Source organism: Pseudomonas sp. GW821-FHT07B01, assembly GCF_059419065.1.
Map to the genome: position 1 here is coordinate 113,038 of NZ_JBWKRA010000005.1, position 115,343 is coordinate 228,380.

83 protein-coding genes and 1 pseudogene (2 of these 84 only partly in view) are annotated in these 115,343 nt (G+C 60.0%); 30 read left to right on the top strand and 54 right to left on the bottom strand.

Features of this window, described 5'->3' with window-relative positions; genetic code table 11:
* The 3 genes from AC07S6_RS07835 to AC07S6_RS07845 all read right to left on the bottom strand — a co-directional run.
* Positions 1-2,181 carry the 5' portion of a TonB-dependent siderophore receptor gene (locus AC07S6_RS07835; RefSeq protein WP_495112020.1) on the bottom strand. Its footprint begins 57 nt before the window's first position, so only the first 2,181 of its 2,238 coding nucleotides appear in the window; its start codon is at positions 2,179-2,181; its stop codon lies beyond the left edge, outside the window.
* Positions 2,182-2,309: 128 nt separating this feature from the next.
* A complete protein-coding gene (locus tag AC07S6_RS07840) occupies positions 2,310-4,052 on the bottom strand; it encodes a phosphoethanolamine transferase CptA (RefSeq protein ID WP_032892095.1) in 1,743 nt (580 codons plus the stop codon).
* Between the two features lie 157 nt (positions 4,053-4,209).
* Complete coding sequence (locus AC07S6_RS07845) at positions 4,210-4,386, bottom strand: DUF6026 family protein (RefSeq protein ID WP_198834001.1); 177 nt, start codon at positions 4,384-4,386, stop codon at positions 4,210-4,212.
* Positions 4,387-4,645: 259 nt separating this feature from the next.
* Between AC07S6_RS07845 and gnd the strand changes: the two genes are divergently transcribed.
* From gnd to AC07S6_RS07860, 3 genes are read left to right on the top strand one after another with little or no spacing between them, the layout of a single operon-like run.
* Entirely contained in the window at positions 4,646-5,629 is a 984-nt protein-coding gene (gnd, locus tag AC07S6_RS07850) for a phosphogluconate dehydrogenase (NAD(+)-dependent, decarboxylating) (RefSeq protein ID WP_019817573.1), read from the top strand.
* Entirely contained in the window at positions 5,626-7,149 is a 1,524-nt protein-coding gene (zwf, locus tag AC07S6_RS07855; RefSeq protein WP_495112021.1) for a glucose-6-phosphate dehydrogenase, read from the top strand. The genes gnd and zwf overlap by 4 nt, the downstream gene beginning before the upstream one ends.
* A complete protein-coding gene (locus AC07S6_RS07860; RefSeq protein WP_495112022.1) occupies positions 7,146-7,970 on the top strand; it encodes an HAD family hydrolase in 825 nt (274 codons plus the stop codon). Before zwf ends, AC07S6_RS07860 begins: the two co-directional genes overlap by 4 nt.
* Before the next feature lie 67 nt (positions 7,971-8,037).
* Here AC07S6_RS07860 and AC07S6_RS07865 read toward each other — a convergent pair whose 3' ends face one another.
* Complete coding sequence (locus AC07S6_RS07865) at positions 8,038-8,298, bottom strand: hypothetical protein (RefSeq protein ID WP_197883448.1); 261 nt, start codon at positions 8,296-8,298, stop codon at positions 8,038-8,040.
* A 344-nt stretch (positions 8,299-8,642) separates the two neighbouring features.
* On the opposite strand from AC07S6_RS07865, the gene AC07S6_RS07870 reads away from it, so the two are divergent.
* Positions 8,643-9,965: a sigma-54 dependent transcriptional regulator gene (locus tag AC07S6_RS07870; RefSeq protein WP_495112023.1), complete on the top strand. Its 1,323-nt coding sequence runs from the start codon at positions 8,643-8,645 to the stop codon at positions 9,963-9,965.
* A gap of 94 nt (positions 9,966-10,059) precedes the next feature.
* Here AC07S6_RS07870 and fapF read toward each other — a convergent pair whose 3' ends face one another.
* The 7 genes from fapF to AC07S6_RS07905 all read right to left on the bottom strand — a co-directional run bounded on the left by fapF (position 10,060) and on the right by AC07S6_RS07905 (position 16,065).
* On the bottom strand, positions 10,060-11,367 hold the full coding sequence (fapF, locus tag AC07S6_RS07875) for a fibril amyloid transporter FapF (protein ID WP_495112024.1): 1,308 nt from the start codon (positions 11,365-11,367) through the stop codon (positions 10,060-10,062).
* 49 nt (positions 11,368-11,416) lie between these two features.
* Positions 11,417-12,160, bottom strand: coding sequence for a fibril amyloid subunit FapE (gene fapE, locus AC07S6_RS07880; RefSeq protein ID WP_495112025.1), 744 nt, complete (start codon positions 12,158-12,160; stop codon positions 11,417-11,419).
* A gap of 37 nt (positions 12,161-12,197) precedes the next feature.
* Entirely contained in the window at positions 12,198-12,878 is a 681-nt protein-coding gene (fapD, locus tag AC07S6_RS07885) for a fibril amyloid maturation endopeptidase FapD (RefSeq protein WP_019817800.1), read from the bottom strand.
* Positions 12,879-12,939: 61 nt separating this feature from the next.
* Positions 12,940-13,674: an amyloid-like fimbrin subunit FapC gene (fapC, locus tag AC07S6_RS07890; RefSeq protein ID WP_003190893.1), complete on the bottom strand. Its 735-nt coding sequence runs from the start codon at positions 13,672-13,674 to the stop codon at positions 12,940-12,942.
* A 68-nt stretch (positions 13,675-13,742) separates the two neighbouring features.
* Positions 13,743-14,294, bottom strand: coding sequence for a fibril amyloid subunit FapB (fapB, locus tag AC07S6_RS07895; protein WP_020301092.1), 552 nt, complete (start codon positions 14,292-14,294; stop codon positions 13,743-13,745).
* Entirely contained in the window at positions 14,294-14,752 is a 459-nt protein-coding gene (gene fapA, locus AC07S6_RS07900; protein WP_495112026.1) for a fibril amyloid chaperone protein FapA, read from the bottom strand. The genes fapB and fapA overlap by 1 nt, the downstream gene beginning before the upstream one ends.
* 314 nt (positions 14,753-15,066) lie before the next feature.
* A complete protein-coding gene (locus AC07S6_RS07905; protein ID WP_197883452.1) occupies positions 15,067-16,065 on the bottom strand; it encodes a FecR family protein in 999 nt (332 codons plus the stop codon).
* A gap of 148 nt (positions 16,066-16,213) precedes the next feature.
* Between AC07S6_RS07905 and AC07S6_RS07910 the strand changes: the two genes are divergently transcribed.
* Complete coding sequence (locus tag AC07S6_RS07910; RefSeq protein ID WP_014718736.1) at positions 16,214-16,483, top strand: PepSY domain-containing protein; 270 nt, start codon at positions 16,214-16,216, stop codon at positions 16,481-16,483.
* A gap of 19 nt (positions 16,484-16,502) precedes the next feature.
* Here AC07S6_RS07910 and AC07S6_RS07915 read toward each other — a convergent pair whose 3' ends face one another.
* The gene (locus AC07S6_RS07915) at positions 16,503-21,644 is read right to left on the bottom strand and encodes a dermonecrotic toxin domain-containing protein (protein ID WP_495112027.1); all 5,142 of its coding nucleotides are present in this window, start codon (positions 21,642-21,644) and stop codon (positions 16,503-16,505) included.
* Between the two features lie 170 nt (positions 21,645-21,814).
* On the opposite strand from AC07S6_RS07915, the gene AC07S6_RS07920 reads away from it, so the two are divergent.
* Positions 21,815-22,852, top strand: a complete 1,038-nt coding sequence (locus AC07S6_RS07920) for an Ldh family oxidoreductase (protein ID WP_495112028.1) — start codon at positions 21,815-21,817, stop codon at positions 22,850-22,852.
* A gap of 33 nt (positions 22,853-22,885) precedes the next feature.
* Here AC07S6_RS07920 and AC07S6_RS07925 read toward each other — a convergent pair whose 3' ends face one another.
* Positions 22,886-23,206, bottom strand: coding sequence for an ElaB/YgaM/YqjD family protein (locus AC07S6_RS07925; protein ID WP_019817806.1), 321 nt, complete (start codon positions 23,204-23,206; stop codon positions 22,886-22,888).
* Positions 23,207-23,370: 164 nt separating this feature from the next.
* Here AC07S6_RS07925 and AC07S6_RS07930 point away from each other — a divergent pair, with 164 nt between their 5' ends.
* Positions 23,371-23,625, top strand: coding sequence for a hypothetical protein (locus tag AC07S6_RS07930; protein ID WP_003190904.1), 255 nt, complete (start codon positions 23,371-23,373; stop codon positions 23,623-23,625).
* Here the strand turns inward: AC07S6_RS07930 and AC07S6_RS07935 are convergent.
* Positions 23,597-24,517 (bottom strand): LysR family transcriptional regulator, encoded by a 921-nt coding sequence (locus AC07S6_RS07935; protein ID WP_197883458.1) that lies wholly within the window; start codon positions 24,515-24,517, stop codon positions 23,597-23,599. The genes AC07S6_RS07930 and AC07S6_RS07935 overlap by 29 nt on opposite strands.
* 91 nt (positions 24,518-24,608) lie before the next feature.
* Here AC07S6_RS07935 and AC07S6_RS07940 point away from each other — a divergent pair, with 91 nt between their 5' ends.
* Positions 24,609-25,535 carry a carbon-nitrogen hydrolase family protein gene (locus AC07S6_RS07940; protein ID WP_197883460.1) on the top strand — a complete coding sequence of 309 codons (927 nt, stop codon included), beginning with the start codon at positions 24,609-24,611 and terminating at the stop codon, positions 25,533-25,535.
* Between the two features lie 117 nt (positions 25,536-25,652).
* Here AC07S6_RS07940 and AC07S6_RS07945 read toward each other — a convergent pair whose 3' ends face one another.
* Positions 25,653-26,114, bottom strand: coding sequence for an LEA/WHy family protein (locus tag AC07S6_RS07945; RefSeq protein WP_014718730.1), 462 nt, complete (start codon positions 26,112-26,114; stop codon positions 25,653-25,655).
* 12 nt (positions 26,115-26,126) lie between these two features.
* Positions 26,127-27,557 carry a nucleobase:cation symporter-2 family protein gene (locus tag AC07S6_RS07950; RefSeq protein WP_032901653.1) on the bottom strand — a complete coding sequence of 477 codons (1,431 nt, stop codon included), beginning with the start codon at positions 27,555-27,557 and terminating at the stop codon, positions 26,127-26,129.
* Between the two features lie 233 nt (positions 27,558-27,790).
* Here AC07S6_RS07950 and AC07S6_RS07955 point away from each other — a divergent pair, with 233 nt between their 5' ends.
* Positions 27,791-29,416, top strand: a complete 1,626-nt coding sequence (locus tag AC07S6_RS07955) for a methyl-accepting chemotaxis protein (protein ID WP_020301098.1) — start codon at positions 27,791-27,793, stop codon at positions 29,414-29,416.
* 844 nt (positions 29,417-30,260) lie between these two features.
* Here the strand turns inward: AC07S6_RS07955 and AC07S6_RS07960 are convergent.
* The 5 genes from AC07S6_RS07960 to AC07S6_RS07980 form a co-directional block, all read right to left on the bottom strand.
* On the bottom strand, positions 30,261-31,238 hold the full coding sequence (locus AC07S6_RS07960) for a 2-hydroxyacid dehydrogenase (RefSeq protein WP_495112029.1): 978 nt from the start codon (positions 31,236-31,238) through the stop codon (positions 30,261-30,263).
* Entirely contained in the window at positions 31,235-32,527 is a 1,293-nt protein-coding gene (locus tag AC07S6_RS07965) for an MFS transporter (protein ID WP_054897474.1), read from the bottom strand. Before AC07S6_RS07965 ends, AC07S6_RS07960 begins: the two co-directional genes overlap by 4 nt.
* 45 nt (positions 32,528-32,572) lie before the next feature.
* Positions 32,573-33,514: a sugar kinase gene (locus AC07S6_RS07970; RefSeq protein WP_198791057.1), complete on the bottom strand. Its 942-nt coding sequence runs from the start codon at positions 33,512-33,514 to the stop codon at positions 32,573-32,575.
* Positions 33,507-34,289 carry a sugar phosphate isomerase/epimerase family protein gene (locus tag AC07S6_RS07975; RefSeq protein WP_495112030.1) on the bottom strand — a complete coding sequence of 261 codons (783 nt, stop codon included), beginning with the start codon at positions 34,287-34,289 and terminating at the stop codon, positions 33,507-33,509. The genes AC07S6_RS07970 and AC07S6_RS07975 overlap by 8 nt, the downstream gene beginning before the upstream one ends.
* Before the next feature lie 95 nt (positions 34,290-34,384).
* A complete protein-coding gene (locus AC07S6_RS07980) occupies positions 34,385-35,464 on the bottom strand; it encodes a LacI family DNA-binding transcriptional regulator (protein WP_495112031.1) in 1,080 nt (359 codons plus the stop codon).
* A gap of 248 nt (positions 35,465-35,712) precedes the next feature.
* Here AC07S6_RS07980 and AC07S6_RS07985 point away from each other — a divergent pair, with 248 nt between their 5' ends.
* From AC07S6_RS07985 to AC07S6_RS07995, 3 genes are all read left to right on the top strand, one after another.
* Positions 35,713-37,662: a hypothetical protein gene (locus tag AC07S6_RS07985; RefSeq protein WP_495112032.1), complete on the top strand. Its 1,950-nt coding sequence runs from the start codon at positions 35,713-35,715 to the stop codon at positions 37,660-37,662.
* A 140-nt stretch (positions 37,663-37,802) separates the two neighbouring features.
* Positions 37,803-39,797, top strand: coding sequence for a hypothetical protein (locus AC07S6_RS07990; RefSeq protein ID WP_495112033.1), 1,995 nt, complete (start codon positions 37,803-37,805; stop codon positions 39,795-39,797).
* A gap of 222 nt (positions 39,798-40,019) precedes the next feature.
* Positions 40,020-42,275: an autotransporter outer membrane beta-barrel domain-containing protein gene (locus AC07S6_RS07995; RefSeq protein WP_495112034.1), complete on the top strand. Its 2,256-nt coding sequence runs from the start codon at positions 40,020-40,022 to the stop codon at positions 42,273-42,275.
* Positions 42,276-42,351: 76 nt separating this feature from the next.
* Here AC07S6_RS07995 and AC07S6_RS08000 read toward each other — a convergent pair whose 3' ends face one another.
* The 4 genes from AC07S6_RS08000 to AC07S6_RS08015 form a co-directional block, all read right to left on the bottom strand.
* Positions 42,352-43,695: a carbohydrate binding domain-containing protein gene (locus tag AC07S6_RS08000; protein WP_495112035.1), complete on the bottom strand. Its 1,344-nt coding sequence runs from the start codon at positions 43,693-43,695 to the stop codon at positions 42,352-42,354.
* Positions 43,696-43,833: 138 nt separating this feature from the next.
* Positions 43,834-44,475 (bottom strand): DUF1345 domain-containing protein, encoded by a 642-nt coding sequence (locus AC07S6_RS08005; RefSeq protein ID WP_495112036.1) that lies wholly within the window; start codon positions 44,473-44,475, stop codon positions 43,834-43,836.
* 183 nt (positions 44,476-44,658) lie between these two features.
* Entirely contained in the window at positions 44,659-47,757 is a 3,099-nt protein-coding gene (locus tag AC07S6_RS08010; protein WP_495112037.1) for a multidrug efflux RND transporter permease subunit, read from the bottom strand.
* Positions 47,758-47,763: 6 nt separating this feature from the next.
* Positions 47,764-48,906: an efflux RND transporter periplasmic adaptor subunit gene (locus AC07S6_RS08015; RefSeq protein WP_014718714.1), complete on the bottom strand. Its 1,143-nt coding sequence runs from the start codon at positions 48,904-48,906 to the stop codon at positions 47,764-47,766.
* A 171-nt stretch (positions 48,907-49,077) separates the two neighbouring features.
* Here AC07S6_RS08015 and AC07S6_RS08020 point away from each other — a divergent pair, with 171 nt between their 5' ends.
* Both AC07S6_RS08020 and AC07S6_RS08025 read left to right on the top strand, forming a co-directional pair.
* Positions 49,078-49,779: a response regulator gene (locus AC07S6_RS08020; RefSeq protein WP_003190934.1), complete on the top strand. Its 702-nt coding sequence runs from the start codon at positions 49,078-49,080 to the stop codon at positions 49,777-49,779.
* A 3-nt stretch (positions 49,780-49,782) separates the two neighbouring features.
* Positions 49,783-51,084, top strand: a complete 1,302-nt coding sequence (locus AC07S6_RS08025) for an ATP-binding protein (RefSeq protein WP_072447837.1) — start codon at positions 49,783-49,785, stop codon at positions 51,082-51,084.
* Here the strand turns inward: AC07S6_RS08025 and AC07S6_RS08030 are convergent, their stop codons facing one another.
* The 3 genes from AC07S6_RS08030 to AC07S6_RS08040 all read right to left on the bottom strand — a co-directional run bounded on the left by AC07S6_RS08030 (position 51,085) and on the right by AC07S6_RS08040 (position 52,894).
* Positions 51,085-51,759 carry an anti-sigma factor gene (locus AC07S6_RS08030; RefSeq protein WP_197883479.1) on the bottom strand — a complete coding sequence of 225 codons (675 nt, stop codon included), beginning with the start codon at positions 51,757-51,759 and terminating at the stop codon, positions 51,085-51,087.
* Positions 51,756-52,286 carry a sigma-70 family RNA polymerase sigma factor gene (locus AC07S6_RS08035; RefSeq protein ID WP_034127671.1) on the bottom strand — a complete coding sequence of 177 codons (531 nt, stop codon included), beginning with the start codon at positions 52,284-52,286 and terminating at the stop codon, positions 51,756-51,758. Before AC07S6_RS08035 ends, AC07S6_RS08030 begins: the two co-directional genes overlap by 4 nt.
* 86 nt (positions 52,287-52,372) lie before the next feature.
* Complete coding sequence (locus AC07S6_RS08040; RefSeq protein WP_034127670.1) at positions 52,373-52,894, bottom strand: DUF3455 domain-containing protein; 522 nt, start codon at positions 52,892-52,894, stop codon at positions 52,373-52,375.
* Positions 52,895-53,087: 193 nt separating this feature from the next.
* On the opposite strand from AC07S6_RS08040, the gene AC07S6_RS08045 reads away from it, so the two are divergent.
* Complete coding sequence (locus AC07S6_RS08045) at positions 53,088-53,873, top strand: sulfite exporter TauE/SafE family protein (protein WP_014718709.1); 786 nt, start codon at positions 53,088-53,090, stop codon at positions 53,871-53,873.
* A gap of 586 nt (positions 53,874-54,459) precedes the next feature.
* A complete protein-coding gene (gene sfnG, locus AC07S6_RS08050) occupies positions 54,460-55,584 on the top strand; it encodes a dimethylsulfone monooxygenase SfnG (protein WP_495112038.1) in 1,125 nt (374 codons plus the stop codon).
* 53 nt (positions 55,585-55,637) lie between these two features.
* On the opposite strand, the pseudogene AC07S6_RS08055 reads toward sfnG, so the two are convergent.
* A pseudogene (locus AC07S6_RS08055) lies at positions 55,638-56,075 on the bottom strand (GNAT family N-acetyltransferase); the annotation flags it as partial.
* A 190-nt stretch (positions 56,076-56,265) separates the two neighbouring features.
* Here AC07S6_RS08055 and AC07S6_RS08060 point away from each other — a divergent pair.
* The gene (locus AC07S6_RS08060; RefSeq protein ID WP_495112039.1) at positions 56,266-57,756 is read left to right on the top strand and encodes a RimK family ATP-grasp domain-containing protein; all 1,491 of its coding nucleotides are present in this window, start codon (positions 56,266-56,268) and stop codon (positions 57,754-57,756) included.
* A gap of 12 nt (positions 57,757-57,768) precedes the next feature.
* Here AC07S6_RS08060 and map read toward each other — a convergent pair whose 3' ends face one another.
* Positions 57,769-58,524 carry a type I methionyl aminopeptidase gene (map, locus tag AC07S6_RS08065; protein ID WP_495112040.1) on the bottom strand — a complete coding sequence of 252 codons (756 nt, stop codon included), beginning with the start codon at positions 58,522-58,524 and terminating at the stop codon, positions 57,769-57,771.
* Positions 58,524-58,724 (bottom strand): ParD-like family protein, encoded by a 201-nt coding sequence (locus AC07S6_RS08070; RefSeq protein WP_003190946.1) that lies wholly within the window; start codon positions 58,722-58,724, stop codon positions 58,524-58,526. The genes map and AC07S6_RS08070 overlap by 1 nt, the downstream gene beginning before the upstream one ends.
* A 368-nt stretch (positions 58,725-59,092) precedes the next feature.
* Here AC07S6_RS08070 and AC07S6_RS08075 point away from each other — a divergent pair, with 368 nt between their 5' ends.
* Positions 59,093-59,362 carry a DUF1652 domain-containing protein gene (locus AC07S6_RS08075; RefSeq protein ID WP_495112041.1) on the top strand — a complete coding sequence of 90 codons (270 nt, stop codon included), beginning with the start codon at positions 59,093-59,095 and terminating at the stop codon, positions 59,360-59,362.
* A gap of 70 nt (positions 59,363-59,432) precedes the next feature.
* On the opposite strand, the gene AC07S6_RS08080 is transcribed toward AC07S6_RS08075, so the two are convergent.
* The 12 genes from AC07S6_RS08080 to AC07S6_RS08135 form a co-directional block, all read right to left on the bottom strand.
* On the bottom strand, positions 59,433-62,033 hold the full coding sequence (locus tag AC07S6_RS08080; protein WP_495112042.1) for an autotransporter family protein: 2,601 nt from the start codon (positions 62,031-62,033) through the stop codon (positions 59,433-59,435).
* 144 nt (positions 62,034-62,177) lie between these two features.
* Positions 62,178-63,116: a carbohydrate kinase family protein gene (locus AC07S6_RS08085; RefSeq protein WP_495112043.1), complete on the bottom strand. Its 939-nt coding sequence runs from the start codon at positions 63,114-63,116 to the stop codon at positions 62,178-62,180.
* Positions 63,117-63,128: 12 nt separating this feature from the next.
* A complete protein-coding gene (xylB, locus tag AC07S6_RS08090) occupies positions 63,129-64,610 on the bottom strand; it encodes a xylulokinase (protein WP_495112044.1) in 1,482 nt (493 codons plus the stop codon).
* A 135-nt stretch (positions 64,611-64,745) separates the two neighbouring features.
* Entirely contained in the window at positions 64,746-66,227 is a 1,482-nt protein-coding gene (locus AC07S6_RS08095) for a mannitol dehydrogenase family protein (RefSeq protein WP_495112045.1), read from the bottom strand.
* Between the two features lie 18 nt (positions 66,228-66,245).
* Entirely contained in the window at positions 66,246-67,349 is a 1,104-nt protein-coding gene (locus AC07S6_RS08100; protein ID WP_060764645.1) for an ABC transporter ATP-binding protein, read from the bottom strand.
* A 23-nt stretch (positions 67,350-67,372) separates the two neighbouring features.
* A complete protein-coding gene (locus tag AC07S6_RS08105) occupies positions 67,373-68,203 on the bottom strand; it encodes a carbohydrate ABC transporter permease (RefSeq protein WP_005788583.1) in 831 nt (276 codons plus the stop codon).
* A gap of 10 nt (positions 68,204-68,213) precedes the next feature.
* Entirely contained in the window at positions 68,214-69,104 is an 891-nt protein-coding gene (locus AC07S6_RS08110; protein WP_034127650.1) for a carbohydrate ABC transporter permease, read from the bottom strand.
* A gap of 176 nt (positions 69,105-69,280) precedes the next feature.
* On the bottom strand, positions 69,281-70,591 hold the full coding sequence (locus AC07S6_RS08115; RefSeq protein WP_495112046.1) for an ABC transporter substrate-binding protein: 1,311 nt from the start codon (positions 70,589-70,591) through the stop codon (positions 69,281-69,283).
* A gap of 340 nt (positions 70,592-70,931) precedes the next feature.
* Positions 70,932-77,447, bottom strand: a complete 6,516-nt coding sequence (locus tag AC07S6_RS08120; protein WP_495112047.1) for a hypothetical protein — start codon at positions 77,445-77,447, stop codon at positions 70,932-70,934.
* Positions 77,448-77,609: 162 nt separating this feature from the next.
* Positions 77,610-78,044 carry a hypothetical protein gene (locus AC07S6_RS08125; protein WP_495112048.1) on the bottom strand — a complete coding sequence of 145 codons (435 nt, stop codon included), beginning with the start codon at positions 78,042-78,044 and terminating at the stop codon, positions 77,610-77,612.
* Between the two features lie 97 nt (positions 78,045-78,141).
* A complete protein-coding gene (locus AC07S6_RS08130) occupies positions 78,142-79,047 on the bottom strand; it encodes an AraC family transcriptional regulator (protein ID WP_003190965.1) in 906 nt (301 codons plus the stop codon).
* 72 nt (positions 79,048-79,119) lie between these two features.
* Positions 79,120-80,409: a glycosyltransferase gene (locus tag AC07S6_RS08135; RefSeq protein WP_495112049.1), complete on the bottom strand. Its 1,290-nt coding sequence runs from the start codon at positions 80,407-80,409 to the stop codon at positions 79,120-79,122.
* 158 nt (positions 80,410-80,567) lie between these two features.
* Here AC07S6_RS08135 and tpx point away from each other — a divergent pair, with 158 nt between their 5' ends.
* The 7 genes from tpx to AC07S6_RS08170 all read left to right on the top strand — a co-directional run bounded on the left by tpx (position 80,568) and on the right by AC07S6_RS08170 (position 93,642).
* Complete coding sequence (gene tpx, locus AC07S6_RS08140) at positions 80,568-81,068, top strand: thiol peroxidase (RefSeq protein ID WP_495112050.1); 501 nt, start codon at positions 80,568-80,570, stop codon at positions 81,066-81,068.
* A gap of 232 nt (positions 81,069-81,300) precedes the next feature.
* A complete protein-coding gene (locus tag AC07S6_RS08145) occupies positions 81,301-82,599 on the top strand; it encodes an MdtA/MuxA family multidrug efflux RND transporter periplasmic adaptor subunit (RefSeq protein WP_490613847.1) in 1,299 nt (432 codons plus the stop codon).
* Positions 82,596-85,697 (top strand): MdtB/MuxB family multidrug efflux RND transporter permease subunit, encoded by a 3,102-nt coding sequence (locus tag AC07S6_RS08150; RefSeq protein WP_495112051.1) that lies wholly within the window; start codon positions 82,596-82,598, stop codon positions 85,695-85,697. Before AC07S6_RS08145 ends, AC07S6_RS08150 begins: the two co-directional genes overlap by 4 nt.
* Positions 85,694-88,801: an efflux RND transporter permease subunit gene (locus AC07S6_RS08155; RefSeq protein ID WP_495112052.1), complete on the top strand. Its 3,108-nt coding sequence runs from the start codon at positions 85,694-85,696 to the stop codon at positions 88,799-88,801. The genes AC07S6_RS08150 and AC07S6_RS08155 overlap by 4 nt, the downstream gene beginning before the upstream one ends.
* Before the next feature lie 152 nt (positions 88,802-88,953).
* Entirely contained in the window at positions 88,954-90,381 is a 1,428-nt protein-coding gene (locus AC07S6_RS08160; protein WP_495112053.1) for an efflux transporter outer membrane subunit, read from the top strand.
* Between the two features lie 363 nt (positions 90,382-90,744).
* Complete coding sequence (locus tag AC07S6_RS08165; RefSeq protein ID WP_495112054.1) at positions 90,745-92,841, top strand: putative bifunctional diguanylate cyclase/phosphodiesterase; 2,097 nt, start codon at positions 90,745-90,747, stop codon at positions 92,839-92,841.
* Positions 92,842-92,895: 54 nt separating this feature from the next.
* The gene (locus AC07S6_RS08170) at positions 92,896-93,642 is read left to right on the top strand and encodes an SDR family oxidoreductase (protein WP_495112055.1); all 747 of its coding nucleotides are present in this window, start codon (positions 92,896-92,898) and stop codon (positions 93,640-93,642) included.
* Here the strand turns inward: AC07S6_RS08170 and mapR are convergent.
* The 3 genes from mapR to AC07S6_RS08185 form a co-directional block, all read right to left on the bottom strand.
* Positions 93,639-95,048 carry a GntR family transcriptional regulator MpaR gene (gene mapR / locus AC07S6_RS08175; RefSeq protein WP_495112056.1) on the bottom strand — a complete coding sequence of 470 codons (1,410 nt, stop codon included), beginning with the start codon at positions 95,046-95,048 and terminating at the stop codon, positions 93,639-93,641. The two genes, AC07S6_RS08170 and mapR, sit on opposite strands and share 4 nt — an antisense overlap.
* Before the next feature lie 155 nt (positions 95,049-95,203).
* On the bottom strand, positions 95,204-96,613 hold the full coding sequence (ccoG, locus tag AC07S6_RS08180; protein ID WP_495112057.1) for a cytochrome c oxidase accessory protein CcoG: 1,410 nt from the start codon (positions 96,611-96,613) through the stop codon (positions 95,204-95,206).
* Between the two features lie 184 nt (positions 96,614-96,797).
* Complete coding sequence (locus tag AC07S6_RS08185; RefSeq protein ID WP_034127638.1) at positions 96,798-97,037, bottom strand: DUF3203 family protein; 240 nt, start codon at positions 97,035-97,037, stop codon at positions 96,798-96,800.
* Between the two features lie 123 nt (positions 97,038-97,160).
* On the opposite strand from AC07S6_RS08185, the gene AC07S6_RS08190 reads away from it, so the two are divergent.
* A complete protein-coding gene (locus tag AC07S6_RS08190; RefSeq protein WP_197882236.1) occupies positions 97,161-97,658 on the top strand; it encodes an MgtC/SapB family protein in 498 nt (165 codons plus the stop codon).
* 6 nt (positions 97,659-97,664) lie between these two features.
* Here AC07S6_RS08190 and AC07S6_RS08195 read toward each other — a convergent pair whose 3' ends face one another.
* Together AC07S6_RS08195 and AC07S6_RS08200 are read right to left on the bottom strand one after the other, a co-directional pair.
* A complete protein-coding gene (locus AC07S6_RS08195; protein ID WP_495112058.1) occupies positions 97,665-98,702 on the bottom strand; it encodes a M10 family metallopeptidase C-terminal domain-containing protein in 1,038 nt (345 codons plus the stop codon).
* Positions 98,703-98,889: 187 nt separating this feature from the next.
* Positions 98,890-99,048: a hypothetical protein gene (locus AC07S6_RS08200; RefSeq protein WP_167514236.1), complete on the bottom strand. Its 159-nt coding sequence runs from the start codon at positions 99,046-99,048 to the stop codon at positions 98,890-98,892.
* Positions 99,049-99,251: 203 nt separating this feature from the next.
* Here AC07S6_RS08200 and AC07S6_RS08205 point away from each other — a divergent pair, with 203 nt between their 5' ends.
* From AC07S6_RS08205 to AC07S6_RS08220, 4 genes are all read left to right on the top strand, one after another.
* A complete protein-coding gene (locus tag AC07S6_RS08205) occupies positions 99,252-101,240 on the top strand; it encodes an alpha-1,4-glucan--maltose-1-phosphate maltosyltransferase (RefSeq protein ID WP_495112059.1) in 1,989 nt (662 codons plus the stop codon).
* A gap of 166 nt (positions 101,241-101,406) precedes the next feature.
* Entirely contained in the window at positions 101,407-104,754 is a 3,348-nt protein-coding gene (gene treS / locus AC07S6_RS08210; RefSeq protein WP_495112060.1) for a maltose alpha-D-glucosyltransferase, read from the top strand.
* A complete protein-coding gene (gene glgB, locus AC07S6_RS08215; protein WP_495112061.1) occupies positions 104,751-106,997 on the top strand; it encodes a 1,4-alpha-glucan branching protein GlgB in 2,247 nt (748 codons plus the stop codon). The genes treS and glgB overlap by 4 nt, the downstream gene beginning before the upstream one ends.
* A gap of 42 nt (positions 106,998-107,039) precedes the next feature.
* The gene (locus AC07S6_RS08220; RefSeq protein ID WP_495112062.1) at positions 107,040-108,200 is read left to right on the top strand and encodes a GGDEF domain-containing protein; all 1,161 of its coding nucleotides are present in this window, start codon (positions 107,040-107,042) and stop codon (positions 108,198-108,200) included.
* Here the strand turns inward: AC07S6_RS08220 and AC07S6_RS08225 are convergent.
* From AC07S6_RS08225 to AC07S6_RS08250, 6 genes are all read right to left on the bottom strand, one after another.
* Positions 108,179-110,383 carry a GAF domain-containing protein gene (locus tag AC07S6_RS08225; RefSeq protein WP_495112063.1) on the bottom strand — a complete coding sequence of 735 codons (2,205 nt, stop codon included), beginning with the start codon at positions 110,381-110,383 and terminating at the stop codon, positions 108,179-108,181. The two genes, AC07S6_RS08220 and AC07S6_RS08225, sit on opposite strands and share 22 nt — an antisense overlap.
* Before the next feature lie 172 nt (positions 110,384-110,555).
* The gene (locus AC07S6_RS08230) at positions 110,556-111,407 is read right to left on the bottom strand and encodes a CAP domain-containing protein (RefSeq protein WP_014718680.1); all 852 of its coding nucleotides are present in this window, start codon (positions 111,405-111,407) and stop codon (positions 110,556-110,558) included.
* 81 nt (positions 111,408-111,488) lie between these two features.
* Entirely contained in the window at positions 111,489-112,814 is a 1,326-nt protein-coding gene (locus AC07S6_RS08235) for an MFS transporter (RefSeq protein ID WP_495112064.1), read from the bottom strand.
* A 56-nt stretch (positions 112,815-112,870) separates the two neighbouring features.
* Positions 112,871-114,064: an L-2-hydroxyglutarate oxidase gene (gene lhgO / locus AC07S6_RS08240; protein WP_014718678.1), complete on the bottom strand. Its 1,194-nt coding sequence runs from the start codon at positions 114,062-114,064 to the stop codon at positions 112,871-112,873.
* A 106-nt stretch (positions 114,065-114,170) separates the two neighbouring features.
* On the bottom strand, positions 114,171-114,881 hold the full coding sequence (locus AC07S6_RS08245; protein WP_495112065.1) for a FadR/GntR family transcriptional regulator: 711 nt from the start codon (positions 114,879-114,881) through the stop codon (positions 114,171-114,173).
* A 38-nt stretch (positions 114,882-114,919) separates the two neighbouring features.
* A protein-coding gene (locus tag AC07S6_RS08250; protein WP_495112066.1) for an MFS transporter crosses the window boundary here: on the bottom strand, positions 114,920-115,343 show its end. The gene runs 809 nt beyond the window's last position; the window shows 424 of its 1,233 coding nt (coding positions 810-1,233); its start codon lies off the right edge, out of view; it ends in the stop codon at positions 114,920-114,922.

The following is a 115,343-nucleotide window of genomic DNA, read 5'->3' on the forward strand; positions in this document are numbered from 1 at the left end:
GTTATAAAAACCAACGCGCTCGTAATATTTCTTATCAAAGAGATTAATCACGTTGACCGACGCAGAAACCTGTTCGTCGAACTGGTAGCGCGACATCAGATTGACCACGGTGTAGCCCTGTTGCGTGATTTTCGCCCGGGTGGTTATTGGCCGGCCTTCGCTGTTGCGCTGCCCGGTCGGGCGGTTGCTGAAGTCGTAGGTTTCGCTCTGCCAGTTCACGGCGCCGCCGACCGTCAGTTTGCGCCAGGCGCCGGGCAGGCGGTAGGCGCTGGAGATCTTCACCAGGTTCAAGGGTTGGCTGGTGTTGTTGCGTTTGTCAGAGCCATTGACCGAATGGGTGTAGGTGTAGCCGGCGGACAGGTTCCAGTCCGGCATGATTTCACCGGCGGCTTCCAGTTCGAAGCCGTTGACCTTATTACCTTTGCCGCCGGATTTGTAGTACTCCTCGCCCGTGACCGGGTTGGGCGGGACTGAGTCATCCCGCTCGGCGACGTTGTCCTGGGTACTCCAGAAGTACGCGGCGGCCAGGTTCAAACGCTCGTTCAGCACACTGCCCTTGAGGCCCACTTCGTAGTTGCTGCCGACCACGGGCTCCAGGTACTTCTTGTTGGCATCACGGTAGTCCTGGGGTTTGAAAATGTCGGTATAGCTGGCGTAGACGGTGTACTGCGGCGTGATGTCGTAGAGCAGGCCGGCGTAGGGCGTCCACATATCATTGTGGGTCTGGCTGGTTTTGCCCGAAGCGGTCAGTTGGTCGTTGGCATCGTATTTGGGCTCTGCGCTTTCCAGCTCCCAACTGCCGTAACGGCTGCCCAGTACGGCGTGCAAGCGGTCTGTGAGGCTCAGCCTTGTGGCCAGGTAACCGGCTTTCTGTTGTTTCTTGCTGTGCTCGCCCTTCAGGTCGGTCACCTGGTCGGTGAACTTGCCGATGCCGCCCATGTGCTTCCAGTCCTGAATGGGGTAGTAGCTGGCTGGCAGGTCGCTGCGCATGAAGGGCGAGACATCCCGTTGGGCGGCTTCGCCATAGCCCATCATCAGCGCGTGTTCGCGGCCCAGCAGCGTGTAGCTGCCGGCCAGGTTGAGGTCGATGGCCTCCATGCGCGAAGTGCCGCGCATATGGCTGGCCCAAGCCGTCATGCCGCTGCGGTCGGGGTTGGGGAAACCGGCGCCGCCGTAATACACCTTGCCATCGGTGTCGCTCTGGCGATGGGTATAGGCGGCCTTCAGGTGCCAGTCGCCGCCGAGCCGATGGTCGAGGGTGGCGAAGGTGGTCTTGTCGGTCAGCGGCCAGGAACTCCAGTGCGCCGCCATGTTGGTGGAGCGGGGCAGCCTGGCCTTGCCGCCCTGGCTGTTCCAGTAGGGCACGGTCCCCCAAGACGTGCCTTGCACCTGTTTGTCCTGGTAATCAAAGCCTGCGGCCAGCACGGTATCGTCGGAAAGGTCAGCCTCGAGAATGCCGTAGCCCACTGCCCGCTGCAGCCCATAGTTGTCACGAAAAGACTTGCTGTCGCGGTAAGCCAGCACGCTACGCCCGCGCAGTTTGCCGTCGAACGCCAGCGGGCCGCCCACGTCAACGTAGCTGTAGTAGTTGTCATGGCTGGCGCCACTGATGCCGGTCTTGGCCTGCCACTGGGCGGTAGGGCGCTTGCGCACCATGTTGACGGTGGCCGAAGGGTCGCCTGCGCCCGTGGTCAGGCCCGTCGCGCCGCGCACTACCTCGATGCGGTCGTAGATGATGGTGTCGGCGTCGGTCTTCATGTAGCCGAAAGTGTTGAGCATCCCGTCAACCTGGAAGTTGCTGATGCCATAGCCTCGGGCGGAGTAGTAGACACGATCGGAGTCGTAATGCTGAACGTTGACGCCCGTGGTCTGGCGCAACACATCCGTCAGGGTATTGAGATTGAAGTCGTCCATCTGCTGGCGTGTGATCACCGAGATCGATTGCGGGGTTTCCTTGACGGAGAGGTTCAGCCGCGTGGCGGTGCTCATCGAACCAGTAGTGTAGGCGCCGGTGTGCTCGGTGGTGGCGCCCAGGCCGTCGGCGCTGATGGTGGTCGCGCCCAGTTCCAGGGCTTTGGCGGGGGCTGTATCGGGGTCGGTGTCGGCCCGCGAATCCGGGCTCAGCGCCAGGCTGAACAGGCCGAGGGTGAAGGTCATGGAACGGGTGAAGGGCGCAAACATCGCTGCAGACTCCTTGTCGTCTTTGATACCTCCCCAGGCGGGGAGGGCTTGGTTCAAAGACGAAAGGAACTGCGGAACTTTAGGCTCAAACGAGAATGATTGTTATCTTTCTGTTACAAGGCCCTGGCTTACTTCGCCACCACTTCGGCGCCGTCGGCCTTCTTGGGCTTGATCAGGCTGAAGTCGATCAGCGCCTTCTGCTTGGTCTCGTAAGGGTTGCCGATCAACAGGGGGCGTGGCTTGAAGCTGTCGCTTACCAGGCTCTTGCTGTGGTCCAGCTCATCGAAACTCAAGCCTGCCATGTCGGCCCAGGTGTGGATCAACTGCGAACTGCTGTAAGGCCGTTGCAAGTCGCCGGCGAAGCTCCAGTCGTGGCTTTCACGCCATTTTGGCGAGGCGTAGGCCATGAACGGGATGGTGTACATCGGTGCGGTCGGCTTGCCTTCGTTACGGCCCAAGGTGTCGTGGCCGGCGGAGTCGAACACGTCTTCGCCGTGATCCGACAGGTACAGCAAAAAGCCGTTGGGGTCGGTCTTGGCGTAGTCCTTGATCAGGCTGGAGACCACAAAGTCGTTGTACAGCACCGCGTTGTCATAGCTGTTGTAGGTCGGCAACTGCGCATCGCTGACACCCGCCGGCACGCCCTGGCGGTCGGTGAACTTGTCGAAGGTCTGCGGGTAGCGGTACTGGTAGCTCATGTGGGTGCCCAGCAGGTGCACCACGATGAACTTGCGTTCGGCGGTATCGGCCAGGGCCTTGGAAAACGGCGCCAATACATCGCCGTCGTACTGACGGGCGTTCTGGTTGCGGTTGTTGTTGAGGTACACCTGCTCGTCGGCCTGTTCGGAAAAGGTCGTGAGCATGGTGTTGCGTTTGGTCATGGTCTGCTGGTTGGTGATCCAGAAGGTCTTGTAGCCAGCCTGTTTCATCACGCTGACAATCGACGGTGTCTTGAGGTACAGGTCTGGGTTTTCTTCGTCAGCGAAGGTCAGCACCTGTTGCAGCGCTTCAATGGTGTAGGGGCGCGGGGTGATGACGTTATCGAACACGGCCAGTTGGTCGCGCAGCTTGTCCAGCTCCGGCGTGGTGTTGCGCGGGTAGCCGTAGAGGCTCATGCGCTGGCGGTTGGTCGACTCGCCGATGACCAAGACAAGTGTGGACGGCTGGCCGGCCATGCTGTCCTTGAGGTTGTTCAAGGGCGGGATCTTGCTTGCACTGGTGAGCATGCCTTGCATGTTGTCCAACTGCTCGGTGTAGCGACGATAGGCGACGATCATCTGCCAAGGCACGGCAGGCTCGATGCGGGTTTCGAAACGATCGATGGCCAATTCCATGGTTTCGCTGGTGGCGATCTGTTTGACCAGTGGGTAGCCCACCACCGCCAGGACGATGGCAATGGCTGCCACGATCGACTGACCGCGCGGCAGGTACACCGGGCGCAAGCGCGTCCACAGGAAGATGGCGAAGGCGGTGTGGGCAATGAACGCCAGCACGATCCACCAGGCAAAGTATTGGGTGGCGTATTCGCCGGCTTCAGAGATGTTCGACTCGAACATGATGAAGATGACGCTCTGGGAGAATTCCTGCTGATAAATGAAGAAATAACCCAGGCTCGCCATGGAGCAAGCCCACAGCACCACGCCGATCAAGGCCGCGAGCAGGCGCGTACGACGCGGGAACAGCAGCATCGGCGCCAGCCACAGCGCACTCATGAAGAAGGCCTGGCGGAAGCCACTGAAGCCGGAGGTGCCGGTCAGTTGGATAAGAAGTTGGGTAATACCCGAGAAATACCAGAAAAACAGGAATAACCAGCCAAGGCCGGCCCAATCAAAGCCTTTCGCAGTCGTCGTGCTGCGTTTGAACATCGCCATCCAGCGCCCCATCAGAAAAAGATTGTCGCGCACAGGCGCGCAACATCGGGCCGCCCAGGAAGTGAGCGGCATCGCGGAACGGGAGTATCAAGAGGGGAATGTGAAAACTTTGTGAGTTTTCTGTAGGTATTGCCTTACAACGCGTTCGGCCAAGACTTCAGCACAGGACTGGCTTGGCATCTGACGGTTGATCGAGCTGGGCTTGAAGGTGCAAGCGCAGGCGCAGGACTTCCTGTTGCAACTGATCGCGCTCGTCTTTCAACTGGCGCAGTTCATCGCGACGGAGGGTGACGTAGAGGGTCTGTGGCGGACGGGTCATCTGTGCTGTGCTCATTGCTTACCTCGCAAATAGCCGGTAGATCGCGGTGCCAAAACAGGTTTTTGGCAACAGTCGGAAGCAAGTTTGAATTCTTTTTCGCAGCAAGGGAACTTTTTTATTTTTGGTGGTCGTGTGACTTTTACCGGGGTGATGGTGAAACGATGGCAACTTTTTTGTCATGAAACTACACGGATCCGCTCTGGACTAACCCTCATTAGCCTCATTGCGCTATAAACTATGTCACACATTTTTTAGAAGTTAGGAGCATCAGCACATGCAACTGGGGATTATCGGACTAGGCCGCATGGGCGGTAACATTGCGCGGCGCCTGATGCTCAATGGGCATACCACCGTTGTATACGACCGTAACGAAGCCTTCGTCAAAGCCTTGAGCGAGGAGGGCGCCACCGGCGTCGCCGACTTGAAAGCGCTGGTGGCCGGCCTGCAAAAGCCCCGTGCTGTCTGGGTCATGTTGCCGGCGGGCGCGCCCACCGAAGACACCATCAACGCACTGAGCGAACTGCTGGAAGACGGCGATGTGATCATCGACGGCGGCAACACCAACTACAAGGACGACGTGCGTCGCGGCAAAGCCCTGGCTGAAAAGGGCCTGCACTATGTAGACGTGGGCACCTCGGGCGGCGTCTGGGGCCTGGAACGTGGCTACTGCATGATGATCGGTGGTGACACCGAGACCGTGAATCGCCTCGACCCGATCTTCAAAAGCCTGGCGCCGGGCCTGGGTAACATCCCGCGCACCAAGGACCGTTCGGCCTCTGCCGACCCACGTGCCGAGCAGGGCTACATTCACGCCGGCCCAGCGGGTTCGGGGCACTTCGTCAAGATGATCCACAACGGCATCGAGTACGGGATGATGCAGGCGTTTGCCGAAGGTTTTGACATCCTCAAGACCAAGAACTCGGAAAACCTGCCGGAAGACCAGCGCTTTGACCTCAACGTCGGCGACATCGCCGAAGTCTGGCGTCGTGGCAGCGTGGTGTCGTCCTGGCTGTTGGACCTGACCGCCGACGCCCTGGCCACCGACCCCAAACTTGACGGCTACTCGGGCTCCGTGGCCGACAGCGGTGAAGGCCGTTGGACCATCGAAGCAGCCATGGAGCAGGCGGTGCCGGTTCCGGTGTTGTCGACCTCGCTGTTCGCGCGTTTCCGTTCCCGCCAGCAGAGCACCTACGGTGACAAAATGCTGTCTGCCATGCGCTTCGGCTTTGGCGGCCATGTGGAGACTTCCAAAAAATGACCGCCAACGGCAAGAAACCCAAGGCCGAACCTGCTCCACCCACCACATTGTTTCTGTTTGGCGCCCATGGCGACCTGGTCAAGCGCCTGCTCATGCCGGCGCTGTACAACCTGAGCCGCGATGGGTTGCTGGGCGATGGCCTGCGTATTGTCGGCGTTGATCACAACGCCATCAGCGACGCGGACTTTGCCAAGAAACTCGAGGACTTCATTCGTACCGAAGCCTCCAGCAAGGTCAGGGGCAATGCCGAGAACGCCCTCGACCCCGCGTTGTGGGCACAATTGGCCAAGGGCATCAGCTACGTCGAGGGCGATTTCCTCGACGACAGCACCTATGCCGATATCGCCAGCAAGATCGCTGACAGCGGCACCGCCAATGCGGTGTTCTACCTGGCCACCGCTCCGCGCTTTTTCAGTGAAGTGGTGCAGCGCCTGGGCAGCGCTGGCTTGTTGAATGAAACCGACGATGGCTTTCGGCGCGTGGTGATCGAGAAGCCGTTCGGCTCCGACCTGGCCACCGCTGAGGCGCTCAACGCCTGCCTGCTCAAGGTGATGAGCGAGAAGCAGATCTACCGCATCGACCATTACCTGGGCAAGGAGACGGTGCAGAACATCCTGGTCAGCCGCTTCTCCAACGTGCTGTTCGAAGCGTTCTGGAACAACCACTACATCGATCACGTGCAAATTACTGCCGCTGAAACCGTCGGCGTTGAAACCCGGGGCAACTTCTTCGAGAAGACCGGCACACTGCGGGACATGGTGCCCAACCATCTGTTCCAACTGCTGGCAATGGTCGCCATGGAGCCGCCGGCAGCCTTTGGTGCCGACGCGGTTAGGGGTGAGAAGGCCAAAGTGGTCGGTGCGATCCGCCCCTGGTCGCTGGAAGATGCGCGGGCCAACTCCGTGCGCGGCCAATACACCGCCGGAGAAATCGCCGGCAAGCCATTGCCCGGCTATCGCGAAGAAGTCAACGTCGCGCCGGACAGCAGCACCGAGACGTTCGTCGCGCTCAAAGTGATGATTGATAACTGGCGTTGGGTCGGTGTGCCGTTTTACTTGCGTACCGGCAAGCGCATGAGCATCCGCGACACCGAGATCGTGATCTGCTTCAAGCAGGCGCCTTATGCACAATTTCGCGATACCGAAGTCGATGAACTCAAGCCCACTTACCTGAAAATCCAGATCCAGCCTAACGAAGGCATGTGGTTCGACCTGTTGGCCAAGCAGCCTGGGCCGACCCTGGAGATGGCCAATATCGAATTGGGCTTTGACTACAAGGACTTCTTCGAGATGCAGCCGTCGACGGGTTACGAAACCCTGATCTACGACTGCATGACCGGCGATCAGACCCTGTTCCAGCGCGCCGACAACATCGAGAACGGTTGGCGTGCGGTGCAGCCGTTCCTGGATGCGTGGAAGGAAGATGATGGTATCCAGGCCTACAAGGCCGGTGAAGATGGCCCAGCGGCGGCCGATGCCTTGCTGGCCCGCGATGGCCGCGCCTGGCATAGCCTCGGATGAGTGACGTGACGATTCAACCCATCCGGTTTGTCCTCAGCGATGTGGACGGGACGCTATTGCATCCCGACCACAGCCTCAGCCAACGCACCGCCGATGCCATTCGCGCCATGCGCGAGGCTGGGGTGATTTTCAGCCTGGCCAGCGGGCGTCCGCCCAAGGCCATGCGGCATTTGATCGAGACCTTTGGCATCGATGTGCCGGTGGCTGGCTTTAATGGCGGTACGTTGGTCAACCCGGATGGCAGCATCCTGGTTGCGCATCATCTGCCGGCGGAAGCTGCACTCATCACCCTGGCGCTGTTTTCCGCCGAGCCGGACGTGGAAGTCTGGGTGTTTGCCGATGGCGACTGGCTGCGCCGTGATCCGCCCGGGCCCATGGTGCAGCGCGAAGCCGATGGCTTGGGCTATGGGCCGGTAGTGGTGGAAAGTTTCGAGCCTTACCTGGACAGGGTCGACAAGATCGTCGCCGCCAGCAACAACACCCAGTTGTTGGTGGAGCTGGAAGCGCAATTGCAGCCGAAAGTGCAGGGGTTGGCCCAGGTGTCGCGTTCGCAGCCGGTGTATCTGGACGTGACCGCGATGCTGGCCAACAAAGGCGAAGCCTTGAAAACCCTGGCCGAGCACCTGGGCGTGCCGCTTGCACACACGGCTGCGATTGGCGACGGTGGCAATGACCCGGCGATGTTTCATGTGGCGGGGTTGTCGATTGCCATGGGCCAGGCCGAAGAAACCGTCAAGCGCCAGGCCAATGTGGTCACCGGCAGCAATGTCGAAGACGGCGCTGCCGAGGCGTTCGAACGGTTTATTCTCGCGGCACGCTAAGTAACTGACGTTTTAGTGCGCAACTTCCAGCCGATGTTTGGCGTTGGCTGGAAGTTGCCGCATTGCATTACTTCGGCATTGCCCAGGACTGCAACTGGTGGCCATCTTTATCGAGCTCGGCGCGGGCCTGTAACAACAGGTTTTCAAGTTGGGCCGGGTCGGTATAGGCAGTCGACGGCAACTGTTTGCTGCCGATGCGGGTGTTGGTGCGGTCGATGACGCTCAGGCTGAGGGCGCCAACGCCATCGTGCCAGGCCACGCATTGAAAAGGCTGGAAGGCACGGTCTGCAATCAAAAGAGCTTCGTTGATGCGCAGCGGAGCGTTCATTTGGGTCTTCTCTCTGTATGCCCATTCAAGTGAGTACCGGCGGTTGGGCTGACCGTGCGGTGGGTTACTTGTACTGATGCACGATGGTGGCGTGCGGGTCACATGCTAGGGCAAGAAAATTTAACTTTTCCTGATTGACGTCATGTAAGCGGCTGTTTTGAAAGCGCCATAAGCGTTTCACTGACGAGCAACTTTCGGCGTGCTACGAAACAGGCATGGCTTTTTGCCCGCACTTATAGCGAAAGGGTACAAGGAAAGCGTCAAGATCTTGCTAGGGTTACCAACAGTCGACACAAACTGTTGTTTCTAAATAACTTTAACAATATTGGCGCCAAGGAACAGTCATGGTTGCGACACCCGCCCAACGCCGCTTACTGGTGGTCGACCCCTGTGACGATTGCCACGGGTTATTACCCGGTTTACGCACCGCCGGCTGGGAAGTGGACAGCTGTGCCTTGGAGGCGGTGGGGGAGCGCTCCTGCGATGTGGGCCTGCTGCGTTTGCAACGCGATCACCTGGAACGCCCTGAAGCAGTCAAGGAGTTGATTGGTCGCAGCGGCACCGAGTGGATCGCCGTGCTCAGCCAGGATGTACTGCGTTTGCAGAACGTCGGCGATTTTGTCTGCGAATGGTTTTTCGACTTTCATACCTTGCCCTTCGATGTGTCCCGGGTGCAGGTGACCCTGGGCCGTGCGTTCGGCATGGCGCGCCTGCGTGGCAAGGGTTACGCGCCGGTGGATGAGCCCCACGAGTTGCTGGGCGAGAGCCGCCCCATTCGTGAGCTGCGCAAATTGTTGTCCAAGTTGGCGCCTACTGAGTCCCCGGTGTTGATCCGCGGTGACAGCGGTACGGGCAAAGAGTTAGTGGCCAAGACTTTGCACCGCCAATCCCAGCGGCACGCCAAGCCGTTTGTCGCGATCAATTGCGGCGCCATTCCTGAACACTTGATCCAGTCCGAGTTGTTCGGCCACGAAAAAGGCGCGTTCACCGGCGCCCACCAGCGCAAGATCGGACGTATTGAAGCGGCCAACGGCGGCACCCTGTTCCTCGATGAAATCGGCGATCTGCCGATGGAGTTGCAAGCCAATTTGTTGCGCTTTCTTCAGGAAAAACACATCGAACGCGTTGGCGGCAGCCAGCCGATCCCGGTGGATGTACGTGTGTTGGCTGCCACCCACGTCAACCTCGAGGCCGCGGTGGAGAAGGGCGCTTTTCGTGAAGACCTGTATTACCGCCTGAATGTGCTGCAAGTAGTCACCGCGCCGTTGCGCGAACGCCATGGCGACGTGGCGATGCTGGCCAACCACTTTTCACGTTTCTACAGCCAGGAAACCGGACGGCGCCCGCGCAGTTTCAGCGAAGAGGCCTTGGTGGCGATGGGGCAACACCCGTGGCCGGGCAATGTGCGTGAACTGGCCAACCGCGTGCGGCGTGGCCTGGTACTGGCCGAAGGGCGGCAGATCGAAGCGGCTGACCTGGGGCTGCAAGACCAGCAAGTCATGTCGGCGCCGATGGCGACACTGGAAGACTACAAGCACCGCGCCGAACGCCAGGCGCTGTGCGATGTGCTCAACCGGCACAGCGACAACCTCAGTGTCGCGGCCCGTGTACTGGGGATTTCCCGGCCGACGTTCTACCGGTTGCTGCACAAACACCAGATCCGCTAGGGCGGGTAAACCCAAAGTGGGAGCTGGCTTGCCTGCGAAGGCGGGAGTGCAGTCACCGATGCAGCAACTGACACACCGCCCGCAGGCAAACCAATCAGAAGTAATACGGGAATTTCAGGCTGAACGTAAAGTCCGGCGCATCATCGGTCATCCCAATCGCCAGGTTCGGCACGATGGTCAGGTTATCCGAGGCGGCAATCGTCATGCCCACGTTGAAATAGCCGGCGTTGGCATCGCTGGACACCACTGATTGCCAGTCGCCGCCATCGGGCTTGAGCTTGCTCTTGCGCTGCACCAGGTCGGAAACCGAGAACGACATGCTCATCTTCTCGTTCAAGGCAAAGGCGACGCCGACCCCGAATTGGAAGCTGTCGCCCAGGCGTACCTTGCCTCCTACCTTCTGATTGACTTCGCTGCTGATGTCATCGAAAGAATCTTCAAAGTTGTGGGTGTACGACAACGAACCGAACAGCACGGCCGGGTCGAAGGTCTTGACCAGGGAGATGCCCGGCGTGACCGACCAGACCCCGTTGCCCGTAGGCAGGCTTTCGGGCACGTAGAGGTTGTCGTTGTTAGGTTGCTTGACCAGTTTGATGCCGAAGGGCTCTTTGCCCGTCGGGGCCTTGACGCGCACCGACACCACCGCATCGGGCAAGGTCGGGGTTTCGTCGAGGAACTTGTAAGCCACGCCAAAATTGACATCGCCGATGGTCGGGTCACGGGTCACGGAACCTTCGGAGGTGGCGGTGGCGTCGTTGCCAGCGCCGCCCGACTGGTAGGTGGACTCGCGGTACACCACCGGCACGTTCAGGTCGAACTGCCAGCGGTTGTCGACGTTGTAGCGCCCGGTAAGGTCCAGGGTCCAACTGTCGGACTTGATCCGGTCCAGGTTGATGTTGCCGAGGAAAATCGAGTCCAGCGCCAGGAAACCATTGAGCGTCAACTGGCGCGCGTCATAACGGGCATAGGTGATGCCGGTTTCCACGCTGAACTTGCCATTACCGAAAAAGCCGCTGGCTTCGTTGTACAGGTTGCTCACACTTTGCGCAGGGGCCGAGTCGTCCTTGAGGGACTGGCCGTAGGAGCTGCCACCCCCGCCAGCGCCACCGGATGCCGCGGCTGCGCCCGTACCGCTAGCCGCGACAGTGTTAGCGCCGTTCTTGAAGTCAGCCGGTGATTTGGCCAGGCGCCTGGGGGCGGGCGTTGCCGGTTGGTCCTCGACCTGGCGCACACGTTGCTCCAGCACGGCCAAGGCTTTTTGCTGCACGTCGTAGCGTTGCTTGAGTTCCAGCAGTTCCTTCTTCAGGGTTTCGATGTCAGCGTCTGGCGCGGCATACAGCACGGATGCGGGCAAGAGCGTACTCAAACAAACCACCGCACGTAGCGATAACGATCGATGCATGAAATAAGCCGTCCTTTTCTAATGCGAAAGTGTCGAGGGTCAGCGTAGTTCAATAACCGAGCGTGCGTAGGCCTTTGAGTTGATCCAGGTTGCAGTTCAACGCGGCGTTGTTCAGCCCGTTATTGTTCATCACGACATTGATCTGGGTGATGTTTCTGACAAGGTTGCTATCGCCGGTCAATACCGTGCCCTGCAGCACATTGCCGGCGCCGATCTGTTGCAGGCTGTTGCCCTGGTTTTGATTGGCCTGGATGGCCATCTGCACGCCGCCACTGTTGGCCGATACGCTGACGCGGCCCGCGGCGCTGTCCCCGGTCACTGTGCCGCCCGCCACCAGCACCTGGCCGGACTGCAGGTTATTGGCGGGGGTAACCCCATTTTCGACGTTGATGCCCACATTGTTGTAGGCCGCGTTGCCATCGCCGGCGGTGCGTACACTTTGGGTCACGCCCTGGCCGCTGCCGAGGCCGGCACCCCCGACCACATTGCCGGTGCCCGTGTTGGGGCGCGTGCCGGTACCGGTTGAGCCGGTGGTTTGCACGTAGAACTGTGGGGTAATGGTGGTCTTGTCGATCTGCATGTTGGCCGTGCCGGTGATGTTGCTACCTTCGGCATTGGTCCAGGTGCTGCTCATGACGATGCCAAAGCTGATGATGCGTCCCGGCATCACATAACGGCCGCGCAGCTCGGCCATTTCGGCGTCCTTGAGTTCGATGGGCTTGAACCCCGAGGACGCATAAGCAGGCATTGAGGCGGCCAGACACAAGACCGTCAGCCAACGGGAAGTGTTCATCTGCTGCTCCTGGGGCGTCCTGCCCCTTATTGCGCTTCTAGAAGAAGTCGCTCTGGATAAAACCGAAATCCATCAGCTCGGCATCGCCCACAGGCCGGAACTCATTCATCTGGCTCTTGGCGGTCAGCGGCAGGGGCGGGTCGAGCAAGACGTTGGCCTTGTCGTAACCCTCGCCCAGTACGGCGAAGACAATGCCATTCCAGCCTTTGACGAAATCGTCATGGGAATAGCGCTTGTGGCCCAATACGGGGTCGCCGATGTACACCCAGTCCTTGTCGGCCCGTTGCAACACCACGAAGTGCTTGTAGCCGCGAATTTCCAGCAGCACCACCACGGGGATTTTCACGGTCAGCAGGGTCTCAGGCGCGATCTTGTAGCCCCGGGCACGCATGCCGATGCTCTCGAGGTAGCGCTTCATGTCCAGCATGGAAAAGCCCTGGGTTCGCACCAGGTCCTGGTCGGCGGTGACCAGCATGCCTTTGATGATGTGTGCTTCGTCGACGTCCAGCCAATAGGCCTGGCGCAGGATGGTGGCGAGTGCTGCGGCACCGCAGCTGAAGTCGGTTTTCTGTTCCACCAGGTTGGCGAACCGGCGCTCGCGAATGCTCTCGACCTTCTTGAAAATCACCGCACCGCCGGGCATGGCGGAAATCGCCATGGTGCCTGCCCAGGTCGTGCCGGTGAGTAACATCAGGAGGGTGAGGGTCGCGATACGCATGATCGAATGACCTGTTGGACACTGGAATAAAAAAGGGCCTTGTCGCCAAGGCCCCGTTGGATCAGAAGCGCACGCCGCTGGCGCAGACGCTGCAACCTTGGCCGATCGACAGGCTGTTGCTGCCTTGGTTGCCTGCACCCGATTGCAGGTTGACACCTACGTTGCCGGAGTTGCGGTTAACCGAGTTGTCGAGGCTTGCGTTGTTGGACACGTACTGAGGCTTGCCATAACCATGGCTGCTGGCGGCCGTGTTCAGGTAGCTGTTGTTGAGCGAGTTCTGCTCGGTGTTGGACGCTGCTGCGATGTTCTTGCCGTCAGCGGTGGTGATGGCCAGGTTGTTTTTACCCTGGTTACCCTGGCCGGCCTGGCCGTTGTAACCCACGTTGCCGGAGTTGCCGGTGATGGAACCGTCCAGGGAGGCGTTGTTTTGCGTGCCTTTGTTGACGAAGTTGTTATGCGAGCTGCCTTGGTCGACATCGATCACGGCAAACACGGTGGCGAAGTCGCCTTTGGCACTGGAAATGGCGCCGGCGTTGTCAGCCTGGTTGCCGGAACCTGATTGTGCGTTGACCCCGACATTACCGCTGTTGCTATTTACCGAGTTGTCGGCTGATGCGTTGTTCTCGGTGTTGGTGTCGTCGAATTTGTTGTGTTCGCTTTTCTGTACGTCAGTGACCACAGCGGCCACAGTACCGGTGGGTTGTGGGGTTGGATGCCAGCCACCCGCTTGAGCAGCAGCAGCCATGAGTGCGGCGAGAGCGAAAACCATTGGTTTCAGAGCCATTTGAGGTTTCATGGTGTTTCTCCTTGCTTCTAATTAGTTGGTTAAGTGTTGGTACGGTCTAACGAACGTCTACCAAGCGGTTACTTGATAGTGATGCCCAGGGTGTTAGCCACTCGGTTCCCCACCCCGGCACTCTGGTTCACCTGTGTCACTCCTCGGCTGCCGGTGAAGGCCTGGTCGCTGGTCACGACCTGGCGGCTGCCAGTGGTGGGGGTGAGCCCTGAGTCGGTTGCCAGCGTCGTCGTGTTCTGTTGCAACAGGACGCTGTCATCGATGCTCTGCGGGCCAGGGTTGAGGCTGATCCGCACAGCGTTGATGGATTGGTTATTAGCCCCGGCAGACTGGTTGATGCCCAGTACGCCGTTGCCACTGCTGAATGAGTTGCCCTGGATCGCGGCCTTGGCGTTCAGGGACGGGTCGACCTTGCCGTCGACGCGCTGGATGTCGACGTTGGTGGCCTGGCCACCGAGCGCGATGGCGCGGCTGTTGGACATTTGTTGCCCCGTGCCGGCGGCCTGGTTGATCGACAGCACGCCGTCGTATTGCTGGCCGCTGTGGTTGATCACGGCGGTGTTGTCGGCCATGGCCGAGGCGCTGCCCAGCAGGGCAAGCACCAACAGGGCGCGCTTCATCACTTGCCCCCCATCATGCTGCCGAGGTTGTTGAGCGGCGCCATGCCACGCTGGATCGATTCGCTGATCTGCCCGCCCATGCTGCTGCCGCTGCCCGCACCATGGCCTGCCGCTGCGCCAGCGCCGAGTGTCGACATGCTGTTTTGGGTGGCGCCCAGGCCCGACAGGCTGCCGTTGGGCTGCAGGGAGCGGGCGAGGCTGGAACCACTGCTGATGCCGCCGATGTCCCTGTCACTGAGTTCGCCGGTCAGGGCGCTGTTGATCTCTTTGCTGGGGTTGGCATTGGCGGTGTTGGGGTAGGGGTCGGGCAGCGAGGTGCGCCCGTACATGTGGCCCTGCACCGTACGCCCGGTCACGATCACACCGTCACCCGCCTGGCTCGTCAGGCTGACACCTGCACTGAGCACGCAACTGATCAGCAGTACGTTTATCGACGAGGCGTGTGTGAGTGTGTTCACGGCGGCAGTCCTTATTCTTAACGCTGACCCTAAACAGCGTTGTCAGGGAAAGAGCAGAAGGCGTGCCGCTTTTTATTAGATGTGGTTATTCAAGGGGTTGGGAGAAAGTCGAGGCAAAGTGATGGCAACCCTGTATCAGGGTTGAAACAGTCTCAAAAGCTTGAGATAGGCCGATGCTCATCTCACGCTGTCTCAGCCATGTAACACTGCCTGTGACAGAACCATGAATCCGCATACGGCGGGCGATGCAGGTGAGGGAGGTGTTTCAAAAATGGACACCTGCGGCCCAAACGTCCCGCTTCGTGCGAGCGGGCTCAGCCCTTGGGGGCTTTACGGGGAATGGAGTTGAGCACGGGGTTGCCGTCCTGGTTTTGGGTCAGGTAGACCGGCAACACCTTGGGCAGGGAGGGCACGAGGTTGTTGACCTCATTGATGTTGTAGATACCGCCGACGCGAATCGCGCCGGTACTGGCGTCTGCGAGCATCACCGGCTTTTTCAGGTAGCGGTTGATCAGGGGCAAGGCGTCCGTGAGGGTCAGGTTGTCGAGCACCAGCTTGCCCTGGCGCCATGCCAGCGCGGTGTCATCGGCATTGATAGCGGCGACCTGCGGGGTCGCGTCACCCTGATGGAAACTGGCTTGCATGCCTGGGCTAAGCGGCACACTGGCATGCTCGCCGTCGCTGGAGATCTGCACCGAGCCCTCCAGTAACATCACCCGCACCTGATTTTCATATTCCCAGACATTGAATTGCGTGCCGGTCACTCGCACCTGGCCTTCGCCGGCCCGCACGATAAACGGGTGGTGGCTGTCGTGCGTGACGTTGAAGAACGCTTCGCCCTTTTTCAGGGTGGCACGGCGCTGGTCCTTGTAATGGCTGTAGACCAACTCGGTGCCCAGGTTCAACTCCACTTGGCTGCCATCGCCCAGGGTGACTTTTTTCAAGCCATTGGCTGCTTCGAACCGCTCATAGGAGCTGGGCAACCAGCCCGCTTCCCAGCCGGTGAAGGCGGCAAGCGGCAATGCCGCCAGGCACACCGCTGCGGCCACCGCGTAGGTGCGCAAGGGGCTGGCTGGCTTCTTGATTGGGACCACCACCGCCTCAGGCTTGTCGCGGGGCAGGTGGTCGGCCACGTCCCAGATCTCGAGCATGGCTGCATATTCGAAGGCGTGCAGCGGATGGGCATCGTGCCACTGGGTAAAAGCCTGACGTTCGCCCGCCGTGCAATCTGCAGCATGCAGGCGCATGCACCAATGCGCGGCGGCGTCGGTGATGGCGTCATATTCGGTTTCTGAAAGGGGCTTTTCGCTCATTAACTCATCCTGATTTCCCACATTCTAACCTCCCAAGGTGGACGGCGAGAACTGCATCATGGCGATTGCACATCAATTGGAACTTATTCTTGTTTGTGTGCGCCTAAAAATTCAGGAATTAACCTGTCGTCCACTATGGAGTACGAAAATGTTGAAGAAAACCTTGATCGCCCTGTGTGCTACTTCCGCGCTGTTGAGCGCTGGCGCCGCCATGGCCGACAAGCCGGGTGCAGGCTGGATCACCATTGAGAAAGCCATCGAGGTGGCGAAAACCAAGGCCGGCTACATTGAGGTCTACGCCGCTGAAGCGGATGACAATGGCTATTGGGAAGTCAAAGGTCGCAAGTCCGATGGCATCGTGTATGAGGCGCGCATCGACGGCGCTTCCGGTAACGTGCTGCGTGACCAGAAAGACTGATGCACTCGCCGGGGGCCGTTCAGGCGCCCGGCTCCACCTGGCGGCCAAGATGGGTGATCAGGTACGTCACCGAGTCGGCGTTGGCCAGAATGGTGTCAATCCGTTTATCAGGGACTGACATGAAAATGATCCTCGCGTCCTGCAAGGTCTTGGCGCCGGTGGCCTTGAAAATTTTCTTTTCAATTGCAGAACCTGGTTTGAAGTCTTCCCACAGTTCGGTGAGGGTGTCTTGAGTCTTGAACAGCATCGTTGCAGGCGTCATCGTCGATAACGCGGTGCTGCGCAGATCTTCCAGGGTGGTTTTAAGCACTTCGGCGCCGGGCCTTTCGATATTGATCAAGTCTGGGAAGGGTCGCATGCTGTCCAGGTAGGCAATGTCCACGGTGTCGAGCTTCAAGTGCGATAATTCGTGAATCAGCGTGCTGGCCCTGGCGTGCGTCGATATGTTGAACGCCACATTTTCCAGCAGACGGTTCTGGTAGACGTCCAGATTGGGGTCGAAGAATCGGCTCAGAAGATACAGCTTGCGTTCTGTGTCAGCGGGAATCATGAATGCATAATCCGACGCCGGATCCTGTCGGCTGGTGCCCGCGACAAAACGCATGGAGTTCGGACCGGTCAAGCTGGGGTCGGTGAGTTCATCGATGATCTCGTCGATTATTTTTGTGACTCTCAAGACCTGGTCCGGGGTCAGTGTGACGACACCAAACATTTCCCCTAAAAATCGCCCAACCCGGCTGTCAGGGTCGCGTTGTACAGCAAATTGCGCAACGTTGCGGCGGCAGTTCAGCGCGTAATAAGTCGCAAAGTTCAACGCTTCAGTGATGGCCTGGGCTTTCCAATAGGTCAACGCGCCAATATCGCGGATACCGACCGCTTCAATGTTGATGTCTCGTACCTCATTGCGCCACGTCTTGAGGTACGACTGGGCCCTGCCGAAGCGCGGCTCCTGGCCGTCCAGCTTCAGTACCCATATGCCCTGCGCATTACGGCCGATGTACGGCCCCACCTGCTCGTCGTTGGCGAGGCGCCAGTGTTGTGCGGCTTTCTTGACGCTATACACCTTGCCGGCCAGCGGCACGTAGTATTTCGCGTTTTTCTGGTCTTCATACACCTGGCTGAGCGTGCTCTTTTTCAGGTCTTGCAACGCCACGTCCTGTGCCTCGAACGGTTGCAGCCGGGTGCGCGAAGGGCAGGTGACATGCCAGGTGGCGAGGGTGGTGGCTGCGGGCAGTGACTCATCTGTCAGCTCGGCCAGCGAGCGCTCCTTTTCAGTGGGTGGGGCAAGGGCGGTGCCGTCCAGCGCACTGCGCAGGGCGGCCATTTGCGCCACGCCCCTGACGAAATCCTTGAATGCAGCCTGCCACTGGTGTAGCTGCAAGGCTTCGGCCGAGCGCTTGAACAAGGTGTAGCTACGCCATACCACCAGCGGGTAGGCGAGTTTGCCGGCCATGAACTGCACCGCCGTCGGGATTTGCGTGCCGAACAAGCGGGTCGCATGATCCCACAAGGTCTTGGTGCCTTCTTCGAATTGGCTGCCCAGTACCTTGAGCAACATCAATGTGTTCTCGCTGAACAGGTAATGCAGCACATTGCCCGTCACTGCCGAAGCGGCCAGGCGGATATCGGACGGGCTATGCTGGTTGTTTTTCAGCAAATGGCGGTAGGTGGCCTGGTGCGGATCTTCCAGGTGCATAAGCACCCAATCCTGCAGGATGCCGGGCCTTTGTATCTCATCCAGCAAGGCCGTTTCATCCGCGTATTCCTTGAACACATGCTGTTCGCTGTACGGCGCGTAGAGCACCCATGGACCCTCGCCAGGAAACTGCGGGCCGATCAGGTACACACCCAGCACCTTGGCGGTACTGGCGCCTTCGGTAGCGATCAGTTCCAGCGGTCGAATCATCGCCGTGGTCCCGCTGAGTGAAGCTCGGGCCACGGTGTCCGGCATATCGAAAATCTGCTGGACCAGGCTCAAGGCTCGGGTGGAAAGCCGCTCCTGCAACCGTTGCTCGTCGGCGTGTTGCAGCGCTTGCCACGGCAACTGACGGCAAAACAGACGCCTGCGTTGGCGTGCATCATCGGTTTGCGCCTCAAGGTGGCTTCGCACCTGTTGCTGATAAGCGCTTTTGAGATCCAGCTGTCGCACCATTTGTATCACGGCACTTGCGTCCAGGGCTTGCGGTAATGACTTTGCCGTGCGTGAACGTGGGCGGATGTGTTGAACCGTCAGATTTGGCCAGTGCCGCAACGCAAAGTCGGTCAGGTTGTCGACATTCACATCGAGCACTGCATCGGTGGGGATCAGGATGTGATCGGGGTTGAGCGCCTGGCCGGGAAAGCGCGCCTCAAGCAGCGTCATCAGCGTGGTGAAGGCATAAGCACGCAGGGGTTGGATGTCATGCAGGTAGTCATGTTCCTCGTCGGCGTTGTTGCAGTACTGCTCCAGAAGCTCAGCCTGGTGGATTTGGTCCTGGGCCGGCGCCACACCCAGCCACACCGGCAGTGCCTGCTGGTTGACCATGGCATCGGCCAGTGTGATTGCCCTGCCAAGGTTGGTGGGCGGAGGCTGTTCGATGACGGCGTCCAGCCGATCCTGCAAGGCACGGGCGCGCAGGCCCATGGATTGCAGGTGATCCACGCCTTCCATGACCGCGTCGTTGTAGCTGTCTACTCGGTCATTCAACAGGTCCTGATCAATACGTTGCAGCGGGCCCTGGCGAAATGCCTGATGGGGCTCGCGCAAGCTGAACGGCAGATTCTCCAGCAGGCTCAAGCTGTTGATCGGGTGCGCCAGGCGCTGGGTGATTTCATCGCGCAGGGCGTTGATCGAGGCAAAGACTTCGTAGCCCAGGCGCGGGGTCCAGAGCAGCGCCTGGCCCGAGCGCTGCGGGTCGATACCGCCGCGCTCAGTAATCACGAACGTATTGGCCAGCGGTTGTGGCGTATCGACGGCGTTCAAGTCCAACGTCAACCCATAGGCATCCGGCAAAAATCCGTTAAGGCCATGGCGTGTCAAGCGCGACAGACTGTCGGGCTGAAGTAGCGTGTCGAGAATGGCCTGGCTTGTGGGCGCCAGGGTTTTATCCAGCGACCTCAGCTCGGCTTCGCTGCGTAACCCCACCAGCATCGAGTGGGCGTGTTTGGCGTGAGTCTTGACCAGAAACTCATGGGGTTGCTGGCGCATGGCGTGCTTGGAAAACAGCAGCAGGACGCGCTCGATGACGGTGTTGAACGTCTTGAGCGTCATGCTTGGCAAATGCACGAAGACATTGCCTTCGCCCCGCGTATAGAACTTCGTCCTGGACGAGAAGGGCACCGCAGGCGCCTCTTGGGCCAGGCGTTCAATGAAGTGCTCAAGCATGCTCAATGACTGCACTGTCGCACGCTCTTCACGCTCCTGGGCACGCGTGGCGTAGGTATTGATAAACACCTCTTCGGCTTTGACTGACTGTTGCTGCAGTTGCAGTTCAGCGTTGAGCGTGTCAGCGACGATGCTACGTAAGGTCGGGTGGTGCGCGCGCTCCATCGCCAGCGCACGCTCAATCGCCCGCAGGTTCTGAAGCTGCAGCCGGGCGCGCTCGGCCTTGACGGTCGTAGGGCGGCCATTACCACGGGTGACCGGATGCAAGGTCCAGCGCCCGTTGGTCTCCAGTGTGGCCAGTTGATTGTCCAGCAAGGCACGTACGTCCAGGGCACTGTCGAGCAGGGCTGCGAGGTCCACTTGACCATCGCTGCGCCGGTAGATTTCCAGGGCGTGGTTAAGGTTGTCCGTTTGCTTGCGCGCAATGTCTTGTACCAAGGTCACGAACACATTGCCGGGTATCGGCCTTGCCGCGATGGTGATCGGGTCCAGGCCGAGCAGCGTGTCGCGCTCATCCAATGAGAGGAAGTTGAGCCATTCGTCCTCGTAGCCTTCGGCCTTGAGCATGCTCAGTAACCGGTCTTTGAGGTCGTCGAGGTTTTCCAGCACCTGTAACCCGCGCGATTGGGTGTAGAGGTACGCGTGGTGCTCGGTGAGCATCAAGGTGCTCGCTGGTTCAACGTAATGTTGATGAGGGGCATAAAGGCGCACCTTTTCTACGCTGAGGTTTTCGGCATGGGCGCTGCGGGCGCTTTGGTCGCTGAGGAACAGGGCCTGAAGTGCGTGGCTTTCCTCGGCGGTAATGATCTCGCCCTGGCGCTTGAGCAACACATCGAGGCGAAACTTCTGCGCCACGCCTTGAGCAAAAAAATCCACGCGCGAGGTGCCGCTGTCGATATCTTCATTCCAGTAGGTCTGCAACAGGCTTTCCAACAGCTTCGAGAAAGTACTGGAGCTTTGTTCGATCAAGGCCTCCCAACGCCGGTGATCTTCTTCCCGTTCAGAGGCAGTGAAGCCAGTGGTGTCATGTTTTGGGTTCGAGTATTCGCGTGTCTGCCCTTTGGGCCACCTGTGGCGCACATAAAATTGCAGCAGCGCTTCGCTCAAGGTCTGCGAGTTGACCCAACGTGGCGTTGCTTGCTCAGCTTCGCGGGTTAAGACATTGACCCGTGTGTCCCGTTGATCCAGGTGTTTGAAATGGGGGCGGGCCATGACGCTCAGCAGCGTGTCGAGCATGTCAGGCAAGGTCGGGGTTTTTTGCAGGTGGTCGAGCATGGCCTTGACGTTATCCAGCTGGCAGGCCTGGAGCATGCGTGCTTGCTCCGGCATGACTTCACCCTCGATGAGCTGAGTGGTCAACACCATGGGCGTGTCAGCGCCCAGCGCATTGCGTTGGTCCATCGACAGGTAGCTCAGCAAAGGGGCGCTCTGCAGTGGCTCTTCCAATTGCTCGATCAATTCACTCAGCAGGGCAGCGTGGCTGTCATAGACCTGTATGCCGTTATCCGGGGTGTAGAGCAATGCCTTGGCGGCGTCGGGTGTCGGGCTGATCGCGAACGCGCCGGCAAGGGGAATGGGGGGCTTGCCGGAAATGTTGATCAGGACCTTTTCAACGCGCATGGGGTGATCATGCCGGCTTGTGTCCTGCCGAGACTCGTCGGTAGCCAGGTAAAGGTTGTACAGCCAGTCAAGGTCTTTGGCGGTGAGCCCCAGCGTACGTTCACGAGCGGTGGGCGAGGCTTTGCCTTGGGGTTTGAGAAACTCAGGGAAGAAATACGGGGGTGTTAAGCGAACCACAGCCTGTCTCCGGCGTGCCAGGAAAAGCACAGGGTAGGCAGGCGTCCGTGGTGCAAGGCGGTAAATATTCAGCGCTGCGCACGTTGACAACGCAGAGCGTGCGTGGTGTTTAATCGAGGGTCTGGATGTCCCATTCGTTGCCCCTTCCAATCATAAAAACGGAGCTTCAAATGTCTGCGCAGTCCCCGACAGTTGCCACCGCTTGTGCCTCGATCCGCTTCGCTGAACTGGAGGAGTTACTTCATCAGGTGTTCGTTCGGCACGGCACATCGGCGCAGGTTGCTGAGATTCTTGCGCACAACTGCGCAAGTGCCGAGCGTGACGGTGCCCACAGTCACGGTATTTTTCGCATCCCCGGTTACCTTTCGACGCTGGCCAGTGGATGGGTCAACGGCACCGCCGTCCCCAGCGTGACCGATGTGGCCTCAGGCTTTGTGCGCGTCGATGCGGGCAATGGTTTTGCCCAGCCGGCCCTGGCGGCGGCGCGCCCGTTGCTGGTGGAGAAGGCACGCAGCGCCGGCATCGCGTTGCTGGCGATCCATAACTCCCATCACTTTGCTGCCCTGTGGCCGGACGTCGAGCCGTTTGCCGAGGAGGGGCTGTTGGCACTCAGCGTGGTCAACAGCATGACCTGCGTGGTGCCCCACGGCGCGGATCGTCCGTTGTTCGGCACCAACCCCATCGCGTTTGCGGCACCCCGGGCCGACGGTGCGCCGATAGTGTTTGACCTGGCCACCAGCGCCATCGCCCATGGCGACGTGCAAATCGCCGCGCGCAAAGGCGAGCGGTTGCCACCGGGCATGGGCGTCGATAGCCTCGGGCAGCCGACCCAGGACCCTAAAGCCATTCTGGAAGGCGGCGCACTGTTGCCATTTGGCGGGCACAAGGGTTCGGCACTGTCGATGATGGTGGAGTTGCTGGCGGCAGCGTTGACGGGCGGCAACTTCTCTTTTGAATTCGATTGGACGGACCACCCAGGCGCGCGTACGCCGTGGACAGGCCAGCTTCTGATCGTGATCGACCCGAGTAAAACCGCTGGGCAAAGCTTCGCCCAACGCAGCCAGGAGCTGGTGCGGCAGATGCATGCGGCGGGGTTGCGTCGATTGCCGGGGGACCGACGCCATCGTACGCGGGCGAAGTCGCAGGAAACCGGGATCGAACTGGATGTGCAGGCGTTGCGCGAGTTGAGGGCGTTGGCGGCGGGGTGAAACAGGCTGCGCGGGGGGCGCAGCCTGAATGGATCAGTTACGGCGACCCAGCAACAGGCCGACCACCAGGCCAAAGCCTGCGGAAATGGCCACGGTCTGCCATGGGTGCCCGCCGATGTAAGTCTCGGTGGCATCCACGACCGGCTTGCTGCGTTCACGCACGTTGGACACCGATTCCAGGGCTTGCTTGAGTTTGATGGCAACCTGCTCGCGCAGGGTTTCACCTTCCTCGCCCACCAGGGATGCGCTGCTTTTGAGCAGTTTGTCCGACTCTTCGATCAACGCGCTCAGTTCGCTGAACGCTTGGTCCTTGATTTGATCTTCGACAGCTTGGGCGGCGGTTTTGCGGGCCATTGAGTGACTCCTTGCAGGTGGATGTGGCAGTGAACAATGGAGTATCGGGGGGAGGCAAAAGTTGCAGTTTTTTTCCCCATGCGCTCATCCGAGGCAAAATCCGGATCGGGAACTTTGGGCCTACAGTGTAAGATGTCACCTATTTGTGCAGCAGGTAATTCAACATGAGCTTCAATCTCGCCAACAAGACCCTCGCCGAACGCGCCGAGCTGGAAGATGAAAAGTCGCGCCTCTACGACCTGTGGCAAACCAACCTGGGCAAGGCCAAGGGCGAAGCCGCGCGCTTGTTCGGTGAGCGCGCCAAGCGCAAGGGCAAGTGGGCCGAATGGGTGCGTGCCGAACTCGACGGCATGTCGCCGCCGGAGTTTTCCAACATGGTGCGCAGTGAAGTCAACAAGCTGATGGCGGCGGCGAAGTAAAGCACGCCACAATCGCTTCGCGCACCTTGAGCAACAGCGGGTCCAACTGAGCCTGGGTACGCCAGCCCAACTCCACCGGGTAATGCGGTAGCGCCAGCGGGCAGGGCAGCACGCGCAGGCCGGTCATTTGCGCAATGGCGTGGGCTGCATGCCCGGGAATGGTTGCCACGGCGGTGCTGCCTTGGAGCAGATACGGCAGCGCGGCAAAGTGGCTGGTGGACGCGCACACGTGGCGCCGCAGCCCGTGGGCGGCCAAGCCTTCATCGGTAATGCCGATAAACCCGCCTGACGACACCAACACATGTTCCCGTGTGACAAACCCCTGCAGGTCGATAGTCTCCTCGCCCGACGCCAGGCTATGGGGGTCTACCAGGCAACGATAGTCACCTTCCCCCAGCACCTGTCGGCTCAGCCTGCGCTCGGTAAAACCGCCGGCGGTAATGGCCAGGTCCAGCGTGCGGTCGAGCAGGGCGGCGGCGACGATCTGGCTGTAGGTCTGGCGAAAGATCACCCGTAGCTTGGGCAGGCGCAGTGCGATGGCCTCCATCAGGCTTCGGCCATAGGCAATCTCGAAGTCATCCGACAGCCCCAGCACCACCGAGCGGCCCTCGTAGTGCAGGTTTTGCGGGCTGATCATCGCCAGGCTCTGGCGGCAGCGATCCAATGCCTCACTGATCACCGGTTTCAACTGATTGGCTCGCAATGTGGGCGCCAGGCCGCGTCCGGTGCGCACGAACAAAGGGTCGCCGTACAGCTCACGCAAGCGCCGCAAGCCCGCGCTGATCGCCGACTGCGTCACACCCAGTCGCAGCGCCGCACGGCTGGCACTGGACTCGTCGTGCAGGGCTTCGAAGGTTTTGAGCAAGTTGAGGTCAACCTGGGCGATATTCATTTGGCTCATATCATTTAGCACTGAGGTGGGCTTTATTCATGATCGAGTCTGGCCAGAGAATGGGCAACCCCTATCTATCGGAGTAAGCCTGATGCCCGTATCGACTGTCGCAGCCCTGCAAATCGGCGCCTTGCCTGGCGGCAAGGCTGACACCCTGGCGCAGATCCTGGCCTATGAGGATCAAATCCAGCGCAGTGGCGCGCACTTGGTGGTCATGCCCGAGGCGTTGCTGGGCGGCTATCCCAAGGGCGAAAGCTTTGGCACGCAATTGGGTTATCGCCTGCCCGAGGGCCGGGAAGCCTTTGCACGGTATTTTGCCAATGCCATTGACGTGCCGGGGCCAGAAACCGAGGCGCTGGCCGGGATGTCGGCGCGTACCGGTGCCAGCCTGGTGCTGGGCGTGATTGAACGCAGTGGCAGTACGCTGTATTGCAGCGTGCTGTATTTCGAACCCTCGGGCGGCCTGGTGGCCAAGCATCGCAAGCTGATGCCGACAGGCACCGAGCGGCTGATCTGGGGCAAGGGCGACGGCTCGACCCTGCCGGTGATTGACACCGCGGTTGGGCGTATCGGCGGCGCGGTGTGCTGGGAAAACATGATGCCGTTGCTGCGCACCGCGATGTACGCCAAGGGCGTCCAGGTGTGGTGTGCACCCACCGTGGACGAGCGCGACATGTGGCAGGTGAGCATGCGCCATATCGCCCATGAAGGGCGTTGCTTTGTGGTCAGCGCCTGCCAGGTGCAGGCATCGCCTGAAGCCTTGGGTGTGGAGATTGCCAACTGGCCGGGTGACCGTCCGTTGATTGCCGGCGGCAGCGTGATCGTCGGGCCCATGGGCGATATCTTGGCGGGGCCGTTGGTGGGCGAGGCGGGGTTGTTGACGGCGCAGATCGATACTGATCAGTTGGTGCAGGCCCGCTACGACTACGACGTAGTGGGGCATTACGCCCGGCCGGATATTTTTGAATTGGTGGTGGACGAGCGCGCCAAGCCAGGCGTTCGCTATATCACTGACTGAACGCAATCAACCTGTGGGAGCTGGCTTGCCTGCGATAGCGGCGCGTCATTCAATTCATCTGTTACTGACGCACCGCCATCGCAGGCAAGCCCGCTCCCACATTTGGTTTTCAGCCACTTACCAGGTGGCGGTGTTCGGCAAGTCCAGGGTGCCACGCTCTACAAAGCGCATGGTGCCGAACAGGCCTCCCGCCAGTTTGCCGCGCAGCACGTAGGGCAGGTTGTTCAGGCTTTGGGTCTGGCTCAGGCCCAGGGTCTGGCGCAACACCGAAAACGCCGAAACGCTGACCGGCACCATCAGTACGGTTTCAGAAAAGCGTGGGATGCTGCCAGCCTGATCGCTGACGCCAGAAGCGAGTGGCCGGCCATTGACCTCCAGGTCCAGGGCCACGCCGTTGTAGTCGATTGCCGCTTCATTGGGGTTTTGCACCCGCAGCTTCACGGCAAAGCGCACTTCCAGGTCCTGGCTTTGCAGCGGCTCGATGCCCACCACATTGATGTTCACCGGGTCGCGGTTGGGGAACAGTGCGCAGGCGCTCAAGGTCAGCAGCAACAGCGATACAACCATGAGCTTGCGCATAAAGAAATGCTCCTACTTTTGGGTGACGTCCGGGTCCTGCATGACCTTGAGGGTAGAGGACTCCGGCTCGAATTCATCTTCTTCCAGCTCTATGAACTCTTCGGGCAGGAAAATGTTCAGCAGGATTGCACAGAATGCGCCCACGGTGATCGGCGATTCGAAGATGTTGTGCAGCGCCTTGGGCAGCTCGCGCAGCACTTCCGGCACCGCGGCGACGCCCAGGCCCATGCCTAGGGAAATCGCCACGATCAGCACATTGCGCCGGTGTAGGCCCGCTTCAGCGAGGATCTTGATGCCGGCCACGGCCACGGTGCCGAACATGATCAGGGTCGCGCCACCCAATACGGGCTTGGGCATCAGTTGCAGTACCGCGCCGATCATCGGGAACAGCCCCAGCAGCACCAGCAGGCCAGCAATGAAGTACGCCACGTAGCGGCTGGCTACGCCGGTCAATTGGATCACGCCGTTGTTCTGGGCAAAGGTCACCATCGGCAGGCTGTTGAAGGTGGCGGCCATCGCGGAGTTGAGACCGTCGGCCAGCAGGCCGGACTTGATGCGCTTGATGTACAGCGGGCCCTTGACCGGTTGCTGGGAAATCATCGAGTTGGCGGTCAGGTCACCAGCGGCTTCCAGGGGCGAAATCAGGAAAATCACCGCCACCGGGATAAACGCCACCCAGTCGAACGAGAAACCGTACTTGAACGGCACCGGCACGCTGATCAGCGGCACCTGGGGAAGGGCGGCCATGTCGACGCGGCCCAGCAGCCACGCCACTACGAAGCCCAAGGTCAGGCCGATCACGATCGAACCCAGGCGCAGGAACGGGTTGTTGAAGCGGTTGAGTACCACGATGGTCAGCAGCACCAAGGCCGCCAGGCCCATGTTGCCTGCTGCGCCCAGGTCGCTGGCGCCATAGCCGCCAGCCATGTCGGTGACGGCCACCTTGATCAGCGACAAGCCCATCAAGGTGATGATGGTGCCGGTGACCACCGGGGTGATCAGTTTGCGCAGTTTGCCGATGAACTGGCTGAGCACCACTTCGATAAACGCCGCGAAAAAGCAGATGCCAAAGATCGTCGAGAGGATTTCATCGGTGCCGCCGCCCCGGGCCTTGACCATGAACCCGGCGCTCAAAATCACGCTGATAAAGGAAAAACTGGTGCCTTGCAGGCACAACAGCCCCGAACCCACCGGCCCGAAAGTGCGCGCCTGCACAAAGGTGCCAAGCCCCGATACAAACAGCGCCATGCTCACCAGGTACGGCACTTCGCTTTCCAGCCCCAGTACGCCGCCGACGATCAGGGTGGGCGTGATGATTCCGACAAAACTCGCCAACACATGCTGCAACGCGGCAAAAATCGCGGCGGTGAAGTGCGGGCGGTCTTCGAGGCCGTACATGAGGTCGGATTTATAGCGCGGGCGGGGGGCTTGAGCGTCAGACAAAATGATGGCTCGGGTCAGAAAATGGAGGCGCAGGATGCCAGAAAGTGCCAGGCGCCTGAAGTGTAAAAAAATATTTATAAAAACCCTGCGCTAAAGCCGTGGCCCAGCCGATATCAAGCATAGGCCCACACTACAACGACAACAGTGGTGACCAAGGTCTGGGCAGCGCGTTGACGCTGACGGATCGTTTCGCGGCAAGGATGCACGCAAACACTACTTCTGAGAGCAGCCCTATGTCCCTCCGTCACCTGAATATTGCCCCTCGCGCGTTTATCGGTTTTGCCTTCATTGCGGTTCTAGTGGTGCTGTTGGGCGTGTTTGCGGTCAACCGCATGACGCAGATGCGCCAATCCTCCCAGGACATGAGCGCGAACCAGCTGCCCAGCATGACCCACCTGGGCACCATCACCGAAAACGTGCTGCGCATGCGCATCCTGTCGTTTCGCGTGCTGGTCAACCGCGAGCCTGCCGCCCTGCAGGAGGCCGAGACCCGCATTGGCGTGCTGGCTGACAAGGTCAAGACTGCCCAGGCCAAATACGCCACGCTGCCTGCGGGCGCGGAGGAGGCTGCGCTGTACAAAGCCTTCGGCGTTACCCTGGACAACTACCTCAAAGCCCAGGCCGAGATGGTGGCATTGTCCAAGCAAGGCAAGGTCGATGAGATGCGCGCTCTGATCAACAGCCGTATCAAGGACGGCACTGACCAGATGGGCGAGCAACTGAACAAGCTGATCGCCATCAATGCGGCCGACGCCAAGCAGGCCGACGAGGATGCCGGGCAAAGCTACGAGGGCGCGATCACCGGCGTGGTGGCGGTCTCCGTGGTGGCGGCATTGCTCACCGTGCTGCTGGCCTGGTTGTTGACCCGCAGCATCGTGACCCCGCTGCGCAAGGCCGTGGAAGTGGCCGAGACCATCGCCGCCGGCAACCTCAGCAAAACCATCGAGGACGATGGCAAGGACGAACCGGCGCGGTTGCTCAGTGCGCTGTCGACCATGCAAGCCAGCCTGCGCCAGACTATCCAGCACATCGCGGGTTCGGCCACGCAACTGGCTTCGGCGGCGGAAGAGTTGAGCGCGGTCACCGAGGAGGCCTCCCGTGGCCTGCAACAGCAGAACAATGAAATCGACCAGGCCGCCACGGCCGTCAATGAAATGACGGCGGCAGTGGAGGAGGTGGCGCGTAACGCGGTTTCCACCTCCGAGGCGTCCGGGCAGTCCAATCAGGCGGCGCGGGAAGGCCGTGATCGAGTGATGGAAACCGTCGGCGCGATCCAGACCATGACCCAGGACGTGCAGAACACCTCCGCGATGATCGAGGGCCTGGCCGCTCAGGGCCGGGATATCGGCAAGGTGCTGGATGTGATTCGCGCGATTGCTGAGCAAACCAACCTGCTGGCGCTCAACGCAGCGATTGAAGCCGCCCGTGCCGGCGAGGCCGGAAGGGGCTTTGCGGTGGTCGCCGATGAAGTGCGCGCCCTGGCCCATCGCACCGCGCAGTCGACCCAGGAAATCGAGAAAATGGTCGCCGGCATCCAGAACGGTACCGGGGAGGCAGTGCAGTCCATGCAACAGAGCAACCAGCGCAGCCAGACCACCCTGGAAATGGCACGTGCAGCCGGCGCCTCACTGGAGCAGATCACTGCGTCTATCAGCCTGATCAACGAACGCAACCTGGTGATTGCCAGCGCTTCGGAAGAACAGGCCCAGGTCTCCCGCGAGGTGGACCGCAACCTGGTCAACATCCGCGACCTGGCCACCCAGTCGGCGGCGGGCGCCAACCAGACCAGCGCGGCGAGCCATGAACTGTCGAGGCTGGCGGTGGATTTGAATGGGATGGTGGCCAGGTTCGTCGTCTAACTGCTGCCACAACACCCTGTGGGAGCTGGCTTGCCTGCGATAGCAATCTTACAGTCAGCACATCATGGGTTGGCTTACCGCTATCGCAGCATAGGGATCTACACAACTTGGGCCAGTGCTGGACCTGTGGCGAGGGCGCTTGCTCCCGTGACGGACTGACAGCCGACGCTGATCTAACTGACGCACCGCAATCCAAATGTGGGAGCTGGCTTGCCTGCGATAGCAATCTTACAGTCGGCACATCATGGGTTGGCTTACCGCTATCGCAGCATAGGGATCTACACAACTGTGCAGTTCGCCGAAGCCACCGGTAACTACGATGCGAAGCGAGCCGCTCTTGATCTTGATCTGCTTTTGATCTTGATCTCAGGCGTCCCGTTAAACCACGCTGGCCGAACGCAGGCTTGAATTCGTGGGTAACCCGGCAGGACGCCGGGTTAGCCGTCCTGGGCTAAGGATGGCCCATGACGGCGACCCACGGATTCAAGCCGGAGTGAGGGCACACCGAGCCTAAGCGAGGTGCCGAGTGGTGGGGCAAGAGCGTTTTGCTTACTTTTGCGCTTTTCAAAAGTGAGCCGCTGTAAAAGCGGAACCATAAGCAGCCATGACCTAAATAATGGATATGTACACGGTCTGATCCAAGATTGTGGTCGGCTCTCAGGCCGCCTTCGCAGGCAAGCCAGCTCCCACAGTTTGATCGTGGGGTGTCAGGTAGAGAAGCGTCGGCTGTCAGTCCGTCACGGGAGCAAGCTCCCTCGCCACAGGTCCAGCGTCACACCAAAGTTGTGTAGATACTTATGGCTATCGCAGGCAAGCCAGCTTCCACCTTTGCTCTTGTGTTGTGTCAGTGCCGCCATGCCCCTGGATTCACCAGGTTTACCGGCTTTTCGCCAGCCAATGCCGCCAGGAGATTATCCACCGCACACTTGGCCATCGCCTCCCGCGTCTCATGAGTGGCGGAGCCGATATGCGGCGTGGCTACCACATTGTTCAACCTCAGCAACGGCGATGCGTGATCCAGCGGCTCCTTCTCAAACACATCCAACCCCGCCGCGCGGATAGTGCGTTGCTGCAACGCCTGCACCAGCGCCGCCTCGTCCACCACCTTGCCTCGGGAGATATTGATAAAAATCGTCTCCGGCCCCATCAGCGCGAATTCCTCGGCGCCAATCAACTTCTCGGTTTCAGCGGTCAACGGCAGGGTCAGGCAGACAAAATCAGCCTCTTGGAGCAAGTCCTGCAAGCTGCGGTACTGCGCGCCAAAGCGCGCTTCAACCGCCGGCTTGGGTGAGTGGCTGTGGTAGATCACCGGCATGCCGAAGCCAAAATGCCCGCGTTGGGCCAGGGCTTCGCCGATGCGGCCCATGCCGATGATGCCCAGGGTCTTGCCATGTACATCACTGCCAAAATGCGCCGGGCCGATGTTTTTGTTCCATTGGCCGGCGCGCACCATGTCGGCCAGCTCGACCACGCGCCGGGCGGTGGCCAGGATCAGCGCAAAGCCAGTGTCGGCGGTGGTTTCGGTGAGCACGTCCGGGGTGTTGCTGAGCAGGATGCCGCGTTGGGTCAGGTAATCGATATCGTAGTTGTCGACGCCCACCGAGACGCTGGCCACTGCTTCCAGCTTGGGTGCCAGGTCGAGCAACTGGGCATCCAGGCGCAGGCTTGCACCCAGCAGGCCGTGGGCGGTGGGGAGGGCATCGCGCAGCTTGGCCAGGCCGGTTTCATCCAGAGCGTCAATCAGCGTGACGTCGACCTGCTCATGCAGGCGAGCCATGAGCGGCGCGGACAGTTTTTTGTACAGCACGACAGATTTTTTCATGAGGTTTTTACCTTCAATTCCAGGGTTGGCGTCGGCGAGCGGTCACTGGCGCCGGGCTTGAGGAAAATCGTCAGCACCACGGAAAGCAGCAGCGCGCCGCTCATCAGCAGGTACGAAGCGCCGGGCGAGCCGGTGCTGCTGTTGAGGTAGCCCACCAGGTACGAGCCACCGAACGAGCCCAGGGCGCCCATGCTGTTGATCAGCGCCATGGCGCCACCGGCGACGTTGGCTGGGAGGATTTCCGGGACGATGGCGAAAAACGGGCCGTAGGGTGCATACATGCAGGCCCCGGCGATCACCAGCAGGGTGTAGGACCACCAGAAGTGTTCGGCGCCCAGCACGTAGGACGCGTAGAAGGCAATCGACGCAATCAATAGCGGCGGCCAGACAAAACGCTTACGTTTCTGCAGCTTGTCCGAACCCCAGGACACCACGAGCATGCCAATCACCGCCGCCAGATAGGGCAGGGCCGAGAGCCAGCCGGCTTCGACCATGTCCATCTGCAAACCGGCCTTGAGGATTGATGGCAACCACAGCACGAAGCCGTACACGCCAATGCTCCAGCAGAAAAACTGCAACGCGAGAATGATCACCTTGGGCGAACGGAACGCCTCGGCGTAGTTTTTCACGGCCTTGATCCCCACCTGCTCGGCGGCGAGGGCGGTTTCCAGGCTGTGCTTTTCGGCGTCGCTCAGCCACTTGGCATCCTTGGGGCGCTCATCGGCCAGCTTCCACCAGATAAACGCCCACAACACCGCCGGCAGGCCCTCGATGATGAACATCCAGCGCCAGCTGAAATGCTGCACCAGGTAGCCCGACACCACCGACATCCACAGCATGGTGACCGGGTTGCCGAGGATCAGGAAAGTGTTGGCCCGTGAGCGTTCGGCACGGGTGAACCAGTGGCACAGGTACACCAGCATGGCGGGCATCACGGCAGCCTCGACCACCCCGAGCATGAAGCGGATGACGATCAGCATGTAGGCGTTGGACACCACGCCAGTCAGCGTCGCCAAGCCGCCCCAGAGGATCAGGCTGACGAAGATCAGTTTCTTGACGCTGCGCTTTTGCGCATAGATCGCCCCCGGCACCTGGAAGAAAAAGTAGCCAAGGAAAAACAGCGCACCGAGCAGCGAAGACATGCCTGGCGTGATCATCAGGTCTGCGGCCATGCCGGACGCGGCGGCGAAGCCGTAGTTGGCGCGGTCGAGGTAGGCCAGGCTGTAGGTGATAAACACGATAGGCATGATGTACCACCAGCGACGGGTGGCGAGTTTCACGGTTTCCATGGGGTTGCTCCTGAGCTTGTTGTAGTTGTGGCAACAGGTAATGGGTCACGCAACGGATCGGGTGGGTAATTCAGCGCGGGTCGGCAAACCCTCCATATCGCCACGGCTCTGCACGGCGCGGCTGCCGATCCAGTTGCCACGCTGTACGGCCTCGGGGAAGCTTGAGTTTTCCAGCAGGGCGCTGATCATGCCCACGGCAAAGCCATCGCCGGCACCCACGGTATCCACTACGTTGGCCACCGGTACGGCGGCGACAAAACCCTGGTCCATATGGGTGCGGTAATAGGCGCCCTCGGAGCCGAGTTTGATCGCCACGGCTTCGGCGCCCTGGTCGAGATAGAACGCGGCGATGTCTTCCGGGTCGTCAAAACCGGTCAGCAGGCGACCTTCGCTCAGGCCCGGCAGGACCCAGTCGGCCAACGCGGCCAGGGCATTGATGTCGCGGATCATCTGCGCTTGGCTGGCCCACAGGGACGGGCGCAGGTTCGGGTCGAACGACACGCTGCGCCCGGCCTTGCGCATTTGGGTCATCAGCTCGAACGACAGTGCGCGAGTGGCATCGGACAGCGCCGGCGGAATGCCGGTGGCGTGCAGATGGCGGGCTTGCAGCAGCGTCGGATGGATGGCATCGATGCACAAGTGGCTGGCCGCCGAGCCTCTGCGAAAGTACTCCACTTGAGGATCTGCGCCGGCCTCTTCCCGAGATTTGAGTTGAAAGCCGGTGGGGTGCAGCGGGTCGACGGCCACATGGCGGCAATCGAGCCCCTCTTTGGTCAGGGTATCGACCACAAAACGCCCGAGGGAGTCGTTACCCACGCGGCTCAGCCAGGCCACGTTGAACCCCAGGCGCGACAGGCCGATGGCGACGTTGCTGTCGGCGCCGGCAATGCGTTTGTGAAACTGCCCGACCTGGGCCAGGTCGCCGGTCTGTTCGGCGACAAACATCGCCATGGTTTCGCCAAACGATAGGATATCGATCTCAGACATGGGCGTTCTCCACATGGGGTTGGCCAAGGCGGGCCAGGGTCGCAACCTGTTGTGCGGTGACCTCGATCAGGTCATCGCCCTGCAGCGGAAATTCCACCGCGCGGGTAATACCTTGAGTCATGTGTTTGAGCAGTTGTTCCCACAGATGCAGGTCGGTGGCGCCCGGCGGCAAGGCGACGAGCTTGCCATCGGCGCGACGGGCCACGGCCTTGCAGTGCAGGTAATCCACATGCCGGCCCAGCAACCGCGCAGCAGTGAGCGCGGACTGGTCTTGCCACTGCCAGTTACCGATATCGAAGGTCATTTTCACCGGCAGGCCCAGGCGTTCGACTTCGGTAAAAAACCGTTGCATCGGTTCAATGCGCCCGCCGTGCAGGGTCTGATCGTTTTCCACCAGCAGCTTGACCGGGTGGCGATTGAGCAGGGCGTGCAGGCTTTCCATGTCGTTTGTGTCGGTGAAGTAACCGAGGGACACCTTCAGCCAGCCCGAGCCAAAGGCCTGGGCGCGGTCCAGGGCAGCGGCCAGCTCGGCATTGGGTTGGGCACGGCCGGCGACCCACAGCTCCAAGGGCGAGGAAAATACTGATTCCAGACCTTGTTCTGCAGCGGCCAGGGCCAGCTCGGCCGGTTGCTCGGTGGTGAGCAATTCTTCACGCCATTCAATGCGCTGGGCACCAGCGGCGCTCAGCAGCGCGACAAAACTCAATTGGCCCTGCTGGCGAACCAGGTCGGCGCCGTAGCTGGAAAGGCTGATGGAGACGGGGTATTTATGCATTGTTGTTTACCTCTGAAACCGGTTTCATTTTTATCAACAAGAACACACTGACTGTTTGTGGCGAGGGAGCTTGCTCCCGTTTGACTGCGCAGCAGTCACCGGCTCTTGGCGGCGCTTCGCACCGCAGCGGGAGCAAGCTCCCTCGCCACAGTAAAGCCAGGGTCATAAGGGGGCGTCGAGCCGCGGATAATCAGCTCGGGTAAAAAATCCAGGGTGCGGGTGGGGGCGGTATCGCCGCGCAGGCGCTTGAGCAAACAGTCGAAGGCGCTGGCGCCAATCGCTTGCGTCGGTTGGGCGAGGGCGGTGATGCCGTTGCCCACCAGCGGGTACCAGTCCAGGTCATCCAGGGCGATCAAGCCCACCTCGCCGAACAGGTCGCAGCCCAGCGCCTTGAGCACCCGGGTGCAGGCCAGTGCGGCCACGCCGTTGGCGCAAAACAGTGCCTTGGGGCCGGGTTTGGCGAGAAAGGCTTGCAGACGCTTTTCCAGGTTGCCATCCAGTTCAACCACGGCGCCTGTCAACGCCGGGCGCTTGGCAATTTCGTGGTTGAAACTCTCCAGGCGCTCCAGGCGTGAGCTGGTACCGTCTGTGGTCTCGCTTACGAGCAGCACGTCGCGGTAACCCTGCTGCTCCAGGTGTTCCACCGCCATGCGCACCGCCGCCGGGTTATCCAGGCCCACCAGGTCGCTGTGCAGCGGCTCGACCTTGCGGTCCACCAGCACCAGAGGCATTTCCTGTTGCAGCTCCAGCAGTTGGTCGAGGTGATGGCCGAGGGTGTTCACGATCAAGCCTTCGATGTTGTAGGAGCGCAGCGCCGCCAGGTGTTGGCGCTCTTGCTCGTCATCGCGGTCGGTGTTGCACACCACCAGGCTGTAGCCGTGCTGACGGCAGGCGGTTTCGACGCCGTGCATCACGGCAATGGAATAGGGGTTGCGGATGTCGGCCACCAGCATGCCGATCAGGCGGGTGCGGCCACGTTTCAAACCACGGGCCATCTGGTTGGGGCGGTAGCCAAGCTGTTCGATGGCTTGCTCGATGCGCAGCGCGATCGCGTCGGAGAGCAGGGCGCGGTCATCGCCGATAAAACGCGACACGCTGGCTTTGGACACGCCGGCGCGTTGGGCGACGTCGAGCATGGTGACACGGGTGCGCTGGGCGGCGGAAAAAGGAGTCACGGTCGCGGGCCTTTCTTATTGGAATTTTCTAGGCCTCAGTCGGGAATACCCAGGCTGAAACCGGTTTCAGGAAACCTCAAGTCAACCGTTTCGTCAAGCATCCGGTGTGGATGGAATCGGCTACCAAGCGACGAATGGCAGTGCCTACCTGTTAGTTCTGACAGTATTCGATACCGCAGATTGCGCGTTTAATGGGTCGCAAGCACGCCTTTGGGGTGTAGGTACAAGCGGTCTGACGGGAGAGTCTGATGAGCGCTCAAAAAAACACTGGAAGTAGACTTTCACGCAACGGCATTTTCCGATTGGCCGATATTGAGGTGCCCATTCTGGATGATGCTAATCCGCCGATTCCTGAGGGCTACATACCTCATCAATATCTTGATACCGATCTTGTTGTGCGCATTCCGCAACTGTGGGATGACGCTGCGCAGGCCGGCGAGTTCAATATTGTGGAAATCGTTTGGTCACGCAGCGGAGGCGAAGGTGTCCCTCCTTTCAAGGAGCGGTGGGATGGCCCCATTACCAAGCCTTTCCCTTTTTCCGTCACCGTGCCGCGCGACTATCTGGAAAATGACGGTACCGTCCGGCTGGCTTATCGGATCACCGACGAAACCGGTATACCAACAACCTCGGACTTCCGTACCCTGGTAATTGACCGGACGCCGCCAAACAATAACGTTACGCCGCCAACCCCTGCCTTCCCGGTGGGTACGATAGATGAGGATTATCTGGCCCGGTATCGCACAGTCGATCTGGTATTGGCTGCTTACCTCAGTCGGCGGGCTTATGACAGGGTCTATTATTATGTTTCTGACCAAAGTCCTCCACCCGACAGCGCACCGAGCGGTTATGTAGAGTTTCCCGACGAAAATAGCCCGCTTGTTCTTCCTATTCCTGGGGAGTTGTTTCGCTTGTACCGCAACGGTACTCAATACGTTCACGTGCGCCTTCAAGACCGCTCCGGTAATCGAGGCCCCAGGTCCGACCAGTCGCCCGTTGAAGTCCGATTAAAGGAAGCGCCCTCAGACCTCAAACCTCTTGTCATCCCTGCCATGGCAAGTGGCTTGATCAATCGGCACGATGCCCGGATTGGCGTTGTAGCCAACGTTCACTATGACAACTGGAATGCTCGCGATCTTGTCATCATTCGCTGGGGCAGTACCCTGCTTGCCGCGCAGGAAGTTACCGAGATGCCGTTCAGCGCCGGTATCCCGTGGTCGAAGTTGATAGAGATGGGCATGGGACTCGCAGAAAGTGCGGCCACTTACACCATTACACGATACGGCAGTAATACTCCCACGTTGCCTAGCCCCCCTACATTAATTCGCTGGGACTTCAGGGTTGCAGGGCAAGACCATATCAACGCCCCCGCGTTGCTTAATCTCGACTTGCCAACAGTGACTGTGTTTGGCGAGGGCTCGAAGACGGATAACCATATTGATATACGTGATAAGGATCAGCGCGTATATGCCAGCGTCCTGCTTTATCACCAGCCTCGTGATGGTGAGGTGTTGGAGTTGTTCTGGGGGGGCTTTCCCAGTATGGATAAACCGGTGGCAAGTTATATTGTTGATACCGGTAGTGGCGATGCTGAAGGCGTACGCGTGACGTTCAGCGATATTCCTTGGCAGGTGATTGTCGATGCAGGGAATGATGAAAAACTACGAGTGTACTACTCGACATTCAATGGCGTTAATGAGCAACTTTCCAATTTTACTGAAGTCATGGTCGATGTTGTCCCTCCGCAGGTATTAAGGCGTGTTGAGTTTCCAAGTGCCAATAGCAATATGTTTATAGGGTGTGATGCTAACCCGGCTATGTGGGATCACATACCTGTCCAGATTCTTCCGGAAACGGTCTTTCGCAAAGATGACGATCTTGTCGTGGAGTGGCAGGGCTATGAAGAGTTTGCGGGAGGGGGACAGGCGATTACATCAACTGCGGACACCCTGACGCATCGGCTGACTGAAGAAGAGGCGAAAAAAGGTTATACCTTCGAACAACGCAACTATGACGAGAAGATTAAACCCATCAAGTCACCAGATCCTCAGAGCCCGGGAAGTTCGGTGTCGGTTATCTATACGTTGTGGCGCAAAAACAGAGTGATAGGCTCTTCAAGATTACGCTATGCAAAAATTGATCGTAAAAGAGTGGGCAATATCTATTGCGGGCCGAATGGTGATGGCCCTGAAGACTAGATGAGTAGTTGGTCGTCGATGTAAGTTGCAGTGTTTAGCAGTGGCAGCGCAACGGTTGTTCTATTTGAAACGTGTCTTGTTTCGAAGGCATGTGTTTGTTCGATTGTCTTGGTGTTACTCAGTGCAAAAGGAGAATACAGATGGCAACGTTGAGTAAGAAACAAAAGGCCGCCATTGCATCACGCAAGGCCAATAAAGAACTGCTGTCCCAACGCAGAGCGGGTGTGCTGGCGATGCCCCTGCCCACGTTTGACGCGTTGAATGAGGATGGGTTGATTACTAAGGAGGCTTCGAAGAAACCGCTTCCTGTAACGTTTGATATTGTGGAGTTTGCAGCGGACGAAGGTTTTGACCCGGAACTCAGCAAACTTGCAGTGCATATGCGCGGTAGAGGGGCAACGAACTGGGGGGCCCCGATGTACATTGTAGAGTTTGATCCAAGGTTACCTAGCCACCAACCAATTGATCAACCGTTCACCCGGGACATTCCGGCGGCCCGTTTGGTGGAGGGGCAGCATGAGGTCGGCTACATCTTTTATGAGGATGACTCTCCGTCGCAGTTGTTGGTAGGTACGCCCCTGGAGATCGACCTCACCCCGCCGGAAGACCCCAGGCACCCGGCAGCGCCCTCGTTCCCTGATTATTTGGCGTCGAAAGGTGAAATTACTGAGCAGGATGAGGAGGAGCACCCTGAAGGGATGGTATGTACATTTGCCGACTATCCCATCTCCCGGCGCGCCGGTGATAGGATCGAAGTCTTTTTTTCACCGGATTTTTCTTCACAGCTGTCTGAGCCTCTTGACACCTTTCCTGTGGAGGATTCGTTGAGTTTTACGCTGCCGTGGGACCTTATTACTGGTAATAAAGGAGGGCAGAACTACTTGTTCTACCGTCTGTGGGACCTTGCAGGGAATGTCAGCAAAGACTCGGTGCCTGCGCGAATTGAGTTGAACCTGACACCCGCCCCTGATCCGCAGGAAGCCTATGTGCCGTTGGCGCTTCTTCCAGGTGACGGACTGCTTGATTTGCAAGACCTTTATGAGCCGACTGGCGTTCACATTGCTATTCCAGAATATGAAAATAATTTACCCGATATTGACGTGATCGAATTGACCATTGGCACGCAGGCTCCGGTACGTTTTGACGTTAAGTTCCATCTGCCATTTCCGTTAATGCTGCCTGTCGGCAGGGATGTCCTTTTGGCCCATTATGGTGGAGGTGCTGGCGAGATCCCCTTGGAGATCAACTATTTTGTTGATCGCAATGGGACGTCAACCGATGCGCCTCCTCACACTATCAATGTCGATTTTTCTGCGCCTGGCCCGGTTCCGGGTGAAGACCCAGAAAACGACTTGCTCGCGCGCGTACGGGTCTTCGGCGTCGACCCGACTTTGGATAATGAGCTCACAGTCGACGACTTCAATAGGGACGCTACCATCGAGACCGTGCTTTGGGGCACTCCTCCTCCTGCGCCGGGTACGATAATCAAATGGTATTGGGGGGATCTGGCCCACCAGTTTGATGAATTGGAACTGACGACCGAAGGGGCGGGTGCCACTCTTACGCGAACTGTGCCTTGGTCAATCATTCGTACAGTCGGCAATAGAACGGTCCCAGTGTTCTATACGCTGGGATGGCCGACTAATGACAATACCCAGCGCTCACTTACGCAGAATGTGGTTGTGGCGGCAAACAAAGTCGAATTGGAAGAGCCAAGGTTCGCCAAGGCGACCGCATTTTTGGCGTGTACCGACCTCAATCGAGCGACTCGCGAGGCGACGGTCAGGGTTCCTGGTAATACAGTGTATTTCCAAGAGCACATGGTCGTTCGATGCGAATTCCGCGTATTCAGCGACATTACCGGAGACACTCAGTTGGGCACTACACTGCCCCTAAGCTCGCCGCAGCTGACGCCCGACATGGTTTCCAACGGTTTCGACATAAAGATCCCCTACACGGCCCTTCGGCCGGCGGCACGCAATTCGGTGGACTTTCACTATTTTGTGCCGATCCCGGGTGAAGGAGAGCAGCGTTCGCAGAGAGCCTGGACCCGTACACGGTTCACCGACTTGAACGGGCTTTATTGCGAGGAGCAACCGCCCACTGGACTAGAGGATAGCCTGGTAGAGCAATAGACTGCAGACTGCGGGGTGCTTCGGCACCCTTCGGTTGCACCGCGCGCGCTTTGCGCTTTCACACAGCTAGTCTCCTCATCTCTACCTCTATGTTCGGATTAATCCTACATATTACGGTAAGCCTGATCTGTAACTTTGCGGCCTTGAATGGCCTGGCTCCGCCCCTCTGGAAATAGGCCGAACAGTTCCGTTCTGGAATGCCTGTTAAATGAGTGGTGTCTTGTGAAGATCAATTCGTACTTTAAATTAAAACCCCTGGTTGCAATGATGCAGGTGCCCTCTGTTGTGACCTTGTTGCTTCTGGCGCCAAATGCCCATGCTCGGCTGATCGAAAATGGCACTGAAACCATCCGGCATGATGACTATATCGATACCTTTGAATTGCAAAATGCCACGCTTAACGTCATAGGGGGCTGGACGCAGGCCATTTATGCTAATGCCTCGAACCTGAATGTCAGCGCGAACGGTACGATCCTGGGGACGGTTGTCGCTCAGAACGGCTCTAACGTGGTTGTCGACAACAGCCGTGTCACTGCTTCCGGGGCGTACGAAACAGGCGTGACACTGCTCAGCAGCACTGCGCAGATCAACGACAGTGTGATTTCCAGTACCGATTACCATGGTTTACTGGTGAGCAAATTTACAAACTCAACCGACATATCCACCGCGACGGTCAATGGCAGTGTCCTGGTGGGAGCAACCGGCGGTGCAGTTGTTAACGGTGGCAGTGCGCTGGAGTTGGTGCGTAGTCAGTCAATCGGCACGGGGGCCGACAGCTTTGGGTTGAAGCTGCACAGCTCAGCGGCACGGGCTTTCGGGAGCAATATTTCAGGCGGGCGTAACGGTATTGAAATGTCGTTTGACCGGCATGCGCCCGGGCCTAATACCCTTGTCCTGGACCATTCTCATGTCACGGGTACCACAGGTGCTGCGTTGCTCGTAGACGGTGCTCGAGGCCAGGGCGCGGTGGCGAATATCGAGGTGCGCAACGGTTCGACGCTTACCGGTGGTAATGGCAACTTGCTGGAAGTCAAAGGCGGCTCGACGGCGAATATGAATATCGCCAATAGCCAGCTCAAGGGCGATGTCGTCGTCAGCAGTGGTAGCCAGGCTCACCTTCAGCTCACTGAACTCGCCTCATTGACTGGCCGCCTGGAAAACGTTTCGTCGTTGAGTCTTGGCGAGCAATCCATGTGGATCATGACTGGCAATAGCCAGGTGGGTGATTTGCGCCTCGCCGATAGCACGGTCAAGTTTGGGGATAGTGATGCGTTCTATCAACTCGACCTTGAGAGCTTGTCGGGCCAAGGCACTTTTGTCATGGGCACTGATTTCGCTCAGGGCCTGACGGACTTCCTGAACATTACGGGTGACGCAACCGGCCATCACGACCTGTTGCTTACCAGCAGCGGTACAGAACCGGTAAACCCAGGTGATGTCCATATCGTTCACACGGGTGGCGGTGATGCACAGTTTGCGCTGGTAGGCGGTAATGTGGATGTTGGGGCCTGGTCCTATGGCCTCCGGCAAGACGGTAATGATTGGTTCCTTGACCCGAATAATCGCACTGTCAGCCCAGGCACCCGGTCGGTATTGGCCTTGTTCAACACTGCACCAACCGTGTGGTATGGCGAGATGACATCTTTGCGCAGTCGCATGGGAGAGATCCGGCATAACGGCGCCGCAGCCGGTGGTTGGTTGCGTGCCTATGGCAACAAATATGAGGTCAGTGGTGGTGATGCGGGTGCCTATGAACAAAGCCAGCGCGGGTTCTCTTTGGGGGCGGATACCCCCTTGGGAGAAGGCCAGTGGTTGCTGGGGGTAATGGCGGGTCACAGTACGTCTGACCTGGATCTCAGTCGGGGTACGTCGGGTACCGTGCAAAGTTACTACGCAGGTCTGTATGCCACTTGGTTGGATGAAGAGAGTGGTTACTATTTTGACGGCGTCATCAAAGCCAACCGCTTGAACAATGATTCCACAGTCGGTTTGAGCGACGGCAGGCAAGCGAAGGGCAAATACAGTACAAATGCCTTGGGTGCGTCTGTGGAAGCGGGCCGTCATATCAAGCTGGATAATGATTTCTTTGTCGAGCCTTTCGCCCAAGCGTCCGTGGTTACAGTACAAGGCAAGAGCTATAGCCTGGACAACGGTCTTAAAGCCAAGGGTAACCACACCGACTCCGTGCAGGGCAAGTTGGGGGTGACGGTAGGCCGCGACTTTATGTTGGATGACGGCAGTATGCTCCAGCCTTACTTGCGTGGTGGCATTGCCCACGAATTTGCCAAGAGCAATAAGGTGTCGGTCAATAACCAGACATTTGACAATAACCTGTCGGGGTCTCGTGTCGAGGTCGGAGTGGGTGTCGCCCTGACACTGTCCCAAAATATGCAATTGCATGCAGATTTTGACTACGGCCAAGGCAAGCACGTGGATCAGCCATGGGGGGCAAATTTCGGCGTGCGATATAGCTGGTAATCAGGCAGTGCCACCGTATTCCAACGATGCTTGAAAACGCCCCGAGGTTCGGGGCGTTGACTTTCATGCCTGGGTTTTATCGAGGTTGAATGGTATTAACACGGGTAGGTCTGCGCCGTGTGGTTCTATCGAGGCTGAACAGCATTTGCATACGCAGTTCTTGGTTGTTGACATCCATAAGATAGACGTCGAGTGCGCCCGTGACCGTATGGTCGTCGGAATTATGATAGAACTCGACGGTGCCTCGATGTGCTTGATAAGCCGGGAGGGGCGTTTCATTAATGGTCATCAGGATGACGGTTAACTGATGTTCGTCACTGTCTTTCTCCAACTGATAACGGCCAGAGTCCGTGGTAGTGGGGTACTTGAAAATGACCACCTGTCTTGACGTTTCTGTGGGCGGTATCTTCATGGCGCCTTCGGCCAGCCAGAAGTTGTTTTTCAATTCATGTTTACGAAAGTCCGCCTTGAAGCTCTTGCTTCCGATCGAACCTTGAAAAAAACGTTCTGCGGATTCCTGGCGGGCAGCTTTTCGGGCATTGGCATTGCTCATGGTACGGTTCTCCTGCGATGGGCGGTACGTGTGTGTGCGATGAGGGCGGTTTTGATTAATCGTTGGCACGGGGGCTGATTTCAGGGACAGGTTGTCAACCACGAGGAAGGTGGTGCCTATCACTTCCAAGGTGATCTCAGTCACGCCTGCAGGGATGGTCAGCGACGACGTATAGGTATCCCAGTCGCCGCCCCCCCGAAGTTCTATCTGTGGCGCGTTACCGGGTGCAATATGGAATATCGCGAAACCGTGCCCTCCGGTTGGCGTCATGGCATCGATGGAAAAATCATAGGTCTGGCCGGGTGTGACCGCGATCTCTTGTTCGATGGACCCCCCCAGGTTTGCCTGGCACTCGTTGTCGGAAAATGTCACGGAGGAGCCCACTGGCCGGTTGGCTATCCAATGATCGCCGTTGTCGGCGAAATCACCGTTACGGATCAACTCGACAGGGATGACCACGCCGCCGTCTTCCACCAGCCGGAGGCTATCGAACCAGACGTCGCCAGCATCACCCATCAGTTGGAGCGTCAGCCCGGTAGTGCCGGCAGGCGGGCTAAAGGTGCTCACATGATGGGTCCAGCCATGGTTCCCTGTTAGCGTGATTGTTTCAGTCGCACCTGAGGGCTGCCATACCAGTCGGGCTGACCCGGCGCCGTTATGGGTAATCAACGTATACAGGCTGAAGGAGTAGGCGGCGGTATCGGAAACCGATATGTCTTGTTCCGCCCGGCCTCGCCCCGTGATTACGCAATTCTGGCGGGAAAAATCAACTCGGCCTGGAGCGGTGGCAGTAACGTTCCAATAGCGTTCACGATGGGCGAAGTTGCCATTGAGCACCAAGTTACTGTTCATTGGTTGTGTTGACATGGATCAGCCCCGTGCCCTTGGATGGGTTGGTTGTGAGCGATTCAATTCAGCGCCATAAGCACGCGCTGCACAACTGTCAGAACTAACAGGTTTGCCTGTCCATTCGTCGGTTTTCTGTACCCATACGCTTAGCCAGGCCTAACCAAACAACCCTGCCGCAATATTGATCGAGAACCCCAGGATCGCGGTGTTGAACAGAAACCCGATCAACGATTGCCCCAGCACCACTTTACGCAAGCTTCGGGTGGCGACACCCACGTCCGACGTCTGCACGGCCACGCCGATGGTGAAGGAGAAATACAGGAAGTCCCAATAATTGGGGGTGAGCAAGCCCTCGGCAAAGCGCAGCGCCGGCTCCTTGCCTTGCCAGGTGTAATAGAGCCTGGCGTAGTGCACGCTGAAAATCACCCCGATCAGCAGCCAGGAGCCGATCACTGTCAGTCCGGTAAAGCCGTAATGCAGCAGGCGTTCGGAAGTGGCCAGGTCCTTGCTGCCTACCAGTTCGAAGGTGATGGTGGCCAGGCTGGCGATGGCGGCGATGCACACCATGAACAGCACCAGGCCGGCGTTCTCGTCTTCGACTTCGGCGATGCGCTTGACGTCTTCGGCCTTGGCGCGAATGGTCAACCAGAGCATCAGTATCAGGTAGGTCCAGACCCCGGCGTTCCAGCCGATCAGGATTTTGCTGGCAAGGGTGTCGGCCGGCACCAGGAGGCCGACCGCAAGGCCCAGTACGGCGGCGGATGAGAGGCGAGGGTGGGTGCGGGCGAGGAAGGGCATGGTGGCTCACAGATAGCTATTTAGGAGCACCATAGCTTATTCGGATGTACCTGATCATGAATGCAATCGATAACCCTGTGGGAGCTGGCTTGCCTACGATAGCGTTGGTTCAGGTAACACTTATGTCGCCTGTGCCGGCGTCATCGCAGGCAAGCCAGCTCCCACATTTGGCTGCGGCGTTGATCAGTTTGCTTTATGGCGCTTGCGCACCAGCTTCATCACCACCACAAAGAACACCGGCACAAACACCACCGCCAGCGTCGCCGTGATCATCCCGCCAATCACACCGGTACCAATCGCCTGCTGGCTTGCCGAACTGGCCCCGGTGGCAATTGCCAGTGGCACAACGCCTAGGATAAACGCCAGCGAGGTCATGATGATTGGTCGCAGTCGCAACCGTGCCGCTTTCAAGGTGGCGTCGATCAAATCCTCGCCCTGGTCATACAGGTCCTTGGCGAACTCGATGATCAGAATCGCGTTCTTCGCCGACAGGCCAATGATGGTGATCAAGCCGACCTTGAAGAACACGTCGTTGGGCATCCCGCGCAAGCTCACGGCCAACACTGCACCGAGCACACCCAGCGGCACCACCAGCAACACCGAGGTGGGAATCGACCAGCTTTCATACAGCGCGGCCAGGCACAGGAACACGATCAGCAGCGACAGGCCCAACAGCAGCGGTGCCTGGGAACCGGACAAGCGCTCCTGCAACGACAAGCCCGTCCATTCCTGGCCCAGCCCGGCGGGCAGTTGGCTGACCAGGCGCTGGATTTCGTTCATGGCCTCGCCGGTGCTGTGCCCCGGCGCCGCTTCGCCGCTGATGGCGATGGCCGGGTAGCCGTTGTAACGGGTCAACTGCGTTGGGCCCTGGGTCCACTTGGCTTCGACAAAGGCTGACAGCGGCACCATTTTTCCCGCGTTGTTACGCACATGGATCTTCATCAGGTCGGCCACCTGGCTGCGCTGGTCGCCTTCGGCCTGCACCACCACGCGCTGCATACGGCCCTGGTTGGGGAAGTCGTTGATATACGCCGAACCAATCGCGGAGGACAGCACGTTGCCCACGTCGGCAAACGAAACGCCCAAGGCGTTGGCCTGCTTGCGGTCCACTTCCAGCTGCACTTGCGGTGCTTCGGCCAGGGCGCTTTCACGCACGTTGGCCAGGATCGGGCTTTTCGCTGCAGCGTCCAGCAATTCAGTACGCGCAGCCATCAACCCGGCGTGGCCGACGCCACCTCGGTCCTGCAAACGGAACTCGAAACCACTGGAAGTGCCCAGTCCGTCGACCGGTGGCGGCAGAACCGCGTAGGCAATTGCGTCCTTGAGTTCGCTGAAGGCCATGTTGGCGCGGTCGGCAATCGAGGCAGCGGAGTCATCACTGCCACGTTCTGACCAATCCTTGAGCGTGGTAAACGCCAGCGCGGCGTTTTGCCCGGAACCCGAGAAGCTGAAGCCCATGATCATGGTGGTGTCACCCACCCCAGGCTCGCCTGCGTTATGCGCGTCGATCTGTTCGGCCACCTGCACTGTACGGTTCTTGCTGGCGCCCGGCGGCAACTGGATATCAGTGATGGTGTAGCCCTGGTCTTCCACCGGCAGGAACGAGGAGGGCAGGCGGCTGAACAACAGCCCCATGCCCACCAGTAATACCAGGTAGATCAGCAAATAGCGGCCGCTGCGCTTGAGGGCATAGGCCACCCAACCTTCATAACGGTTGGTGAGGTGCTCAAAGCGCTGGTTGAACCAGCCGAAGAAACCACCCTTGGCATGATGCTCGCCCTTGGCAATCGGCTTGAGCAGCGTGGCGCACAGTGCCGGCGTCAAGGTCAGGGCCAGGAACGCCGAGAACAGAATCGAGGTGGCCATCGACAGCGAGAACTGCTGGTAGATCACCCCCACCGAACCCGGCATGAAGGCCATCGGCAGGAACACCGCCACCAGCACCAGGGTGATACCGATGATGGCCCCGGTGATCTGACCCATGGCTTTCTTCGTCGCCTCTTTGGGCGACAGGCCTTCGGTGGCCATGATGCGCTCGACGTTTTCCACCACCACGATGGCATCGTCTACCAGGATGCCGATAGCCAATACCATGCCGAACATGGTCAGCACGTTGATCGAGAAGCCCAGCAGCAACATGGTGGCGAAGGTGCCCATCAGCGCGATCGGCACCACCAGCGTGGGAATCAAGGTATAGCGCACGTTCTGCAGGAACAGGAACATCACCGCGAACACCAGCGCCATCGCCTCCAGCAAGGTGTAGACCACCTTGGTGATCGAGACTTTGACAAAGGGCGAGGTGTCGTAGGGAATCTTGTATTCCACATTGGCAGGGAAGTAGCGCGACAACTCGTCCATTTTCGCCCGCACCAGCGTTGCGGTACTCAATGCATTAGCGCCGGGCGACAGTTGCACGCTGACGGCGGTAGACGGCTTGCCGTTCAGGCGCGTGGAAAACTGGTATTCCTGGCTGCCGACCTCCACCCGTGCCACATCGCCGATGCGCACGGTGGAGCCGTCGGGGTTGGCCTTGAGTACGATGTCGGCAAACTCCGCCGGGGTGGACAGTTGTCCCTTGACCAGCACCGCCGCGGTGATCTCCTGGGTGTGAGTACCCGGCAGATCACCGATGCTACCCGCTGAGACCTGGGCGTTCTGGGCGCTGATCGCGGCGTTGACGTCGGCCGGCGTGAGGTTGAAACCGATCAGCTTCTGCGGGTCGATCCAGATACGCATGGCGCGTTCGGCGCCATACAACTGAGCCTTGCCGACCCCGTCCAGTCGCTTGAGCTCGTTCATCACGTTGCGCGCCAGGTAATCACTGAGCGCGACGTCATCGAGCTTGCCGTCGTTGGAGGTCAATGTGACCAGCAGCAGGAAGCCGGCGGAGACTTTTTCCACTTGCAAGCCTTGCTGAGTCACGGCCTGGGGCAGGCGCGGCTCGACGACCTTGAGGCGGTTCTGCACATCCACCTGGGCCATTTCCGGGTCGGTGCCCGGCTGGAAGGTCGCGGTAATGGTCGCTGAACCCAGGCTGCTCTGGGATTCGAAATACAGCAGGTGATCGGCGCCGTTGAGCTCTTGCTCGATCAGGCTGACCACGCTCTCATCCAGGGTCTGGGCCGAGGCGCCGGGATACACCGCGTAGATTTCCACCTTGGGTGGCGCGACGTTGGGGTACTGCGCCACCGGCAATTGCGGGATCGCCAGGAAGCCCGCCAGCAGGATAAACAGGGCCACCACCCAGGCGAAGATCGGGCGGTCAATAAAGAACTGCGGCATGACGGGTTATTCCTTTACGAGCGGGCTGTCGTCCACTTCAACTTTTTCACCGGGGCGTGCGTGTTGCACGCCCTCGACGATGATGCGGTCGCCGGGTTTGAGGCCACTGGTGACGATCCAGCGATTGTCGACCACTGCACCCAACTCCACCGGCTGCTGGCTGACGGTCTGCTCGGCGTCCAGCAGCAACACCATCGGGATACCGGCGCTGTCACGGGTGATGGCGCGTTGCGGCACGCTGAGGCCTTGCTTGTCCACGGCCTGTTCCACGCGCACCCGCACAAAGCTGCCGGGCAACAGGTCGAGGTCCGGGTTGGGGAACTCGCTGCGCAGGATGATCTGCCCGGTGCCCGGATCGACGCTGATATCGGCGAAGAGCAATTTACCCGGCAACGGGTACAGGCTACCGTCGTCCTGGATCAAGGTGGCCTTGGCCTGGTCCTGGCCGACCTGCTTCAAGCTGCCGGCACGAAAGGCGCGGCGCAGGTCGTTCAGCTCACGGGTGGACTGGGTGAGGTCGGCGTGGATCGGGTCCAGTTGCTGAATGATCGCCAGCGGCGTGGCTTCGTTCTGGCCGACCAGCGCGCCTTCGGTCACCAGGGCGCGGCCAATGCGCCCGGAAATCGGGGCGGTCACGGTGGCATAGCCCAGGTTCAGCCTGGCACGCTCGACGGCAGCCTTGTTGGCGGCCACTTCGGCGTTGGTCTGGCGCAGGGCGGCGCGGGCGTTGTCGTACTCCTGGCCGCTGATGGCGTTGCCTTCGACCAATTGGCTGTAGCGCTGCTCTTGCAGGCGCGCCTGGAACGCATTGGCCTCGGCCTTGCTCAGGTTGGCCAGGGCACTGTCCAGGTCGGCCTTGAACGGCGCCGGGTCAATACGGAACAACACGTCGCCTTGCTTGACGTCGTGGCCTTCGTTAAACACCCGCTGCATCACCACCCCGGCGACCCGGGCGCGTACCTCGGCGATACGCGGTGCGGCGATGCGCCCGCTCAGTTCGCTGGTAATAGAGAGGGGCTTGGCCTGCAGGGTTTCGATCCGCACTTTGGCCAGGGGCATTTGTGGCGTCTCGTCTGCCGACTGACCACACGCGCTCAGCGCCAGTGTGAGGGCCAACAGGCAAAACGGCGCAAACAGATTCTTCGACATGCTCTTATCCCAATATTGACTGGCGCATCCTAGAGGCACCTGCGCCGTGGTGCTGTGAAGCTGTGTAGCGGGTCTGTGAAGAAGTGTAAGGTACGGCGCACGTGGCGTCGGGGGCGTATATCCTTGCACAATCCTGCAACACACCAACAAACAGCATTATTTGGAAACACCATGCCCAACATCCTCCTGGTGGAAGACGACGCCGCACTCTCCGAGCTGATTGCCAGCTACCTGGAACGCAATGGCTACCACGTCAGCGTGCTCAGCCGTGGCGATCATGTACGCGAACGTGCACGCCTCAACCCGCCGGACCTGGTGATCCTCGACCTGATGCTGCCGGGCCTCGACGGCCTGCAGGTGTGCCGTTTGCTGCGCGCCGATTCGGCGGGGCTGCCGATCCTGATGCTGACCGCCCGCGATGACAGCCACGATCAGGTTCTGGGGCTTGAGATGGGCGCCGACGACTACGTGACCAAACCCTGCGAGCCGCGCGTATTACTGGCCCGGGTGCGCACATTGCTGCGGCGCAGCAGCCTGTCCGAACCCCAGGTGGCCAGCGACCAGATCGTCATGGGCAATCTCTGCATTGATTTGTCCGAGCGCACCGTGACCTGGCGCGAACAGGCGGTGGAGCTGTCCAGCGGAGAATACAACCTGTTGGTGGTGCTGGCCCGGCATGCCGGCGAAGTGCTCAGCCGCGATCAGATCCTGCAACGCCTGCGCGGTATCGAGTTCAACGGCACCGACCGTTCGGTGGACGTGGCCATCTCCAAGCTGCGGCGCAAGTTCGACGATCATGCGGGCGAGGCGCGCAAGATCAAGACGGTGTGGGGCAAGGGGTATCTGTTCAGCCGTTCCGAGTGGGAATGCTGAACCATGTTTCGCGTACTGCTGCGCCTCTACCTGATCACCATCGTCACCTACAGTGCGGCGATTTACCTGATTCCCAAGCTGGTGATCCAGCTGTTCGAACACCGCTACATGGACTACAACATCGAACAGTCCCGCGGCCTGCAAAAACTCATGGTCAAGCAGTACCAGCGCGCACCGGTGGAGCGCTGGTCCCAGGTGACCGACCAGTTGAGCCGCGATTTTGCACCCTTGAAAGTGCAACTGTTGCTGCGCCAGGACGCCCGCTACACCCCTGAGGAAGAACAGTTACTGGAGCAAGGCAAACCGGTGATCCGCCTGGGCGAGTGGGGCTGGATGGAGGAAATCAGTTCGCCGATCAACCAGCAGTTCGCGGTCAAGCTGACCGTACCGCCAGACCCGTTGGACATGAACCTGCTGTACTGGTCGATGAACGTGCTGGTCGGTGCCGCCTTGCTGGCGTGCCTGCTGGTGTGGCTGCGTCCGCACTGGCGTGACCTGGAGCGTTTGAAAAGTACCGCCGCGTTATTGGGCAAGGGCCATCTGGAGGCGCGTACGGGGCTCGCACCCAGCTCCAGCATCGGCGGCCTGGCGGCGGTATTCGACACCATGGCCGACGATATCGAGCGCCTCTTGAACCAGCAGCGCGATTTGCTCAATGCGGTCTCCCATGAACTGCGCACACCGCTCACCCGCCTGGATTTCGGGCTGGCCCTGGCGCTTTCCGAAGACTTGCCCCCGGCCAGCCGCGAGCGCCTGCAAAGCCTGGTGGCGCATATTCGGGAGCTGGATGAGCTGGTGCTGGAATTGCTGTCTTACAGCCGCCTGCAAAACCCGGCGCAATTGCCCGAGCGGGTAGAGGTGGCGCTCGACGAGTTTATCGACAGCGTGTTGGGCAGCGTCGACGATGAGTTGGAAAACCCCGATATCGTCATCGATGTGGTCCTCGATTGTGCCGTGGAGCGCTTCAGCCTCGACCCGCGCCTGACTGCCAGGGCCTTGCAGAACCTGCTGCGCAATGCGACGCGCTACTGCGACAAACGCATCCAGGTGGGCGTGCGCGTATGCCCCAAAGGCTGTGAAATCTGGGTGGACGACGATGGCATCGGCATACCGGCGGAGCAGCGCGAGCGCATCTTCGAGCCGTTCTACCGCCTGGACCGTAGCCGCGACCGCGCAACCGGTGGCTTTGGCCTGGGCCTGGCGATCAGCCGGCGCGCCCTGGAGGCCCAGGGCGGCACTTTGACGGCCTTGGCGTCTCCCTTGGGCGGGGCGCGGTTTCGTGTGTGGCTACCTAACCTTTCGTGATCAAAGCACTTTGACTGCGCGGCCGATCCCGTGGATCGGCCCGGTGGGTTTGCCGGTGGGCGAGCCATTGGGCCCTTCCAGCGTCAGTTCAAACAACTGGTTCGGTGCCAGCGGCGGTAGCTTGTCCAGCGGCACCGACAAGGTCTGCCCCGGCTTGACCAGCCCCAGTGATACGGGCCCCTGCCAGCCATCGCCCTTGGTCCAGAACTCCAGGGCTTTGTCGGCAGGAATCTCCATCACCCCCAGTGGAATCAATTGGATCTGCTGATTATCACTGGCCTGCACCACCCAGCCCGGTGCCTGGCTTTGTGGCGCCATCAACACCACCACGAAGCTGGGTGCGGGCATGGGCGGGCGCGTCAGTAATAAAGCCGCCAGCACCACGCTTGCCATCAGGCCAGCAGCGGAAAGCCCGCGCCAGAACGCCAGCAGGTTCCACCACGCCACGCTCGTTTCGGGGGCTTTGATTCCGCGTTCAATGCGCCTCCACAGCTGTGCCGAAGGCGGCACCGGTTGTGCCAGCGCGACCAGAGGCAACAGACGCTGCTCCCAGGCATCCACCGCTGCACGCAGTGCCGCATCATGGGCCAGGCGTTGTTGCACCTCAGCGCGCTGTTCGGCGGGCAGTGTCCCCAGCACGTATTCACTGGCCAGTTCATCCAGGCTGTCGTTCATGCCATGCACTCCCGCAAGGCGGCGAGGCTGCGTTTGATCCAGGCTTTGACGGTACCCAGAGGGGTACTGAGTTTTTGCGCAATTTCGCTGTGGGAGTAACCGTCCACATAGGCGTGCAGGATGCAGGTGCGGCGTGTCGGGTCAAGCTGCTCCAGGCACTGGTGGATCTGCCCGGAGCGTGCCGCAAACTCAACGGTCTGGGCAGGCTCTGCCATCGGTTCATACTGATCGTCCAGTGGTACGTCACGCCCGGCGCTGCGTACAACGTCCAGGGCCAGGTGGCGAGTCACGCTGAACACCCAACCCCGTGCGGAACCTCGCAGGGGGTCGAAACTGCGCGCGCCGTGCCAGATCTTGATAAAGGCGTCATGCACGATGTCCTCGGCCAGTGCCTTGTTGCGGGTAATGCGCAGCGCCACACCGAGCAAGCGGCTGCTGTCCTGCTCATAGAGTTGGTGCAGGGCGCGATGATCGCCGCGGGCGCAGGCTAACAGGCACACTTCATAATCAAAGATGATTTCAGCCAAACCAGGATTCCTGCCACTGAGGAGACGTCTACGCGTGGTAGGCGCGAGGTTGCTCGCGCCTACCTGGCCAGCGTAGCTGAGTTTGCTCAGTTGGCGGCCCAGAAGATGTAGTCCGCCTGGTATTTCACCACTTCCTTGGCGCCTTTGTTCGCCGTGGTGCATGGCGTAGCGGGAGCGACTCCGCCTTTGAGCGCAACCCGCTGGATATACGCCACGCCACTCATCGCACCTTTGCCCTCGGCCGGGTTGGCCTTGACCAGTTGATAGGGCAGGTTACCGGGGCTCGACGGCGCCACGGCCAATTGCGTGCCGGTGATGGTCGAGCCGTCCTTGGCCTGCCACGTGGCAGGTGGGCCGAAGTAGGTGCCGACCTGCTGACCATTACGGTCGTTCAACACGGCTTTGGGGCCGACGAAGGTCCACTCGGTCTGGCCGGCGGCATTGGCCTTGTCGCGGCATTCATAGGTGATTTCGCCGACCCCGGTGGTTTGCATCGCCACCTTGTGGCCATCCGGCACCTTGATGCTGTCCGGCAGGCCCGCCTGGGCAAACGCCGACGGTGCGGCGAGGAGCAAGCTGGACAGGCACAGCAGTGTTTTAGCGTTCATGGTGTTTCTCCATTGGGTAGAACAGCAGGGTTACGTTGATCACTACGGCCCAGGCCCGCCCATTGGATGCAGGGCTTTGCGAAAAAAGTGAAGATTTCCAAAAAAGCATAAACTCAGATCGCATCGGTATAAGTGGTTATAAGAAAAATCGCTATCCTGCGGCCAGAAATTTATAAGGCCTCGGGTAGCTGGAATGGATGTAGGTAATATTGGTTTCGTGGTTGCCGGCCTGATCGTGGGTTTTATCGTGGGCATGACGGGGGTGGGCGGCGGTTCGCTGATGACCCCGATCCTGCTGTGGTTTGGCATCAACCCAGCCACTGCGGTGGGCACCGACCTGCTGTACGCCGCGATCACCAAGTCTGGTGGTGTGCTGGTGCACAGCAAGAACAAGAACATCGACTGGACGATCACCGGCTGGCTCACCCTGGGCAGCGTGCCGGCGGTGTTGCTGACGTTATGGTTCCTGGCCAGCCTGCACACCGACCCCAGCGCGATGAACGCGGTGATCAAGCAGGCCCTTGGCGTGGTATTGCTGCTGACGGCCCTGGCGATCCTGTTCAAGAAAAGCCTGTTGGCCTTTGCCCAGCGTCATGCTGGCGATTCCTACCATCTGCGCCCGCGCAATCTGAATGCGCTCACTGTTGTGACAGGTGCGATCCTTGGCACCATGGTGGCCTTGACCTCGATCGGCGCCGGCGCCCTCGGCACGGTGGCGCTGTTTATCCTGTACCCGTTCCTGGCCACGCGGCGCCTGGTTGGCACCGAGATCGCCCATGCCGTGCCCCTGACCTTGGTGGCGGGCCTGGGCCATGCCAGCATGGGGAACATGGACTGGCATCTGCTGGGCTTTTTGCTGATGGGGTCGCTGCCGGGGATCTACATGGGCAGCCATATGACCGGCAGGATTCCCGACGGGGTACTGCGGCCGTGCCTAGCGGTGATGTTGATGGCGGTGGGGTACAAGTTGGCGTTCTGAGTGAGTGGCCTGACACCCCACGATCCAAATGTGGGAGCTGGCTTGCCTGCGAAGGCGGCCTCACAGTCGACACCGTTATACCGAGTACATATCCATTCCTGCGGTAACGGCCACCTAGGGGGCCGCCCTTACGGCGGGTCACTTTGGAAAAGCCCCAAAGTAACCAAAGGGCTCTTGCCCCACCACTCGGCACCTCGCTTAGGCTCGGTGTGCCCGTAATCCGCCAGTGATTTGGGGGGGCGCCGCCACGCGCCATCCATGGCGCGGGGCAGCTAAACCGGCATCCCTGCCGGTTTACCCCCCAAATCCCTGTCGAATTCCGGCCAGCGTGGTTTAACGGGGCGCCTAAGATCAAAAGCAGATCAAGATCAAGAGCTACTCGCTTCGCATCGTGGGTACGCTTGGTGCTGGTCGCAACTGTTGCTCCAGCAACAGCAGATCCACAAACTGCTGCTATCCCAGACACTGGCAAGCCATCGCTTCAATCCCCCTTTTTTTCCGCAACCCCCAGGCTACGGGCATTTGCCTGCCCCTGGCACGCTTGCTGCCTAAGCACTGGTACATCCCCTGTGCGAGGTACTGTCCGATGAGTCAGCAAGCCGTGAAATTTGCCTATTGGGTACCCAACGTCAGCGGTGGGTTGGTCGTCAGCAAGATTGAACAACGCACCCACTGGGGCATCGAGTACAACCGCAAGCTGGCGCAACTGGCGGAGGCGGCGGGTTTTGAGTATGGCTTGACCCAGATTCGCTTCACCGCAGGTTACGGTGCCGAGAACCAGCATGAGTCCGTGGCGTTCAGCCATGCGTTACTCGCGGCGACTACCACCCTCAAGGTCATCGCGGCGATCCTGCCCGGGCCGTGGCAACCGGCGTTGGCGGCCAAGCAATTGGCGACCATCGACCAACTCACCAATGGCCGTATCGCGGTGAATATCGTCAGTGGTTGGTTCAAGGGCGAGTTCCAGGCCATTGGCGAGCATTGGTTGGAGCATGATGAGCGCTATCGGCGTTCCGAAGAGTTTATCCGCGCCCTCAAAGGCATCTGGACCCAGGACGATTTCACCTTCAAGGGCGATTTCTATCGTTTCAACCAATACACCCTCAAGCCCAAGCCCCTGGGCCAGCCGGAAATCTTCCAGGGTGGCAGTTCGCGGGCGGCTCGGGACATGGCGGCGCGGGTGTCGGATTGGTATTTCACCAATGGCAACACGCCTGAAGGGGTCAAGGCCCAGGTCGATGATATTCGTGCCAAGGCCGCTGCCAACCACCATTCGGTGAAGGTGGGCGTGAACGCCTTTGTGATCGCCCGCGACACGGAAGAGGAGGCACGTGCGGTGCTGGCGCAGATCATCGACCAAGCCGACCCGGAGGCGGTCAACGCCTTTGGTGACGCGGCCCGGCAAGCGGGCAAGGCGTCGCCGGAGGGCGAGGGGAACTGGGCCAAGTCCAGCTTTGAGGACCTGGTGCAATACAACGATGGCTTCAAGACCAACCTGATCGGCACGCCGCAGCAGATCGCCGAGCGCATCGTGGCACTCAAGGCCGTAGGTGTGGACTTGGTGCTGGCAGGCTTTCTGCACTTCCAGGAAGAAGTGGAGTATTTCGGCAAACGTGTATTGCCGCTGGTGCGTGAGTTGGAAGCCAAGGCTGATGTCGGCGCGGGCTTGCGCGTAAATAATCTCAACGAGAAAGTGGGTAGCTTGGTTTAACGCTGTGCCTGCGCATTCTTCGCGAGCAAGCTCGCTCCCACAGGGGGCATGGGTTTTTCCAGGCGCAGGGCGTCGCTGTGGTCTTGGTAGTAATCGTCGACTACGGCAAAGCGTCGATAGCCGTTGCGCTCATACAGGGCGAGGGCGCCGGGGTTGTCGGTGCGCACTTCCAGGCGCAGGTAGGCGCAACCTTTCTCCAGGGCACGGGTTTCGATATGCGCCAGCAACTGTTTGCCCAGGCCAAGGCCGCGGGCGTGTTCGGCAATGGCTAGGGAATACAAGCGCGCAAACCGGGTGCCGCGCCGAAACAGCACCAGCGCGTAGCCAAGCAGTTGGCCGTGCTGTTGCGCCACCCACAATTGGCCGTTGGCCCGGCTGATCATCCAGCGCAGACTGCGCGGTGACAGCCGGTCGCTACTGAAACACTGCTGCTCCAACGCCACCAACTCGGGCATATCGTCAAGGGTTGCAACGCGAAAGAAAAGAGCCATAAGACCGCCGTAAAAGTTGCGTAATGAAACGGGACTTCTCTAAATGATCGTGCTTAATAGAAAAGGTCGAGTTCTCTAAAGCGGATCAATTATTATGTCGGCGGTACAAAGTCATTGGCGTCAAGTATCCGAGCAAACCGTTGCGGCGACAATAACATCCAACGGTTATTTTTCTGCTGCGGCCCAAAGTTTGAGCCACGTTGTCATTATTGTCGAACGCAAGGAAGATTGGGCCTCTTACTTTCCTTGTGAACACATCGTCACCGCCCAGGAGTACCTGGAGCACACGCGGGATAGCGACACGGGCAAGCGCGTCCAGGTGATCAACCTGTGCCGCAGCTACAAGTACCTGGGGCACGGCTACTATTGCTCCTTGCTGGCCGAGGCACGCGGGCACAAGGTGATTCCCTCGGTACGCACCATCAGCGAGCTGACCAAAAAAGCCCTGTATGGGTTGGCCCTGGATGACTTGGATAAAACCCTGGAAAAAGCCCTGAACCATCAACTCTATCGCAGTACCGAAGGCTTTACTCTGACACTTTATTTCGGTCGAACGGATATAGAGCTCTTGCAGGAATTGGCTCGGCAGTTGTTTGAAACCTTTCCCAGTCCGATCTTGTTAGTTGAGTTTCGTCACCATAACGGCTGGCATATCGGCGGGGTCAAGTGTGGTGTATTGCACAAGTTGCGCGACGATCAGGAAGATCAATTCGCCCACGCCCTCGATAACTTCAGCCGCAAGATCTGGCGTCAGCCACGCTTGCGCCGTCTGGCCCGTTATGACTTAGCGATCCTGCACGATCCTCACGAACAATTACCGCCGTCCAATCCTCGCGCACTGGAACATTTCGTGCGGGTCGGCAAGGGCCTGGGCATTGATGTGGAGCTGATCGAACGCAAGGATTATGCCCGTCTGGCCGAATATGACGCCTTGTTGATCCGCGAAACCACCAGCCTCGACAACCATACCTATCGCTTTGCCAAGAAAGCAGAAAGCGAAGGATTGGTGGTGATGGACGACCCGGCATCGATCCTGCGCTGTACCAACAAGGTATACCTCACCGATCTGCTCAACAGCCACCAATTGGGCATGCCGGCCACCGAGATTCTCTACAAGGAACGACCGCAAGACTTTGAACGCATCGGCGAACGCCTGGGCTTCCCGCTGGTGTTGAAGATCCCCGACGGCTGTTTCTCCCGTGGGGTGATCAAGGTCGAAAGCCAGGAGGCGTTGCTCAAGGCCACGGCTGAGTTGTTCGAGCACTCGGTGCTGTTGCTGGCCCAGGAATTCCTCTATACCGACTACGACTGGCGCATCGGCGTGCTCAATCGCAAGCCGATTTTTGCCTGCCAGTACTTCATGTCCAAGGGCCATTGGCAGATCTACAACCACAAGGCCATCGGTCTGGCTATCAATGGCGAATGCCGCACCCTGGCAGTCCATGAGGCACCCAAGGCGGTGGTGGAGCTGGCGGTGAAAACCGCCAACCTGATCGGTGATGGGCTTTATGGCGTGGACCTCAAACAGTCCGGCGACAGGGTGGTGGTGATCGAGGTCAACGACAACCCCAACCTGGATGCTGGGATCGAAGATGCCTACTTGCAGGACGACCTGTATGGCCTGGTGCTGGAGGAGTTCGTGCGGCGCCTGGAGCTCAAGCGCCGGGGTCAGGTGTGGTAGAGCGTTCTGCCATTAAGCAGTGGCTTGCAAGGTCAACACCTCAAACCCATCCGCCGTCACCGCCACGGTATGTTCCCATTGCGCCGAGAGGCTGTTGTCCTTGGTGACCACCGTCCAGCCGTCTTTCAGGCTGCGGGTTTTGGCGCTGCCCTGGTTAAGCATCGGTTCGATGGTAAACACCATGCCTTCGCGCAGTTCCAGGCCGGTGCCAGGCCGGCCGAAGTGCAGAATTTGCGGTTCTTCGTGCATTTGCCGGCCGATGCCGTGGCCGCAGTATTCGCGCACCACGCTGTAGCCGTTGGCTTGCGCGTGGCTCTGGATGGCATGGCCGATATCGCCCAGGCGCGCGCCCGGCTTGACCTGGCGAATGCCGGCCCACATCGCCTCGAAGGTCATGTCCACCAGGCGCCTGGCCTTGGGCGTCACGTTGCCGATCATGTACATCTTGCTGGCGTCGGCAATGAAGCCGCCTTTTTCCAGGGTGATGTCGATGTTGATGATGTCGCCGTCCTTGAGCAATTGCTTGGCGCTGGGCATGCCGTGGCACACCACTTCGTTGATCGAGGTGTTGATGCAGAAGGGGTAGTCGTACTGCCCCAGGCTGGCAGGGCGGGCCTTGAGGTCGTTACGGATGAAGGCTTCGACGGCGCTGTCCAGCTCCAGGGTAGAGCGGCCGGCGGCGACGAAGCCGTCGAGCAAGTCGAAGACTTGCGCCAACAGGCGCCCAGCTTCACGCATTACGGCCAATTGTGCGGGAGTCTTGATCATTAGCTGCGCCCCCGGATCAGGTCGGGTTTGTCCAGCAACAGCTTGTTGATCAGCTCGTTGTAGGGCAGGTGCGGGTTGAGTTCGGCGAGCAGGCCGATCTTGATCCAGAACTCGGCTTGGGCGTTGATGGAGCGGTCCATGGCGGCGCTGGCCAGGCGCAGTTGTTCGTGCAGCTGATCGGTGATCTTGACGATGCCCATAAGGTTCACTGTGTTTAATTGATATACGAATCGTATATGGTTCGTATGTCGATCGCAAACCTCCTTCGGCTAAACGGTGATGGGTTGATGGGTTGCGATAGGTTGCCGAAAAAGGATCTCCACCTAAACGCCGGTCCCCACGCTGCGGGTTAAACGTTTAATCGATGTAGTTCGGCGATGATGCCAAACAGGGCGTTTTCTTTAATATGAGCAAGCGGTTTGCTTATGAGGAAAGGTTACAACCACCACGGTTTTTGCCGAGTAGGCTTACTGATTGAAAGCGTCTTCCAGGGTTGGCAAGACGTGGCAGGCAAGTGCCTGTCGGATACATATAACTGTTGGCAGTCTCAAAAAAGGAGAGGTTAGCCATGCTTTCAGAACTAGAGCTTCGCAGCATTATTGAAGGAAGTTTCCTGCCTAAACGGTGCGAATGCACCAAAGCCGAAGATGCCTCGTTGACGATCAGGGTCTACGACGATCGCGACCGGGATCGGGTGGATTTGGAAGTCAAAGGTATCCACCCTGACAAGCTCGACAGCAGCCGAGCGATTTGCAACCTGATCACCGGGTTGCGTGAAGACCTCAAGCAAAGCCACGTACCGGTACTGCAACGAGCCGGCGCTCGCGGTTATCACTAGCGGATGCTTGAGTGCAAGTTGACCCCATGGGCCTGGTAGTTGCCAGGCCCAATGTTGACATCCTTCCTGTTTACCAGCGCGCTCTTACGCCGAAATTGCCACTGACACCCTCAAAGTTGTTGTCGTCCAGTTGGGTGCCATAGTTACCCTCCATATAAACACTGACCGTGGATGACAATTGAGCCACAACACCGATGCCCATATCAGCCGTGGAGGACTTGTGATCGCTCTTGATCCGGTCCACCCCGTCGAACGTCACTGTGTCGCTACCGCCGAAGGTGTGCCAGACATTCGCCCGTAGGTACGGCTCCACGGGCGTGTTGCTGACCAGATAGCGACCCTTGAGCCGTGCGCCGATGCGGCCGGTCCAATACTCCTGGGAGTCGAAAGAGACCTTGGAAATGCCGTCGTGCTGGTTATCCAGATCGATCTTCTGGCCGATGACCTGGGCCTGAGGTTCCATCTCCCAATGCTCGGACAGCCTGAACGGGTAGCCGGCCTCGGCGGAGAACGCCAGGGCGTGGCCCTTGGTATCCATCTTCACCCCTCGGTCGGACTTGTTGTCGCCATCCAGGCGGGTACCCATGGCCACCAGGTCGACGTACCAGCCGGTCGGATCGGTGAGTGTCCAGTAGGCGCCGAAGTTGTCGCCGTCGAGTTTGACCCGCCCGGAGCGATGGTTCTGCCAGCCCATTGCAAAGCCCTTCACGTCGCCGCGCAGGCGGCTCTGGCCGATAAAGAGGCCAAGGCGTTGCGTCTGCCCGCCGCTGGTTTCGGCGGCGTAAAGGTCATGGCCAACCTGATAGCCCTTGACCGTGCCGTCAAAACTCGGCGCCACGGTGCCCGACCAGCTTTTGTTGAAATCACTGCCATAGGCACGGCCCCAACCTGCCGGCACTGCACCGGTCTCGGTCAGCAGGCTTTGCTCGCCCTGGCGTTCATGGAAGGTACCCAGCGCCTGCAACGTCATCAGTTGCGCTGCGGGGATGTCTACGGAGTAGACCGGAACTTCCAGGCGATACAGCGGAATCGGCGCGGCACCCGCCACGGCGGTGGGAAGCACAGGGTTACTCGCCGCCGATTGCGGCGACGTGGCTGCAGCGACTTGGCTGGGCGGTGGCGCGGCAGGCTCTATTGGGGGTTGCGGTTGCGCAGTGGGCGGTTCCACGGAAGGTTCATCCGAGTCCACTATAGGGGGAGTGGCGGGGATCGGCGGCACCGGCACCACCACGGCCGGTGTCGGTGGTACGGGTGGGGCCGCCGGCGGTTGCACGGCCACCACTGAGGAACGAAGGAACCAGCTGTCTTTCGTATTGGCAAGGGTGCCGCCCTTGAACAGCAGGTATTCATACGCCCCGGCGGAGACCGAGCCCTTCAAGGCAAACGCATCGTTGCTGCTGATGGCGCCGTTGAGTGCCTGGACCACTTCGATGCCGTTGTTCTGAGTCAGCCCGCCGATACCGCCGAGGTTGCTGACACTCAGTTGGGTGTGACCGCTGATGTTGCCGTCGGACACTACCAGCTTGTCGGTGGCAGAGTTTTCGTCGCCGAGTACGGTTTGCAGATGCAACTGGCCGTTGTTGCCCACGTAGTTGCCATGCACCGTCAACACGCTGGTAGCGCTGTTGTCAGCGGTCATGTCGACAGTGCCGGTGTTGTTGAGCGTCGCCAGTTGCCCGGCGGTGTAGGGGCGGATGCTGCCTTGGGTCACGGCCAGGGTACTGCTGCCGTCGATGTTGAACGTGCCGGTATTGCTGCCACTGTCACCGAGGAAAAAATTCCCGGCCAGGTCCAGGCGCGAGTTGTTGGTGAGGTTGACGGTCTCCAAGCCGATATAGCGGGCGGCGTTGCTGGATGTTGTCGCGTCGAAGGTCAATTGATCGTTGCCCAGGCCACCATCGACGGAGGGTGTGGTGGCCAGCAGGCTTTCATTCAAGCCGCGCAGCAGGGCGGTGTCGTCACCATCGCCCATCAGTACCGAGGACTTGATCTGCCCACCGTCAAGCCACCGGAAAGTGTCATTGCCGACGCTGGCACGGATCTCACCACTGATCACGCCGCCACTCACGGTAATGCTGTCGTCACCACCGCTGGTGCTGATATTGCCGCCGATGCTGCCTGCGGAAATGATGATGGTATCGGTATCAAAACCGGTGACCAGGTTGCCCAGGATGGTGCCTCCGGACATGTCATAGAGGTTCTTGTCCAGCTTCATATTGACTCTGCCGATGGTGCCTCCGGTCTGGTAGGCCACATCGCCGTCCTCAAAGGCATCGACGATGGTGCCTCCCTCCATCCTGAAGGTGTCGAGCCCATCGCCCTGGAACAGCGCTTGTATTTGCCCACCCAGCATGACGAAGTCATCGATGCCGGCCCCTTGTTGCACCGCGCCGGTGATCTGGCCGGATTCGATGCGCACGGTATCCACGCCAGGGCCAAAGGTGACATTACCGTTGATGGTGCCGGTACCGCCCGCAGGGAGGGTGAGGCGGTTATCCCCGGAAAGGTCGGTAAGGCCGGGGCTGCTGCCGCTGTCGCACGTATAGGTATCGTTACCGATACCCGGGGTGAGAACGCAGGCGGCGGGGGAGGGTTGAGGGATCATGTACTGCAATGAAATGAGGCCGACAGCTAAAACGGCCCGGGTCGAGAAACCACTGGGCTTTTGCATGGGTGTGTCCTGAGTTTGTTGTAATAACTGCTCCTGTTTTTGGGTTTAGCACAGTTTTCCAGTAGCGCAATTTTTTATGCATGGCGCGCAGGCCACGGAATACGTGGCCTGCGTGATGGCGCTTTGGGTTTTTGCCCGCTCAGCTCAAGCCAGTTGTTGACGATAGGGCAGGTCTGGGCCGGTCTTGCCGCAGGTCAGTGCGGCAGCCCGGATCGCGAAGCCCAGCATGGCGTCGATCTGCTCGCGGCTCAGTCGTTGCAGCCCTTCAACCGAATCCAACTGCTGTTCCGTCAGCCACGCAATCAGCGCCGCCTGGAAGGTGTCACCAGCGCCCACCGTATCGGCCATCACCACCTTGACCGCAGGTTGCGACCAGTTGCCATGCTGGCGGCTGAACACCGACGCACCGTCGCCACCACGGGTGAGGAACACCAGTTGGCAGCGGTGTTGCAGCCAACCTTGCAGCACGCTTTCCGGTGTCTGGTCGGGGTAGAGCAGGTGCAGGTCTTCGTCGCTGACCTTGATCAGGTCGGCGTGTTGCACCAGCTCTGCGACACGGGCGCGCCACAGGTGGATATCGGGCTGCGGGTTAAGGCGCACGTTGGGGTCGAGGCTGATCAGACGCTTGCCGCTTTCACGCTTGACCAGGCTGAGCAGCGTGTCACCAATGGGTTGTACCACCAGCGAAAACGAGCCCACATGCAGCCCGCGAATTTCATCGCCCAGGGGCGGCAGGTGCGTCAGTTGCAATTGCCGGTCGGCGCAGCCTTCGCCGCGAAAGCTGTACTGCGGTGAGCCATTGGCGCCCACGGCCACCATGGCCAGGGTGGTCGGCGCGTCGAACGCCACCAGAAAGCGTTCGCTGATACCTTCGTCATTCAGGACCTGCTGCAAGCGCCGTCCAAGATAATCGGTGGACAGGCCAGCGAAGAGCCCCGACTCGATCCCCAGGCGGCGCAAACCCACCGCCACGTTGAACGGAGAGCCACCGGCAATCGCCTTGTAGTTGAGCTTGGCGGCCTGCCCGCTGGCATCCTCCTCGCTGAAGAAATCAAACAGCGCTTCACCACACACCAGATACATAGTTGCTCGCTCTTAAAGGGTTGCCACGTGCTGTTGATAGCGCTCATACGCCTGTTGATAAGCGCTGACATTGGCAGCCACGGGTAAGGTGCGGCTGGCCGGGTCAATGCTCACGCATTTTTCGCACAGGCGGGCCAGCGGTTCGCCGCTCTGGCACCACGCCGCCTGGATCGCTGCGCCCAGGGCGGCCGCCTCGCTCTGTTCGGTACACACCACTTCGGTGTGCATGATATCGGCGACCATCTGCCGCCACAGCGGGCTTTTCGAGCCGCCGCCGATCAGGCGGATGCTTTGGCTTTGCAGGCCGGTCTGGCGCAGCAGGTCCAGGCCATAACGCAGGCCGAAGGTGGTGCCTTCGACCACCGCGCGGCACAGGTTGGCACGGGTCAGGTTGGTCATGGTCAGGCCCTGCAGGCTGCCGGTGGCGTGGGGCAGGGCGGGTACGCGTTCGCCGTTGAGAAACGGCAGCATGCTCACGCCATCGGCGCCGATGGGTGCCTGTTCGACCAGGGCGTTGAAGGTGTCGAGGTCCAGGTCGAACAGCTCGCGAATCACCCCGGTGGCGTTAGTCAGGTTCATGGTGCAGATCAGCGGCAGCCAGCCGCCGCTGGAGGAGCAGAAGGTCGCCACCGAGGCCTGGGGACTGACGTTTGGCTGGTCGGCAAATGCATACACGGTGCCCGATGAGCCCAGGCTCATGGTGATCACGCCGGGGGCGATATTGCCGGTGCCAATGGCGCCCATCATATTGTCGCCGCCACCACTGGACACCACCGCGTTGGGGTTGATGCCCAGGCGCTCGGCAATGGCCGGCAGGATCGTGCCCACCGCTTGGTCGGCCTCGATCAGTGTCGGCAAAGCGGCTTGCAGGCGGCCACTGGGGTCGATGTGCTGGAGCAACGCCACATCCCATTCGCGGCGGCGCACGTTGAAGTAACCGGTACCCGACGCATCGCCATACTCGGCGCAGGCGCGGCCGGTGAGCCAGTAGTTGAGGTAGTCGTGGGGCAGCAGGATATGGGCAATGCGCGCGAAGACGTCCGGGTGCTGCTCGCGGGTCCAGAGCAGCTTGGACACCGTGTAGCCTGGTGCGATGGTCACGCCCAGGCGCTCCAGAGAGCCGCGTTCGCCGCCCAGATGTTGCAGCAGCCGGTCGTTCTCCGGCGTGGTTTCGGTGTCGCACCACAGCTTGGCCGGGCGCAGCACTTGGCCTTGATCATCCAGCAACACCAGGCCGTGTTGCTGGCCGGATACGCCGATGCCGAGGATGTCCTGGCCATCCACGCCGGCCTGTTGCAGGGCGCGATGGGTGGCAGCGGTGAAGGCGTCCAGCCATTCCTGGGTGTGTTGTTCACGACGGCCATTGGCGCCGCTGATCAAGGTGTGCGCCGCGGCGCCCAGGCCCAGCACCTTGCCGCTGGACGCATCGAGGACGATGGCCTTGGTGCCCTGGGTGCCGCAGTCGATGCCGAGGTAGAGGTTTTGCTGGGTCATGATGGAGTGCTCAGCATTATTATTGGGTTGAAAATACGGTCAATGTGGGAGCTGGCTTGCCTGCGATAGCGGTCTGGCAGTCACCGCAGGGTTGACTGGACCACCGCTATCGCAGGCAAGCCAGCTCCCACATGTTTAATCCGGTTTGTTCAGGAGGTTTTGCAGTGTGGCGGTGACGCCTTTGTCGCGCAGGCTTTCATAGCAACGCTGGAACGCTGCCACAAACGCCGCCGACTTGGGAATAGCAGTGCCAAAAATCTCTTCCACCCCCAGCAACCGCTGGCTGATCAGCGCGTCATCGCTCACCAGCTCCTGGCAGAACGCTGCCCGTGGGTCCGGGATGCTGTAGCGCGCGCCGTTTTCATCCACGCCTTTCAAATACAGCGCCCAGGCCGCCACCACCAGGGCGGCACGGTCCGTGTCGCGGCCGTCGGCAATCAGGCGGTTGATGGTCGGCACGGTGAACTTGGGAAACTTCGATGAACCATCGGAGCATACGCGCTCCAACTGGTCGGCAATCGCCTGGTTGGAAAAGCGCTCCACCAGGGTCTGTTTGTATTCGGTCAGGTCGATACCAGGTACCGGCGCCAGGTTCGGCGTGACGTCCAGGTCCATGTAGGCGCGCATATAGGCCACGAACAGGGGGTCGTTCATGGTCTCGTGAACGAACCGGTAGCCCTTGAGGAACCCCAGGTACGTGAGGGCCAGGTGGCTGCCGTTGAGCAGGCCGATCTTCATTTCTTCATAAGGCGTGACGTCATCGGTGAACTGTACGCCGACCTTTTCCCAGGCCGGGCGGCCGTTGACGAATTTGTCTTCCAGCACCCACTGCACAAACGGCTCGCACACCACCGGCCAGGCATCGTCGATCCCGTGCTGGTCATGCAGTTGCAGGCGGTGGGCGGTGCTGGTCATGGGCGTGATGCGGTCAACCATGGCGTTCGGGAAGCTCACGTTGGCCTTGATCCAGTCATGCAGGCCCGCGTCGTGCAGGGCGGCGAAGGCCAGCAAGGCCTTGCGGGTGACGGCGCCGTTGTGAGGCAAATTATCGCAGGACATCACCGTAAAGGCCGGGGTGCCAGCGGCGCGACGCTGGGTCAGCGCGGCGCAGATAAAACCGAACACGGTTTTCGGCACTCTCGGGTGCGCCAGGTCATGCTGGATCTGCGGCAGGTGGGCCATGAACTCGCCGTTGCTGTCGTCGATGCAGTAGCCGCCTTCGGTGATGGTCAGCGAGACGATGCGGATCTGTGGGCTGGCGAGCTTATCGATCAGCGCCTGGGCGCCGTCTTCGGCCAGCAGCATGTCGCTGATCGAGCCGATCACGCGCACTTGCGCGTCGTCGGTGTCGCCCAGTTCATACAGGGTGAACAAATAATCCTGGCCGGCCAGGTCATCGCGGGCCTTGCGGTCTTCACTGCGCAGGCCGACGCCGCAGATGCCCCAGCCCAGGCCCTCGCCGGTGTTCATCAGGGCATCGGTGTAGAACGCCTGGTGCGCACGGTGGAAACCGCCGACGCCGATGTGCGCGATGCCCTGGCGGGTGTCGGCAAGCGCGTAGGCCGGCAACTGCACTTCGGGTGCCAGTTGGGTGAGGTTGGCTTTATTCAATTTCATCTGGAAATACTCACGGAATCAGGCGGCAGCGCGCAGTGGACGGGCCACGGCTACGCCATCGGTGTCGAACAGATGGCAGTGCGCCGGGTCCAGGTGCAACTGCAGCGTTTCGCCGTATTGGCTGGCCATGTCGCCACGGATACGCATGGTCAGCGGTTCGCCGTTGCGGGTGATGACGTGGCAGAAGGTGTCGCTGCCCAGGCGCTCGCCGACGTCAGCGGTCACGGTCAGGGTGGTTTGCCCTGGCGCGGCGATTTCCAGATGTTCCGGGCGAATGCCCAGGGTTACCGCGCTGCCCACGCTCAGGGTGGCGCCGCTCAACGGCAGGCTGATCAGGGTGCCGGCGTCCAGTTGCACCTCACAGCCTTGGCTGTCGACGCGGGTGACCTGGCCCTTGAGGAAGCCCATCTTCGGCGTGCCGAGAAAACCGGCCACAAACAGGTTGGCTGGCTGGTGGTACAGCTCCAGCGGCGAGCCGACCTGTTCGATGCGCCCACTGTTGAGCACCACCACCTTGTCGGCCAGGGTCATGGCTTCGACCTGGTCGTGGGTCACGTAGATCATGGTCGCTTGCAGTTCTTTATGCAGGCGCGCCAGCTCCAGGCGCATCTGCACGCGCAGGGCGGCGTCGAGGTTGGACAGCGGTTCGTCGAACAGGAAGATTTTCGGGTTACGCACAATCGCTCGGCCAATCGCCACGCGTTGGCGCTGGCCACCCGAGAGCTGCTTGGGCTTGCGCTCCAGCAAAGGCCCCAGTTCAAGGATGCGCGCCGCTTCGCTGACTTTGCTCTCGACCAGCTTCTTGTCGACACCCGCCAGGTCGAGTGCAAACGACATGTTCTTGCGCACGCTCATGTGCGGGTACAGCGCGTAGGTCTGGAACACCATGGCCAGGTCGCGCTTGGCCGGGGTGACTTCGGTGATGTCGCGGCCATCGAGTTCGATGGTGCCGTCGCTGACCTCTTCCAGTCCGGCGATCAGGCGCAGCAAGGTGGACTTGCCACAGCCCGACGGGCCGACGAACACCACGAATTCCTTGTCGTTCACTTCCAGGTCGATGCCCTTGATGATGGAAAAACCTTCGAAGCCTTTTTGCAGATTCTTGATGGTCAGGTTGGCCATGATGGGCCCTCCGCTGGGAATTATTATTTGACGGCGCCGAAGGAAAGGCCACGCACCAGTTGCTTCTGGCTGATCCAGCCAAAGATCAGGATCGGCGCGCAGGCCAGGGTCGAGACGGCGGACAGCTTGGCCCAGAACAAGCCTTCGGGGCTGGAGTAGGAGGCGATCAAGGCGGTCAACGGCGCGGCGCTGGAGGAGGTCAGGTTCAGCGACCAGAACGCCTCGTTCCAGCACAGGATCAACGACAGCAGTACCGTGGACGCCAGGCCACCCTTGGCGATTGGCAGCAGCACGCGCACCATTTCCTGCCACAGGGTGGCGCCGTCCAGGCGGGCGGCTTCGAGGATGTCCTTGGGGATGTCCTTGAAGTAGGTGTACACCATCCACACCACAATCGGCAGGTTGATCAGGGTGTAGATGATGATCAGCGCAATGCGCGTATCCAACAGGCCAAAGCTCTTGGCCAGCAGGTAGATCGGCATCAGCACGCCCACCGGCGGCAGCATCTTGGTCGACAGCATCCACAGCAGCGTGCCCTTGGTGCGCTGGGTTTCGTAGAACGCCATGGAGTAGGCGGCCGGTACCGAAATCAGCAGGCACAGGGCGGTGGCGCTGAACGAAATCACCACCGAGTTCCAGGCGTAGGCAAAGTAGTTGCTGCGCTCGTTGATGTGCAGGTAGTTCTCCAGCGTCGGCGTGAAGATGAACTGCGGCGGCGTGGCGAACGCGTCGATTTCGGTCTTGAAACTGGTCAGCACCATCCAGAAGATCGGGAAGAAAATCAGGATCGCGATGGCCCAGGCCAACGTGCCGAGCAACAGGCTTTGCAGGCGGCGGGATTGTTGAAGCGTCATGGCGCGGCCCTCAAGGCTTGTCAGTCAGGTTTTTGCCGATCATCCGCACCAGGATGATCGCCGCGATATTGGCGATGACCACGGCAATCAAGCCGCCGGCCGAGGCCATGCCCACGTCGAACTGCACCAGCGCCTGGTTGTAGATCAGGTAGGCGAGGTTGGTGGACGCGTAGCCGGGGCCACCGTTGGTGGTGGTAAAGATTTCGGCGAATACCGAGAGCAGGAAGATGGTTTCGATCATCACCACCACGGCAATCGGGCGGGCCAGGTGGGGCAAGGTCAGGTGCCAGAAGATCGCAATGGCGCCGGCACCGTCCAGGCGTGCGGCCTCCTTTTGTTCCTGGTCCAGGGACTGCATGGCGGTCATCAGCAGCAGGATCGCGAAGGGCAGCCATTGCCACGACACAATGATGATGATCGACAGCAGCGGGTAATGCGCCAGCCAGTCCACCGGTTCGGCGCCGAAGAACTTCCACACGGCAGCGAGGATCCCGGACACCGGGTGGAAAATCAGGTTCTTCCAGATCAATGCACCGACGGTGGGCATGATGAAGAACGGCGAAATCAGCATCACCCGTACGATGCCGCGTCCCAGAAACTCACTGGCCTCCAGCAGCGCACTGATCAACACGCCGAACACCACGCTGATCAGCAACACGCTGCCCACCAGCAACAGAGTATTGGTAGCGCCGGGCAGGAACCCCGAATCGGTGATGAAGTAGCTGAAATTTTCCAGCCCCACGAACTGGTTTTCGCCGGGGTAGAGCAGGTTGTAGCGGATCAGCGAAAAGTACAGGGTCATGCCCAGCGGCACGATCATCCACAGCAGCAACAAGGCCACCGAGGGGCTGACGAGAAACCAGCCGGGGTTGGCCAGGCGGTTTTTTGGAGGTGTATTCATGGTGATCAGAACCAGTCAGATGCCTACAGAACCTGCGTCGGAGCGCGGTCACTGTGGGAGCTGGCTTGCCTGCGATGGTATCGCCTCGGTACTACTGATAGACCGAGTTGTTTGCATCGCAGGCAAGCCAGCTCCCACAAAAGCCCTGCTCCTACATTTGCGCGGGTGAAGCTGGGTTACTTGGGGTAACCAGCCCGCTTCATTTCCCGCTCGGTGGTGGTCTGCGCGGCGGTCAACGCAGCATCGACGCTCTGCTGACCGGTCAACGCGCCCGAGAAGAACTTGCCCACCTGAGTACCAATCGCCTGGAATTCAGGAATGGTCACCAACTGGATACCGATATACGGCACCGGCTTCTCGGTCGGCTTGGTCGGGTCGGCCACTTTCAGCGATTCCAGCGTCACCTTGGCGAACGGCGCGGCCTTCATGTATTCATCGCTGTAGGTGGATTGGCGCGTACCTGGCGGCACATTGGCGATGCCATCGGTCTTGGCCACGAGCTGGCCGTATTCCTTGGAGGTGGCCCAACTGGTGAACACCTTGGCGGCGTCCTTGGCCTTGGAACTGGTCGGGATCGCCAGGCTCCAGGAATACAGCCATGACGTGCCCTTGTCGGTCTTCTCGTGAGGCGCAAAAGTGAAGCCGACATGCTCGGCGACCTTGCTCTGGCTCTTGTCGGTAACAAACGAGCCCGCCACGCTGGCATCCACCCAGATCGCGCACTTGCCGCTGTTGAACAGTGCCAGGTTCTCGTTGAAGCCGTTGCTGGAAGCACCCGGCGGGCCGGATTTCTTCATGTTGTCGACGTAGAAGTTCAGCGCGTTCTTCCACTCGGGGCCGTTGAATTCCGGCTGCCACTTCTCATCGAACCAGCGCGCGCCGAAGCCGTTGGCCAGGGTGGTGATCAGCGCCATGTTCTCACCCCAACCGGCTTTGCCGCGCAGGCACAGGCCGTATTGCTCCTTGGATTTGTCGGTGAGCTTGGTAGCGAATTCGCCGATCTGGGTCCAGGTCGGGTGCTCGGGCATGGTCAGCCCAGCATCCTTGAACAGGTCGGTGCGGTAATAAGTGATGGAGCTTTCGGCGTAGAACGGCAGGGCGTACAACGAGCCCTTGACCGACAAACCGTCACGCACCGAAGGGAACACGTCATCGAGGTCGTAGGAGGCCGGCAAGTCCTTCATTGGCTCCAACCACCCCTTGGCGCCCCAGAGTGCGGCTTCGTACATGCCGATGGTCAACACGTCGAACTGCCCGCCCTGGGTGGCGATGTCGGTGGTCAGGCGTTGGCGCAGCACGTTCTCTTCGAGCACTACCCAGTTGAGCTTGATCTCCGGGTGCTCGGCCTCGAAGGTTTTCGAGAGCTTTTGCATACGGATCATGTCGCTGTTGTTGACGGTGGCTATGGTCAGGGTTTGCGCGCCAAGGCTGACGGCGCTGAGAGTCATGCAGGTGCAGGCAAGCAATGCTTTTGCTGTGAACTTCATCGCGCACTCCATTTCCGCGCCCAGAGGGCTACAGAAGGACGGTTATTGTTGTTGTGTCTTCCTACAAGGAGTCAGGAAGAGTGTGCGTTGATTACAGCCTTCAAAAGCGGCGGTGACAAATCCTTGGGCGCACTGGGACTGATACTTTTTTGCACTTTGTAAGAGTGCGCGTCTGTGGTTCGTTCCTTAAGGTGGTAGCAATCGGAAATTGAGCGTAGCGAGGATCTACGTACGAATTACCCTGGTGCCTCGAGCTCCGGTTGCACTGATGCCCAGGCACGGCCGACCACTGGTTGGCTCGACCGTGAAAGCTACTGGTAATGGAATCGGATCGACGAGCTCAGGAAAATGTTTTTACGGAGTTAAGGGTGCCATTCAGCCAGGCAGAGTCGTCAGGGTGAATCCAAACACCGTTGTTGCCTCGAATCATTTTGCCTCGAGCCTTCCATTCAAGCATTTTATCTTTGAAGCGTTTTATATATTCCGGTGCGGGACAGGATATCTCAGCCCAAGGATCTGAAATCCACAGATTTTTATATTCTGGTTCAGAGAAGTCAACGGTTTTCATACTGGGGAAAGTCTCGCCGACAACGGTAAAAGAATGTTTATCGGGCATTCCCATTACCCGCGCCTTACCTCCATTTTCTTCAATGATTTTAGCGGAAGCATATGCCATCTGATCACAGTTGCCAGCGCCGGTTTTCAGGACTGTCTCCATGTATTGGGTGAATTGGTTTGGTGACATGGGACCCCATTTATCGTAAAGCCATGCGGTGACCGGTTCTGACGCATCACGTCTTGCTATATCAGCCGGGTTCGTAGTCGCCCGAAGATTCGCTGGGCCAACGCCGGTAGCAGCTATTTGTTTATCCACTTCGTTTTTTGCGGAACGTGCAAAAAAACTGTTTCTTTCTTCGATAGTCAATGTCTTGAAATTGTTAGGTAAATTCAGGGTTGGTATTTTTGTGGTTTGTAGTGCTATTTCAAGATTTCTGGTTTTGCCTTTGTTCCATATATTAAATACAAATTCGCGCTGTTTCTCCGGAGTCATTGAAGCAACGCCATTTTTTAATTTTTTTATGGTTTCGATAGAATGCCCTTCTGCTCTGAGCGACACATAAATAGAGTCTATAGGTGGAAGCACAACAAAATCATTTGGCGCTGCTGGGTTGCTTGGGATGTATTTGGTTTTGATGCGCTCGTGCCCGCTAATAAGTGCGTTCATTGGGCCTTTGTCGTACTCGATTTTGGTGAAGAGGTCAGTGTCGCGGGACAGGTCGCGATAATAAAATTTACCGGTGTCCGCCTCCACGACAAGATATTTATCGTTTTGAAACGGTACTACCATGCCTCTTAATACCCGTTTGTCGTTGCTGATATCGGAAATGGCATCAAGCTGGACAACGCGGCTATCGGTCGCCAACCCAGGATGGATGTTTTTTTCAGGGAAACCGAAGTACGCGTCGTTTACTATTTGACCGGTGATTTTTTGTTTGTATTGTGCCGGTGATTTGAACGGATACGGTGTCAGCTTGTCTTCGACGACAGTGTAAAGACGCCCTTCATAGAGTACGGTGCGGGTTCCATTATATTTGATAGGTGCCGGAAAAAGACGCTGATGTTCAAGGGCTTGAAATATCTGCCGGGAACCGCGAAGGCCGGGGGTAATTGTTTTTATAAAACAAAGATCATTCAGTCCTCGTTTGACTCTGCTTGGCGTCGACGGAGCAGGGCAATAAGCTTCGAAATTATCCAGTGGTTCATAATAATTGGCTGATCGCAGGTCATTCAGCTCATTCGGGTTTCTGGCTGTGCCTCTGTATACCCTGTCACCCTCAACCAGATCGTAGCCATTGGACCGACTTATGATATAGGCGTCTTTTGGATAGTTCTTTTCAGGGAGTGCGACCGTTGTACCGTCTGGTAGTTTCTCATGACGTAACGCAATGGTTGCATCGTTGGTAAACCCTTCCAAGGCAGGGCCGTAAGAAGTCTGGCTGACGGCATCATAGGCATACCAGCTACCGTCCTGGCGTACCGCACTGAGTTTGACCGGCTCATTGGCTCCGGAGCGCAGAATGCCCTCCGCCATATCGGCCGGCTGAGCAAATTTACCCGCGCTCTGTTCGGCCAGTTGCCCACCTTGCATACGATGGGTCGCGCCGAAAGATCTGGAGGTGCTGGCAACGGTCATGTCCCTTATCGCCTGCCGCTCACCCGACTCTGCGACCTGCACTAACCCTCTGCCTATCTCAGAGGCGGCATCTTCAAATGCCCTCGCGGCTATCGAGCCGAATCGTGCAAGCCCTTCAGGAATGATAATGCTCAGTGCATCGATCAGAAGGTCCTTGGTGGCAGCGTCATAATCGCCTCGAATCACGTCCTCAATACTGCTGACGCCGGGGATCATGCAGGCCAGAGCATTGAGCCGTTCAGCCAGGCCAGGGTCTTCTTTTTCCAGGTGGTTGAACCCGGTATTGATGGCCTTGAACTCGTCTTTCTTCAGAAAGTGAGAGTCGATGCAGACAGTGGCAACGTCTTCGAGTTCGGCATCGAAATAGCCAGGCGCTACGCTCTGGTCGGGTGCGCCAAACGTTGCCCTGCTTTGGCTGACCAGTTCCCCATCGATCTGCGTCTTTGGTGTGATGGATTCAACGATAACCTTGGTGCTGACCCCGTCGCGCGGCGGTGCGGATGAGCTGAACGCAGCAAAGTCCAGGGGCAGCGTGTGCGGCCCCTCGTCTTTCCCGTCGTAGATCTTGCCAAATGCCTTGTTGGTGCCGCCCAGGGGAATGTCCGTTGGCAGCCCATTGATTCTTTTTACTATCCCCGCATCAGGGTAGACCCCGTAATCACGCACGTTGCCGGCGCTGTCGGTGGAGCGAATAATCAGGCCGTGGCTGCCTTTTTTGCCCTTTTTATTTTGTTTGGGGTTCGCATTATGCCAGGGTCCGGCGTCGGCTTCTCGAACGCTGAAATACTCCAGACGGCCGAATGCCAGGCTTCTACGGTCCTCCTGCGGCAGCTTGGATAGCAGATGCTTGATCATGACGATCGAGTGACCACGGCGCACCGGGTAGTCTTTTTCGATAGCCGCGTCAAACGCCTCATTGACATTGGGCAGTTCGGCGGCGCGGTCATGCAATGCCTCGATAGGAATGTTCGGGTCCCTGGCTTCCCAGGCCGGCTTGTTCGCCGAGGTCATCCATTTATCAATCAGGTTTGCGGGCTTGTAGGTGTCGCCCAGTTGCCCGGCTTCATAGGCTTCAGCGGGTGATGCTACGGTGCCGTAGAGCGTGCCGTCCTCTCTCCAGAGGCCTTTGACTTCAGAAGGCATGTGCGGGAAGGCTTTCTTGAGGAGCTCAACCGTCATTTTCCGCCGTTGAGGCGGCGGAACATCGCGTAAAAAGCGCGTTGCCTCACTGACCTGGCTGGTTTGGGTGCTCAAACGCGCGAAGGCTTGCTCCAGTTGCGCTTGGGTGTAGACATGATTGGCGCTTGGGCTGATGACGTTGTTGGCGGCAGCCCAATCCAGGACCGGAGCCATTTGAGCGGTGACCAGCCGAAGTGCTTCAGGCCTTGATATTGGTTTGATCCTGTGGGAAGCCATGATTTTCGCGTAGTCGGCGCCTACCGTTGCACCGGGGGCCAATTGTTCGATGCGGTTTACCGCTGTTACAAAGGCGACCCACTGGGGTGAACCCACGGTAAGAGAGGACGGAATGTTCTTGACCCGAAACTGCGGCGCCATGCCGGCCATCAGCACATGCCCGGCAATCGAGGTGAGATTGGCCTCGGAGTTTTCCACGCCCGCCAAGTGCTGGTTGAATTGCTCAACTATTTGCTCGTTGTTCATCCCCCAGTTTTCGCTGCGCGTAAAGTCGAAGCCCGCCACCTCATTGCGCCGTGTGCTGGCCGCTGGGTCGATCTCCAGCACCAGGGCGGTCAATAGCCATTGCTTGAGGCTGGTGGTGGTGGGCGCGCCTTTCATCGCCGTCTGCAGTGTGGTCGCAAACGCTAATGCCGTGTTGGTGGACAGTAATTGTTCCAATGCCTGCCCAGGCTCGGTACTGAGGTCGGGCACCGCTTTGCTGAGGTAGTTGAGCAGGCTTTGCTCGGCGCCAATGCCCTGCTTGACGTGCTGTACTACTGCGCTGCGCTGTTCGGTGCTGAGCGAGATATCCGTGGACAAAAAGCCCCAGAGATTGCCCAGAGGCGGCGATTGCGGTAAGGGTGTGCGCAACGCCAATAACAGGTTGTCGGTCTCGGCTTTCCATTGCGGGACCTTCCAGCCTTTTTCAGTCAGAAATGCCCTGGCGGTCTTGACGCCCTTGGGGTGATGGGATGAATCCGGATCGACCATGAAGCGCATCGAGTTCTGCGTTTCGTCGCGATTGATAATGCCGCTTTCCAACTGGCCGATCAGCGCATATCGGTCGTTACTGTTGCCCAGTGCTGTGCGTTGAGTGTTCAGCCAATTGAGCAGGCGCTCCGGGTGTTCCGGCGGCTTGGGGAACTGTTGAGTCCGCCCCATCGACTCCGTCTGCCGAGCGAATGCCATGCTGGTGGGGTCGTTACTGATGCCATAAAAATTGCTCAACCACTCGAGCGGAGCGCTGTTGTTCGGTTGAACCAACTTGATGGTCTTGCCATGGGCGCTGAACACCTCGGCGGCATTCAGTACGGGGGCGAGTACGTCGAAATGTTCTGGGTACTTTTGCGCAAAGTCCTGGGCGGAAAAGCGCTGGTCAACGCCATTGACTGTGCCGATCAGCGCCTTGTCGCTGGGGTCGAAACGCAGCGACGTCAACTCGACGTTGTGTTTGCGCGCCCACTCGGTAAAGCCGCGTGCCTTTAGTGCTTTGCCCAAATAAGCCTGCCAGTGACCGAACAGGCTGTTGGCCGGTATCGACTCAATCATTTTCGATGTGGCCTTGCCTGGGTCGGCTTTGAGTTCGAGCAGGGCTTGGTGCACAGTGACGGCCAGTGCGCTGTCCGCGTTTTCCAGGGTTTCGACGTGTGTGTCGACGGGGCTTACGGCGATGTTCGGCCTGGCCTCGACCGCCGCGGCGAGGGCCTCAAGGGGAGAGGGCGATAAGGGCGCGTCGGTGAGTTGTCGCACGACCGACTGCTGACGCGCCTTGACACCCTGGGTGTCGCTTCCGGTCTCTGCGAGCAGCGCCTGGAAACCGTTGTTTCGGGTCATCTGGGTGCTTCGGGTCAGCAAGGCGATGAGCTGGTGTTGTCGCCAGTCGTGCTGGCGGGGGTCTTGCTGGGATGGAATGCTTTCGTTGTAAAAATGCATCACATCGTACAGCGATGCGGCCGTCGATGAGGGGTATGTCACGTCCGCCTGCGATCCACCGGCCCACTGTTGAACCGCGCCCTTTATCTGAGACCAGACCTCGAACCAACCGGACAGACCATTGGCGGTAAAGGTGGTGTCGACGTTATTGACTTTACCGGTCAGGTCACCGCTGACCGGGTTGATCCGAACACTGGCTGGATCAAGGCTCTTTTCCCGCGCGAAGGCTGTAAAGGCATCGCCAGTCAATACCGCCAGCAATTGTTTGCGCATCTGATTGAATGTCGAGTATTCAGGAACGTCTTTGATCATCACGGGAAATTCGTTCGCGCCGGTTCCCGGCACCAGTTTCATGAGCCCCTGACTGCACAGCCGTGCGAGTGTCTGATCGGCCTCTTGGACCTTCTGCGCTGCAGGCGCATGTGCGAACTCGGCCAGGCGCTCGTTCAACTGTTGCATCGGCGCCTGGGCGATGTGTCGGCCAGCTTCCCTCTGTTGGTGTCTGATGGGCGCGTAGCGTGCCGCAAAGAGTTCGTCGGTACTGCTCAAGGCCGTGAATGTGCCGTCCCGCAAAAGTTGCCCAATGCTGAACAGCGTGTCGTTGCCACTGATACTACCCAGCTGTAAACCATAGAAGCTGGCGATGTTATACGCCGATGCCTGTGTGCGGCCGTAGAACACAATCGGGTCTGCACGCTCACCACTCAGTTTCTTGACGGCTGCCAGTACCGCTCCCGAAGCGGCTGCCCAGTCGGCGTCGTTGTGCAGATGGAAGTTGATAACCCGGTTGTTGCGCAGTTCACTCAGGGTTCCACTGGGGTGGATGATCAGTTGGGAGATGTCGATTTTTCGGGCTTCGGCAAACGATTTGAACGGCTCTGCATTCAACGCGTCAGCCAGCTCGCCCCAGGCTTGGCCGAAGGTGGAGTCGGCGGGCACGTCGACCTTGTCGGACTCAGTGTTTGAACGCCGATTCTCGCTGTCGAGGCGCTGGCGGATCAGGCTGTTGGCGACATTGATAGCCAGTTGCCGGTCACCCCGATCAACCAGGGCGTCGGCAAACGCGCGGATTGCCGCGGCTCGTGAGGCTGGGGCCGATTCAAGGTTCCGCAAATCCCGTCGTGAACGCGACACGAGCCTGTTCACGTTGGATGCGCCGTGCGGGGGGCTTTCGAGCAGGGTCTGGATAAGCTGGGCGTAGGTTCTTTGTGGGTTGAGCGCACTTGGCTGGTTCAGACGTTGCTCCACCTCGTTGCGCAGGGCGGGGTCGGTCAACGGTTCGGGCGCGTTCTCAACCAGTTGGCTGATCTGCTCGGCGAGGCTCGGCTGTGTCGGGGAGACTGCGAACCTGAGCAGCTGTTCGATAAGCGGCTGTGTTTGTGACGGTTGCGTGTCACGCGGCGCGTCTGAGGTCCGGGTTCGGCGATCGTTCAGGGTTTTGAACAGCTCGATGACGTGCGGTGCTATTGAGTGCACAAGCTTAACGGGCAAACTTGTCACGTTTGAGTGCGAGAGAGGGGTGGTAATGGATGACGACTGAACGTTGATCATAGAGGCCCTTTTATCTGCTTCACAAAAACATCACCTGTTGAGGTACGTGGATGACGTTTTGGCTGAGTGACAAAGGGCTTCGGAAGGTTCCTTGAGGGGAGTATGAAACAGCGTCGTTTCAGCAAAGTTATTGCTCGCCATGTTTCCGTGGTGGACAGACCGTCAGGGGTGTGTGGGTGCTTTAGTGGTTTTTTTTCGAACGGGCCCCAGCACGCTGATGCTCTCGATCACCATTTTCCGCTTGGAGTCAAATTTGAACCTTACCCACACCTCGCCGTTCGCCCTGGACCTGATGTAGAACCGATAAAGGCTTGGCTTTTCGAATGATATGTAGTCGAGCCGTCCTGTTCCTTCCGGATGAATGGCGATGAGCGTTTCACCGGCTTGTTCGCCGCGCAGTCTGATGAGCACTTCAACGTCGGCGGCCCCGGTCAGCGCTTTGCCCCAGTCTCTATTGACCCCTGTCGAGAACCAGCGACTTTGTTTGTCGTAATTGTCGAGATGTATCTGGCCTTCGCCGGTCCAGCCGAAGGTCTCTGCGGGCGTGTCGAAGCGGCTGGACTCATTTATTGCAAGAGGGTTGGCTGATTTTTTCATGGCAGGGCTCCAATGGACTGTCCACAGGGCTAGAATCTACAGTCGCCATGAGGCAGGTAACTGTCAGAACTACCCGTTCAGACGAATGGATACCTGCTCAAGCCAGGTTCTGCTCGGTCAACCGTTGCACCGCCAGGCGCCGGTAATGTGAGGGCGTCATCCCCTTGAGCTGCTGAAAGCGCCGGTTGAAGTTGGAAATATTGTTGAACCCTGACTCGAAGCACACATCGGTGACGGCTTTATCACCGTCCGCCAGCAGCTCGCAGGACTTGCTGATGCGCAGCCGATTGACGAATTCAATAAAAGTCCGCCCGGTGGCCTGCTTGAACACCCTGGAAAAATACGTCGGTTTCATCCCCAGGTATTCCGCCACTTCCTCCAGCGGCAACTCCCGGGCGTAGTGGGCAAAAATGTAGTCCACGGCGCGGTTGGTGCGGTCGATGCTGTGTTCGTCGGCTTGCTGTGGCGTGGTGACGCCGGACAGTAACTGGTAGTCCTCACAGGCGCTCAACACCTCCAGCAAGATAAAGAAGTGCCCCAGGCGCGCCATGCCCTGGGCGTCTTCGATGCGCTGCATCAGGGTCATGGCGTGGGCGATGGTTTTTTTGCAGCGAAACTCGATGCCGTATTGCGCACGTTCAAGCAGCGGCGCCAGGCTCTTGAGTTCGGTGAAGATGTGGCTGCCGTGTTCGAACAACTCATCGGTGAAGTTCACCAGCATGTCACGCTTGGGCACGACCTCGTCTTCTTCCACCTGGCTGATCCAGTTATGGGGCAGGTTGGGGCCGGTGAGGAACAGGCTTTCGGGGTAGAAGTTGCCGATGTAGTCACCGATAAACACCTTGCCTGAGCTGGCGACGATCAGGTGCAGCTCGTATTCCTTGTGGAAATGCCAGCGCACCAGGGGGCAGGGGAAGCCGTGCTGGCGATAGATGATGGACAGGCCGTTGTGGTCGTCCATCAACTCGTAGGAAGGGTCGGTGATGCGCGTTGCTCGGGTCATGCTGCCGTCGCTTTATTGTGGTTGCTGCGTAGGATAATGCCCCGTCGCGCGCGACCTCGCCAGCGCCAGTGTTTATAGGGTGCGGTTTTTGGCCTCGATCCACTGGGACATGTACTGGGTACTTTTATGTGCGTGATGGCGCAGCATGCTGCCGGTGAAGTTGTCCCGGCGATGGGCCGCGAGGTTGCTGCGGCAACGTTCCAGGCATTCCACCAAGGCGGGCCCGTGCACGTCCTGGTCATAGCGTCGGGCCAGCAGTTGGCGCCCATGCTCCTGGGCTTGAGTCCAGCGCTCGCGGTCCTGGTAAAGGGCCACGGCAGCGGCGGCCAGGGCCGGGGCGTCCTGTGCGATCTCGCCGGGCCAGGGCTGGTCATCGCCCATGGCTTCGGCGCCGATCGGGGTGGTGACATTAGGTGTGCCGCACAGCATGGCGTCCACTAACTTGCCCTTGATGCCGGCGCCAAAGCGCAGTGGCGCCAGGCAAATACGCGCCGCCGTCATGACTTGCAAGGCATCTTCGGCCCAGTTCATCACATGAAAACCCTGTGCCGGGTTGTGCAGGGCGGTGGCTTTGGGCGGGGTGTAGGCGCCGTAGATATGCAACTGCGCGCCCGGCAACCGTTGGCGGATCAGCGGCCATAGGCTGTTCTTCATCCACAGCACTGCGTCCCAATTGGGTGCGTGGCGGAAGTTACCGATGCTGAGGAAATGCGCACGGTCTTCAAAGGGCGCAAATGCGTCGGTGGGCGGTTGCAGCATCAAGGGGCACCAGTGGAGCAGGGCGGCAGGCACCTTGAACTGTTCGGTGAGCAGGCGGATTTCCACGTCGGAGATCATCAAGCTGATGTCACAGCGGTAAATGGCGGCGATTTCGCGTTTGGCCAGGTCGGTGTCGGCCATGCGCTGGAACTCGTCTTCCAGCGCCGGCGCGAACAGGGCGCTGAAGTCGTCGCTGTCGGGTTTGGCTTTCACCTGCTCTTTGAGCCGCTGGTGACGGGAGTCGCGCAGGCTTTGCAGGTCGGAGGTCTCCAGCACGCGCAGGGCGTCGGGGCAGCATTGTTCTACGCGCCAGCCGAATTGCTCCTCCATCATGAAACGGTCGAACAGCACGATATCCGGGGCCAGTTCGCGGACAAAGTCATCGAAACTGCTGTTATTCAGTTCGATGGTGCGTTCGGCGATCCCGAGTGCCGGCAAGTCGGCCTTGTGCTCGCCAATGGTGGCCGGGCTGCTGAACGTAATGTCCCAACCTTGCGTAAGAAAACTCTCAAGGATTTGCATCATATGCCCGCCCGCGGCCGAGGAGCGGGGCTCCGGCCAGACGTAACCAATGACCAGGACTTTGGTGGCGGGCTGATTCATCGGCAAAGGTTTCCTTGAAGGGCAGGCGAAAAGCGCGCAATTAAACCACAACCTCAGCACATGACAATTTGTGTCTGGCGGTAGGTAGCGTCGGCACTTTGTGGTTAACTTCCGCCTCTCGAATTCGTTTAACCAAACCCAGCATAAGGATTCTGTTCATGGCTCAAGTCACCCTTAAAGGCAACCCGGTCCAGGTTGAAGGCCAATTGCCGAAAGTCGGCGCCAAAGCTGCAGACTTCACCCTGGTCGCCGGCGACCTGTCCAATGCCACCCTGGCTACCTTTGCCGGCAAGCGCAAAGTGCTGAACATCTTTCCAAGCGTTGATACCCCAACCTGCGCCACTTCCGTGCGCAAGTTCAACGCCCAGGCCAACGATGTGGCTAACACCGTGGTGCTGTGTATCTCCTCCGACCTGCCATTCGCCCAAGCGCGTTTCTGTGGCTCCGAAGGCCTGGAAAACGTTAAGAACCTGTCGGATTTCCGCAACGCCGACTTCGCCGTTGACTATGGTGTTTCCATCGCTGACGGCCCGCTGCAGGGCCTGACCGCTCGCGCTGTCGTGGTGCTGGATGAAAACGATAACGTGCTGCACAGCGAGTTGGTCAAGGAAATCGCTGAAGAGCCGAACTACGACGCCGCCCTGGCTGTGTTGAAGTAACTGTTTCTACGTACGACTGTCGTTTGGCAGTAACACGTATGATGCATGATTGCGGCCTGGCCTAGTCCAGGCCGTTTTCATTTGAGCGTCAGCGGTTTAGCGAAATAGCCGGTGGACTAAGATAAAAAAGTTAAACGTTGTAAGCCTAAGGTAAATAGCCGGTAAAGGTGCTTTTCTAAACGCACCCCAGTGCTTATCTTTCAGCCTCCCGAAGAAGAAGCTCTCACCCCCAATGGTTGATCACTCCATGCAATCCTCCTCCCGCAACTCCCGCCGCTGGCTGTTTGGCCTGCTCGTGCTGCTGGTTATCGCCGGCCTGTGCTGGAAATTCTGGCCCAGTGGCGCGGCCCATAAAGATGCTCCGGCGGGGCACACGGGCAAGACCGGCATGGCGCGCCCAGGCTTCGGTGGTTCCACCGGGCCGGTACCGGTGCGTGTGGCGCCGGCGGTGCTGGGGGAGTTTCCGGTGTACTACAAGGCCCTGGGGACGGTCACTGCACTGAACACCATTAATGTGCGCAGCCGGGTGGGCGGCGAGCTGGTCAAGATCGCCTTCGAGGAAGGGCAAATGGTCAAGGCCGGTGACCTGCTGGCAGAAATCGACCCGCGCAGCTACCAGAACGCCTTGCTCCAGGCCCAGGGCACCTTGCTGCAGAACCAGGCCCAGTTGAAAAACGCCCAGGTCGATGTACAGCGTTATCGCGACCTGTACGCCCAGGACAGTATCGCCAAGCAAACCCTGGACACCGCCGAAGCGCTGGTCTTGCAATACCAGGGCACGGTCAAGACCAACCAGGGCGCGGTGGACGACGCCAAGCTCAACCTGGAATTCACCAAAATCCGCGCGCCCATCAGCGGCCGCGTCGGTTTGCGCCAGCTCGACGTCGGCAACCTCGTCGCCGCCAACGACACCACCGCCCTGGCGGTTATCACCCAGACCCAGCCAATCAGCGTGGCCTTCACCCTGCCGGAAAATACCCTGGAAACCGTGCTGGCTCGTTACCACGCCGGTAACAAGTTGCCCGTGGAAGCCTGGGACCGTGGCGACGTGAAAAAGCAGGCGGTCGGTGTACTGCAAAGCCTGGACAACCAGATTGACGTCACCACCGGCACGCTGAAGTTCAAGGCGCGTTTCGATAACAAGGACCAGGCGCTGTTCCCCAACCAGTTCGTCAATGTGCACCTGCTGGCCGATACCTTGAAGAACGTGGTGCTGGCGCCATCTGCGGCGATCCAGTTCGGCAACAATGGCACCTTTGTCTACAAGCTCGACGGCGACAAGAAGGTCAAGGTCCAGCCCTTGGTGGTAGGTGACACCGATGGCGAAAACACCGTGATCAAGGAAGGCCTGGTCGCTGGCGACCGCGTGGTGCTGGAAGGCACCGACCGCCTCAAGGACGGTAGCGAGATCGAAGTGGTCAACGCCAGCAGCGAGGTGCCGACCACGCCGACCGAACACCTGCAAGGCAAGCCCGCAGCGAAAGGGGAGACCGGGGCAGACGCCGGCAAGGCGCAAAAGGTCGGTTCATGAACCTGTCGCGCCTGTTCATCCTTCGCCCGGTCGCCACCACGCTGAGCATGCTGGCCATTGTCCTGGCCGGCATCATTTCGTACCGCCTGCTGCCGGTATCGGCGTTGCCCCAGGTGGATTACCCGACTATCCGGGTGATGACCCTGTACCCCGGCGCCAGCCCCGATGTGATGACCAGCGCGGTCACCGCACCGCTGGAGCGCCAGTTCGGGCAGATGCCCGGGCTGACCCAGATGGCGTCTACCAGCTCCGGCGGCGCCTCGGTGCTGACCCTGCGTTTCAACCTCGACATCAATATGGATGTGGCCGAGCAACAGGTGCAGGCCGCGATCAACGCCGCCACCAACCTGTTGCCCAAGGATTTGCCGGCGCCGCCGGTATACAACAAGGTCAACCCGGCGGACACCCCGGTGCTGACCCTGGCAATTACCTCCAAGACCATGTTGCTGCCCAAGCTCAATGATTTGGTCGACACGCGCATGGCGCAGAAAATCGCGCAGATCAGCGGCGTCGGCATGGTCAGCATCGCCGGCGGCCAGCGCCAGGCCGTGCGTATCAAGGTCAACCCCGAGGCCCTGGCGGCCAATGGCTTGAACCTGTCGGACGTGCGCGCCCTGATCGCCGCCTCCAACGTCAACCAGCCCAAGGGCAACTTTGACGGCCCCACCCGCGTGTCGATGCTCGACGCCAACGACCAACTGGTCTCGCCCGAGCAATACGCCGAACTGATCCTGGCCTACAACAATGGCGCTCCGCTGCGGCTCAAGGATGTCGCGCAGATCGTCGACGGCGCCGAAAACGAGCGCCTTGCCGCCTGGGCCAACGAGAACCAGGCCGTGTTGCTCAATATCCAGCGCCAGCCGGGCGCCAACGTGATCGAGGTGGTGGACCGCATCAAGGCCCTGCTGCCGAGCATCACCGACAACCTGCCGGCCGGCCTGGACGTGACGGTGCTCACCGACCGCACCCAGACCATCCGCGCCTCGGTCAAAGACGTACAGCACGAGCTTCTGATCGCCATTGCCCTGGTGGTCATGGTGACGTTCCTGTTCCTGCGCCGGGTCAGCGCCACGATCATTCCGTCCATCGCCGTGCCGCTGTCCCTGGTGGGCACCTTTGGTGTGATGTACCTGGCCGGATTCTCCATCAATAACCTGACGCTGATGGCCCTGACCATCGCCACCGGGTTTGTGGTGGACGACGCGATCGTGATGCTGGAGAACATCTCGCGCTATATCGAGGAAGGCGAGACGCCGATGGCGGCCGCGCTCAAGGGCGCCAAGCAGATCGGTTTCACCCTGGTGTCCCTGACGCTTTCGTTGATCGCGGTATTGATCCCGTTGCTGTTCATGGCCGACGTGGTCGGGCGGCTGTTCCGTGAGTTCGCCATCACCCTGGCAGTGGCGATCCTGATTTCCCTGGTAGTGTCCCTGACCCTCACGCCCATGATGTGCGCGCGCCTGCTCAAGCGCGAACCCAAGGAAGAAGAGCAGGGCCGCTTCTACAAAGCCAGCGGCGCCTGGATTGATTGGCTGATCGAAGCCTACGGCCGCAAGTTGCAGTGGGTGCTCAAGCACCAGCCGCTGACGTTGCTGGTGGCGATCGCCACCCTGGGGCTCACGGTGGTGCTGTACCTGGTGGTGCCCAAGGGTTTTTTCCCGGTGCAGGACACAGGGGTGATCCAGGGTATTTCCGAGGCGCCGCAGTCGATTTCCTTTGCGGCCATGAGCCAGCGCCAGCAGGAACTGGCGAAGATCATTCTCGCCGACCCTGCGGTCGAGAGCCTGTCGTCCTACATTGGCGTGGATGGCGATAACGCCACCCTCAACAGCGGCCGCTTGCTCATCAACCTCAAGGCCCACGGCCAGCGCGATTTGAGCGCAGCCGAGGTGATCACCCGCCTGCAACCGCAAATCGACAAGCTGGTGGGCATCCGCCTGTTCATGCAGCCGGTGCAGGACCTCACCATCGAGGACAGGGTCAGCCGTACCCAGTACCAGTTCAGCATGTCCTCCCCGGACGCCGAGTTGTTGGCGTTATGGAGCGGCAAGCTGGTACACGCCCTCAGCCAGTCGCCGGAACTCACCGACGTCGCCAGTGACCTGCAGGACAAAGGCTTGCAGGTGTACCTGGTAATCGACCGCGACGCGGCCTCGCGCCTGGGCGTAAGTGTCTCCACCATCACCGACGCGCTGTATGACGCCTTCGGCCAGCGCCAGATCTCCACCATCTACACCCAGGCCAGCCAGTACCGGGTGGTGTTGCAGGCCCAGTCCGGCGAAACCCTCGGCCCGGCGGCCCTTAACCAGATCCATGTGAAAACTACTGACGGTGGTCAGGTACGGCTGTCGAGCCTGGCCCATGTGGAACAGCGCCAGGCGCAATTGGCAATTGCCCATATCGGCCAGTTCCCGGCGGTGATGATGTCGTTCAACCTGGCGCCCGGCGTGGCGCTGGGCAAAGGCGTGGAACTGATCAACCAGACCCAGAAGGACATCGGCATGCCGGTGGGCGTGCAAACCCAGTTCCAGGGCGCGGCCCAGGCGTTCGAAGCCTCGTTGTCGAGCACCTTGCTGTTGATCCTGGCGGCGGTAGTCACCATGTACATCGTGCTCGGTGTGCTCTATGAGAGCTACATCCACCCGATCACTATCCTATCGACCTTGCCGTCGGCGGCGGTGGGGGCCTTGCTGGCGTTGCTGCTCAGTGGCAATGACCTGGGCATGATCGCAATCATCGGCATCATCCTGCTGATCGGTATCGTGAAAAAGAACGCGATCATGATGATCGACTTCGCCCTCGACGCCGAACGCAACCAGGGCCTGGACCCCCAGACCGCGATCTACCAGGCCGCGCTGTTGCGCTTCCGGCCAATCCTGATGACGACCCTGGCTGCCTTGTTCGGCGCGGTGCCGTTGATGCTAGCGAGCGGCTCCGGCGCCGAACTGCGCCAGCCCCTGGGCCTGGTGATGGTCGGCGGGTTGCTGGTGAGCCAGGTGTTGACGCTGTTCACCACGCCGGTGATCTACCTGTACTTCGATCGTCTTGGCCGGCGCTGGCGCAAAGAGCCACAACGCCTGGAGCCGGTTGAGCCATGAACCTGTCCGGACCTTTCATCCGCCGGCCGGTCGCGACCATGCTGCTGAGCCTTGCGATCATGTTGCTCGGTGGCGTCAGCTTCAATTTGTTGCCGGTGTCGCCCTTGCCGCAGATCGACTTTCCGGTGATCGTGGTGTCGGCCAGCTTGCCCGGCGCCAGCCCAGAGGTTATGGCGTCTACGGTGGCCACGCCGCTGGAGCGTTCATTCGGCGCGATTGCCGGTATCACCACCATGAGCAGTTCGTCGAGCCAAGGCTCTACCCGGGTGATCCTCGCGTTCGATTCCGACCGCGACATCAACGGGGCGGCGCGGGAAGTGCAGGCGGCCATCAACGCGTCGCGCAACCTGCTGCCCAGTGGCATGCGCAGCATGCCTACCTACAAGAAGATCAACCCGTCCCAGGCGCCGATCATGGTGCTGTCGCTGACCTCCGACGTGTTGCAGAAGGGCCAGTTGTACGACCTGGCCTCGACCATTCTGTCCCAGAGCCTGTCCCAGGTGCCGGGTGTGGGCGAAGTGCAGATCGGCGGCAGTTCGCTGCCGGCGGTGCGCATCGAACTGGAACCCAAGGCCCTCGATCAGTACGGCGTCGCCCTGGACGATGTGCGCAACACCATCGCCAATGCCAACCAGCGCCGGCCCAAAGGCTCACTGGAAGACAGCGAGCGCAACTGGCAGATCCAGGCCAACGACCAGTTGGAGAAAGCCAAGGACTATGAGCCCCTGCTGATTCGCTACCAGGACGGCGCCGCCCTGCGTCTCAAGGACGTGGCGAAGATCACTGATGGCGTGGAAGACCGCTACAACAGCGGCTTCTTCAACAATGATTCGGCGGTGTTGCTGGTGATCAACCGCCAGTCCGGCGCCAACATCATCGAAACCGTGCGGCAGATCAAGGCCCAGTTACCGGCGTTGCAGGCGGTGTTGCCGTCCAGCGTCAAGCTCAGCCTGGCCATGGACCGCTCGCCCGTGATTACCGCCACCCTGCATGAGGCGGAAATGACCCTGCTGATTGCCGTGGGGCTGGTGATCCTGGTGGTGTACCTGTTCTTGGGTAACTTCCGTGCTTCGCTGATCCCGACCCTGGCGGTGCCGGTATCGCTGGTGGGCACCTTCGCGGTGATGTACCTGTACGGGTTTTCTCTGAACAACTTCTCGCTGATGGCGCTGATCCTCGCCACCGGGCTGGTGGTGGACGATGCCATCGTGGTGCTGGAGAACATTTCCCGGCACATCGACGACGGCGTGCCACCGATGAAAGCCGCCTACCTGGGCGCCCAGGAAGTGGGCTTTACCTTGCTCTCGATGAACGTGTCGCTGGTGGCTGTGTTCCTGTCGATCCTGTTCATGGGAGGCATTGTTACCAACCTGTTCCGCGAGTTTTCCATCACCTTGTCGGCGGCGATCATCGTCTCGCTGATTGTCTCGCTGACCTTGACACCCATGCTGTGCGCTCGCTGGTTGAAGCCGCATGTGAAGGACCGGAAGACCGGTTTGCAGCGCTGGAGCCAGAAGATCAACGAGCGCATGGTCGCCGGTTACGCCACCAGCCTGGATTGGGTGCTGCGCCATCGGCGCCTGACCTTGCTCAGCCTGTTCGTCACCGTGGGCGTGAATATCGCGCTGTACGTGGTGGTGCCCAAAACCTTCATGCCCCAGCAGGACACCGGCCAGTTGATCGGCTTTGTGCGCGGTGACGATGGCCTGTCGTTCAGCGTCATGCAGCCGAAGATGGAGATTTTTCGCCAGGCGGTGCTCAAGGATCCGGCGGTGCTCAGTGTGGCCGGCTTTATCGGTGGCAACCAAGGCACTAACAACGCAGTGATGCTGGTGCGCCTCAAGCCGCTTGGCGAACGCAAGATCTCCGCCCAGGCGGTGATCGAGCGCCTGCGCAAGGAGGTGCCGCTGGTGCCGGGCGGGCGTTTGTTCCTGATGGCCGACCAGGACCTGCAGTTCGGGGGCGGCCGCGACCAGACCAGCGCGCAATATTCCTACATCCTGCAAAGCGGCGACCTGGCCGCGTTGCGCCTGTGGTACCCGAAAGTGGTCGCGGCGATGCGTGAGTTGCCGGAGCTGACCGCCATCGACGCCCGCGAAGGCCGCGGCGCGGCCCAGGTGACGTTGATTGTCGACCGCGACCAGGCCAAGCGCCTGGGCATCGACATGGACATGGTCACGGCGGTGCTCAACAACGCCTACAGCCAACGGCAGATTTCCACCATTTACGACAGCCTCAACCAGTACCAGGTGGTGATGGAGGTCAACCCCAAATACGCCCAGGACCCGATCACCCTCAATCAGGTGCAGGTGATCACCGCCGACGGCGCACGGGTGCCGTTGTCGACCATTGCCCACTATGAGAACAGCCTGGCCGACGACCGCGTCAGCCATGAAGGCCAGTTCGCTTCGGAGAATATCGCCTTCGACATGGCGCCCGGGGTCACGGTGGAGCAGGGCACGGCGGCTATCGAGCGTGCGATTGCCAAAGTCGGGTTGCCCGAGGATGTGATCGCCAAGATGGCCGGTACTGCCGATGCGTTCGCCGCGACCCAGAAAGGCCAGCCGTTCATGATTCTCGGCGCGCTGGTGGCGGTGTACCTGGTGTTGGGTATTCTGTATGAAAGCTACATTCACCCGCTGACCATCCTGTCGACGCTGCCTTCGGCCGGTGTCGGCGCGTTGCTTGCGATTTACCTGCTGGGCGGCGAGTTCAGCCTGATCTCCTTGCTGGGCTTGTTCCTGTTGATCGGCGTGGTGAAGAAGAACGCGATCCTGATGATCGACCTGGCGCTGCAATTGGAGCGCAACGATGGCATGAGCCCGCTGGAGTCGATCCGCAGCGCCTGCCTGTTGCGCCTGCGGCCGATCCTGATGACCACCCTGGCCGCGATCCTCGGTGCCTTGCCGTTGCTGCTCGGCAGTGGTGATGGTGCGGAGATGCGCCACCCGTTGGGCCTGACCATTATTGGCGGCCTGGTGTTCAGCCAGATCCTGACCCTTTACACCACCCCGGTGGTTTACCTTTACCTGGACCGCGCGCGCCATCGCTTCAACGCCTGGCGCGGCGTGCGTACCGATGCTGCCCTGGACACTGCGCTATGACCGACCCAACCCAATCCCTCGTAGCTGCGGGCCTGCTGTGGCGAGGGAGCTTGCTCCCGCTGGGCTGCGACGCGGCCCCGAAAAAGCCTGGGAGTGCTTCGCCCTCCAGCGGGAGCAAGCTCTCTCGCCACAATAAAACTGTCGGCAATGGCATGAAGTTATTGGCCGTGATGATGTGTGGTGTGTTGATGAGCGCCTGCGCCATCGGCCCTGACTACAAACGCCCGGACGTCATCGAGCCGGTGCAGTTCAAGGAGGCCCAGGGCTGGCGCCAGGCCAATCCGAGCGACTCCCTGGCCCGCGGCGCCTGGTGGGAGCTGTACGGTGACCGACAACTCAATGACCTGGTGGTGCGCCTCAACGCGTCCAACCAGACCGTCGCCCAGGCCGAAGCGCGTTTTCGTCAGGCACAGGCGCTGGTGCGCAGCTCACGCGGGGCGTTTTACCCCAGCGTTGACCTGAGCGTTGGCAAAACCCGCGCCAGCCAAGGCACCGGCAGCAGCAGCGCCAGCCTCAGCAGCTCCAGCAGTGGTATCCGCGACACCCTCAATGCCCAGTTGGGCGTGAGTTGGGAAGCCGATATCTGGGGCAAGTTGCGCCGAGGCCTGGAGGCCAACGAAGCCAGTGCCGAGGCGAGCTCCGCGGACTTGGCCGCGATGCGCCTCAGCCAACAATCGGAACTGGTGCAGAGCTACCTGCAACTGCGCGTCATGGACGAACAGACGCGCCTGCTGCAGGCCACGCTGTACACGTACCAGCGCTCGTTGAAAATGACCGAAAACCAATACCGTGCCGGTGTGGCTGGCAAGGATGCCATCGCCCAGGCGCAAACCCAGCTCAAGACCACTCAGGCCAGCCTGATCGATCTGATCTGGCAGCGTGCCCAATTGGAAAACGCCATCGCCGTACTGATCGGTGAGGCGCCAGCCAACTTCAACTTGGCGGTGAGCAAAGACATCCCGGCCCTGCCGCAGATACCGGGGAGCCTGCCGTCCCAGTTGCTGGAGCGTCGCCCCGATATCGCCTCGGCCGAGCGCTCGGTCATCGCCGCCAACGCCAATATTGGCGTGGCCAAGGCTGCTTATTACCCCGACCTGACCTTGAGCTTGGCGGGGGGCTACTCCAGCAGCACCTATGAAGATTGGATCAGCCTGCCAAACCGCTTCTGGTCGGTAGGGCCGAAACTGGCGATGACCCTGTTCGATGGCGGCCAGCGCTCGGCGGAAGTCGACCGCACCGTGGCCAGCTATGACGAGACCGTGGCCAAATACCGCCAGACCGTGCTGGACGGTTTCCGCGAGGTGGAAAACTACATGGTCCAGCTCAAGGTGCTCGCCGATGAGGCGGTGGTCAGCAATGAAGCACTGGAAGCCGCGCGCGAATCCTTGCGCTTGACCGAAAACCAGTACAAGGCCGGGTTGATTGCCTATCTGGATGTGGTCACGGTGCAGGCGACGGCATTGAGCAACGAGCGCACGGTATTGACCTTGCTGCAGTCGCGGCTGGTGGCCAGTGTGCAGTTGATCGCAGCATTGGGCGGAGGCTGGGACGGCCAGACCTCCCTGGCTGAAAAGGAGTAACCGGATGCGCCGCGCATCCTGTGGGATGCAAAATCAAATGTGTGGGCAAGCCCCAATGCCAGTCAGTCAAGCACAGTACCCTGTGGGAGCTGGCTTGCCTGCGAAAGCGTTAGTGCAGTAGCCGGTGACTGACACACCGTCTTCGCGAGCAAGCCCGCTCCCACAGTGGATCTGCGCAAGCCCCGCACATTTTGATGTCCATGATGTCGTTGAAAGCAGCCAGATAAAGCCAGCCGATTGACGCCAGAAATTGCGTGATGGCCAATGGATTAATTAATCACCTGTCCTGTATTCATACTCGCTACAATCGCCCGATTTGCCACCCGGCACGGGCTTTTGCGCCGGTCGCCTGCGAGACGTCCCATGCTGATCGGTAGCTATTCAACCTCCCTTGTCGTGATTTCCCTGTGCGTGGCCATCCTGGCGTCCTACACCTCCTTGGACCTGGCCGGGCGTATCGCGACCGCCAAGGGGCGTGCCGTTTACCTGTGGATCACGGGTGGCGCAGTGGCGATGGGCGTCGGTATCTGGTCCATGCACTTTATCGGGATGTTGGCCCTGCGCCTGCCGTTTGCCCTTGGGTTTGAGGTAGGCATTACCCTGTTGTCGCTGTTGATCGCCGTGCTATCCAGTGGCTTCGCGTTATGGCTGGTCAGCCAGCCACGCTTGCCAGCCTGGCAACTGGCGTTTGGCGCACTGGTGATGGGTTCTGGTATCGCCAGCATGCATTACACCGGCATGGCCGCGCTGCGCATGACGCCGGGTATCGACTACGACCCGGCCTTGTTCGGCGCTTCGTTGTTGATCGCGGTGGTGGCTTCCGGCGCCGCGCTGTGGATCGCCTTCAACCTGCGGCGCAACACACCTTATGTGCGTCTGGCTCGGGGCGGCGCAGCCGTGGTGATGGGCGTGGCCATCGTGGGGATGCACTACACCGGGATGGCTGCGGCGCGCTTTGCCGATGACAGCTTCTGCGGTGCCGCACTGACCGGCCTGAGCGGCAAGGGCCTGGATAACCTGGTCTTGGTCACTTCGCTGGCGGTATTGGTCATTGCGCTGTTGACCTCGGTGCTGGATGCGCGCCTGGAAGCGCGCACCGCCGTACTCGCCGATTCCCTGACCCTGGCCAACCAGGAACTCACCCACCTGGCCCTGCATGACATGCTCACCGGCCTGCCCAATCGCACGTTGTTGGCTGATCGCATTCAACAAGGCATCCAGGCGGTGAACGAGCGGGGCGGTTGCTTTGCCTTGATGTTTATCGACCTGGATGGCTTCAAGCCGGTCAACGATGCCTTTGGCCATCACCTGGGCGACCAGTTGTTACGCGAGGTTGGCCTACGTCTGCGCGAGGACTTGCGCAGCCAGGACACCCTGGCCCGTATCGGCGGCGATGAGTTTGTATTGCTGGTGCAACTCACCCAGCCCGACGATGCGATGGGCTTGGCCGAGCGCCAGGTGGGCCTGATCAACCGCACCTTCATGGTGGCCGAGCATGAGTTGCAGATCTCGGCCAGCGTCGGTATCGCCATGTTCCCAGGCAACGGTAATAGTCCCCAGGAACTGCTGATGAACGCCGACGCGGCGATGTATCACGCCAAGGGTATGGGCAAGAACGGCTACAGCTTCTTCGATGTGTCGATGAACACCAATGCGCGCAAACAACTGCAATTGCTGCAGGACCTGCGCAATGCCCTGGAGCAGGGGCAATTTCGTTTGCACTACCAACCCAAGTTCGACGCCGTCAGCGGTCTTGCCGTGGGGGCCGAGGCGCTGTTGCGCTGGGAGCATCCGCAACAAGGCTTGTTGATGCCCGTTACGTTTATTGCACTGGCGGAGAAAACCGGGCTGATCATCCCCATCGGCGAATGGGTACTCGATGAAGCTTGTCGCCAGATGAGCCTGTGGTACACACAGGGTTATGAGCACTGGCGCATTGCCGTTAACCTCTCGGCGTTGCAGTTCTGCCATGCGGGGTTGGTCAACAGCGTAGCGGCCGCGCTGGAGCGTCACCAATTGCCGGCCAACAGCCTCACGCTGGAAATCACCGAGACCACCGCGATGAGCGATGCCGATGCGAGCATGACGGTATTGCAGCAACTGTCGGACATGGGCGTGGACCTGTCCATCGATGACTTTGGCACCGGCTACTCCAGCCTGATGTACCTCAAGCGCTTGCCGGCGAACGAGTTGAAAATCGACCGCGGTTTTGTACGCGACCTGGAACACGACAGCGATGACGCCGCCATCGTCTCGGCCATCGTGGCCCTCGGCCAGGCCCTGGGCCTGCGGATTGTCGCCGAAGGGGTAGAAACCGATGCGCAGCAAAGTTTCCTTACCCGCCTGGGGTGTGATTCCTTGCAGGGCTATCTGTTGGGGCATCCATTGCCGGCCGACAGCTTCATGACCAATATCCGCAGTGCCGAACAGGCAGCGGTGCCTGACAAACGCCCTGAGTGACAGGTATTCTTGGATCCAACCCTAAACATCAGGTTGAATCAGGAGAGCGCAGCCATGGACAAAGTCGTCATCATCACCGGGGGCAGCCGAGGGATTGGCGCCGAGACGGCCTTGCTGGCCGCTCGCGAAGGTTATCGCATCTGCATTAATTATCAGTCGGACGAGAAGGCTGCCCATGCTTTGCTTGAACAAGTGCGCGGCCTCGGTGCACAGGCCATCGCGGTGCGCGCCGATGTCAGTAGCGAAGATGAGGTGATTGCGCTGTTCAATCGTGTGGATGCCGAATTGGGGCGTGTCACTGCGCTGGTCAATAATGCCGGTACCGTGGGGCAAAAATCGCGGGTCGACGAGATGTCCGAGTTTCGTATCCTCAAGATCCTAAAAACCAATGTGCTGGGCCCGATCCTGTGTGCCAAACACGCGGTGTTGCGCATGTCGCCCCGGCATGGCGGGCAGGGCGGCAGTATCGTCAACGTGTCGTCGGTGGCGGCGCGGCTGGGCTCGCCGGGAGAGTATGTCGACTACGCGGCCTCCAAGGGCGCGCTGGACACCTTTACCCTGGGGCTGTCCAAGGAGGTGGCGGGCGAGGGCATTCGCGTCAACGCCGTGCGCCCTGGCTATATCTTTACCGATTTCCATGCCCTGAGCGGAGACCCGGACCGGGTCAGCAAGCTGGAATCAGGTATCCCGATGGCGCGTGGCGGGCGCCCGGATGAAGTGGCAGAGGCGATTATCTGGTTACTATCGGACAAGGCATCGTATTCCACCGGAACGTTTATCGACTTGGGCGGCGGCCGTTAAAACGAGCGCACGATCCGCCCTAGTGTCTCCATGGCCTTTTCCGACGCCTCGTTCCAAGGGCTTCCGTAATTCAGGCGAATGCAGTTTCTGAACCGCTGAGTGGCGGAAAAGATCGGCCCCGGCGCAATGCTGATGCCCTGGGCCAGAGCCATCTGGAACAATTTCAGCGAGTCGGTCTGCTCCGGCAGTTCCAACCACAGAAAATAGCCTCCCGCCGGCTGGCTGACCCGTGTTTGCGCCGGAAAATAACGAGCGATGGCCGCCAGCATGGCGCTTTGCTGTTCTTCCAAGGCATAGCGCAGTTTGCGCAGGTGCCGGTCATAGCCGCCGTGTTGCAGGTAGTCGGCAATCGCCGCCTGGGCCGGCATTGACGGGCACAGTGAGGTCATCAGTTTCAGCCGCTCGACCTTCTGTGCGAAGCGCCCGGCGGCGACCCAGCCCACGCGGTAACCCGGTGCCAGGCTCTTGGCAAAGGAGCCACAGTGCATCACCAGCCCTTCGGTGTCGAAGGCCTTGGCCGGCTTCGGGGCTTGTTGCCCGTAATACAATTCGGCGTAGACGTCATCTTCGATCAGCGGCACTTGATGGCTGCGCAGCAGTTCCACCAGCGCCTGTTTTTTCTCTTCAGGCAACGTGGCGCCCATGGGGTTCTGGAAGCTGGTCATGGTCCAGCAGGCCTTGATCGGATAGCGCTCAAGGCTTTGGGCCAGGGCGTTAAGGTCAATACCGTCGCGCGGGTGCACCGGGATCTCCACAGCCTTGAGCTTCAGGCGTTCAAGCACTTGCAAACAGGCGTAGAACGCCGGCGCTTCGATGGCGACCAGGTCGCCCGGTTCGGTCACGGCCTGCAGGCACAGGTTGAGTGCTTCGAGGGCGCCGTTGGTGATCAGCAACTCCTCCATCGGCAGCATCAGGCCGCCGACCATATAGCGCAGGGCAATCTGGCGGCGCAGTTGCGGGTTGCCTGGCGACATGTCGGTGACCACCAGGCGTGGGTCCATGTCGCGGCTGGCACTGGCCAGGGAGCGGGCCAGGCGCGGCAGCGGGAACAGCATGGGGCTGGGGAAGGCCGAGCCGAAGGGCACGGTGTTGGGGTCTTTGATCGAGTCCAGTACCGAGAACACCAGCTCACTCACGCCCACATCGGTGGACTCATGCACCTGCTCACTCACCACCGGCTCGGAAAACGGGCTCGGCGCGTGGGTGTTGACGAAGTAGCCAGAACGCGGGCGCGCCCTGATCAGGCCACGACGCTCCAGCAAGTAATAGGCCTGGAACACCGTGGACGGGCTGACGCCGTAGGCCTGGCTGGCATAGCGTACCGATGGTACGCGCTGGCCGGGGCCAAGGACGCCGGCGCGGATCAGTTCTGCGATGTCGTCGGCAAATTTTTCGTAGCGTTTCATGGCGGCCTGATTAGCATTTTGAATGTGTACGCAGGGCAAATTGTAGGCGCTGGCTTGCCTGCGAAGGCGGTGTGTCAGTCACTGCATCTGTTACTGCTCTACCGCTTTCGCAGGCAAGCCAGCTCCCACATTTGATCTCTGTTGTTGATGCAGTATCAGCGATTCAAGGGCGCAACGAAGCGGCTGTCAGCAGCGGTATAAATCCAAGGCTCATCCACATCAGTGACTTTAAAACGCAGGGTTTGAGAGCTGCTGGCCGGTGTGTCCGCCAGCAACGCTACCGACACCGGTATATCGACAATTTCCCCGGCAGCCAGACTGACCTGGGTCTTGCCTTGCAGTTGGAATCCCTCGGCATCCACCAGTTCCAGGCGGTAGTCCTGGCGCTGCTGGGTCTTGTTGATCACCTTGAGGCTGTAGATGTTTTCGATCAAGCCCTGGCTGTTTTCACGGAACATGCCTCGGTCTTTGGTCACATCCAGCGACACCATCGGCCGTTCAATCAGCGCCACCACCAACGCCGCGATCATCACCAGCAGCACGGCACTGTAGCCGATCAGGCGCGGCCTGAGCAGGTGGGTCTTGCCACCCTGCAATTGATGCTCACTGGTGTAACTGACCAAGCCGCGGGCATAGCCCATTTTGTCCATGATCGAATCACAGGCGTCGATGCAGGCCGCACAACCAATGCATTCCATTTGCAGGCCGTCGCGGATGTCGATGCCCGTGGGGCAAACCTGAACGCACAGCTGGCAATCGATGCAATCGCCAAGGCCAACCTTGGCTGGCTGCACGTCACGTTTACGCGGGCCACGGTGCTCGCCGCGGGTGGTGTCGTAGGAAATGGTCAGGGTGTCCTTATCAAACATTACGCTCTGGAACCGTGCATAGGGGCACATGTGCATGCACACCGCTTCGCGTAGCCAGCCGGCATTGATGTAGGTGGCGCCCGTGAAAAACAGCACCCAGAACAGGCTCACCCCGCCGATCTGCCACGTCAACAGTTCGGCGGCCAAGGGGCGGATCGGGGTGAAGTAGCCCACAAACGTCAGCCCGGTCAACACACTGATACCCAGCCACAATGTGTGCTTGGCCGAGCGCCTCGCCAGCTTATTCAGGCTCCAGGGGGCGGCCTGAAGTTTGATGCGCTGGTTGCGCTCACCTTCGGTCATCTTCTCGCACCACATGAACAGCCAGGTGAACGAGCTTTGCGGGCAGGTGTAGCCGCACCAGACGCGGCCGGCAAACACCGTGATCGCGAAGAGGCCGAAGGCACAGATGATCAACAGCGCCGAGAGCAGGATGAAATCCTGAGGCCAGAATGTCGCACCAAAGATATGGAACTTGCTCTCGGCCAAGTCCCACAGTACGGCTTGGCGTCCACCCCAGTTCAGCCACACAGTGCCAAAAAAAGCCAGGAACAGCAGGCCGGCACCGCCCACTCGCAGGGTGCGAAACAAGCCGGTAAAGCTGCGGGTATGGATAAGGTTGTTGCTGGATTTGGCATTCACTTTCTTGGGGTGAATGGGCTCAAAGGTTTCCACGGTTGGGATTCGTTCGCTCATGGTCATTCGCTCATCAGCCTCCATCAGGCCGGCGAACTATGGGCGACAGACTTTTTGCATAACAGACTCAGGTGGCGTGATAAAAAGCGGATCAGATCAGCTTGATGCGTTCTTGTGCGGCATTCTGCTGCACCCCATGGGCATAGGGGTGCAGGGGTTAAGCGGGTCTGATGATGCAGATCAATTAAATCACCGAACCAGGTTGGTCCGCCTTTACATGCTCACGGCCATCGGTTGCGCCTTCAACCGTCAGCGCGTCCGCCTCGGCTTCGGTGATGTAGATGCGCGAACCTGCCAGTTCCAGATAAGACATGGCTTTGTCGTGATCGGTCAGGATGGTCACCCGGGTGGCTGGCAGGCTTTGTTCCTGGCCATTGTCGTCGAGCGTGAAGTAGCACAGATGATTTTCGATGCGTACGGTCATGACAATCTCCGTTTTGTGGGCTATGCAGCTTTAGGCGGCCGCCATGCGCACGGGTTCCAGGCAACTGACTGGCGGTCTGCGCTGTCCATCCTTTATCTATCCATAATAAAAAGGAGCGCATCCATGGAGGCCTGGTGGCATCTGGCGTGGCAAACCCTGCAAGCCGAATTCGCAGACATTGGCGATGCCCGGCAACTCACCCAAGTGACTGTGCGCCTGCTGATCGCGGCGATCCTCGGCGGCATCCTGGGGTTTGAGCGTGAACACAAGGGCAAGGCGGCCGGAGTGCGCACCCATATGCTGGTGGCGCTGGGCGCCGCGCTATTCGTGCTGGTGCCGCAGATGTCCGGCAACCAGGCGGATGCCATGAGTCGTGTGGTTCAAGGGGTCATCGCGGGCATTGGCTTCCTCGGCGCTGGCACCATCCTCAAGGGCAAGGAAGACGAAGAGGGCCAGCATGTGAAGGGCCTGACCACCGCGGCCGGGTTGTGGATGACCGCCGCCATTGGCGTTGCGGCGGGAATGGGGCGTGAATCGACGGCGGTGCTCAGTACGCTGCTAGCCCTGGCGGTATTCAGCGTGATGCCCCGGATCGTCAAGCTGCTGGAGAAGGATGAGTGACGCGGGTCACGTGATGAGGTTGCCGTATCTCACCTCACCGAAGGCTTTCACCACAAAGGGCGACTCTCCCGGATTGCAGGAAATCATCACCACGCTCGTATTGTTGGCCGGGCTATAGTGAATCTGCACCTCGCTGCTGGCTCCTGAGAAGTGTCCTACCAATTTCAATGGCGTGTTGCCGAGTTGGTTTCTGATTGCCGATACATCGAGTTTGTCTCTGAGGCGGTCAAAATCCATCACTTGCACAGGTGCGTCGAAGCTTGATTCGCGGGTACTACGGAAGGTAAAGGTCTGGCCATTGTCAATTCTGGCATTGTTGTTGTGCTTGAGGCTTTCTGCCGGGGGCGGTGGATTATCCGGTTGAGGGGGCGGGTTGCCGAGGTCCGCCTCTTTGCCGATATCGAAGAGGGCTGAAGCCAGAGGCGTACTTTGCCGCATTCGCTGTATGGCAGAAAGCTTCTCAACGCGTAGATCACGCTCGATTTGTATAACGCAGTTGAACCCTTCCTCGGGATCAAAAGTGGAGGTGCGCGCGCGAATTTCGTCAAGGCTCAAGCCTGGGACCTCGATATGTGAGGATCGGTCATGAATCATCTGCAGGCTTGACTGACCTAAACGCTCCTTCACATCGGTAATCAGTTTACGCGCTTCGTCTGCATCCGGGCCGTGCAGCAAGGATTTGATGTTTTCCCTGCTTAACAGGCTTCGGATCGTGGTCACCTGCCCGGAGGTCTCATGTGAGTTGGGCGCGCGCAGCATATTGGTAATGTTCTGCTGGCTGGTCAGCGCACGAAGTTGGGCAAGCTGGATGGCGCCGTCACTGGCCGTCTTCGGCTCTACGTTCGCAGTGGGGTCAAGGGGGGGCAAGGTAAAGGTTTGCGGCGCCCTGGAAGGGTCGGAGGCGGGCGCGTCAGGCTCTTTCCTGCGCATGATTGCGTTTGGGCCGGCGCTGAACAGATCGTTCAGTTTTTCCCGATGATCGTTGACTGGCGGTTGTTGGATGCCGTGAACATCCGGTAACGGGGGCAGTAGTGAGGTGCGCATAGAAGATACTCGCTTAACGGACAAGATAGTCTGCGGCCGGCAAGGGGGCGAGGCAGCGTACGGGAGACTGAATCTATCTTGTTCATCAAGAGGGGGAACTCGGTATTGTCGGTGATTGAAGTAGGAAAGCTCATTAGCGCTTGCCCGCGATATTGTGTTCACGGACAAGTGCTTGCGTGTTTGTGAGTCAGGCAATAACCGGCGGCATCGTCGTGGGCGGTTCCTGCACCGGTGGCGGCTGGTTTTCAGGCGGCTCCTGTTCAGGATCGCGTTCCGGTTCGGGCGGGGGTAATGGGGGGGCGTCGATATTCGGATCTTCGGGCTCAGGGGGGATCGGGATACTCATGGGGATGGCCTCGTTTGTGCTTTGCTCTATCGGTGGACCATCGCCTGCTGGAAATGATTCCCGCCCAGGGGCGGTATATCCACCTGAACTTTTGGGCAGCGCCCAGGCTCGGACTTTAAACGGCCCAGCTCAAGGATAGCGTCGCCGTCTCTGAATTCGTATCAAGCAAAGAGCGTCCAAAGGGCGTAAGGGGAAGCTGCTCGATGACTGCCGAAACACTGGTTCCAGAAGACTCCGTGCTGCCGTTGTCGCAGGCGCTGCTGTTACCCAGGATCGCGATCGAAAGCACCATGCCGGTCATCGACAACGGAGAGTTTGCCGTCAAGGCGGTGGTGGGCCAGCGGGTTCATGTCACCAGCAAAGTGTTCGCCGATGGCCACGATAAACTGGCGGTGTTGATCCGCTGGCGCGTCCTGGGAGACGAAAGCTGGCACAGCGTGGTCATGCTTGATATCGGCAACAATGGTTGGGAGGGCGCGTTTACCGTGGCCCACCAAGGCCGCCATGAGTACTGCATCGAAGCCTGGATCGACACCTTTGCCAGCTTCTGTTACGAACTGCGCAAGAAGCATGAAGCTGGCGTGCCGGTCAGCCTGGAGTTGCAGGAGGGCCGTAGCCTGGTGCTGCAGGCCGCCGAACGCAGTGACAGCGAACTGCGTGACCGCTTGATGCTGTTGCACCATGAGCTATCCGGCCTGTTGGAAACCGAGCAGGTGGCGTTGTTCCTGCACGAAGACAGTGCACACCTGATGACCCAGGCCGACCATCGCGCCTATTTGAGCGTCAGCCCCGCGTACCCGATTGACGTGGAACGTGAAGCCGCACAATTTGCCAGCTGGTACGAGCTGTTTCCCCGCTCGATCACCGACGATCCGGCGCGGCACGGCACCTTTAATGACGTGCATGCACGCTTGCCGATGATCCACGACATGGGCTTCGACGTGCTGTACTTCCCGCCGATCCACCCCATCGGCCGTAGCCACCGCAAGGGCAAGAACAACTCGCTCACCGCCGGCCCTGATGATCCGGGCAGCCCCTACGCCATTGGCAGTGAGGAGGGCGGTCACGAGGCTATTCACCCTCAGTTGGGCACTCGCGATGATTTCCGCCGGTTGGTCAAGGCTGCTGCCGACCACGGCCTGGAAATCGCCCTGGATTTCGCCATCCAGTGCTCCCAGGACCACCCGTGGCTCAAACAGCATCCGGGTTGGTTCAACTGGCGCCCGGACGGCACGATCAAATACGCGGAAAATCCGCCGAAAAAGTACCAGGACATCGTCAACGTCGATTTCTATGCGGCCGATGCCATCCCCAGCCTCTGGACCGAGCTGCGTGACATCGTGGTGGGCTGGGTGGAAGGGGGCGTGAAGACCTTTCGCGTCGACAACCCGCACACCAAGCCGCTGCCGTTCTGGCAATGGCTGATCAGCGACGTGCGTGCCAAGTACCCGGAGGTGATCTTCCTCGCCGAAGCTTTCACCACCCCGGCAATGATGGCGCGCCTGGGCAAGGTCGGCTATTCCCAGAGCTATACCTACTTTACGTGGCGCAACACCAAGGCTGAACTGAGCGAGTACCTCACCCAACTGAACCAATCGCCCTGGCGTGAGTGCTACCGCCCGAACTTCTTCGTCAATACGCCGGACATCAACCCGGGTTTCCTGCATGAGTCCGGCCGCGCAGGCTTCCTGATCCGCACTGCGCTGGCCACGATGGGCTCGGGCCTGTGGGGAATGTATTCGGGTTTCGAGTTATGCGAAGCCGCGCCGGTGCCGGGCAAAGAGGAATACCTTGACTCGGAGAAGTACGAAATCCGACCTCGGGACTTCACCGCACCGGGCAACATCATCGCCGAAATCGCCCAGCTCAACCGCATCCGCCGCCAGAATCCGGCGTTGCACACGCACCTGGGGCTCAAGCTCTACAACGCCTGGAACGACAACATCCTGTATTTCGGCAAGCGCAGCGAAGACGGCAGCAATTTCATTCTGGTCGCCGTCAACCTCGACCCGCACAACGCCCAGGAAGCCCACTTTGAATTGCCGCTGTGGGAGATGGGCTTGCCCGACGATGCCCAGACCCAGGGCGAAGACTTGATGAACGGCCATCGCTGGACCTGGTACGGCAAGACCCAATGGACCCGGCTGGAGCCGCAGATGCCGTTCGGGATCTGGCGCATCAGCACATCCTGAGTGCTCGTTCCCACGCTCTGCGTGGGAACGCCTCACTTGACGCTCTGCGTGGGAATGCCTCGCTTGACGCTCTGCGTCGCGCTTGGGACGCGGAGCGTCGGGGGCTGCATTCCCACGCGGAGCCTGGGAACGATCCTCGAGAACTTTGTATTTTCAGGAGTTTGCAATGGCCAAGAAACCCAAGGCAGCCACCTTCATCAAAGACCCGCTCTGGTACAAAGACGCGGTGATCTACCAGGTACACGTCAAATCCTATTTCGACTCCAACAACGACGGCATTGGTGACTTTGCCGGGCTGATCGCCAAACTCGACTACATTGCCGACCTAGGCGTGAACACCATCTGGCTGCTGCCGTTCTACCCGTCTCCCCGCCGTGATGACGGCTACGACATTGCCGAATACCGCGGCGTGCACAGCGACTACGGGACGATGGCCGACGCCAAGCGCTTTATTGCCCAAGCCCACCAACGCGGGTTGCGCGTGATCACTGAACTGGTGATCAACCACACCTCCGACCAGCACCCCTGGTTCCAGCGCGCGCGCAAGGCCAAGCCAGGCTCGGCCGCACGGGACTTCTACGTGTGGTCGGATGATGACCAGAAATACGACGGCACACGCATTATTTTCCTCGACACCGAAAAGTCCAACTGGACCTGGGACCCGTTGGCCGGCCAGTACTTCTGGCACCGCTTTTACTCGCACCAACCCGACCTCAACTTTGATAACCCGCAGGTCATGAAAGCGGTGCTGTCGGTGATGCGCTATTGGCTCGACCTGGGCATCGACGGCCTGCGCCTGGACGCCATTCCCTACCTGATCGAACGGGACGGCACCAACAACGAAAACTTGGCGGAAACCCACGACGTCCTCAAGCAAATCCGCGCCGAGATCGACGCCCATTACCCCGACCGCATGCTGCTGGCCGAAGCCAACCAGTGGCCCGAAGACACGCAGCTGTACTTTGGTGACAGAAAGGGTGATGACGGCGATGAATGCCACATGGCGTTCCACTTCCCGCTGATGCCGCGCATGTACATGGCGTTGGCCCAGGAAGATCGCTTCCCCATTACCGACATTCTGCGCCAGACCCCGGAGATTCCCGCCAATTGCCAGTGGGCAATTTTCCTGCGCAATCATGATGAGCTGACCCTGGAAATGGTCACCGACAAAGAGCGCGACTACCTGTGGAACTACTACGCCGCAGACCGCCGCGCCCGTATCAACCTGGGCATTCGGCGACGCCTGGCGCCGCTGGTGGAGCGTGATCGTCGGCGGGTGGAATTGCTCAACAGCCTGTTGCTGTCGATGCCGGGCACGCCAACTTTGTACTACGGCGATGAAATCGGCATGGGCGACAACATCTACCTGGGCGACCGTGACGGCGTGCGCACGCCCATGCAATGGTCTATCGACCGCAATGGCGGGTTTTCCCGTGCCGACCCGGCCAGCCTGGTGTTGCCGCCGATCATGGACCCGCAATACGGCTACCAGTCGGTCAACGTCGAGACCCAAGCCCAGGACCCGCACTCATTGCTCAACTGGACCCGGCGCATGCTCGCAGTGCGCAAGCAGTCCAAGGCGTTTGGCCGTGGCAGCCTGAAGATGCTCTCGCCGACTAACAGGCGCATCCTGGCTTACACCCGTGAATACACCGGCGAAGACGGCCACACCGAGATCATCCTGTGCGTAGCCAATGTGTCGCGCAGCGCCCAGGCGGCGGAGCTGGACCTGTCGGCCTTTGCCGGCATGGTGCCGGTAGAGATGCTCGGCGGTAATGCCTTCCCGCCGATCGGCCAGCTGAATTTCCTACTGACCCTGGCGCCCTATGGTTTCTATTGGTTCGTGCTGGCAGCGGAAAACCAGATGCCCAGCTGGCATGTGGAACCGGCGCAAAGCATGCCCGACTTCACCACTTTGGTACTGAAAAAACGCATGGAAGAGCTACTCGAAGAACCTTGCCGCACCAGCCTGGAACACACGTCACTGCCCGCCTGGCTGCCCAAGCGGCGCTGGTTTGCCGGCAAAGATACGGCAATCGACACGGTGCACATCGCTTATGGCGTGCGTTTTGGCGACCCGCAGCATCCGGTGTTGCTCAGCGAGATCGAAGTGACCAGTGCTGGCCAGGTCAGCCGCTACCAACTGCCCTTGGGCTTCCTTGGCGAAGACCAGTTCACCAGCGCCTTGCCCCAGCAATTGGCTTTGGCCCGAGTGAGACGTACCCGCCAGGTAGGTTTGGTGACCGATGCCTTCAGCCTTGAGCATTTTATCCTTGAGGTGATCCAGGCCATGCAGGCCGGCACCGTGCTCAATACCCCTGACGGCGATCTGCGGTTCGAGGCGACTGAGCACTTGGCTGCACTGCAACTGACCCGTGAATCGCCGGTGCGTTATTTGTCTGCCGAGCAGTCCAACAGCTCGGTGGTGGTCGGTGACAGCCTGGTGCTCAAGCTGATTCGTAAAGTCAGCGCCGGTGTGCACCCGGAGCTGGAAATGAGTGCCTACCTGACCGCCGCCGGCTACCCGAATATCTCGCCGCTGTTGGGCTTTATGAGCCGCCGCGACGGGCAGGGGCAGGACAACCTGCTGATGATTGCCCAGGGTTACCTGAGCAATCAGGGCGATGCCTGGAGCTGGACCCAGAACAACCTGGAGCGGGCGATCCGCGATGAGCTGGCCGACGCGATCTCTGAACAGGAACAGCATTACAACGCCCTCGGCGAACTGGCGGATTTTGCCGGTTTGCTCGGTCAGCGCCTGGGTGAAATGCACCTGGTGTTGGGTGCGCCAACCGCCGACAAGGCTTTCAAACCCGAACCCACCACAGCCAAAGACACCCAAGCCTGGGCCCAGGATGTCGGCGCCCAGATCGACCGCGCCTTGCAGTTGCTCAAGCTTAATCAAAGCCAGTTGAACCCCGCCGACCAGGCGTTGGTCAGTGAATTACTGGCGCAGAAAAAAGCCATCGCGGCGCATGTCCAAGCGTTGGCCAAAGCCACGGTGGGCGGGTTGCGCATTCGCGTCCACGGTGACTTGCACCTGGGCCAGGTATTAGTGGTCAAGGGCGATGCCTACTTGATCGACTTCGAGGGCGAACCGGCGCGACCGCTGCATGAGCGGCGCGGCAAACACAGCCCTTATAAAGATGTGAGCGGTGTGCTGCGTTCCTTCGATTATGCCGCGGCCATGGCGCTGAATGTGCAGGGGGTGGATCACACGCCAGAAGCGAACGCTGCGCGTAGACGTGTGACCGACCGCTACCTGAATGAAGCCCGCGTAGCATTTACCCAGGCTTACCAGGCCGCTGCGTCTACACTGGCGCATGACTGGCAGGATGCCAACGGCCAAGACGCAGCGCTGACCTTGTTCAGCCTGGAAAAGGCCGCGTACGAAGTGGCCTACGAAGCAGAAAACCGCCCGAGCTGGCTGCCGGTGCCCCTGCAAGGGCTGCACGGCTTGCTGAGCGGGCTGACACCTATATCTAAACCTGTACGCGGTGGGGAGACGTCATGAGTTTTACACAGAGAGAACCGCTGCAGCCCAAGTTGACTGCATTGCCGGCGTCCAAGGACGTCGATGCGCTGGTGCGCGCCGAGCACCCCGATCCTTTTTCGATCCTGGGGCCCCATGATGACGAGCAGGGCGGCCAGTTTATCCGTGCGTTCCTGCCCGAGGCCCTGAGTGTCCAGGTACTGGCGCGTGACACAGGTGAGCCGTTTGGCAGCCTCGATGCCACCCAGGTGCCAGGCCTGTTTATTGGGCACTTCAGCACTCGCCAGCCCTACCTGCTGAAAATCCAGTGGGCCGGCGGTGAGCAGATCACCGAAGATCCCTACAGCTTCAGCCAATTGCTGCTGGGGGAAATGGACCTGTACCTGTTTGCCGAAGGCAATCACCGTGACCTGGGCAACTGCCTGGGGGCTCAGGTGGTCAGCGTCGACGGCGTGCAAGGCGTGCGCTTTGCCGTCTGGGCGCCGAACGCACGGCGGGTTTCGGTGGTGGGCGACTTCAATATCTGGGACGGGCGCCGCGACCCGATGCGCCTGCGCCATCCATCGGGCGTGTGGGAAATCTTCATCCCACGCTTGCAGCCGGGCGCGGCCTACAAGTATGAAATTCTCGGTGCCCACGGCATTTTGCCGCTCAAGGCAGACCCTGTGGCGCTGGCCACCCAACTGCCGCCGGACACCGCCTCGAAGGTCGCCGCACCTTTGCAAGTGGATTGGCAGGACCATGAGTGGATGCAATCGCGGGGAGACAAGCAGAAAACCACCGCGCCGTTGTCGATCTACGAGCTGCATGTGGGGTCCTGGCAGTGCGAGCTGGACGAGGCCGGTGAAGTGGCCCGGCAATATGGCTGGCGCGAATTGGCCGAGCGGCTGATTCCTTACGTTCAACAATTGGGCTTCACCCATATCGAACTGATGCCGATCATGGAGCACCCCTTTGGTGGCTCGTGGGGCTATCAGGCGTTATCCCAGTTTGCCCCCAGTGCTCGCTTTGGCTCGCCGGAAGACTTTGCCTGGTTCGTCAATGCCTGCCATCAGGCCGATATCGGCGTGATCCTTGATTGGGTACCCGCGCATTTCCCCACCGACACCCACGGCCTGGCGCAATTTGACGGTACCGCGCTGTACGAATACGCCAACCCCCTGGAAGGCTTTCACCAGGACTGGGACACGCTGATCTACAACCTGGGCCGCACCGAGGTCCACGGTTTCATGCTCGCGTCGGCCTTGCACTGGCTCAAGCATTTCCACGTCGATGGCCTGCGCGTCGACGCAGTGGCCTCCATGCTGTATCGCGATTATTCGCGCAAGGCCGGTGAATGGGTGCCCAACCGCCATGGCGGTCGCGAGAACCTGGAAGCCATCGACTTCTTGCGGCACCTGAATGACGTGGTTGCCCTTGAAGCCCCGGGCGCCTTGGTGATTGCCGAAGAGTCCACGGCCTGGCCCGGCGTCAGCCAGCCTACCCAACAGGGTGGCCTGGGGTTCAATTACAAATGGAACATGGGCTGGATGCACGATTCCCTGCATTACATCCAGCAAGACCCGGTGTACCGCGCCCATCATCACAACGAGCTGAGTTTCGGGCTGGTGTACGCCTGGTCGGAGCGCTTTATCCTGCCGATTTCCCATGATGAGGTGGTGCACGGCAAGCACTCGCTGATCGACAAGATGCCCGGCGACCGTTGGCAGAAATTTGCCAACCTGCGCGCCTACCTCAGTTTCATGTGGATGCACCCCGGCAAGAAGTTGCTGTTCATGGGCTGCGAATTTGGCCAATGGCGCGAGTGGAACCACGATCAGCAACTGGATTGGTATTTGCTGCAGTACCCCGAGCACCGTGGGGTGCAGAAGCTGGTAGGCGATTTGAACCGCCTGTACCGCGAAGAGCCGGCGCTGCACGAACAGGACGATGCGCCCCAGGGCTTCCAATGGCTGATCGGTGATGACGCGATCAATAGCGTCTACGCCTGGCTGCGCTGGAGCAAGGATGGCAAGCCGGTGTTGGTGGTTGCCAACTTCACCCCGGTGCCCCGTGAAGGCTACGCAGTCGGTGTGCCGTTTGGTGGGCGTTGGAGTGAGGTGATCAACAGTGATGCCGATACCTACGCCGGCTCCAATTACGGGAATGGCGGAGCCGTGTTTACCCAGGATGAGCCGCGCCATGGGCAACCGGTGTCGTTGTCGTTGAACCTGCCGCCCCTGGGCGTGCTGATTTTGCGACCTCAAGAGCCTGAAACGCTCTAGCGCGGCGTATGCCGCTGTTCGGCTTGCTGGCAAGGTGCCACAATGGCGCCTTTGCCGTCGCCGGTCAAACAGGCCAACCCCATGAATAGCCTCGGGCAGGACCAGGGTCACTCCATCGAAGAGCAGGTGCGAACCGACCGTTTGCACCAGCTGTTTCGTCAATCATTCTCGGCGATCTTCGGCAGCTACCTGGGCGCCGTCATGCTCTGCTGGCTGTGCTGGGATCGGTTCGATCATCAGGTCATCCTGGTGTGGTTGGTACTGTTGGCGGGCTCGTCATTGGTGCGCCTGCATCTGTTCGTGCAATGGTTTCGCTGCCCTGACGCGGCGCGCACGCCCGCCCGTTGGGAACGCCGCTACTGGGTCACGCTGATGCTGTCGGCGGGTATCTGGGGCGGCGGGGCGCTGGCGGTGATGCCGGTCGATGACCGCTTATCCCAGGTGCTGGTGATGCTGTTTACCGTGGGCATGTCGGTGAGCGCGGTGTCCTGTTATTCAGCCTATCGCTACATGACGCTGGGCTCGATGGCGCTGGTGTTGCTTCCCTGTACGGTATGGATGCTGTTTCAGCCTTCGCCGATGCAGGTCGGCGTGGCGTTGGCGGTGCTGGTGTTTGCTTCGTTTGTGGCCGGTGCCACGCGCAAACTCTCCGATGCCCTGGAAAAAGCCTTTCGCCTGACGAGGCAAATGGAACGCGCTCATCATATTTCCACCCGCGCCGCTCAGACCGATGAACTGACCGGGCTGATGAACCGTCGGGCGTTCTACGAACAGGCTCAGTTGCTGTATGCCCAGTGCCTTCGCGAGCAGCAGCCGTTGTGTGCATTGATGATGGACATGGACCATTTCAAAGCCATCAATGACACCTACGGCCACCAGGCCGGCGACCAGGTGTTGCGCCAGATTGGCGCGGTGATCAGCGCGTCCTTTCGCCAGACCGATATCTACGGTCGCCTGGGGGGCGAAGAGTTTGCGGTGCTGCTGCCCAACACTTCGTTGGAGACTGCACGCAGCATCGCCGAGCAGTTGATCCAGACGATTTATGACTTGCCCGCCGCCCCGGTACAAGGGGTGAGCGCAAGCCTGGGCGTGGCATCGACCTGCACTGAGCATCTTGACTTAAATGGCTTGATGAACAGCGCCGACAAGGCCCTGTACCAGGCCAAGGCATCGGGTCGCAATCAGGTAGCGGTCGTCGACTGATCCTTGCACATCGCCTTTGCCAGCACCCGCGCAACCTGGTCGGCGGAGTAGGGCTTGGCGAGAAACTCAAAGCCTTCATAGCCGCTGTCTGCCAGTTCCTCACTGTACCCAGAGACGAGTACCACAGGCAGGTCCGGGCGGCGCTGGCGCAGCAACCTGGCCATGGCCACGCCGGTCATGCCGGGCATCACCACGTCGGAGAAAATCGCGTCGAACCCCTGAACGTCATTGCCAGCGAGGTTCAGCGCCTGTTCGGCATTGGTTGCCCAGGTGGTCTGGTAACCGAGGTCCTTGAGGATCTGGCTGGCGAAGCGTCCCACCTCGAGGTTGTCCTCGACGATCAGCACATGCTGATGAGCCGCCTCCTGCGGCCCTGGCAGATCTGCACGGGTGTCTTGATCCGGCGCCGCTTCGCCTTCGACTTGCGGCAGATACAAGGTAAACACCGTGCCCTGGCCGAGGGTGCTGGCCACATCGATATTGCCGCCTGACTGCTTGGCAAAGCCGAATACCTGCGACAGGCCAAGCCCCGTGCCTTTGCCCACGGCCTTGGTGGTGAAGAACGGCTCGAAGATGCGTTCGAAGGTGTCGCTGGGAATTCCGGTGCCGGTGTCAGCCAGGGAAATGGCGATGTAGGGCATGCACGACTCGGCATCCCCGCGAATACGTGGCAGCGCTTGCTGCCCTGCGACTTTGAGGGTCAGGGTACCCTGGCCGTCCATCGCATCGCGGGCGTTGAGGGCGATGTTGATCAGCGCGGTTTCGAACTGGCTGGGGTCGATGCGCGCATAGCAGGGCTGATCGGGCAATTTAACCTGCACATGAATGCGTGCACCGGTAACGCTCTCGAGCATCTCGCCGATATTCTGCACGCGCTGGCCGACATCGAACACCTGCGGGTTCAACGGTTGGCGACGCGCAAAGGCGAGCAGTTGGCTGGTGAGTTTGCTGGCCCGCTCTACGGTGTCGGACACCGCGCACATGTAGCGTTGCCGACGCTCCTCGGACAAGCCCGGCTGGCGCAGGAAGTCTACTGACGAGCGAATAATGGTCAGCAGGTTGTTGAAGTCATGGGCGACGCCGCCGGTCAATTGGCCGATGGCCTCCAGCTTCTGTGACTGGCGCAGTGCGGCTTCGGCCTCGGCCAGTGCATGGGTACGCTCATTCACGCGCTGTTCCAGGCTGGCATTGAGTTCTGTATAGGCGGCCAGGCCCTCGCGCACGGCGGCATCGGCGCGTACGCGCTCGATATGCGCCCAGGAACGCTCGGTGACTTCGCCCACCAGCGCCATGTCATAGGAAGACCAAAAGCGCGGCAGTTTGTCGTGCACGGCCATCAGCGCCGTAAGCCGCCCGTCTTTGATCAACGGCATGCAAATAGTGGCTGTCACCCCCAGTGCCTGGAAGCTCGCGGCGTCATGGGGCGGCAACTCGATCAGATTATTGCGTATCACCAGTGGCTCGCCGGCACGCAGGCAGTTGACCGCGCATTCCCCGAACGCCGCGAGGCTGTAATGCCCGATGATGCTCGGCGAGCCATGCGCCGACCAGTCGCCCCGAATGGTAAAGCCATCTTCATCCTCGTCCATGTCGGCGTAGGCACAGATGGACACCTGCAGATGTTCGGCCAGCAGGCGAGTCGTAGACGTCAGGATGGTTTCGGCGTCGGTAGCATTGACCACGCTGTTGCCGATGGCGTCCAGCACTGCCAGGCGACGGGCGAGGAATACCGTGGCGGTTGTTTCGGTCACCGTGTCGAGCAAACCGACCACCACGCCTTGGGCATTGCGAATCGGGCTGTAGCAAAAGGTGAAATAGGCTTGTTCCGGCGCTTCGTTGCGTTGGATCAACAGCGGGAAGTTTTCGATATAGGTGGCGTGCCCATCGAACGCGGCGTCGGCGATAGGGCTGATATCGTCCCACACCTCGTGCCAGATCTCGTTGAACGGGCGGCCCAAGGCGTCGGGTTTGCTACCCAGGATCGGCGTGAACGCGTCGTTGTAGAGGGTAATCAACTGAGGCCCCCAGACGATGGCCTGGGGAAAACTCGACGCGAAGCACAGCGCAACGGTTGTCTTCAACACATCGGGCCAGTGTTCAAGTGGCCCCAGGGGCGTATTGGCCCAATCGTGCTGACGAACCCGCTCTGCCATTTCGCTGCTGCCTTGCAGCCAATTCATCATTGGGTTCACACCTTGCTTGCTACGTACTGTTTAGCTTTGAAGAGTCATACCGACTAGCAACAGACCGGAATGACCGCATTCAGTTCAGCGCGATTATCTCCCTGATAGCACTTTGATTTCATTGTCTATTTGCACGCCGTCATTATTGGCCGGGTTGGGCCGGCGCCCAACCTTATTGCGTGCCGAATAAGCCCGTCCAATAGATGCCCGCGTCACTCTTGGGGTCCATGGCGTAGGCAGCACCCAATTCGCGAAACTGCGGGTTCATCAGGTTGGCGCAGTGGCCGGGGCTGGCGAGCCAACCGTCGACGACCTTGCGCGGCGTGTCGAGGCCGGCGGCGATGTTTTCGCCGATATTCTTCGCGATATACCCCGCCAACTCGGCGCGGTCACCCGGCGTGCGGCCGTCGGGGTCCAGGTGATCGAAGAAATTGCCGTTGGCCATGTTGCGGGTATGGCTGTTGGCTGCGCCGGCCAGGGTGTCGTTCCACGACAGGGGCGCCGTGGCGGTGAACGCCTGGGTGCCACATTGGCGCGGCTCGGCACGGGCGGTGTTGATCAGGTCGAGCAGTTTTCTGCCTTCGGTCTGCCAATCGCCCAGGCCGCTGGTCACCAACGGGCGAGCCAGCACGATGCGCCAGTCCTGGCCGCTGTTGCTGACCCCGATGTCGACAAATTGCGGATCGAGCACTACGCGGCAAAAGCTCTCGCGCACCGCTTTCATCGCGGCCTCGGCATCCTTGGGCCCGGACAGGCTGATGGCCTGCACATTCACCATCGGGTAGGCAGCGCGCGCCAGCGACTGCTGCAAATCGCCGACATTGGAGGCCGGCAACACCAGCCGTGTGTCGCTGGTCAGCGGCGGAAGCTCCTGGGAACCCTGGTCACCGCAGCGTTGCACCTGGCTGCGGTATTGGTTGATCTGTTGGACTAACTGACTTTCTTCATTCGCCATCGCGCTGGCGCAGAACACCGTAGTGGCGGCCAGCGTCGTAAGACCCATCATCAATGACAGAACGCGCATGGACGTTACCCTTGAGCTTGAAAGTGCCCATGATGCGCGATCCAGGTGCATCCATGCACCCGTTGGTCCGAACTTTTTTGCTCAGTTCTTGAATGCCGAGTGTTTCGCGCCCTGATCGCAAAGGGCAAACACCACCACCAATAAGGCAGAAATCGCAAGGATCACCACCACGCTATCGGTGGAGTGGGTGGCCGAGGCCGCTACCATCGACAGCGCGCCCAGCGGTGCCAGGCCACCGGCAATGGCGGTGCCGATTTCCCGCCCGGTGCCAAAACCCGAAGAGCGCGTTTGCGTCGGGAACTGCCGGCTCAGAAACGAGCCCTGGGGCGCAAACATCATCGGCGCGAGGATACCGGTGCCCACCCCGATGGCGAGGTAAATCATCAGGCTTTCACCACTGTTGAGCAGGGCCAGGAACGGGTAGGCGAACAACAGCGAGCACAGCCCGCCGAGCATCAACACGGCCTTGCTGCTCCACTTGTCACACAGCCAGCCGAAGCAGGGCACGGCGACGATGGCTACCAGGCTGGCGATGGTCACCGACAGCGAGGTGACATGCACGTCCACGCCTTTGAATTGGGTCAGGTACGCCAGGGAGAAGGTCTTGAAGATGTAGCTCAGGGCGTTGTAGCCAATCGCGACAAAAAACACCACGGCGAGGCCCTTGAGGTCGTTCTTGAACAAGGCCTTGAGGGGCGATGGCTTGGCTCTGGCTTTTTCCTTGCTCAGCGCTTCGAACTGTGGGGTTTCCGGAATGCTGTTGCGCACCCACAGGCCGACGCCCACCAGCACGATGCTGCAGATAAACGGAATACGCCAGCCGCCGGCCAGCAAGAACTCGTTGCCGTTGATGGTCAGCAGGTAAATAGTCAGCGAGGACAGCAACAGGCCCAGGTTCAGGCCCAGTGCCGGCCAGGCGCCCTGGCTGCCACGCTTGCCTTGGGAGGCATGCTCGTAGGAGGTGACCGCCGCGCCCGACAACTCGGCCCCCGCGCCCAGGCCCTGGATGATGCGGATAAACACCAGCAGGATCGGGGCCCAGATGCCGATGGAGGCGTAGCTGGGGATCAAGCCGATCAAGGTGGTGCACACGCCCATCAGGCAGAAGGTCAGCACCAGCACTTGCTTGCGCCCGAACTTGTCGCCCAGGTAGCCAAACAGGATGCCGCCGAAGGGGCGGGCGATAAAGCCGATGGCAAAGGTCGAAAAGGCCATCAGGGTGGCGGTCTTCGGGTCGCTGTTATCAAAGAAGATCTTCGAAAACACAATCGCCGCCATGGTGGCGTACAGGTAAAAGTCGTACCACTCCAGCATCGAGCCGAAGATGGTGGCGGCGGCTACTTTGCGTAGGCGCTTGCGGGTTTGTTCGGGCGTTTCGGTACCGGGAATGGAGGCGGATGCCGACATGCTGGACTTCCTTCTGGGTCTTTGTAGTTATTGTTGGGTGAGCGGGCGGTGCGGTCTTACTGGGGGTGGAACAGGCGATCGGCGATCATCGCGCCGATGGGCATGGCTGAGGTGGCGGCCGGTGAGGGCGCATTGCACACATGCAGCATTCGTGAGGTTTGGGCGAACAGAAAGTCGTGCACCAGGCTGCCGTCGCGCATCACCGCCTGGGCACGGATACCGGCCTCGTAGGGCAGCAGGTCATCGAGGGTCAGGGACGGGCAGTACTTGCGGCACTGCTCCAGGTAGCCGGACTTGAACAGCGAGTTCTTCATCTCGGTGGTGCCGGAACCGAGGTTTTGCCAGAGGGTTTTCCAGAAACCCGGGAAGCTGGCGTACTGCGCCACGTCGCGCCAGTTCACCGAAAACTTGCGGTAGTTCTCGCGGCCCAGTCCCAGCACCGCATTCGGGCCGACGGTGACGCTGCCGTCGATCATGCGGGTCAGGTGCACCCCGAGGAAGGGCAGCTCCGGGTCGGGGATCGGGTAGATCAGATGGTTGACGATGTTGTTCTTGGCGGCGGGCAGGCGGAAGTATTCGCCCCGAAACGGGATGATCTGATGGTCGATGCGGATGCCGGCCAGGCGGGCCAGGCGGTCCGACTGCAAGCCGGCGCACACCACCAGGTGGCGGGCGTGCCAGGTCTCGCCCTCGGTGTTGACGGTGACCGTGTCGGTATTTTCTTGGATGGCGGTGACGGTGCGCTCCAGGCAGATCTGCCCACCGCTGCGACGAATCACCTGGGCCATGGTCTCGCACACCTGGCGGTAATCGACAATGCCGGTGGCATCGAGAAACAAGCCGCCGAGGCCGACGATGTTCGGTTCACGCTGGCGCAGTTGTTCGGCATTCAAGCGCTCGACCTGCATGCCATTGAGCTGGGCACGGGCGTACAGCGCTTCCATGCGTTGCATTTCCAGCGGGCTTGAGGCCACCAGCAGCTTGCCGCACACCTCGAATTTGATCCCGTGTTCGCGGCAGAACTGCTTGGTGGCTTCGGCGCCGCGCTTGCACAAATCGGCCTTGAGGCTGCCGGGTGCATAGTAGATGCCGGCATGGATCACGCCGCTGTTGTGGCCGGTCTGGTGCTTGGCCAGCACCGACTCTTTTTCCAGGATCACCAGCGACGCGCCAGGTTGGCGCTTGAGCAGCTCCATGGCGGTGGCCAGGCCGACGATGCCGCCGCCGATAATGCAAAAGTCATGAATCATTGCAGAAGTACCTAGGCTGTACATTTCAGTCTGCTTATCAGGTTGTCAGACTAATGTTTTTGTTAAAAAAATGGCGTGTCCGCGGACACGCTGCAAACAAGGTGGATCAGTTCGTGGTCGGTAATTCCAGTTGCAGGCGTCGCGCCGCGGCACGCAGGTGCGCCTCGGCACTGGCGGCGGCGCGTTGGGCGTCGCCGTCGGCAATGGCCTGGTAGAGCTGTTGATGTTCCTGGGTGGCATCGGCCGAACCGGTGGCAAAGCGCGACGCCGAGTTCTCCCACGCGGTTTTACGCGCACTGGCCAATTGGCTCCTGAGGAAGTCATGGAAGGCCACGAAGTAGTCATTCTTGCTGGCGTCGGCAATGGCACGGTGGAATTCCACATCGGCCAGGGCTGCGGCTTCAAAGTCGTCGCGGTGGTCCTGCATGGCCTGCAACGCGCTTTTCATGCGCTGCAGGTCGGCGCTGTCGCGGCGCTGGGCGGCAATCGAAGCGGCCTGGGTTTCGATCCACAGGCGCACTTCGAACATCTGCGCCAGGTCAGGTCGTCGACCGTTGGGCTGCGGAAACCGAAACACCGTGCCCGCAGGGGTCTGCGAAATAAACGAGCCCAGGCCACGGCGGGCGGTGAGCACACCGTCGGCCTTGAGCTGGGCAATGGCTTCACGCACCACGGAACGGCTGACGTTGAGTTGTTCGGCCAGTTGCTGTTCGGTCGGCAGGCGCGACTCCGGGGCCAGTTGGCCGGATTCGATTTCTGCGCGAATGGCGCTGACAACCCGTACGACAAGCGAATCGGGGCGCTGGAGCTCAAGCATGGGAAAACCTTGGTGATCAGGTTGTCAGACAATAGTCGTTACGATTTTAGCTTGTCAATATTTGTCTGCTTCGCGCTGGCCAGGGAATGCCCACGTCTCCAGGCGATCAGCAGCGCCAGTAACAGCAAACCTACCGCCATGGCGAAGGTCGCGTGCAGGCCGGCTGCCACCGCCTGGGGCGCGGCGAGGCTGACATCCGGGGTGGCGCGGGCGAACACCGCGCCGAGGGCCGAGGCGCCGAAAATCAGGCCCAGGTTCCGTGACAGATTCAGCAGGCCGGACACCGTGCCTCGGCGTGTCGCCTGTATATCGCTCATCACTGCCGTATTGTTGGCTGCCTGGAACAGGCTGTAGCCGGCCGTCAACACGATCAGGCCCGCGAGATAAACGCCAAGCCCGGACGCCAGCGACAGCAACAGGGCCCCGCACAGCATCACGCCCAATCCCATGAGGGTCAGGCGT

Bases quoted from the DNA above. Each gene is read 5' to 3' on its own strand.
- AC07S6_RS07840 (WP_032892095.1), bottom strand. From the start codon at position 4,052: ATGGCGATGTTCAAACGCAGCACGACGACTGCGAAAGGCTTTGATTGG.
- AC07S6_RS07845 (WP_198834001.1), bottom strand. From the start codon at position 4,386: ATGAGCACAGCACAGATGACCCGTCCGCCACAGACCCTCTACGTCACC.
- gnd (WP_019817573.1), top strand. From the start codon at position 4,646: ATGCAACTGGGGATTATCGGACTAGGCCGCATGGGCGGTAACATTGCG.
- zwf (WP_495112021.1), top strand. From the start codon at position 5,626: ATGACCGCCAACGGCAAGAAACCCAAGGCCGAACCTGCTCCACCCACC.
- AC07S6_RS07860 (WP_495112022.1), top strand. From the start codon at position 7,146: ATGAGTGACGTGACGATTCAACCCATCCGGTTTGTCCTCAGCGATGTG.
- AC07S6_RS07865 (WP_197883448.1), bottom strand. From the start codon at position 8,298: ATGAACGCTCCGCTGCGCATCAACGAAGCTCTTTTGATTGCAGACCGT.
- AC07S6_RS07870 (WP_495112023.1), top strand. From the start codon at position 8,643: ATGGTTGCGACACCCGCCCAACGCCGCTTACTGGTGGTCGACCCCTGT.
- fapF (WP_495112024.1), bottom strand. From the start codon at position 11,367: ATGCATCGATCGTTATCGCTACGTGCGGTGGTTTGTTTGAGTACGCTC.
- fapE (WP_495112025.1), bottom strand. From the start codon at position 12,160: ATGAACACTTCCCGTTGGCTGACGGTCTTGTGTCTGGCCGCCTCAATG.
- fapD (WP_019817800.1), bottom strand. From the start codon at position 12,878: ATGCGTATCGCGACCCTCACCCTCCTGATGTTACTCACCGGCACGACC.
- fapC (WP_003190893.1), bottom strand. From the start codon at position 13,674: ATGAAACCTCAAATGGCTCTGAAACCAATGGTTTTCGCTCTCGCCGCA.
- fapB (WP_020301092.1), bottom strand. From the start codon at position 14,294: ATGAAGCGCGCCCTGTTGGTGCTTGCCCTGCTGGGCAGCGCCTCGGCC.
- AC07S6_RS07905 (WP_197883452.1), bottom strand. From the start codon at position 16,065: ATGAGCGAAAAGCCCCTTTCAGAAACCGAATATGACGCCATCACCGAC.
- AC07S6_RS07910 (WP_014718736.1), top strand. From the start codon at position 16,214: ATGTTGAAGAAAACCTTGATCGCCCTGTGTGCTACTTCCGCGCTGTTG.
- AC07S6_RS07920 (WP_495112028.1), top strand. From the start codon at position 21,815: ATGTCTGCGCAGTCCCCGACAGTTGCCACCGCTTGTGCCTCGATCCGC.
- AC07S6_RS07925 (WP_019817806.1), bottom strand. From the start codon at position 23,206: ATGGCCCGCAAAACCGCCGCCCAAGCTGTCGAAGATCAAATCAAGGAC.
- AC07S6_RS07930 (WP_003190904.1), top strand. From the start codon at position 23,371: ATGAGCTTCAATCTCGCCAACAAGACCCTCGCCGAACGCGCCGAGCTG.
- AC07S6_RS07935 (WP_197883458.1), bottom strand. From the start codon at position 24,517: ATGAATATCGCCCAGGTTGACCTCAACTTGCTCAAAACCTTCGAAGCC.
- AC07S6_RS07940 (WP_197883460.1), top strand. From the start codon at position 24,609: ATGCCCGTATCGACTGTCGCAGCCCTGCAAATCGGCGCCTTGCCTGGC.
- AC07S6_RS07945 (WP_014718730.1), bottom strand. From the start codon at position 26,114: ATGCGCAAGCTCATGGTTGTATCGCTGTTGCTGCTGACCTTGAGCGCC.
- AC07S6_RS07955 (WP_020301098.1), top strand. From the start codon at position 27,791: ATGTCCCTCCGTCACCTGAATATTGCCCCTCGCGCGTTTATCGGTTTT.
- AC07S6_RS07960 (WP_495112029.1), bottom strand. From the start codon at position 31,238: ATGAAAAAATCTGTCGTGCTGTACAAAAAACTGTCCGCGCCGCTCATG.
- AC07S6_RS07965 (WP_054897474.1), bottom strand. From the start codon at position 32,527: ATGGAAACCGTGAAACTCGCCACCCGTCGCTGGTGGTACATCATGCCT.
- AC07S6_RS07970 (WP_198791057.1), bottom strand. From the start codon at position 33,514: ATGTCTGAGATCGATATCCTATCGTTTGGCGAAACCATGGCGATGTTT.
- AC07S6_RS07975 (WP_495112030.1), bottom strand. From the start codon at position 34,289: ATGCATAAATACCCCGTCTCCATCAGCCTTTCCAGCTACGGCGCCGAC.
- AC07S6_RS07985 (WP_495112032.1), top strand. From the start codon at position 35,713: ATGAGCGCTCAAAAAAACACTGGAAGTAGACTTTCACGCAACGGCATT.
- AC07S6_RS07990 (WP_495112033.1), top strand. From the start codon at position 37,803: ATGGCAACGTTGAGTAAGAAACAAAAGGCCGCCATTGCATCACGCAAG.
- AC07S6_RS08000 (WP_495112035.1), bottom strand. From the start codon at position 43,695: ATGTCAACACAACCAATGAACAGTAACTTGGTGCTCAATGGCAACTTC.
- AC07S6_RS08005 (WP_495112036.1), bottom strand. From the start codon at position 44,475: ATGCCCTTCCTCGCCCGCACCCACCCTCGCCTCTCATCCGCCGCCGTA.
- AC07S6_RS08010 (WP_495112037.1), bottom strand. From the start codon at position 47,757: ATGCCGCAGTTCTTTATTGACCGCCCGATCTTCGCCTGGGTGGTGGCC.
- AC07S6_RS08015 (WP_014718714.1), bottom strand. From the start codon at position 48,906: ATGTCGAAGAATCTGTTTGCGCCGTTTTGCCTGTTGGCCCTCACACTG.
- AC07S6_RS08020 (WP_003190934.1), top strand. From the start codon at position 49,078: ATGCCCAACATCCTCCTGGTGGAAGACGACGCCGCACTCTCCGAGCTG.
- AC07S6_RS08025 (WP_072447837.1), top strand. From the start codon at position 49,783: ATGTTTCGCGTACTGCTGCGCCTCTACCTGATCACCATCGTCACCTAC.
- AC07S6_RS08030 (WP_197883479.1), bottom strand. From the start codon at position 51,759: ATGAACGACAGCCTGGATGAACTGGCCAGTGAATACGTGCTGGGGACA.
- AC07S6_RS08040 (WP_034127670.1), bottom strand. From the start codon at position 52,894: ATGAACGCTAAAACACTGCTGTGCCTGTCCAGCTTGCTCCTCGCCGCA.
- AC07S6_RS08045 (WP_014718709.1), top strand. From the start codon at position 53,088: ATGGATGTAGGTAATATTGGTTTCGTGGTTGCCGGCCTGATCGTGGGT.
- sfnG (WP_495112038.1), top strand. From the start codon at position 54,460: ATGAGTCAGCAAGCCGTGAAATTTGCCTATTGGGTACCCAACGTCAGC.
- map (WP_495112040.1), bottom strand. From the start codon at position 58,524: ATGATCAAGACTCCCGCACAATTGGCCGTAATGCGTGAAGCTGGGCGC.
- AC07S6_RS08070 (WP_003190946.1), bottom strand. From the start codon at position 58,724: ATGGGCATCGTCAAGATCACCGATCAGCTGCACGAACAACTGCGCCTG.
- AC07S6_RS08075 (WP_495112041.1), top strand. From the start codon at position 59,093: ATGCTTTCAGAACTAGAGCTTCGCAGCATTATTGAAGGAAGTTTCCTG.
- AC07S6_RS08080 (WP_495112042.1), bottom strand. From the start codon at position 62,033: ATGCAAAAGCCCAGTGGTTTCTCGACCCGGGCCGTTTTAGCTGTCGGC.
- AC07S6_RS08085 (WP_495112043.1), bottom strand. From the start codon at position 63,116: ATGTATCTGGTGTGTGGTGAAGCGCTGTTTGATTTCTTCAGCGAGGAG.
- xylB (WP_495112044.1), bottom strand. From the start codon at position 64,610: ATGACCCAGCAAAACCTCTACCTCGGCATCGACTGCGGCACCCAGGGC.
- AC07S6_RS08095 (WP_495112045.1), bottom strand. From the start codon at position 66,227: ATGAAATTGAATAAAGCCAACCTCACCCAACTGGCACCCGAAGTGCAG.
- AC07S6_RS08100 (WP_060764645.1), bottom strand. From the start codon at position 67,349: ATGGCCAACCTGACCATCAAGAATCTGCAAAAAGGCTTCGAAGGTTTT.
- AC07S6_RS08105 (WP_005788583.1), bottom strand. From the start codon at position 68,203: ATGACGCTTCAACAATCCCGCCGCCTGCAAAGCCTGTTGCTCGGCACG.
- AC07S6_RS08110 (WP_034127650.1), bottom strand. From the start codon at position 69,104: ATGAATACACCTCCAAAAAACCGCCTGGCCAACCCCGGCTGGTTTCTC.
- AC07S6_RS08115 (WP_495112046.1), bottom strand. From the start codon at position 70,591: ATGAAGTTCACAGCAAAAGCATTGCTTGCCTGCACCTGCATGACTCTC.
- AC07S6_RS08120 (WP_495112047.1), bottom strand. From the start codon at position 77,447: ATGATCAACGTTCAGTCGTCATCCATTACCACCCCTCTCTCGCACTCA.
- AC07S6_RS08125 (WP_495112048.1), bottom strand. From the start codon at position 78,044: ATGAAAAAATCAGCCAACCCTCTTGCAATAAATGAGTCCAGCCGCTTC.
- AC07S6_RS08130 (WP_003190965.1), bottom strand. From the start codon at position 79,047: ATGACCCGAGCAACGCGCATCACCGACCCTTCCTACGAGTTGATGGAC.
- AC07S6_RS08135 (WP_495112049.1), bottom strand. From the start codon at position 80,409: ATGAATCAGCCCGCCACCAAAGTCCTGGTCATTGGTTACGTCTGGCCG.
- tpx (WP_495112050.1), top strand. From the start codon at position 80,568: ATGGCTCAAGTCACCCTTAAAGGCAACCCGGTCCAGGTTGAAGGCCAA.
- AC07S6_RS08145 (WP_490613847.1), top strand. From the start codon at position 81,301: ATGGTTGATCACTCCATGCAATCCTCCTCCCGCAACTCCCGCCGCTGG.
- AC07S6_RS08150 (WP_495112051.1), top strand. From the start codon at position 82,596: ATGAACCTGTCGCGCCTGTTCATCCTTCGCCCGGTCGCCACCACGCTG.
- AC07S6_RS08155 (WP_495112052.1), top strand. From the start codon at position 85,694: ATGAACCTGTCCGGACCTTTCATCCGCCGGCCGGTCGCGACCATGCTG.
- AC07S6_RS08160 (WP_495112053.1), top strand. From the start codon at position 88,954: ATGAAGTTATTGGCCGTGATGATGTGTGGTGTGTTGATGAGCGCCTGC.
- AC07S6_RS08165 (WP_495112054.1), top strand. From the start codon at position 90,745: ATGCTGATCGGTAGCTATTCAACCTCCCTTGTCGTGATTTCCCTGTGC.
- AC07S6_RS08170 (WP_495112055.1), top strand. From the start codon at position 92,896: ATGGACAAAGTCGTCATCATCACCGGGGGCAGCCGAGGGATTGGCGCC.
- mapR (WP_495112056.1), bottom strand. From the start codon at position 95,048: ATGAAACGCTACGAAAAATTTGCCGACGACATCGCAGAACTGATCCGC.
- ccoG (WP_495112057.1), bottom strand. From the start codon at position 96,613: ATGAGCGAACGAATCCCAACCGTGGAAACCTTTGAGCCCATTCACCCC.
- AC07S6_RS08185 (WP_034127638.1), bottom strand. From the start codon at position 97,037: ATGACCGTACGCATCGAAAATCATCTGTGCTACTTCACGCTCGACGAC.
- AC07S6_RS08190 (WP_197882236.1), top strand. From the start codon at position 97,161: ATGGAGGCCTGGTGGCATCTGGCGTGGCAAACCCTGCAAGCCGAATTC.
- AC07S6_RS08195 (WP_495112058.1), bottom strand. From the start codon at position 98,702: ATGCGCACCTCACTACTGCCCCCGTTACCGGATGTTCACGGCATCCAA.
- AC07S6_RS08200 (WP_167514236.1), bottom strand. From the start codon at position 99,048: ATGAGTATCCCGATCCCCCCTGAGCCCGAAGATCCGAATATCGACGCC.
- AC07S6_RS08205 (WP_495112059.1), top strand. From the start codon at position 99,252: ATGACTGCCGAAACACTGGTTCCAGAAGACTCCGTGCTGCCGTTGTCG.
- treS (WP_495112060.1), top strand. From the start codon at position 101,407: ATGGCCAAGAAACCCAAGGCAGCCACCTTCATCAAAGACCCGCTCTGG.
- glgB (WP_495112061.1), top strand. From the start codon at position 104,751: ATGAGTTTTACACAGAGAGAACCGCTGCAGCCCAAGTTGACTGCATTG.
- AC07S6_RS08220 (WP_495112062.1), top strand. From the start codon at position 107,040: ATGGCGCCTTTGCCGTCGCCGGTCAAACAGGCCAACCCCATGAATAGC.
- AC07S6_RS08225 (WP_495112063.1), bottom strand. From the start codon at position 110,383: ATGATGAATTGGCTGCAAGGCAGCAGCGAAATGGCAGAGCGGGTTCGT.
- AC07S6_RS08230 (WP_014718680.1), bottom strand. From the start codon at position 111,407: ATGCGCGTTCTGTCATTGATGATGGGTCTTACGACGCTGGCCGCCACT.
- AC07S6_RS08235 (WP_495112064.1), bottom strand. From the start codon at position 112,814: ATGTCGGCATCCGCCTCCATTCCCGGTACCGAAACGCCCGAACAAACC.
- lhgO (WP_014718678.1), bottom strand. From the start codon at position 114,064: ATGATTCATGACTTTTGCATTATCGGCGGCGGCATCGTCGGCCTGGCC.
- AC07S6_RS08245 (WP_495112065.1), bottom strand. From the start codon at position 114,881: ATGCTTGAGCTCCAGCGCCCCGATTCGCTTGTCGTACGGGTTGTCAGC.